The sequence below is a fragment of the Desulfovibrio desulfopostgatei genome, assembly GCF_053570645.1.
Genome location: NZ_JBRBQS010000002.1, coordinates 1,281,654 through 1,396,996, shown reverse-complemented (window position 1 = coordinate 1,396,996; position 115,343 = coordinate 1,281,654). Strand labels below are relative to the sequence as shown.

Sequence of the window (115,343 nt, the reverse complement as noted above, 5' to 3'; positions counted from 1 at the left end):
TTCCCTTCCGGCGGCATCCGCTCCACATTTGAAGCCCGCGGCTATACCGCGTGGGATCCCTCCGTGCCGGTGTTCATCATCCCCGCTCCTTACGGGGCCACCCTGCACATTCCGACATACTTTTACTCATACTCGGGCGAAGCTCTTGACCGCAAGATCCCGCTCATTCGCTCCATATCGGCCCTGTCGCGTCAGGCCATGCGTATTCTCAAGCTCTTCGGCAACACCACGGCCAGCTATGTGCGCGCCAACGTTGGCCCCGAGCAGGAATACTTCCTGGTGGACAAAAACCTGGCCGCCCTGCGTCCTGACCTTCTGATGGCTGGCCGCACCCTGATCGGCGCCACCTCGCCCAAGGGTCAGGAAATGGAAGACCACTACTTCGGCTCCATTCCTCCCCGCGTGATGAGCTTCATGCAGGATCTGGAAAACGAGCTGCGTTCGCTGGGCATTCCGGCCAAGACCCGCCACAACGAAGTGGCCCCCGGCCAGTTTGAAATCGCCCCTGTGTACGAAGAAGCCAACATCGCCTGCGACCACAACATGCTCTGCATGAACATGATGCGTCACATGGCTGGCAAGCACGGTTTTGTGTGCCTGGTGCACGAAAAGCCCTTTGCGGGCGTGAACGGCAGCGGCAAGCACAACAACTGGTCCATCAGCGATTCTGATGGCACGAACCTGCTCAACCCCGGCTCCACGCCTGTGGACAACGCCCAGTTCCTGGTGTTCCTGGCCGCCGTGCTGCGCGCCGTGCACATGCACAGCGCGGCCCTGCGCCTCGGCACCGTGGGCGCTGGCAACGACCACCGCCTTGGCGCCAACGAAGCCCCGCCGGCCATTCTGTCCGTCTACCTTGGCGAACAGCTTACCGACGTGCTTGACACCATCGTCAACGGCAAGGGTTCCAAGAACAAGAAGAGCGCGGTCATGGAAGTGGGCGTTTCCACCCTGCCTCCGCTGCCCGTGGATCTTTCCGACCGTAACCGCACAAGCCCCTTTGCCTTCACCGGCAACAAGTTTGAATTCCGCGCCGTGGGCTCCTCGCAGTCCGTGGCTCCGGTCAATATCGCCCTGAACGCGGCTGTTGCCAGCGCCCTGGACGACATTGCCACCGAACTTGAAGCTTCGGTTTCTGCTGGCACCGATCTGAACACGGCCCTGCAGTCTCTGCTGCCCCGCCTGTTCAAGGAACACATGCCCATCGTCTTTAACGGCAATGGTTACGCTGAATCCTGGGCTGAAGAAGCCGCCCGCCGCGGCCTGCCCAACTACAACAACACCGTTACCGCTCTTGAGCACTACAGCGATCCCGACGTCATGAACGTCTTCCTGCGGCACGGCATCCTGACCGAGCGTGAAATTCTCTCCCGTCAGGACATCCTGCTGGAAAACTACAGCAAGACCGTGTGCATCGAAGGCAACCTGCTGGCCGACATGATCCGCTCTTCCGTGCTGCCGCCCAGCATGGAAGCCCAGACCAGGGCCGCCGATGCGGTTATCAAGACCCGCGCCGTGCTTGGCGACAAGGGCGCTGCAAGCGAAGAGGAATACTTTAACGAACTGCGCGGCCACATTGTTGCACTCCAGAAGGGTGTGACGGTGCTGGAAAAGGCCGTGGAAAAAGCCCAGTGCACCGAAGGCGCGCTGGAACAGGCCAAGGCCGCTCGTGACGGCATCTTGCCCGCCATGGCCGAATGCCGCACCCATGCCGACGCTCTTGAGCGCCTGGTTGAGGACAGCCTGTGGGTTCTGCCCAAGTACGCGGAACTGCTCTGGGCTCACTAGGTCGTTAAGAAATAGTTGGGGGCAGGGGGTCTCATCCCGGGGGGGAAGATGGTCCCCTTGCCTCCGGCCCCTGCGGTTCTGCCGCAGGGAGCCACAGGCCTCGCCGTTCGCCGCAACGGACGGCGAAGGCCAGTGGTCATCAAGCGGAGAGTCTGGCGGCTCTCCGCTTTTTTTGCGCCTTAAACCGCCGCCGCACGTTGGATTCGCGGCAGGTGCGCCGCACTGTGTTTACTTTTGCCTTGAATCAGAATAAATACTTATTTGTGATACTGCCAAGATAATTATGGGCAGCCTGTTTCGGCCCCCCGTATGATAAGGAGTATATATGGCTGCAACACTGCGCTTTACTAAAATGCAGGGCATCGGCAACGATTATGTCTATGTGAATGGCTTTGAAGAACGTGTCGAGAACCCCAACGACCTTGCCCGACAGATCAGCGACCGCCATTTCGGTGTCGGGTCTGACGGTCTTGTACTGATTCTGCCTTCCGGCACTTCAGACGTGCGCATGCGCATGTTCAATTCTGATGGTTCCGAGGCAGAAATGTGCGGCAATGCCATCCGCTGCGTGGGCAAATATGTTCACGAACACGGCATTCTTTCCAAGGATGTTATCCGAGTTGAAACCCGCGCCGGAGAAAAAATCGTCCGCCTGCTGTTTGAAGGCGGCGAGGTTTGCGGCGCTACGGTTGATATGGGCGAACCCGTGCTGACCCCGGCCAACATTCCCGTGCTGGTCGAGGGCGACACAAGCGCCCAGCGCTTTGTGGCCCGCCCGGTCGAGGTTGACGGCGCTGGCTACGATATTACCGCTGTTTCCATGGGCAACCCGCATGCGGTTGTGTTCATGAAAGGCATAGACGACCTTGATCTGCCCAAGATCGGCCCCAGCTTTGAGCACCACAGGCTGTTTCCGCAGCGCACCAACACCGAATTTGTGGAAGTGATCTCCTCCACCAAGGTGAGAATGCGCGTGTGGGAACGCGGCGCGGGCGAAACCCTTGCCTGCGGCACCGGCGCATGCGCCGTTGCGGTCGCCTGCGTGCTCAACAACCTTACCGGGCGCGAGCTTGACGTGGAACTCAAAGGCGGCACCCTGCACATCCATTGGGACGAAATTTCCAACCATGTCTACATGACCGGCGGAGCCGTCACCGTCTTCACCGGCACTTACCACATCTGATTCAGAGGAATGTGATGACCAGCGTAAACAGCAATTTTCTCAAGCTGCAAAGCAACTATCTTTTTGCGGAAATAGCCCGCAAGGTCGCCTCCTTCAAGGAAGCCAACCCCGAAAAGCGCGTCATCAGCCTGGGCATTGGCGATGTGACCCGTCCCCTTGCCCCTGCCGTTGTTGCGGCGCTGCACAAGGCTGCTGACGATATGGGCGATGCCGCCACGTTTCACGGGTACGGCCCGGAACAGGGCTATGCCTTTTTGCGCGAAATCATCGCGGAACACGACTACAAGGCGCGCGGCGTTGACCTGAGCGCCGATGAAGTGTTCGTCAGCGACGGCGCCAAGTCGGACGTGGGCAATTTTCAGGAACTTTTTGCCGCTGACAGCATTGTGGCTGTGACAGACCCAGTCTACCCCGTCTATGTGGATTCCAACGCCATGGCGGGCCGTTCCGGCGAATTTGACGGCAAGCAGTGGGACAGGCTCGTGTACCTGCCCTGCCTCAAGGAAAACGACTTTGTGCCGGACTTTCCCAAAACCCGGCCCGATATCATCTATCTGTGCTACCCCAACAACCCCACAGGCACTGTGCTTTCGCGTCAGGCGCTTCAGGGTTGGGTGGACTACGCCCGCCGCGAAGGCTGCGTCATTCTGTATGACTCCGCCTACGAGGCATACATCACCGACAGCTCTGTTCCCCACAGCATCTACGAGCTTGAAGGCGCGCAGGAAGTGGCCGTGGAATTCCGCAGTTTCTCCAAAACCGCCGGCTTCACCGGCCTGCGTTGCGCCTACACTGTTGTGCCCAAGGCGCTCCAGGTCAGCGATGGCAAGGGCGGCAAGGTTGCGCTCAACGGCCTCTGGAACCGCCGCCAGTGCACCAAGTACAACGGCTGCCCCTACATTGTGCAGCGTGCCGCTGCCGCCACCTACAGCCCGGAAGGCCGGGCGCAGGTCATGGACGTTATCCACGGCTACCAGCGCAATGCAGAAAGCCTGCGCAAAGCAGTAACCGGCATGGGACTTTCCGTCTACGGCGGCGTCAATGCTCCCTACATCTGGGTGAGCGTGCCTGACGGCATGACCTCCTGGGGATTCTTTGACCACGTGCTGAACAACACGGCCCTTGTGTGCACGCCCGGCGCTGGCTTTGGCGCTTCTGGCGAAGGCTACGTGCGCCTCACGGCCTTTGGCTCCCCTGCCGATACGGAAGAAGCCATCAAGCGCCTTGCCTCACTGAGCTAGGCGCATGGCGCGTTCAGCGCGCCTCTAGAGCAACAAAATCAAGCATCCGCAGGTCTAACTCGGGTGCCGTAAAATAACAGAAAGCCCGTTTCTTGGGGGATGTGATGAGCATCCCTTCGGAAACGGGCTTTGTTATTATGGAGAGCATACCCCATAAAGCATTGCAACAACCTTACCTGAGTGATATCAGAAATTACTATCTAACAAGTACAAATTCTCACTACTAAAATATAATAAACAAAATTTATCAAATGTATTTATTAAATTTTAAACAATAAAATAAATTAAGTTTTGCATAAAATTACGTATAATTTTTTATTATTTAAATTCTTATTTTGTTATTTTTTATTATTTTAAACAATAAATATTCTATTATAAATTTATTACAATATTGTTTTTAATATTTAATAGCAAAAATTACCGCATCTTGCACAAATATAAATTCATATTTACAAAATTTCTTTGCTTGATAAGTTGTTTGTAATTTTCATCAGACTTTTTATCGCGTTTTATACACTATCTTTACGGGTATATTTGCTAAAAACCAAAGTTGCCAAAGCTGTTAAGCCGGGCAGGCTCACCAGAATGGCCTTTCAATGTAGTTTTTCGCCGCAACCACGATAATTTCTACCAGCAGCAATGCCAGCGCGGGCATAATGGGCGACAAACCGATTTTATGAGCATGTTGCTGGCGCCAACCTTCTCCTCTCGACGGCCGATCCATATGGACAGGGCCGACAGATGCCCAGAAAATCCCCCAAAAAGCTTAAAAGCCAAAGAGGCATCGCCATGAAAATGCAGAAGATAAACAAAAAAAGGGCTTACGGTGGTTACCGTAAACCCTTGATTTTGCTGGTCGGGATGGCGCGATTTGAACGCGCGGCCTCAGCGTCCCGAACGCTGCGCTCTAGCCAAGCTGAGCCACATCCCGTTGAGAGAGGGAACATAAGCGAGACTGAGTAGTTTGGCAAGTAATTTTTTATTTGTAAAAAAATAATGCCTGACGTAGCATACAAAAACTAGATAGAGAGAGAATTTTTTGGAGTGAGCTTATCCTATGATCAGTGTCCTCGTGGTTGATGATTCAACCTTTATGCGCAACACCATTACTTCACTTCTTGAGCAGGATTCTGAAATCAAGGTTGTGGGCACAGCCCGCAACGGTCAGGAGGCCCTGGAAAAAGCCGAAGAACTTGATCCTGACGTAATGACGCTTGATGTTGACCTTCCAAGGCTTGATGGCCTTGGAGTTTTGCAGCAGTTGATGAAAAAAACTCCGATTCCCGTGCTGATGGTCAGCTCTCTCACACAGAGCGGCGCAGAAAGCACATTAAAGGCACTAGAGTACGGCGCTCTTGATTTTATTCCTAAAACCATGAGCTGCGACCGGGAGTGTTTTGGAGCGGAACTGCAGCGCAAGGTGCGGGCCATTGCACGGCGTAAAACCATCATCAAACTCAAGTACAGGCGCATCAACCAGATTCAGGTTCCAGTTCCACGCCCTCAGCCTTCGCAACCTGCGGATTATGTGCAAACGCCCTGCACCGGACCGCGCGATCTGGTTGTAATCGGCGTATCTACTGGCGGGCCGCCAGTGGTGCAAAAGATTCTTTCGGCGCTGCCTGCCGATCTTCCGGCCTGCATACTTATTGCGCAGCATATGCCGGCGGCTTTTACAAATCCTTTTGCCAAGCGCCTCGACAGTGTTTGCCAGATCGGCGTTACCGAAGCCCAGGACGGCGACAAATTCAAAACAGGTCATGCGTATGTCTGCCCTGGCGGCAAGCATCTGGGCATTCGCATGCGCGGCCCGCTGCCAGAAATCTTTGTTGCAGAAGAACCGCGCGATGCCCTTTACAAACCTTCGGCAAACGTGCTTTTTGAAACTGCGGGCAAAGCAATGGGAAGACGCACACTTGGCGTGATTCTCACCGGAATGGGTTCAGACGGATGCGAAGGGTCCAAGGTTCTTAAAGAGAAGGGCGGCTGCCTTATAGCGCAAAATGAGGCCTCCTGTGTCGTTTACGGTATGCCCAAGGCGATTGTAGACAACAAGCTCGCCAACCTCATTCTCGATGTGGACGATATTGCCAACGCCATCATAACAACGGTCAGAGGCTGACCCCACCGTAGCAGGACATGACTATGAACATGGAAAATCCACAGCACAAAGCAATTCTTGAAGCCCTGAAGTCGGGCGATAATGACGCGATTCGCGACGCGGCATTCAGCGCTGGCGATCAGGGCCTCCAGGATGCCGTTCCCATGCTCTGCGAACACATCAAAAGCCCAAGTGTGGGCGTACAGGAAGCAGCGGAATACGCCCTGCGTAAAATTCGCGGGCCGCAGGTGGTCGTGGCTCTGCTGCCGCTCCTGAGCAGCGACGAAGCCCCCGTGCGCAACGTGGCCATGGACATTCTGCGCGAAATTGGCTCGGACAGCATTGAGAGCATTCAGCCCTACCTGCAGCACGACGATGCAGACTTGCGGATATTTATCACAGATATTCTGGGATACTGTCGTACGCATCAGTCCTGCCTGCTGCTCTGCCGCGCCCTGCTCAAAGACCCGGAAGTGAACGTGCGTTATCAGGCTGCTGTGAGCCTTGGCACACTGGCTTTTCCCGAAGCCGTCAACTCACTGTGCCAGGCCATGCACGATGAGGAATGGGTACAGTTTGCCGTGGTGGAAGCCCTTGCGAAAATCAAGGACTACTCCGCCGCCAGCGCTCTTGTGAAGCTGCTTTCCCAGGCCTCGTCCCTTGTGAGTTCGGCCATTGTGGACGCCCTTGGCGATATGGGCGATGTAAAGTCCATTCCCCTGCTCTTCAGTTCGCTTGAAAATGTTCGTGAAGCCCTGCGACACAAGATTGTCAAAGCTATCGTGCAGATTCTCAACGGGCGCGGCTTGTCGCTGCTGGCTGGCAAATCGCAGGAAAGGCTGCGTTCCTACCTGCTCGACGCCCTTACAGACAACGATGAAGACATCCTGCTGGCCGCGCTGCAAGGCCTGAGCGCCATCGGTTCGGATGCGTGCACCGAAGACATCATCAACATGGCCGCCACCCTCGACAGGGAACGCCAGGATGAACTGTATGAAGCCGCCATCAAGGCCATTGCCGCCATCGGCTACAATGACTCCGTGCGCGATGCTCTCAACAGCGTTGATGAATCGCGCATCCTGCTGGCAATGGAGGCCTGTCATCTTATGGCAGACCGCCGTTGCGTGCCTGATCTCAAAAATATTTTCTGGGATGCCAGCCCGGAACTGCAGCGCATGGCAGCAGCGGAACTGGCTCAGCTTGGCGATTGCGCCGACTCCCCGTTCTTTGTAACTATCATGAATGATTCAGAAGATGCAGAAGTTCTCAAGAGCGCGCTGGTCTTCTTTGGCAACCAGCCCACCTGCCCTGATGTGGAAGACCTTGTTTTCGCCCAGTTGGATCACCGCTATGTGGACGTTAAGGAAATGGCGCTGGAAGCCTGCATCAACCTGCACAGCCCCAAGCTGAACGAACGCTTCAAGGAGCGGGCCAAGAGCGAAGACCCCATGCAGCGCATGATGGCCGTGTACGCCCTTGGCCGTTACGGCATTCTGGAAAATCTGCCTGAACTAACGGCAGCGCTTGAAGATGAATCACCCCGCACACGGCAGGTGGCGGTGGAATCCTTCCTGGGTCTTGGCGAACAGGCCGAGGAATACCTGCCCCTGCTGTTGCCCCGCCTTTCAGATGAAGACAAGGATGTTCGCCTTGCAGTGATTGACCTGCTTGGGCAAATCGCTTCCCCAACTGTGCTGCCCTATATTCTCAATGGGCTTGATGACGAAAACGAATGGGTTCGCATACGCGCCGTTGACGCGCTGGGCATGCACAAGGTTGCCAATGCCGTTCCTCAACTGGCGCAAATGCTTGAGAGTTCAAGCCCCATGGTGGCCCTCAAGATTATTGAAGCTCTTGGCAAGATCGGCGGCAATGTGGCCTTTAGCGTACTGCTGGGTTTGATGAATCATGAAGACCCAGATATCCAGCATGCAGCGGAAGAAGCGGTGGCAACGATCCAGGCCGAACAGGAGTAGGTATGTCTCAGCCCCCTACGTTATTTCCAAAAAGCCCGCTCGGCTCTGCCCAGAACAGCGGCAACGGCTCATCTGCTGGCAGCGCGGCTACTCCCGCAGAGCAACGTCCACGGCTTGGCGTGACGCCAACGCCTGGGGCAGCGCCAGCCGCTCCGGTTGCCAAACCCGTTGCGCCAGCCCCTGCCTCGCCATTCCGAACAACGGCTCCGGCCCCTGCGAGCCCGACACAAGGCGCTGGCATGACAGGTTCTGCATTCCGCACACCTCCAGCAGGCGGTGCCACCAGCCCCGCTGCGCCTGCGGCAACACGCCCGCCCCTGGGACAATCCGGACTTGGACAATCCGGACTTGGCCAAGCTGCAAATGGTCTGTCTGGTGCGGCAACGCGGCCTCCTCTCGGGCAAACTGGCCTGGGGCAATCCGGGCTAGGCCAGTCTGGTCTTGGGCAAACAGCAAGGCCTCCGCTGGGGTCTGCCCTGCCTCCGCGCACAGCAAGCCCAGCGCCTGCTACGGGCGGCCTTGGTGCCGCACGGCCCGCGCAAAGCGCACCCGCGACCAGCGCCATGCGCCCGCCGCTCACGCCTGCCGCGGCTTTTCGCTCGCCCACGCAAACTGCAGACAACACCCGTGCAGCCTCGCCCTTCCGCAAGGATTTGCAGATATCTGACGAGGAATTTCTGCAACTGCGCGATTTCATCTATCAACAGTGCGGCATTTTCATTGCTGAAAACAGGAAGTACCTTGTTGAAAACCGGCTTTCAAACCGCATCAAGGAACTGAACCTCAAGAGTTACAGCGACTATTACAACTTTCTGCGCTTTGACGGCAGCCGCCGCACAGAGCTCACCAAGCTTTTTGAAGTGGTAACAACCAACGAAACAAGCTTTTTCCGCAATCCACCGCAGCTTGAAGTTTTTCAAAAAAGTGTGCTGCCCGACATTCTTGACCAGTGCCGCAAGGCAGGGCGCAAAAAGCTGCGTATCTGGTCGGCTGGCTGTTCCACGGGCGAAGAACCCTACACGCTTGCCATCATATTGTGTGAAGTGCTGAAAAGTGAACTTTCCAGCTGGGACATCAAGATCACAGCCAATGACCTTTCCGAGGCCGTGCTGGCCGCTGCCCGCCGGGGAGTTTACAACGATTATGCCCTGCGCACGACCCCAAAGGAAATTGTGGACGCTTACTTTATCAAGGAAGACACGCAGTACAGAGTCAAGCCGGAACTGAAGTCGCTCATTTCCTTTGGGCCCATTAACCTCAATGACAGGGAACAGCTCAAACGCGTTGAAAAATCTCAGATTGTTTTCTGCCGCAACGTTATCATCTACTTTGACGATGAAATGAAGCGCAAGGTCATCAACGCCTTTTACGACAACCTTGAAATCAACGGCGCTCTGCTTATCGGGCATTCCGAATCCCTGCATAACATCAGCCGTGCGTTCCAGCTTGAACACCACAAGGGAACCATTGTTTACAGAAAAATGAGCTGATGCTGATACCATGTGCGCAAAAGTTCTGGCTATTGCCAATCAAAAAGGGGGCGTCGGCAAAACCACGACATCCATTTCGCTGAGCAGCGCGCTTGCCCGCATGGGGAAAAAGGTTCTTGTTCTTGATCTTGACCCCCACGCCTGCGCCACGCTGCATGCGAGAATATACCCCGAAGGCATCACTTGCAGCCTGCACGATCTTTTTCTTGCGCAGGAAGATGCCTGGCCCGTGATCTGGCCCGATCTTATCCATGTGCAGGCGCTGCCGGGGATAGATGTGGCGCCGGGCAGCATACGGCTGTCAGAGCTTGAAGTTGATTTTCGCGAACGTCAGGCCAAGGGAAGTGTGCTCCTCCGCAGCCTCACGCATGTGCGCGATGGGTACGATTACATAATTCTGGATTGTCCACCCCATGTGGGCATTTTGCTGGTCAATGCGCTGGTTGCCGCAGACCTGCTGATAATTCCGATCCAGACAGATTTTCTTGCCTTGCACGGGCTCAAGCTGCTGTTCGACACGCTGCACACGTTGAACAAGGCCCTGGGCAGGCCCGTACGCTACCGGGCAGTGCCCACCATGTACGACAGGAGAGCAAAAGCCTGCACACGGGTACTTGAACTGATGCGCCGCAAAATGGGGCAATCCATGTTTTCGACGGTCATTGGGGTGGACACGCACTTTCGCGAGGCCAGCGCCCAGGGGTGCACCATTTATGATATCGACGCCCGCTCAAAGGGTGCGCTCGGGTATAATTCGCTTGCAGAAGAAGTGGTGAAGCTATGGTAAAAACGCCCGAAGAATACTTTGCAGACCAGTGCCTGGCCGTACCTCAAGCGGCAGACGCAACGCTGAGCGCTGCGGAACAGGCCTTTGTGCAAAAATATCTGGGCAGCGATGCATTGCAGACCATGCCGGTGCTTGAACCGGAGCAGGTGATGGCTGGCGCAGCAGGAGAAGCGAAAGACCATGCGCGCCCAGCCCATCATGCCGGGCATGCAGAGGCAGAGACTGCCCGGCCTTCCTTGCGCACAAGGCTTGCGGCAGAAGAACAGGTGCAGATGGTTTCGTTCTATGTGCGCGAACAGGTATTTTTGCTGCCAGTGCCGGTAATTGTCGAGGTGCTGCGCTACATGCCGCTGACCCGGCTGCCCATGGCGCCCCCCTTTATTGCTGGTGTTGTCAACTTGCGCGGCAAGGTTACGCCCCTGCTGCACCTGGATGCATTGCTGACCACAGACCAGACTAAGCGTTATACAGAAAAAAGCTTTATCATTGTTTGTGGCACAGAAGATATGCAGCTTGGTCTTATTATCGACAAAATACATACCATGTACATGGTTTCAAAAGATAGCATTAGTTGGAACATCGAGGCGCAACTTGGCGAAGGGGCAGATTTTCTGTGCGGCCTCGCCAATATCAAGGAACGCCTCCACGGTATTATCGACCCGGAACTGATTGTCGACAAACTTATTGAAGTCTGATCGTCTGCCTGGCTGAGACAGCATGCGGTTCGACTTGCCAATAGTCTGAATAATCTCTAGAGTTCGGTGAAATTTTGTACGGCAGCCAACAACAGACGGACAGGATCACCTATGAAAAAACATATTATGGTCGTAGACGACTCCAAGACTATCCGTAACCTGGTAGCCTTTGTTCTCAAGGGCGAAGGCTTCAAGGTCAGCACCGCCGAGGATGGCCTTGACGCTATTGAAAAGCTTTACAGCCTTGAGCCGGTCGACCTGATTGTTTCGGACGTGAACATGCCCCGCATGGACGGCTTCACGTTTATCAAGACCATCCGCGCTCAGGATGCCTATAAGGATATTCCTATTATTGTCCTTTCAACGGAAGGGCAGGAGAAGGACATTCAGACCGGCATGAGCCTCGGTGCCAACCTGTATATGGTTAAACCGGCACAGCCTGAAAAAATGGTCCGTAATATAAAGATGCTTCTGGGATAGCCGATAAGAAAGACAGTATGTGTCCAATTCGGGCAATAGTGTGCTTTCAGCCATATAAAGGTACAGGTTATGAGCCAGGAATTTTTTGATCCGGAACTTTTCGCCGATTTTATCGCGGAAGCCAAAGAACATCTCGAAACTATCGAGCCTAACCTTCTTGAGCTTGAGAAGGCGCCGGACAATCTTGCTCTGCTGAATGATATCTTTCGGCCCATGCACTCCCTCAAGGGCGCATCGGGTTTTCTGGGGCTGAACCGCATCAATCAGCTGGCGCACAAGTCTGAGAATATTCTGGACGAACTGCGCAAAGGCACAATGGTTGTGACCTCGGAGATCATGGATGTCATCCTGGCATCCACCGATGCCCTGCGCCAGATGATCGACAATCTTGAATCCACCAACGCCGAAGGCGAAGTGGAGATTGGGCACATCATGGCTCAGATCGATGCCATCATGGCCGGCGAAACAGCGCCGCAGCCAGTGGCGGCTGAACCTGAAGCAGCGCCGCAACCAGAAGTGCTTGTCGAAACTGCCTCTGTTGTTGAAGAACCTGCCATCAGTGATGAACAGCCCACGGTGGATGAAGCTGCTGAAGCGTATAGCGAAAGCAGCAACGCCAACGCGGCTGACACCCCAGCCGCTACCGCCGGAAACGAAGAAGAGTTTACGGCCATGTCTGGCAAGGACTGGGTGCAGACCCTGCCCGATCTGCCTACGTATACCCTCACTGCCTTTGGTGAAGGGCACCTGAAAGATTTTATCGATGAGTCCAACGACACCATCGAAAACCTCACAAGCTCCCTGCTGGATCTGGAAGAAAATCCCATTGGCCGTGATGAACTGGTCAACGATATTTTCCGCTTCTTCCACAACATGAAGGGCAACAGCGGCATTATCGGCTACAGCGAACTGAATTCGCTCACGCACGAAGCAGAAACCCTGCTCAACAATGTCCGTCAGGGCAAAATCACGCCCACACACGAGCTGATCGACCTTCTGCTTCTTGTGGTTGACGTGCTGGAAGCCCTGGTGCAGCGCATCAATATTGAAGCGGGTTCAGCCACTCCTTTCAACATTTCTCCTGTGGTCAAGCAGCTTCAGGAAGCCCAGACAGGCGGCCCCATTTCCCTGCCGCAGGAACTTCTTGACGCCCAGGCCAATCAGAACGGCAACGGCGACCATCACGATGCTGCCGAGAGCCAGGGAGATGCAGAGCAGGAGGCCAGCGAGCAGGAAACCCCTGCAGCCACAGATCCCCACGCTCCGGTTGAAGTGGTCACTCCGACATTTTTTGCTGTTGGCGCTGAAAACGATGATACTGAGGCCTTTCGCGTCACGGTGCGGCAGCAGTTTGAAATTATTCATGCCGCGCTGGAAACGCTCAAGAAAGACGGCAGCCACAAAGATTCCATTGATGCCCTCTACCGTTGCCTCATGGCGGTCAAGAACGCCTGCGGCTTTATGGAATTTGAAGACATCAAGGTCTACGCCGAGCGCACGGCTGGCATCGTGGATCAGGGGCGCATCAGCGGTATTGACTTTGAATTGATGGTTGACCTGCTGGATCAGGAAGTTTCCATCATCAAGGATATGGTTCAGCTTGCGCTGGACGGCCCGGCCAAGGCAGCGGCACCGAGTGCGCCTGCTGCGGCTCCCACCGCCCCGGCGGTCGAAAAGCCTGCTGAGCCTGAAGCCGAACCCAAGGCCGAAAAAGAACAGGCCGCCCCGGCTCCCGCAGCCCCGGCCAGCACAGCAGCACCGAGCGCGCCTGCGGCGGCTCCGGCTGCCCCCAAGCAGGATGCCCCGGCTCCCAAGCCTGCGGCTCCGGCTGCGGCAAAGCCCGCTACGCCCGCAAAACCTGCGGCACCTGCAGCCAAGCCCGCAGCGCCCGCCAAGCCTGCGGCACCTGCAAAACCGGCGGTTCCGGCTGCGGCAAAGCCTGCGGCACAGGCTGCGGCTCCGGCTGCCGAGAACCACAAGGGTTCTTCCACCATCCGCGTTGACCATGAGCGCCTTGACCACCTGATGAATCTCATTGGCGAACTCATCATCAACCGTAACCGGTACACCCTCATCGCCCGTTCGCTTGAAGACACCGGGCATGACGTGGATATTTCCCAGGTCGCCCAGAGCCTTTCTGAAACCACCTACGCCATGGCGCGCATTTCTGACGATCTGCAAGACACCATCATGAAGGTGCGCATGGTTCCGGTTTCTTCCGTCTTTTCCCGCTTTCCCCGCCTGGTGCGCGACCTTTCGCGCAAAAGCGGCAAGGAAGTGGATCTGGTCATGGAAGGTGAAGAAACGGAACTGGACAAGAGCGTTGTTGAAGTCATCGGCGATCCGCTTGTTCACCTTATCCGTAACTCTGTTGACCACGGTATTGAACCTGAAGACCAGCGCCTCGCTGCCGGCAAGCCCGCCAAGGGCAAGGTTGTGCTGCGCGCCTTCCACAAGGGCAACTCTGTCGCCATTGAAATTGAAGACGATGGCAAGGGCATTGACCCCGCAAAAATGCGCGAAGTTGCCATCCGCAAGGGCGTCATCACCCCTGAGGAAGCCGCACAGCTTGATGACCGCGAATCGCTGGAGCTCATCTTTGCCCCGGGTTTCTCCTCGGCTGAAAAAATCACAGATATTTCAGGCCGTGGCGTGGGCATGGACGTGGTGCGCACCAACATCAAGAACCTCAAGGGCAGCGTCAGCACGTATTCAGAGGTGGGCAAGGGAACGCGCTTCACCTTGAGCCTGCCCCTGACCCTGGCTATCATTGACGCGCTCATGGTCAATGTTTCCGGTCAGATGTATGCAATCCCCCTTGATGCAGTCTCAGAAACCACCAAGATTGAAGCTGAACGCCTCACGGATGTGAAGGGGCGCAAGGCCGTAACCCTGCGCGGTGAAGTGCTTGGCGTTGTGGAGCTTTCAGAAATGCTGGGCCTGCCCCGCACCGATCCTCTGCCGGATGTGCTTTCCGTGGTTGTCATCCACGACAACGACCGCCGTCTGGGCCTCGTGGTTGATCGGCTTCTGGAACGGCAGGAAATCGTTATCAAACCCCTTGGCGCATACCTTGGCGATCTCAAGGGTATTTCGGGCGCAACCATCATGGGCGACGGTTCGGTCATCCTGATCCTTGACCCGCACGAAATATACATAATGGCGACCTCCAAAGCCCCTTCCATAGGTGCTGGGGGCGAACAGGGCAAGCAGCCGGTTTCAGTAAGAATGTAACGCTACAGGGGGCCAGAAGGCCCCCTTTTCCATTGGATATCCGCGCCCGCCGCCCGTGCTTTTTTTCAGCCTGCGGCGCCATGCCGCACATGCCACAAAGGATAAAGCCATGCTGGAACTGTTGAGCAACCGCCGCAGCATACGCAAGTTCACCGATCAAGCCGTAAGCGATGAACACCTGGAAAAACTGCTTATGGCCGGGCTGTTGGCCCCTTCATCCAAGGATACCCGCCCGGTGGAACTGGTGGCCGTGCGCGACAAGGCTGTTATTGCCGCGCTGGCAGATTGCCGCGATTCCGGCACCATGCCCCTGCGCACAGCCCCCTTGGTGCTGGCGGTGGTGGCTGATACCGACAAATCGGACGTATGGGTTGAAAATGCCTCCATTGTTGCCATTCTGGTGCAACTGGAAGTGGAACGCCTGGGTCTTGGCTCCACATGGGTGCAGATGCGCCTGCGCACCAACGGTGCCGCTTCCGCCGAGGCCGAAGTGAGAAAAACACTTGGCATTCCCGGTCATTATGGCGTACTTTGCCTCGTGGCCATTGGTCACAAGGATGAAGTAAAAAAACCACGGGAGCTTGATGCGTCTGACTGGGCGCGTACGCACAGGGATTACTTCTGAGCAGCACAGTAATCAGCTCCTGTAGTTTTTCTTGAAAAATTCCGTTGTTCCATGGTGTTAAGGTCTGTCCGGCTTGATGACGGCTGGCTACCCCGCACTTGAAGCGCAACCGCCTTTTTTTGAGAAAATTTCTTGCCTTTCCATGCTGCATGAGCTATATGACCTTTTCGCGCGGTTATGCCCACATGCAACGCTGTCATTTTTCGGCGCGGGCTTTGTTCTTGCCGCATTTGAATTGAACTATTTTTTTGCATATATGGAGGAATGTATGAGCAAGGAATGCATCTTTTGCGGCAAAAAGCCCCAGGTCGGCAATCTTGTGAGCCACTCCAACATTAAGACCAAGCGTCGCTTCAATCCCAATTTGCAGCGCGTGCGTCACCAGTTCCCCGACGGCAGCGTGCGGACCCTTTCCGTCTGCACCCGTTGCCTGCGCTCTGGCGTTGTTGTTAAGCCCACGGTGCGTAAGCAGGCCTAACTGACCTTCTTTTGCAGCTTTCAGCCCCGACAGGTTTCTGCCGGGGCTTTTTTGCATATGCGCACAATTCCGCCAAGAATTTTTGCCTTTTCGCGCTACTGGCGCGTCCGCCGCAGGCCCAGCAGCCTGCCTCTCGACTGGCGTCCGGTTGCCAGTTTGCAAGGCACAGCGGGCTACGCCCGCTTTCGTGAATGGCTGCTTGTGCTCAATGCCTGCAACATTCCGCATCAGACCGTCCAGATGAACAGCAGGGAATACATTTATGTGCCCGCGTTGTTTGAGAACATTGCCCTCATGGAACTGGGGGACTTTGCGCGGGAAAGCACTGCACCAGCTTCCCAGCCACCGCCGCTTCGGGTTTTTCCCCACGCCTACATGGCAATACTGGCGCTGCTGCCGCTCATTCTCTGGCACGGCTGGCGCGTAGGCTGGTGGGCTGTCCCCGCCGCGCTGCCACCGCCAGACATGTGGAACAGCGCGGGCATTCTTGACGCAGTACGGGTTCGCGTTTTCAACGAATGGTACAGAACCGTCACCGCGCTTACTCTCCATGCCAGCCTCACCCACCTTTGCGGCAACATGGCCTTCGGCGCTATTTTTATGACCCTGCTGGCCCGCATGACAGGCGTTGGCAGGGCCTTGTGGCTTACCCTGCTTGGGGGCGCGATGGGCAATGCCCTGACAGTGCTGTTGCGGCCCCGCCCGGTTTTGAGCATGGGATTTTCCACGGCATTGTTTGCCAGCATTGGGGCTATCTCCGGCTACATGGCTTGCCAGCAGCAAGGCAAACGCAAGACCATGCTGCCAGTGGCAGCCGCGGCCGCCTTGCTGGCCATGCTCGGCACTGAGGGCGAGAATACCGACTATGCGGCACATCTGGCCGGGCTTGGCTGTGGGCTGGCGCTGGGGGCGCTTGAAGCATGGCAGGTACGGAACGGCCGTAAGCGCTTGAACCAGTGGACGGCGGGGGCGCTCACGGCCCTGATCTGCACCGCTGCATGGTGGTGGGCCTTTGCCGCCATGCGCAACTGACTGTGAAAAAAAAGATCCTGACGTGAACACGCACATCAGGATCATGATTTTAGGCTGTATTTTTTAATCGCCGCAGATTTGTAGATCAGCGCCTTCTCACGCCGGTATCTTTCCGCTAGACCCGCTCCCATCCTCTGTATGTCTGCCGTGAGCAGCACGGCAAAACACTATTCCTGCCAGGGCCAAGCGCCTGATTCAGTCCGCGCTGCCGCCCTGGCTCAGCTTGTGTAATGTACGGCCAAGCGGCGCTTCACGGTGGAAAAGAAGCAGGGGCAGTATGGCCCCGATAGCCAGGGCGCACATGATGAAAAATGCCGTAAGCCCGTTGTAGACAACGCTGACAAGCACAGTCTGGCCCTGAGGCGTCCCGGCTGTGTTGAGAAACTGCAAGGTCGCCAGAATGGCCTTATAGGCAAACATGCCGGGAATCATGGGCAACAGCGCGGGGAACACAAACATTTCCGCCGGGGTATGGCAGCGGCGCGCGATTGGCATGCTGCAAAAGGAAATGATCAACCCGGCGCAGAGCGATGCGCTGGCTATCCCCATATTGGCCTGCAACAGCAAAAAACGGCTCATATGCCCCGTGGCGGCAAGCAGGCCAGCCATGACGGCTATCCGCTTGGTGGGCCGCGATATGGCCGCAAAACCAACTGCGGCAACAGATGCAAGCACTCCGTCCACAAGGCAGTCTACCAGCATCATAGCGAATCCACCCCCATCAGCAGCATGGTTGTAGCCAGCCCCAGAGCAATGCAGATAATGAGCGTACTAGCCTGAATCAGCCGCGAAACGCCCATAAGCACATGCCCGTCAAGAATATCCAGCATGGCGTTGATCAGGGGGATGCCGGGGATGAGAAACAACACGCTTGCAGCCATGCCCGTTTGCGGCGTGTTGCCCAGATGCAGCAGCACGCCCAGCGACGCCACCAGAGAAGCAGCGAACGAGCAGAGAAAAAACGTGACCTTCAGGTCAAGGCCCCAGTGCAGCAGTTTTTGCCGCAGATAAAAGCCCAGAAAGGTTGCGCAGAAAACCAGCCCCATAGCCACGGCATCGCCGTTAAACAAGCCGCAAAAGGCGGCATTGGCGCAGGCCACAAGAAAACGCAGCAGCACAGGGTTAAGCGTGGGCACCGCGCAGATGGCGCTGAAATGCTCGCGCGCCTTGGCAAGGCTGAGGTTTTCATCGGCAATGCTCCAGCTCAGGGCATTGAGCGCCGCCACCCGCTGAAAATTGGGCGCACCAGACACAATGGAGCTGACCGCAGTACGGCGCTCCGCCGGAATGCCCCCTTCGGCTGGCTTGATGACTGAAAGCATGAGGTGCTTGGGGAATATGGCCAGTTCCACCTCAAAACCATATGCCCGTGCAATGCGGCAGGCGGTGCGGTCTACCCGTGAAGTCTGCCCGCCCGCCGCAAGCAATGTGGAAGCATAAACCTGTATAAATTCAATAAGCTCTTTGGCAGTCAGAACATTATGTCCTGTTACGCAAGCAGCATCGGCTTTCTCAACACTGGCCTTTGCCTCGCCCGCATCAGTCGAATCCGCCATTAATGCAGACAGCGTATTCAGACCGCCCTGCCCGTTTTGCAAACCCATAAACTAGATCCCGCTTTCATTATCAAGAAAAACCCAGTGCAGCATGCGCTTGTGAACCCGCAAACGGTATTCTGCCTGTTGCACCAACAGTGAGGCCTTGCTGGCCAGGATGGAATCGTCAACACGGATGGCCGCTATGGGCGAAGCACTCAGCATAAGATGCGCGTCATGCGCCGCCTTGGCGAGCAGTTCCGGCGTCACTTGCCAGCTTTCGCGCTCTTCGTCCGTCAGGCCGCTACGGCAGCCCGCAAAAACATAGTTGACGCCCCGTACGGCTTCTTCCACATTTTCCACAATGGTAATGCGCGACCCATAGCGCTCCGCAGCTTCTTTGAGCGGCGCGGGGTCCACGCGGGACGGCACGGCAATGCGCAGTGAAATGGGAAACCATGCCGTTGCCGCCATCAGTGAATGCAGCGTGCCGTTAACACAGCCCAGCCAGCCGCAGGTCACGCCGTCAAGATAGCGTGAATTGCGCAACATGCAGGCGATGTCGGCCAGAGCATGCGCCGGATGCGCATCAGGGCTGCCCGCATTGATAAGCGGGAAGCGCAGGCATGATGCCTCCATGTCCCACCCGCCCACGGGCATGCCGTACATGTACATGCAGTCAATGTAGTAGCTGAAAACGGGCAGGAGCTGTTCCTGGTAATCATTCATTTCATTGCGCCAGCTGCCACGGCTGCCTTCGTACACGACATTGCCGCCCATTTGCCGCACAGCGGCAGAAACGCAAAGCCTCTCAGGCAGAGAGTGCTGCGAAAACATCAGCAGGGCCACGCGCTGCGCCATAAAGTCTGTTTGCAGCTTCGGTTCCGGCATGCCCAATGCCTGCTGCACCAGCAGCCAGGACGCCTTTTCACCAAGACTTTTGATATTCAAAATATGTCTTGCCATAGATCCTCCGTGACGGTCGTCACATACAGCATCTTGAGCCCGCGATACTGTTCTATCAATGCGTGAAAATTCTGTCCAGCAAAGTACAAAAAGCAACAGGCATCACAAACCCTTATGCGCCTTTTGCGGAACAATTTTTTAACACATTGGAAAAAAAGAGAATAGTGGATTTTGTCGCATTAATACCCATAGAATACTTGTGATTTAATCCACTTTTCAGCTACAATACTGGTGCCCGCTTGCAGGGCCCACAGGAGCATACATGAGAGCATTCATTTTTGATCTGGATGGAACACTGGTTGACAGCCTGGAAGACATTGGCCAGGCCTGCAACGACGTTCTTGCCAGTCACGGCTATCCAGTCCATCCCTTGCCAGCGTACAGATTCTATGTGGGCCGAGGCTTTCACAAACTTGTGAATGACGCCCTCCCCGAGGGTGAAGCAGCAAAGCTTTCTTCAGACCAACTGACAGCGTTGATTGCAGAGGCCCGCGCCCGCTACGGCGAAAACATGTGCGTACGCACCAAGCCCTATGTCGGCATCACCCAGGCGCTGCACCAGCTCGCAGATGACGGCCACGCTCTGGCCGTCCTTTCCAACAAGCCGGACGATCTCACCGTTGAACTGGTGAGCCGCTACTTTCCTGATGTGCCGTTTGCCCTTGTGCGCGGCGGCAGGGAGGGCGTGCCCCTCAAGCCGGAGCCGGACGCCCCCCTCGACATGCTGCGGCACATGGACTTTTTGCCAGAGCGCAGCTTTTACGTGGGCGACAGCAACGTGGATATCTTCACCGCCCGCAACGCGGGTATGATCTCAATCGGCGTGGCCTGGGGATTTCGCGGCGCGGACGAACTGCGCGCAGCCCAGGCCGACCATGTCATCGACACGCCCGTGGCGCTGGCGCGCCTGGCAAAGGAGGCATAATATGAAACGTCCCATCATTGAGATTGACGAAGAAAAGTGCAACGGCTGCGGGCAATGCGTACTCGACTGCGCTGAGGGCGCGCTTGCCATCATTGACGGCAAAGCCAAACTTGTCAGCGACATCTACTGTGACGGCCTCGGCGCGTGTCTGAACTGCCCCGAGGGTGCGCTGCGCCTTGTGGAAAGGGAAGCGCCCGAATTTGATGAGGAGGCGGCCCTTGCCGCCAAGGCAAAAAGGGATGGAACCGCCCAGCCCCACCGCCCGCATGGCGGCGGCTGCCCCGGCAGCATGGCGCGCACGTTCACCCCGCTGACCGGCGGCCCTGCAACCATGGCCCCCGCCGGATCGCAAGACCTGCGGGCGCAGGTGCCCACATGGCCCATCCAGTTGCGGCTGGTTCCGCCCACTGCGCCCTATCTGCGCGGGGCCAACATCCTGCTGGCAGCCCATTGCGCAGGCTTTGCCCTGCCCAATCTGCATGCGGACTGGATGCGCGGGCGCGTGCCCATCATTGCCTGCCCCAAGCTTGAAGACAATGAAGTGCTGGTCGAAAGGCTCACAGCCATCATCAAACAGGGCGGCATTGCGGGCATTACCGTACTGCGCATGAGCGTGCCCTGCTGCGGCGGGCTGGACAGGCTGGCGCACCGCGCCATTGAGGCCGCAGGCAGCACCTTGACGCCGGAGACGCATATTGTACAATTGTAGACATCTTACAAGAAGTATACATGGGCAAGAAATGCCCATGTAGGAAATACCTAAAGTCCGCCTTGACAAAACATAGTGTAATGCTATGTTTTACGGGCGGGCTTTTATTAACTGAAATTGCCCAAAAACCGTAACCCGCAGACGGGCCGTAGGGGCAGTGAACGCACTGCCAAGTAAGACTGCTTTGCTGTAAAGGATCATCCACATGCCCATCAAGATTCCTGCTGATCTTCCCGCCTGTGCAGCGCTTGAAAGCGAAAACATCTTTGTGATGACGGAAGATCGCGCTGTCCAGCAGGACATTCGTCCGCTGGAAATCGCCATCGTCAACCTCATGCCCACCAAGATAGCTACAGAAACGCAGTTGCTGCGGCTTTTGAGTAATTCGCCCCTCCAGGTCAACATCACCCTGCTGCGCACTGAAGCTCACGAATCCAAAAATACTCCCGCACAGCACCTTGAGCGCTTTTACAAGACATTTTCAGAAATTCGCCACGGCAGCTTTGACGGCATGATCGTCACCGGCGCTCCGGTGGAACATCTCCCTTTTGAAGACGTGGACTACTGGCACGAGCTGCTGGACATCATGACCTTTGCGCAAAGCCGCGTGTACTCAACCCTGTACATCTGCTGGGCGGCGCAGGCGGCCTTGTACCATTTTTACGGTATCCCCAAGTACGCCTTGCCTGCCAAGGTTTCCGGCGTGTTCCAGCACGACATTTTGCAGCCCGGCTGTCGCCTGTTCAGCGGCTTTGACGATACCTTTGCCGCGCCCCATTCGCGCCATACGGAAGTTCGCGCCGAGGATGTGAGCAAACAGTCCGAGCTGCGCATTTTGGCCGAATCGCCAGAAGCCGGGCTTGCCCTGGTAGAAAGCCGCGATCACTCGCAGGTGTTCATGACCGGGCACCTTGAGTACGACAGGGGCACCCTGGATGCGGAATTCCGCCGCGATCATGAACGGGGCATGAACCCCATACCGCCCAGCAACTACTATCCCGGCAACGATCCCAGCCGTCTGCCCAACATGAACTGGCGGGCGCACGCGCACCTGTTCTACTGCAACTGGCTCAACTACTACGTATACCAGGAAACGCCCTTCAGCCTTACTGCCATTGCCCGTGACCGGCAGGGCAAGTAAGAGTTCATAATCCTGAACCCCTACAGGATACGAGGATGCCTATGCGATTTTCTACCAGAACCCGTTACGGATTGCGCTTTTTGCTGCGTCTGGCGGCCCAGCCCCAGGGCTCTCTTTTGCAACTGGGGCAGGTGGCCCGAGAAGAAAACATCTCATCGGGCTATCTGGAACAGATAGTGCGGGCACTGCGCCCCATGGGCATTTTGCGTGCGGTGCGCGGTTCTGGCGGCGGATACTCACTTGCCAAGTCGCCAACAGATATTAACATTGAAGAAGTCTTTCAGCATCTTGAGGGTGAAATTTCCCCTGTGCGCTGTCTGAGCAAGGGTCGCCATTGTCAACGCGAATCCCACTGCTCCACCCGGGGCTTCTGGACAGAACTGGACGGGCACATCCGCTCCTTCCTGCAAAAGCGCACCTTGCAGGAAATTATAGACTCAGAGAAATGCTCCGTAACGGGAGGCAATCATGTGGAATTACACTGAAGCAGTACACGACCACTTTCTGCGGCCGCACAATGTGGGTCCCCTTGAAGGCGCCAACGCCATTGGCGAAGTGGGCAGCCTGACATGCGGAGACGCACTCAAGCTATATCTCAAGATCAACGACCAGCACATCATCGAAGACGCCAGCTTTGAAACCTTTGGCTGCGCCAGCGCCATTGCTTCAAGCTCTGTGCTGACCGACATGGTCAAGGGCATGTCTGTTGAAGACGCGCTCAAGATCACCAACAAGGACATCACCAACGCTTTGGGCGGCCTGCCCAAGCAGAAGATGCACTGCTCCGTCATGGGCCAGGAGGCGCTTGAAGCCGCCATCCGTCAATGGAAGGGCGAACCGCCCGTACCCCATGCCCATGAAGAAGGCAAGCTGGTGTGTAAGTGCTTTGGCATCACGGATGCCCAGATTATCCGCGCCATCACTGAAAACGGCCTCAAGACAGTTGAAGAAATCACCAACTACACCAAGGCTGGCGGCGCATGCGGCGAATGCCTTGATGAAATCGCCGAGATTCTGGCCGCCCAGCTCAAGCAGAAGCCGCTGGTCGAGCTCAAGCCCAAGCCGCGCCTCACCAACGTGCAGCGCATGCAGAAGGTGCTCAAGACCATTGACGAAGAAATCCGCCCGCAGCTTGCTGCTGACGGAGGCGATATTGAACTGGTGGATGTGGACGGTCTGCGCGTTGTGGTCTCCCTGCGCGGGCGCTGCGCCCAGTGCCGTTCGAGCGAAGTGACCATCCGCGATCTGGTGCAGCGCCTGCTGCGCGAACATGTTGAAGCCGACATCGTGGTTGAGGAGGCCTAACCGCCATGAAAACCATCTATCTTGACAACAACGCCACCACGGCTGTTGCGCCTGAAGTACGCGATGCCATCCTGCCCTATCTGAACGAGCTGTACGGCAACCCTTCAAGCATGCACACCTTTGGCGGTCAGGTGGCCGATGCGGTCGAAACAGCCCGCGAGCAGATGGCCAGTCTGCTGGGCGCAAACCCGGACGAAATCATCTTTACCTCCTGCGGGTCGGAGAGCGACAACGCCGCCATCTGGTCGGCCATCCAGACCCAGCCTGAAAAGCGCCATCTCATCACCACCCGCGTGGAACATCCCGCCGTGCTCAGCGTCATGCAGCACTGGGAACGCCAGGGCTACCGGGTGACCTACCTTGGCGTGGACAACAAGGGACGCCTTGACCTTGACGAATACGCAGCCGCCCTCACGCCTGATACGGCGCTGGCATCCATCATGTTTGCCAACAACGAGGTGGGCAATATCTATCCTATCCAGCGCATGGCTGAAATGGCTAGCGAGCGCGGCGTGCTGTTCCATACGGATGCCGTGCAGGCCGTGGGCAAAACGCCCATTGACCTTGCCCATCTGCCTGCGGACATGCTTTCGCTCTCCGGCCACAAGCTGCACGCCCCCAAAGGTATTGGCGTGCTGTATGTGCGCAAGGGTGTGCGCTTCCGCCCGTTTTTGCGGGGCGGCCATCAGGAGCGGGGACGCCGCGCGGGCACGGAAAATGTGCCGTACATTGCAGGGCTTGGCGCAGCGGCTCAGCTTGCCATTGCGCACATGCAGGAAGAACGCGTCAGCGTGGCCATGCTGCGCGACAGGCTTGAACAGGGTCTGCTTGAACGTATCTCCGACTGCATGGTCAACGGCGATGTGGATAACCGCCTGCCCAACACCACCAATATTGCATTTAAAAACGTGGAGGGCGAAGCCATCCTGCTCATGCTCGACAGGCTCGGCATCTGCGCAAGCTCCGGGTCTGCCTGCACCTCTGGCAGCCTTGAACCTTCACACGTGCTGCGCGCCATGGGTGTACCCTTTACTTATGCCCACGGCTCCATCCGCCTTTCCCTCTCCCGCTACACCACGCAGGAAGAAGTGGACTTTGTCATCCAGAACTTCCCTGATGTCATCAAAACCTTGCGCATGATTTCTCCCTTCAAGGATTAATCCTGACTCAAGCAGTAGTTGGCGCAGATTCCAATGCCTGTAGATTATGTGCCGCACTCATCCGGGTGCGGCACATTTACGTCTGCGGCAAAAACTCTGTGCAATTGCAACATGGGGCTTACGTAACATCCATGATGCAAAAAAGTACTCTTTCTGTCAGCCTCTGTGCAAATGAGCCTATTGCCTCCGGGGGCCGGTTGTCCTATTATTTTACTTTGAATATCTGTTCCGATTGGTGAGAGTGAGGTTTCATGCGTTCAATTCGCCTTTTTGATCTGCTGATGGGTTTTTCGCGCGCGCTGGACATGGTTACGCCGCTTCTTGCCGGACACCATCTGCGGGTTGCCTTTTTGAGCCAGGTTATTGCTGAACGCATGCGGATATCACGCACCACGCGCAAGTACATGCTTATGGCCAGCATGCTGCACGATATTGGCGCAGTGCCGCTCAAAAGCGATACGCGCGACCTCATATTTGAACGCAACAAAGCCTTGCACTGCCGGGCTGGCTGGGCCTTTTGCAAAACTGCGGGGCTGCCCAAGCCAGTGTGCGACATGGTGCTGCATCACCATACGGAATGGTGCAGTTATGAGGCCTCCGACCAGCACGCACTGCCAGCCAACTGCATCCACCTGGCTGACCGGGTTGACGTTGCCCTGCGCGGCAAGCAGGCTTCTGACCTGTACAGCATCTGCCTCACCCTGCAGGCAAAAGACAGGGAATACGCCCAAGCCTGCCTTGAAGCGCTGGCAACCCTAGCTCATGATTCGGAAATTTCAGCGTTTCTGGACAGCCACGAGCGCATGGAAGAATACCTGGCTACGGCATTTGGCTCTGTAATTCTTGGCCCGGTGCAGCTTGTGGAACTGTGCGGGCTTTTTTCGCAAACCATTGACTCCAAAAGCCCCTTCACCGCCACCCACTCGCTGGGCGTGGCCTATACGGCGCGCATGCTGCTCAGGCTAACCCGCATGGCCGACGCCGACGATCTCACGACCATGTTTGTAGCCGGTCTGCTGCATGACATAGGCAAACTTGCGGTGCCACTCGAAATTCTGGAAAAACCAGCGGCGCTTACGCCTGACGAAGTGCAGGAAATTCAAAAACATGCTGAAATCAGTATGAATTTGCTGGGTTCCATACCCGGTTTTACCTGCGTGCGGGAATGGGGCGGCAGACACCACGAACGCATTGACGGCACGGGCTATCCCCACAAAATTGAAGGAAGCAGCCTGACGCTTCCTGTACGTATCATCGCCGTGGCGGATGTTTTTACAGCCCTCACAGAAGACCGCCCCTACCGTAGCGGCATGCCGCTGGCCGAAGCCATGAGAATCATCGCATCCATGGCGGAACTCGGCTATCTGGACAAAGGCGTGGTAGCGCTCCTGGCCGATAATGTGCTACGCGTCAATAAAGAGCGCATACGCGCCCAACGCAAGGCCGCAGCAAACTTTGTGGTTATGCGCAGGCTATGTGATGAGGCGGCAAGAGCTGCCAGGCAACCTTGACTGGGTAGGCATACCCATTGACGGGGGAAAACATGGGCGTTCCAATCATTTTTCTGATTATTGCTCCCTTGGCTGGCATTATCGCCATGCAGCTCACCCCGCCCTTTTCCCGGCTTGCAGTTGTCCTCTCCCTGCTTTTTTCCCTTTGCGGCCTTGTGCTGCTCTACCGATACCTCCTGCTGCCCCTGCGCACGTTCGTAGCTGCCATTGCGCAACCGGACTGCGCTGAAATCCCTTCCATACCCACGGCCTGCGATGTTGTGCGCGCTCTGGAAGACAGCCTCAATGCCAGAGAGGCCGCGCTTCGCCACGACCTTGCCGAAGCGCGCGAAACAGCAGACAAACTCCGGCAGGAAATTCAGGAACTGCGCGAAAGGCGCGTTGTGGACATGCAGACGCAGCAGACGGCCCTTGCGGCCCTGCGCAACGCCCAGTCAGAGTTGAACGACCTGGCCACTGCTGCTGATGCGGGCAATGGGCTGCCCGAGGACCGCCCGCGTAAGGAGCAGATTCTTGCTCTTTCTGCGGCGCTGCACCATAGCGAAAGCATATTGCTGCACGCCAGCCAGATTTTGGACGCAGCCGCCACTGATAAGGACGAAGCAGATACTGAGCTTGCAGAGGCTTTCCCCTGGGATAGCCGTTACAACACGAACATTCCGGTCATTGACGGCCAGCACAAGCTCTTGCTTTCGTACATCAACAAGCTGCACCGTGGAATGCAGAAAGGCTGCGATAAAAAGCTGCTGCTCGAAATTCTTGATGATCTGACGGGCTATGCCTTCAGCCATTTTGCCACAGAAGAACTTTTCTTCAGCCGCACGCCATATCCGCTCACGGCAAGGCACATTGAAGTGCACCAGGGTTTCAGAAAAGCAGTGACAGAACTTCGTGAGGCCGTGCTTGACGACAAGGCCTTTATTGATATTGCCCTGCTGGAATACCTGAAAACCTGGCTGGTGGACCATATACAGCAGATGGATGTGGGTTTTGCCTCCTATGTGACCGGCACAAAAGCCACACCGAAACAGTGAGCCGCCTGCGGCCAAACCCCAATAAAAAACCCCGCCAAAAGCGGGGAGCAAGCGTTACCGGCAGAACAAACTGGCAGGATTCGTAAAAATTCAACGGCTGCACAATGCTGCCGCTATTCGCTCACGGCTGGCGCGGTCAAGAAGGCGCTGGTTGGAACTGCCCCTGAACTGCAACTCAAGATCGCGGAGGCTTTCCACATAGGGGCCATCCACAAGAACATCCGTCAGTTCCAGCAGCCGGTTTGTCCAGTAGTCATTGCGGGCAAGCAGGGCTTCAAATGTGTAACCCGTGTAGGTCATCACATTTTTGCGCATGGCCTGCACGCCCTCGGCTACGGCGCAGAGCGCCTGGGCCTGCTCAAAGGGCTCCCCGCCAGACAGCGTCACTCCCGACAGAAGAGGGTTTTCCCCAATCTGGGCAAGGGCGGCCTCCGCCGTAAACGGAAAGCCGCCCTTAAAGTCGTGCGTCTGCGGATTGTGGCATCCTTTGCAGTGATGCGGGCAACCCTGCGTGAACAGGACATACCTCAGGCCCGGGCCGTCCACTATGGATTCCTCCACAATGCCTGACAGCCGCATGACCCCGGCATTACCGGATTCAGGCATGCTTGACACGATCGCGCTCTTCCGAGCGCTTGGCGTTGTTGAAACGGTCAAGCGTTCCCACAAGGTAACCGGTGATGCGGCGGGTACGTTCAAAGCCCACATCCTGACCCACAAGTTTCTGCGCGGGCTTGGTTTCCTCGAACAGACGCGATTTCATTAGCATTGTCGCTCTCCTTGTTCTATAAGCAAAAGTTGATGAAAATTGTATATGACCGCTAGTCCCACTTGGGGGTGTGCGGGTATTTTTTACGCAGTTCTTTAAGCAGCTCGGCGCTTACGCCTTCGCCTTCCTTGCGGCCGCAGCGGGGGCAGGCGCCGTTGATCACGCCCACATAGCCGCAGACAGGGTCGCGATCCAGAGGATGGTTGATGGAGCCGTAACCAACGCCATTATCGTGCATAAACCGGATGATGCTCTCAAAGGCTTCAAGGTTCTTGCAGGTATCCCCATCCAGCTCCACATAGGTGATGTGGCCCGCATTGGTCAACGCGTGGTACGGGGCCTCGATCTGTATCTTTTTAAAGGCCTTGATGGGGCAGTACACCGGCACGTGGAACGAGTTGGTGTAGTAATCCCTGTCGGTGATGCCGGGGATGCTGCCGTACTTGGCTTTATCGAGGTTGACAAAACGCCCGCTCAGGCTTTCCGCCGGGGTGGCGATGAGTGAAAAATTGAGTCCGGTCTTTTCGGCTTCGTCATCGCACCGCTTGCGCAGGTGCGTAACAATCTCGATGCCGAGCTTCTGGGCATCTTCGCTTTCGCCGTGGTGCTGGCCCACAAGAGCCTTGAGCGTTTCGGCAAGACCGATAAAGCCCACGGTCAGGGTGCCGTGCTTGAGCACTTCTTCAATACTGTCGTCCCAACCCAGTTTGTCGGAATCGAGCCAGATGCCCTCGCCCATGAGGAAGGGATAGTTGCGCACTTTTTTGGCGCTCTGGATCTTGAGCCGATGCAGCAACTGGCGGAACACCAGATCAATCTTGTCATCCAGCAGAGCGTAGAAACGGCTGATGTCGCCACGCGCATCCAGCCCGAGCCGGGGAAGATTGATGGAGGTGAAGCTCAGATTGCCGCGACCGCACGTAACCTGCCTGTCCTTGTCGTACACGTTGCCAAGCACGCGTGTGCGGCAGCCCATGTAGGCCACTTCCGTATTATAGTCGCCCGGGCGGTAGTACTGGAGGTTGAACGGCGCATCAAGAAAGCTGAAATTGGGGAAGAGCCGCATGGCGGAAACATCCATAGCCTGCTTGAAAAGGTCGTAGTTGGGATCTTCAGGATTATAGTTGACCCCGGACTTCACCTTGAATATCTGCACGGGGAAAATGGAGGTCTCCCCATTGCCAAGCCCGGCCTTGGTGGCGCGCAGCAGGTTTTTAACAACCATGCGCCCCTCGGCAGAAACATCCGTGCCGTAGTTGATGGAGCTGAAAGGCACCTGTGCGCCTGCACGGGAATTCATGGTGTTCAGATTATGGATCAGGGCTTCCATGGCCTGATAGGTGCGGCGCTCGGTGTATTTGAGGGCTTCGCCGGCTGCATAGGCATGCGCGCGCGTCACAAGTTCGCGCCGGGCCTCGGGGACAGCCGCCACAAGGGCCTCTCCAAAAGCATCGCAGGTGCCAAGGCGCGGGCCTTCGGGCAACAGGGCGATGGTTTCTCTGGCGGCGTCAATGGCTGCCTGCTCCTCCAGATTCTGGGCAATGCGCAAAAATGCGGCAAAAGCGCGTTCATATTCCTTGCGGTAGGTCTTGATAACGCCTTCGGCCATGGCAAAGTCAAAATGCGGCACACTCTGGCCGCCGTGCATTTCATTCTGGTTGGCCTGAATGGCAATGCAGGCAAGGGCCGAGTAGCTCTCAATGGAATTGGGCTCGCGCAAATGCCCGTGCCCCGTGGAAAAACCATTTTTAAACAAGGGGATAAGGTCAATCTGGCAGCACGTTTCCGTGAGCATGTAAAAATCTTTGTCGTGAATGTGGATATCGCCGTTAAGGTGCGCGGCGGAGGCGTCCTTGGGCAGAATGTAGTTGTCGATGAAGAATTTTGACCCCTCGGAACCATACTTGAGCATGGTGCCCATGGCCGTATCGCCATCGATATTGGCATTCTCGCGTTTGATGTCTTCCTGCAGGGCCGGGGAATACGTAAGTTTTTTATAGATATCCATGAGATACGATTCCGCATTACGGATTTTCGTATGCTCGGCCCGGTACAGGATGTAAGCCTTGGCACTTTTGGCGTAGTCGTACTGAATCAGGGTTTCTTCAACAACATCCTGAATTTCTTCCACATGCTTGAGGCTGCGCGACTCCAGCTTTTTGCACACCTTTTCGGTGACAAACAGCAGGTCAGTCGGGGACATGTCTTCACCGCCAACGGCCTGATTGGCCTTGGTGATGGCATTGAGAATCTTGACCGAATCAAAAGGCACTTCCGTGCCGTCGCGCTTTATAATGCTGGCGAGCATGAACTTCGCTCCAACGTGTGGGCTATGAACAAAAAGGCCGCCCGGACAAAACGGGCGGAGAGGCCATCAATGGCCCTTTTCTGACGGTTCATCTGCAAAAGCCCGTTGCAGATGCTCCACTTTCTTAGAACGGTTGAAAGCAGGTCTTCCGGCTTGCCTGCCGCTTTTCGGCCTTCCCGGTTTTATCCAGTGGCACACGAGGAAAAGCGGTGTTGAACAGGCACACGGCGGCGGGTCCGCTCCCGATTTTCACGGGGATTCCCTATTAAGCTCCATGGCGCTTTCAATGTCTAGAAAATCTCAAAAGAATTGCACCCTGTCAATAAACACACGCAAAAAAGCTCTCCTAGTGCCGTAGCAACACTGCGAATTCACTATTGAATTTTCTTGCCTGCCCAATTTTTCACTACATCAAGGCCGCAAAACAGCGAGGGCGGGAACAAAAATGTTCGCCCTGACTGATGCCAGATCAGGCAACCCGACCCGCAACATGTGTGGCTTTGATTGGCGCTGCTGAAACATTTCGCCATGAATTCAGGCATCATACCCGCATGGCGCTGCCGCCCAGGCCCCGGCACTGCGACCGCAGCCGATACCTGGCGAGCCTTCCTCAGAAAGCAGTTCCCGTAACGCAGACAAGAACTTACTCTACCCACGCCGGGTTTTCAAGACGGCCTCCCCCACGTAAGGGGACTTACCTCGGACTTGACATTTTTATTTGCCCGCCCCTTGCCGAAGATATCGTTTATAAAAACTTTTTTTGTACGCGCAAACAGTGATTGAGCATTCCGTAACAGCCAATAAACACAAGGGGCCGCATCGGCCCAACTCCGCTTCCGCCGTTGTTTTGCAGGGAAGTACAATCGGATACCCGATGCGGCCCGTCAACAAATCCGAAACGCCGCCTATGGCAGCAGGATCATGTTGTAGAGGTTTTTGTCGTCCAGATACTTCTGCGCCACAGCCTGAATATCCGCAGGGGTCAGCTTGGCTGCTTTGTCGATGAGCGACTTGCTGAAATCACGTGGCAGGCCCAGCACGGCGTCTGTGGCGGCCACGCCCGCGCGGGAACCAAGGCTTTGCTTGTCGCGGTAGTATTCGCCAAGCAGGCGGTTGGCCCCGGCTTCAAGCAATTCCGCAGGCAGGGGTTTTGCCTTGATATCGGCAATAATCTTGGCAAAGCCTTCACGCGCCTGCGCCACCTTGTCAGGTGTGGTGCCAATGTAAAAAGCCATCATGCCAGCCTGAGGCATGGCGCGGTAAAAGGCCGTGACCGTGTATCCGAGGCCCTGCTCGTCACGCATCTGGCTGAACAGCAGGCCGCTCTGCCCGGAAAGCACAGACTGCAAAAGCATGAGCGCCGGGGCATCCGGGCTGGTGTAAGGCACAGCCTTGAACATCTGGAGCACGTGGGCCTGATTGCGCCCCGGCAGATGCAGATCAAGGTTGCGGGCATCACCCCATGAGGGGGCGGGCAAGGAGAAATCCTTTTTGTCTGGCGTGGGCAGAGTACGGGCAAAGGCCAGCACGGCCTCGCGGTCAAAATCGCCTGCCACTGCCAGCACCCAGGGCTGCACGAGTTGCTTGTCCCAGAACGAGCGCACATCCTTGGGCGTAAACCTGGAGAGGTTCGCTTCCGTACCCAGACTGTCGTAGCCGTAGGGCTGCCCGCCGGGGAAGATGAAGGGATTCACCCGCGAGAACAGGAAGGAGGTGGGCCTGTCTGCCCGCTGGCGGATGGCGGCCTTCATGTTTTCCGCTTCACGCTTGATTTCCTTGGCTTCAAAACGGGGCTTGCCCAGCACCTCGCCCAGCATGGAGAAATAATCGGCATTAAACCGGGCCGGGCCAGTCAGGGACACTGTAAAGGTTTGCAGGCCCGCCTTGGCGGAGAGTGAAGCCGCGCGGTCAGCGAAGTAGCGTTCCATGGCCTGGGCGTCCAGTTTGCCGCTGCCATCGCCAAGTGTGCTGGCCGTCAGTTCTGCCAGCCCCTGCTGGTCGGGCTTCAGCAGGGCGTTGCCGCCGGGCAGCATGAGATCAACCGCCACATAGGGCACTGTGGCATCAGGGATAAGAATGACGGTACGTCCCTGCCCCAGATCGACCACTTCCTGCTGACCCGCAGTGGCCGAAGCTTGTTGCGCGGTTTTGGCAGCGGCGCTGCCGGGCCAGTTCTTTTGCAGCACGGCTTGCAGATCGGGCAGTTTGGCATTCTCAGGCGCAAGCACACGCACCCGCGCCCTGCCGGGGTCAAGCCAGAGGTCAATGGCCTGCTGTACCTGCGGCTGCGAAACATTGCGCTGGGTGAAGCGCAGGTTCTGTTCCGCCACATCGCCGCCCAGCTCAAACTGGACGCTGCCTAGCCAGGAGGCCAGGCCGTTGAGCGTTTCCGCCGAGCGGTCCATGCTGTCTTCAAGGTTGTAGCGGGCGCGCTTGAGGGCTTCGGGCTTGAAGTCTGCGGCCTTGAGTTTGGCAAGGTCTGTGGTCAGCCCCTGCCAGAAGGCCTCCAGCTTTTCCGGAGCCATATTGGCGGTAATATACAGCATGCCCGCACGCTCAAGGCTCATGTTGCCCACGCTGATGCTGTCCACAAGCTGTTTTTCATACTCGTATTTGCGGCTCAACAGCGAGGTGCCGTCACCGCCAAGCAGGTAGCTCAGTACGTCCAGATCCACAGAGCGCAGGTCGCGCAGGGCTGGCGCAGGAAAGGCCATGCCCAGATAGACCTTGTTCCAGGGGCCGCGCACCACTTCAACGCGCTGACCGCCGGGGGCCGTGAGCAAATCAACCTGCGGCGGCGTAACAAAATCGTTGGTGTTGGCCATGCCGCCAAAAAGTTCCTGCGCGTGTTGCAGCACTGCCTGCGGGTCAATATCGCCCGCCACCAGCAACATCATGTTCTGCGGCTGATACCAGCGCTGCACATAGGCACGCAGGTCGTCGGCGGTGATGGCGCGCACGGTTTCCTTAAAGCCGATGATGGGCCGCCCGTAGGGGGTGTTCTGGAGTGTGGACACCTGCAGGCTTTCAAACAGCCTGCTCATGGGCGAATCCTGATCGCGCTCAAGCTCGGAAATCACCACTTCTTTTTCCGACTCCAGCTCCTTGGGATCCAGAGCGGCCTGAAAGGCCATTTCCTTCACCACGTCCATGCCCATGCGCCAGTGAGCGGCGGGCATGTCCGTCATGTACCATGTTTTGTCAAAGCTGGTAGCTGCGTTGAGGTAGCCGCCAAGGGCTTCCACATCGCGTGCCACCTGGCCTTTGGGCCGGTGTTCTGTACCTTTGAAGACCATGTGCTCCAGCAGATGGCTGATGCCCGCCTGCTTGGCGTCCTCATTGGCCGACCCGGTGCGCACGTAAAGGCGCGTTGCCACCAGGGGGAAGCGGCTGTCCTTGATGATATACACGGAAAGCCCGTTGGGCAGTTTGGTCAGGGTTCGCTGTTCGCCCGGTGCGGCAGAGGCCGCGCCAGCCAGCAAGGCCAGCAGCAGGGGCAATAACAGAAGTATGCGTTGCATGTTTGCTCCTTATGGATTTGCAGTCGCAAGGTCGCAGAGGCAAAGGCAGTAAGTGCCTTGCTCCCCGGACTGTTTTTAACCAACATGAATACTAATACCCCCGGCACGGGGTGGCAAGCCGCAGCATTTTGTTCACCCCGGCGGCCCGGTTATATGAGATCGCGCATTGCTGAATTAGCCGAAGCCTGCAGCAACAAAAAACCGGCAGTCATAATGATTGCCGGTTTGAGCGCTAACCAGATCAGCGCGGTCTGTAATCAGGAGCAGGTCTAGCCGCCGAGGTAGGCGTCCTTGACCTTGGGATTTTCAAGCAGCTCGCGGCCTGGGCCTTCAAGCACCACCCTGCCAACTTCAAGAATGTAGGCATAGTGCGCCACAGAAAGCGCCGCAAAGGCGTTCTGTTCCACCAGCAGGACGGTTTTACCCTCTTCGTTGATGCGCTTGACGATGTCGAAAATCTCGCGCACCAGCAGCGGAGCAAGCCCCAGAGAAGGTTCGTCAAGCATGAGCAGATCGGGTCGGCTCATGAGCGCGCGGCCCACGGCCAGCATCTGCTGTTCGCCGCCGGAGAGCGTGCCGCCCTTCTGCCAGAGGCGTTCTTTAAGCCGGGGAAACAGGCTGTAAACCCACTCGATATCATGGGCTATCTCTGCCTTGTCGCTGCGCGAATACGCGCCCAGGTGCAGGTTTTCCTCCACCGTCAGATGGGGCAGGATACGCCGCCCTTCCGGCGAAAGAGAAATACCCTTGCGCACCATGTCTTCGGGCTTGAGGCCCATGAGCGAAGCCGGGGCGTCGCCCTCGTGGCGGGTCAGCAGGATGTCGCCGCTGATGGTTTTGTTCAGGCCGGCAATGGAGCGGATGATACTGCTCTTGCCCGCGCCGTTGGCCCCGATAAGCGTCACAATACTGCCGCGCGGGATATTCAGGCTTACGCCCTGAACGGCCTGAATGCCGCCGTAGCGCACATGGAGATTACGAATTTCAAGCATGATGCACCCTGTCCATATGTCGGTCTGCGCCGGAAGAGCTTTCCGGGCATGTCTATCTGCTGCGTATGGCCGTTTGCTCCTGCACAGGAGCGGCAAACAGCGCCTTTGCAAGCCGCAACGGGCAGACGGAGCAAGGCTCCGCCGCCCTTGCCACGGCTAAATGACTTTTTCCAGCGTGGCGTCCTCACCCAGATAGGCGCGGATAACAACGGGGTTGTTGCGTATAGATTCCGGCTCGCCCTCGGCGATCAAGGCGCCGTATTCCATGACCCAGATGTACTGGCACACGCCCATGACGACCTTCATGTCATGCTCGATCAGCAGAATGGTGAGGTCGAATTCGTCACGGATATGGCCGATAAAGTGCATGAGATCCAGGCTTTCCTGCGGATTCATGCCCGCTGCGGGTTCATCAAGCAGCAACAGTTTGGGCTCGGTGGCCAGAGCGCGGGCAATCTCAAGCCTGCGCTGCGCGCCGTAAGGCAGGCTGCCCGCCTGATCGTTGAGGTTGCCGCTCAGGTTTACCCGATCAGCAAGCTGCTTGCTTTTTTCCACAATGGCCGCTTCTTCCTTATAAAAAGCGGGGATGCCCAGAGGGGCCATCCACCAGGGGCAGCGGCGGCGCACATGACAGCCGACCATGATGTTTTCAAGCACGGTCATCTGCTGCGACAGGCGGATGTTCTGGAAAGTGCGGGCCATGCCCATGCGGCAGATTTCCGAGGGGCCAAGGCCCTTCACGCTCTTGCCGTCAAAAACCACGTCACCTTCCTGCGGGGTATAAAAACCGCTCAGAACATTAAAAGCGGTGGTTTTGCCCGCGCCGTTGGGGCCGATAATGCCCGCAATGGCGCCTTTGGGCAGGGAGATGGAAAGATCGCTCACGGCGGTCACGCCGCCAAAACGCATGGTTACGTCCTTGGCCAGCAACAGTGCGCCCTCGTAATTGGGAGCCTTGGGCAGATTAAAACCGCTCATGCCTTGCCCCTCCTGAAGAACGCGCCCATTGATTTCCAGGTCAGCTCACGGGTACCCATGATGCCCTCGCGCCGATAAAGAATAATGGCCAGCAGCACCAGCGAAAACACCACCATACGCATGCCGGGGATGCCGGGGATTTCAATAAAGCCCAGATCCATGGGTTCTTCAATGGCGCGCAGCCATTCAAGCAAGATGGTGATGACCGTAGCGCCGAGCAGGCTGCCCGTCAGCGAGCCAAGACCGCCAGCCACAACGAACATAAGCACGTTGAAGGTCAGCAAAAAGTTGAACATCTTGGGATCGATGGTGGAGAGGTGGGAGCCAAGCAGCGCCCCGCCCACACCGGCAAAAAACGCGCCCACGCAGAACGAAAGCACCTTGTAGCGGAACACGTTGATGCCCATGACCCTGGCGGCGATTTCGTTATCGCGTATACAGCGCATCACGTTTCCGAAATTGCTGAATATGAGCCGCGAAAGCACTATGAGCGTGAAGAGCATCCAGATATAGCACGAAAGCAGGCTGGCGTGCCCTGGAATGCCCTTGATGCCCAGCGAACCATTGGTGATGGACGTAGCGTTGACGATCATGACGCGGATGATTTCCGCAAAGCCGAGGGTGGCAATGCCAAGATAGTCATCGCCAAGCCGCAGCACTGGCACGGCGATGATAAAGGCAAAGATGGTGGCCACCAGCCCGCCAGCCAGCGCAGAAACCCAAAAAGGCGTAAACAGGTCGGAGAAAGGCCAGATGATGGGTTCAAGAATCCACATCATTTCTTTCTGCTCGGGGCTCAGGATGCACAAGGCCGAAACATACGCGCCAATGGCGATAAATCCGGCATGCCCCAAAGAGAAGAGCCCGGTAAACCCGTAGATCAGGTTGAGCGAAAGCGCCAGAATGGCGTTGATGAAAATGAGTTTGGCGATATAAATCTGATAATCGCCGAGAAAGCTTTCTGCCTGGGAGAGCACAAGGCCAAACAGCAGCATGACCATAATGCTCAGAATGGTGCTTCTGTTCAGGCGCATTAGATTTTCTCCTCCATTCGCTCACCCAGCAGCCCTGTGGGCTTGAACAGCAGCACGAACACCAGCAGCACAAAGGCGAAGGCGTCGCGGTACCCCGAAAGCTCAGGCATAAAGGCCACGGTCATGATTTCAACAAAGCCAAGGGCGACACCGCCGATAACAGCGCCCTGAATGGAGCCGATACCGCCGAACACTGCGGCAATAAAGGCCTTGAGGCCGGGCATGATGCCCATGTAGGGGTGCACCTGCGGGTAACGCAAGGCCCACATGATGCCCGAGGCCGCCGCCAGCGCTGAGCCTATACCAAACGTGAGGGCAATGATGTTGTCCACCCGCACACCCAGAAGGCGCGTGGTTTCAATATCTTTTGAAATGGCGCGCATGGCGAGGCCGGGCTTTGTGCGGTACACCACGTACAAAAGCACGGCCACAAGCACGATGGTCATGATCGGCACAAAGGCCGTAAGCGGCAGGATGCGTATGCCGCCAAGCTGCCATTCAGAAACCAGCCATTCGGGCTGCAACACGGGGCGGGGCTGGCCTGTAAAGACCACCACGGCGAGGCTTTCAATAAAAAATGATACGGCAATGGCGCTGATAAGCGCCGAAATACGCGGGGCGTCGCGCAAGGGTCTGTAGGCTATCCTTTCTACAAGGATGCCGAGCACGCTGGCGCCAAGAACGGCGACAACAGCGGCTACACCCCAGGGCCAGCCAAATGCGAACGTGCCGAAAAATACAAAGTACGCGCCGATCATCAAAATATCGCCGTGGGCAAAGTTGATCAGGCGCAGGATGCCGTAAACCATGGTGTAGCCGATGGCGATCAGCGCATACAGCGACCCAAGGGTCAGGGCGTTAAAGCAGTGCTGCAAAAACATATCAAGGCTCATGGGCCACCTCAGCGCCTCGCAACGGACAAAAGGCCACAATAGGCCCTTCCGCTCGAACAGCGGCAAAAAAATGAAAAAAGCACCCCGCGGCGAATATCGCCGCGGGGTTGATCTGTTGTTTACTTATTTGGGTGTAACTTCGCCCACGTAAACGCGCTTGCCATCTTTGTATTCAATGATGCCCACGGGCATTTCTGCGTCATGGGTCTTGTTGATGGTCAGCAGGCCCAGAGCGGTGGGCAGATCCTTGGTTTCTGCCAGAGCCTTGGTAATGGCCTTGGGATCAGAAGAGTTGGCGCGCTTGATGGCGTCAAGAATCAGGAAATAGGTGTTGTAGCCAAGAGCGCCGTTAACGTTGGTTTCCTTGTCAGGATAGGCGGTCTTCCACGCTTCGGTGAAGCGCTTGGCTTCGGGGCTCATGTTGGGCATGGCGGGGTCGTAGGGGAAGGTGGTGTGCAGGAAGCCTTCCGCAGCCTTGCCGCCCAGCTTGAGGGTGTCGGGGTTGTCCATGGCGTCCGCGCCCATGAGGCGGAACTTGGCGCCCAGTTCGCGGGCCTGCTTCATGATGATGGCGCCTTCGGCAAAGTAGGCGGGCATGAAGACGATGTCAGGCTTTTTGGCGATGAGTTCGGTCAGCTGGGCGGTGAAGTCCTGATCGCCGGAGCTGTACTTGAGGGTAGCCACGATTTCGCCGCCGAGCTTCTTGAAATCGCGGGTAAAGAAGCTGGAGAGGCCCACGGCGTAGTCGCTGGTCATGTCCATGAGCACGGCGGCCTTGCGGAAGCCGAGGGTTTCATAGGCATAGGTGGCGGCAGCAGCGCCCTGATAAGGATCGATGAAGCAGGCGCGGAAGTAGTACTTCTTGCCCTGGGTCACAAGGGGGTTGGTGCAGGAGGTGCCCACGCCGGGAACCGCGGCCTTTTCAGCCACTTCAGCGCCAGCCATGGCCAGCGAGGAACCGTAGGTGCCGATAAGGGCCACGACCTTGTCGCGTTCCACAAGGCGCTTCACGGCGTTGGCGGCTTCGACCTTGTCAGACTTGTTGTCAACCACCACCAGTTCAACGGGGCGGTCAAGAACCTTGGGCATTTCCTTATGGGCGAGACGCACGCCCTCAAGTTCGAGCTGGCCGCCAAAGGCATTCTGCCCGGTCAGGGGAAGGTACACGCCGATTTTGATGGGACCGGCATCAGCGGCAAGCGCCTGGCCGGCAACGCCGAAGGTCAGCGCCAGACCAGCCAGCGCGGCAAGAAATTTACCCAGTTTCATCCTAACCCTCCAAAGGTTGTGCGTTCAGAGCGGCCTGTTCACTTATGGGCCGGTCGCTCCCTACTATACCCGAGTTGCCGCCGGGCTGCAATTGTAATTAGCCGTACTTACGGCAACTCATAGACAACACGCGGCATAACGCGCAAAAAGGCGCGCGTCCGGCCTTGAGAACCTGTCCCACTCTGCCGTGAGGGCAAAACCGGGAACAATGGCCCTGACCACCGGGATATCAAAATCCTTGCGGGTCAGATCCACATAGAGAGGACTTCTGCCGTGCGCCGACAGTACCGACTCTAACAGACGGCGGTTGGCGCGGGGGGAGGGCAGGCTGTAATCCGGCAAATCCTCTAACACACGAACAGGCAGTCCCGCTAGTCCTGAAGCTGAAGGGCATGGGGGCTTGTTTTGCGCCGTTGAGTAGGGCCACGGGGTTTCGGTGAGAGCCGCCAGGGCAGCGCGCGCGCCGCAAAGATTGGCTCCTGTGGCCCGCGCGACAGTTCCGTCGCGCCCGGTGACAAAACACTGATACACTGGGAGCCCAAGCTCCGTGGTCAAATCCTGAAACTGCACGCGGATGCCGCAGGCGGCGTAGTCGTCAAGCAGCGACTGAATGAGCTGATCGCGGCTGCGCAGCATAAAACAGCGCGTGCGGCTGTAGGGAGTTGTGGCCTCGGCATCGCGCTCGGCGATTTCCGTAAGGGCGGCAACCACTGCTTCATCCATAATATTGCCCGATGCAAGGCCGGTGGAGCCGCCAGCAATAAACAGGGCCTGCTCGTCCAGATTGCAGAACAGAAAAACCGCCTGCGCAGGCACAAGAACAGTCGCGCCTGATGCGTCAGAGGCAGGGAGCCAGTGCAGGGGGGTATCAGTATAGGGAGCTTCCAGGGGCAGCAGATTGGGGTCGAGCGCCGCTCTACCCTGCTCCGCCAGCTCGGAAAAACGCGCAAGCGTCAGGGGCAGCTCTGTTTTGCGGCCAAGGATTGTTCCGGCATGGGCGGCAGTGCCGTCCCCCGGCCCAACGCTCACATAGGTGCTGGCGCGCTCCACAATTTCCATGGCGTAGGATGCGCGGGCCGCTGCCAGCGACAGGCCGCGCCCATAAGCTGTGGCCTTGCCCCGCAAGGTGTGGCGCACGGCACCGCTTGTCACGGCAATATCCACCTGCCAGCCGCGCAGCAGCGCAATGGGCGAAAGCGAAGCTTCATGGCGCATTTCCGGGCCATCCACAACGCCGTTTTCCATCAGCGCATCCACGGCGCGCAGGTATGTTTCCTGCGGCGGAGGCCGCTGCCAGGGTTCCCAGGCTTCGGCCTTGAGTTTTTCGTGCTGCCGGGCCAGTGCATCGGCATGCTCCGCCATGCGCCGGGCGGTGGCATCAAGCACTTCCCCGCTGAACAGGGAAGCTATGCCAGCCTCGTCCGGGCGCGGCAGGGAATGGTGCTCGCAGATATTGGCGCGGAACAGGGCGCTCCAGGCAGCGGCGATGGCGTGGTCAGGCAGGGTTGCAGCCCGCAGATACACGGCGGGACTGTAAGCGGCCAGCCGTTCGGCGGCATCAGGCGGAAAGGACGCGCAAAAGCCCTGGCCCTTCCCGGGCGATTCCGCGCCGAGCAAGGCGCACTCAGCCAGCAGGGCCGCCAGCACTGGACGGGTAAACTCGTTGCTGGCCGCGTCATAACAACTGGCGGCCAGAAGGTTCAGTTCGTCCTGTGCCTTGCCTGCGAGCAGTTTTAACAGATGCAGGTGCAGAAAGTCGTCCATCGGCGCGGCTTCAAGCCGTTCCAGCGCACGGTCAAAATCCAGATCTTCTGGCGGAACACAGGAAAAATAGCCGGTAGTGGCCTGCGTCTGCTCATGGGTGTAGGCATAGTCCAGCATCGGCAACACATCAGATGCGGAAGAAAAATTTGAAGTATTGTCGTTTTCCATAACACCACCACAGATGCGGCACTCCGCAGAGTAGCCGGGATTGGAGCGGGAGCGGCCCGGGCATTCCTACAAAACTGCTCGGGAACTCCGCCAAAAAAAAAGCGGGCCGACATGCGACCCGCTCAAAGGCAAAAAGGAAGCCCTCCCATAAAGAGGGCTTCCATAAAGGCATATTAACGCTTGGAGTACTGGTACCGGGCGCGGGCAGCGCGCAGGCCGTACTTTTTACGTTCTTTCTTGCGGGCATCGCGGGTAAGGAAGCCAGCTTTCTTGAGCATGGGGCGCAGGGCCGGATCGACCAGAAGCAGCGCACGGGAAATACCGTGGCGCACGGCTTCAGCCTGACCGGTAACGCCGCCACCGGCAACGTTCACGCGGATGTCAAACTTGTCGGACAGCTTGGCAAGAACCAGGGGCTGACGGATGATCATCTGCAGGGTCTTGCGAGGAAAATAATCCTCAAAGTTGCGGCCGTTTACCGTGATGCCGCCGGAACCGGCGTAGATGCGGGTACGGGCCGTAGCGGTCTTGCGGCGGCCAGTGCCGTATTCAAATTTCTCGCTCATGGCTCTTTACTCCTTAATGCGGCAGCGTCAGCGGCTGGGGATTCTGGGCCGTATGCGGATGTTCGGTCCCGGCGTAAATCTTCAGTTTCTTCAGCATGGCGCGGCCCAGACGATTCTTGGGCAGCATGCCTCGCACCGCAGCGGTCAGCACGCGGGCGGGCTTGTCGGCCAGCATGTCGCCGAGTTGGGTGGTCTTGAGGCCGCCCACCCAGCCAGAGTGCCGGTAGTACTTTTTGTCAGTCATCTTCTTACCGGTAACTTTAATCTTTTCGCAGTTAACAACCACGATAAAGTCACCGTTATCCATATGGGGAGCGAATTCGGGCTTATGTTTGCCGCGCAGGCGGTGGGCTATCTGGCTGGCCAGACGACCGAGCACCTGATCCTGAGCGTCAACCACGAACCATTCACGGTTGATGTCTTTGGGGGTGGGGCTGAACGTCTTCATCGGAGTGACTCCTCACATCTGCAAATATCAGCGGCCATAACGGCAGCAAAAAGATCCATTGCGCGATGTGCCGTCGAACGGGGATGACGACAATATCGCAGTAAAGGCAGCCTCAATACTATAAACGCCAATAGCTGTCAAGCATTCGCCTCCATCAGGGGCGAAAAACTGACCACTTTGGCGGTACACCGCAGCACCAGAACTCGCGGGTTGCAGGCGCAACCGCTCATCTCAATCGGGGCGCAACCTCACATGCCCTTGGCATATGCGGCTTTTTCCCGGTAACAGTGTTGAAGCTCTTGAGCTTTACCCCACTCCGCCCTATAGTGCAAACTGTTTTTTTGCGCAGCCATTTTTGGGGAGGCTTTTCATGCCTGTAATTCGCAAGAATCTTCTACAGCTTATTTTTTCCGGCGCGTACCTTTTACGCTGGAATGACAAGCTGCGGCCAGTGGAACTGCTTGAGATTGACAAGCAGGCGCACAAAATGCTCCTGGCCTGCGTGCTCTGGCACGAAAACTCCCGGCACATGACTGACCCGGAACGCACCGCGCTTGCAACAGAAATCATTGAGGGCGGGCTGTTTGACTATTTCTACCGGCTCATCATCACGGACATCAAGCCGCCCATCTTCTACAGGATCAAGGAAAACCCCGAACAGTTCCGCCAGTTGACCGAGCACGTGCTCGACAGGCTTGAGCCTTCGCTTGCGCCTCTTGGCCCCTTTTGGGAACGCATGCGCCAGTGGCACACCAGCCCGGATGACGACACGCTTGCGCGGCGCATTCTTACTGCTGCCCACCTCTTTGCCTCGCAGTGGGAGTTCAGGCTCATAGAGCCGCTTAACGCGCCGTTTGACGATGAAATGGGCGACATAGGCCAGTCGTTTCCCGATCGGCTGGATACGTTCACGGACTTGCGCGGCCTCGCCGCCATGCGCAGCCAGGGCACGGCCCTCTCGCGCCTTGCCAACCTGTGCGGGCAGTTGCGCTTTCAGGTGCGGTGGACGCAGGCCCCGCGCATTCCGGCCACGTCGGTTCTCGGCCATATGTTTATTGTGGCAAGCTACGCCTACTGTTTCAGTCTTGCCGTCGATGCCTGCCCGGCGCGCGCCAACAACAATTTTTTCTGCGGATTGTTCCACGACCTGCCGGAAGTGCTTACTCGCGACATCATCTCGCCGGTCAAGCAGTCCATTTCTGACCTGCCAAAAATCATCAAGGAATACGAAGATAAAGAACTGGAACGCCGCGTGTATGGCCCCTTGCGCGCTGAGGGCTTCACCTCGCTGGTGGAGCGTATTGAATACTACCTTGGCGCAGCTGTCGGTTCCGAATTTCAGGAATGCGTGCGCGAAAACGGCACAGTTCGCGCTGTTGAGGGCTTTCAGGCTCTTGCCGCATGCAACCGGGACGACCTGGATCCCAAGGACGGCCAGCTTGTTAAGGTTTGCGACAATCTGGCGGCTTTTCTGGAGGCGCACAGTTCCATCCGTAACGGCGTGTCCTCCCCCCACCTGCTGGAAGCCCGCGTGCGCCTGCTGAACCGCCTGCGCGAAAGTTCGCCCAATGTGCTGGGGCTGGATGCCCTGCTTGCCGACTTCGATTAACCCACACCACCTATATGAAAATTTCTACTCCCCCTGCCCGCTTCGCGGTTTTTCTGATTATAGCGGCAACCCTTGCCTGCCTGTTGCCCGCTGCATGGCCGCGCCCTTGCAATGCGCTTGCCATTTCCAAAGGATTGTCCTTTTATGCCAACGACCTGGAATATTATTACCAGCACCGTCGCACCGAGACGCTGCCAGGCATTTTGCGCACGTTTGACGGGCAAGGGGTGCTGAAAGACAGCCTCAAGCAGATCATGCTGGCAACCTTTCTGGCGCAGGTGCTGCGCGATGATCCGTCTGCCCGGCAACGCCTGTTGCCGCCCCAGCCCGGTCTGAGCCGCGATGGACGGCGTACTCTGGCCTGGATGGCCCATCTTGCGCAATTGCCTGATGAAGAAGAGCTGCTTGCCACCCTGCTGCAACCGGAGGAAAAGCTTCTCCTCCAGCAGATTCGGCACAGCCCCGCCTCGCTGGTCAACTGGGACATCTACTCGGAGAAATCCGTATTGCAGATGTATTGGGCGGCCTTTATGGCCTCTGGCAGCAATGAATTTCTTGATGTCATTATCCGTGCGGCCCTTCACTACGCCAAGCTGAATTCAGAAGGGCTGCGCAATAACGACTCATTTTCCGGCAGCGCCGCAGCAGCGGCCTCGCTGTACGACCTCGCGCCACGCCATCCAGCCGTACAAACCCGCCTTGAACAGTTTCTTAAAAATTGCAGCGGGCCAGAAGCTGAAACTTTGAAAACAATTCTGCGCAAATAGACCAAGGCGGGAGCAAGGTAACGTGAATATCTGACGGAAACCAGGGGGGCAACAATACACTGCAACCCCCTTTTGCCCTGACAGCCGAACAGTGCGGCGAGCACAGACCACAAAGAGTAAAGGCTCTGTTCCCGGAGGAACAGAGCCTTTATGCATCATGGCGGGTAAGCCGCTGGGGCTTAAGCCTTCTTCATATGTTCTATAAGATCCATGAGGTTGCGGGCCAGGGCGCGCAGGGATTCCAGTTCCTTCATGGCGACCTGCATGGATTGCGAAGTGCTGGCCGCAATGTGGTTAACATCAGCGACAGACCTGTTGATTTCTTCGCTGGTGGCAGACTGCTGCTCGCTTGCGGCGGCAATGGCCCGCACTTCATCGGCTGTCTGATCCACCATGCCAACGATTTCTTTCAGGGCTTCGCCAGACTTGTTGGAATACTCCGTGGCTTCAGAAATGTTGCCAACGGCCTTTTCCACCTGCTGAATGCTCTGGCCGGCGCTTTGTTGAATGGCCGCAATGGCGTTGCCCACATCGGTGGTGGAAGACATGGTCTTTTCCGCCAGTTTGCGCACTTCGTCAGCAACCACGGCAAATCCGCGCCCAGCCTCGCCCGCACGGGCGGCTTCAATAGCCGCATTCAGGGCCAACAGATTGGTTTGATCCGCGATATCTGAAATGACGCCCATGATCTGGCTGATGGCCTTGGCGTGGTCGTCCAGCTGGGCCATGCCGTCCCTGAGGGCCTGCGATTGCCGCTGCACTTCCTGAATACCCACCACGGCCCTGGACACAATCTCGGAACCGACCTCTGCTTTGCGCTTGGCGGCGTTGGAGATATCAGACGCCCCGCCGGCATTCTTGGCAACTTCAAGCACCGTGGAATTCATTTCTTCCATGGCGGTTGCGGTTTCCGCCAATCGGCTTGCGGCATGGTCAAGAGCACCGCTGGTGTTTTCCACCTGCTCGGAGATATCGCTGATGGAGACGTTAAGCTGCTCCACAACCTCTTCTATCTGGGCAGCAGCGCTGATCATACCCTCGCGCTTGGCCTGCTCCGCCTGTGCCTGGGCCACACGGGCCTCTTCCATGGCGAGCTTGGCTTCTTCACCCCTCTTGTGGGCTTCCTCTGCCTTTTCGCTGGCATCGTGCACCAACTTGCGCAGATTATCTTCCATCGTGCGCAAGGAATCTGCCAGTTGGCCCATGTCGTCGCGGCTGTATACGTCAAGCTGCGCTTCGTTGTTGCCATCGGCCACAGCCTGCGCATAGGCGGTTATTTTGCGTATGGGGGCACTGATCTTGAGGCCGAGAACAAACGAAAGAATCAGCTGGAAGACCAGCAGGCCCACGCCAATCCATATGGAATTGCTTATGGCCACGCGTTCCAGACGCTGCAATTCGTCAATGGGCATGCCTACAAACCACATGCCCACAATTTTGCCGTTGGCATCTTTGACTGGCCAGTAGGCAGAATTGTAGTCAACACCAAGGATATTATTATGCGAATACACCGTTTCGCCGCGCTCAAGCACGGCCTTGAGGATTTCAGGCGATTGCAGCTTGGTGCCGATTGCGCGTTTGCCATCCTGCATGATGGTTGTCATAACACGTGTATCACCCTTAAAAATGGTGACGTTGACGCCAGAAAGCTTTTTGAGCCAGTCAAGATAGGCAGGCGTAACAAGCGAAGTGCCAATAGATACACTGCCCACAAGCTTGCCATCGTGCATTACAGGAAAGCTGGCCCGGATGGTGAACGGCACCTCCGTGCCAGCCACTACGGCAACGGCGGGCTTGCCCGTGAGGGCAATAACCACGGTTTCCTGATTGGTAACGCTGTCGCCGTGCTTTTTGGAATGCCCACGGCCTATGACTATCCCCTTCTCATCGGTGATGGTCATAAAATCCGACCCGGCCTTTTTCATCAGGACTGAGCCGATCTTGACCGCCGCATCAGTGTTTTTTTCAGCGACAGCCTTGGCAAAGTCATCATCTTCAGCAATAAGATCAGCACTTTGTAAAAACTTTTGGGCTGTAGTTTCATTGGCAGAACTGATGACCTGCTGCATCCTTACGATGCCCTTGTTCAGTTCGTCTTCGATCGGAACTTTCATGAAGTAGATTGAGACAAAAAGCACAACGCCACAGCATGTAATCAGCGCGCCGAATAGCGATCCGACATATGTGTGCGCAATAGTCCAACGCATGCCATTCTCCTTGCCAGAAACGTCCACCACAAAAAATTTACCGTATCATAACGCCATGTGGCCGGTGCAGACCAGCCGCCAACGCTCACCCTCGGCGTGCAAAACTCTGCACGGGGCTTACGGCCAGCTTCATTAGAGATAAGTGATCTTCAATCTCCTTAACGGCATGGTTAAAAAAATTAATAGGCCGCAGGTCAAGTTAATTACGAAAAAACGATTTCTACTACATAAAACAGATAACACAAAACATACGGTTATATTACCAGATACACAAGCTTGGTCAATGGGCACAACTTGTTTGCTTGTTGCATAGAAAAAATTTCACACATAAATCTAATCTGTTAACGAACAAACTCCGCTCAAAAGATTGTGATTTTTTTTTCAATCAACCCGTTTTTTAGTGCCACCAGCGGGCGCTGTCCATTGTCGAAAAAAATAAAAAAAAGTTGCAGGTCAGCATTGCGCTCAATAAAAAAAGCCCGTTCCTGCGTCCTCACAGCATTATGCCATGCATGGGGAGCAAGAGCGGGCTTTTGAAAAGCCTGTATAAAAAAAAATCAGTCTGGCAACTTGTGACGTACCTGACGGCACAGGCCCATCAGGGCATCATACTCGTGCCGCAACAGTCCTGCCCTGCTAAAAAGACGCCGCCAGGGCATGAGGAAGTAATCAGGATTGTCGCCATGCAGATAATCAAGACGAAGCAGCATATCCTTCAGTGATTCCATAAGCCTTTCCTGTTCCGCAGCAGTGGCCGCCTTGCCGCCGCGCGGCTCGTCCGAGGGCTTTTCGCCATGCCGCAGGGCACGAACGGCGTTGGCGCATGCGTAGCTCAGCAGCAGCACTGCCTGGGCAAGGTTGAGGGAGCTGGCAGCCGGGTCTGTGGGAATAGTCACCAAACGGTGGCAGTGCATGATTTCGTCATTGTTGAGGCCGCGATCTTCCGGGCCAAAAACAAAGGAAACCCTCTCGCCCCTTGCAAGAACGGCAGCGGCCTCGCGCGCGGCCTGCTCCGGCGAAAGCAGAGCCTGACGCCAGCCGCCCACGCGCGCGGTGGTGCCAAACACCAGTGCGCTTTGGGCCACGGCCTGCGCTACGTCTTCATGCACTTCCACGGCATCCAGAATGTCCTGCCCCTTGGGCGTTGCCAGAGGGCGCGCCTTTTCCCTGTCCCACCGTTCCGGATCGACAAGGCGCAAGGTGGGGCAGCCCATGTTGACGCAGGCGCGGGCAGCCATGCCTATGTTTTCAGGAAAGCGCGTTTTGACCAATACAACTTCAAGACCTTGCAGCAGCATCATAACCTCAGCACAGGCCCCGCAGCAGCGTCAGCAAGACCTGCGTGGGAGCTTCGGGAGAAAAAGCCGGGGGCATCTGGGGCGGCAGTTTGGGCCAGATACGCCCGGCAGCCAGAGCCAGCATGGCCCCGCCTGCGCCGCACTTGCACACTGTGCCGAGAAATCGGCCCATCATGGCGCCAAAGGCCGCGTCCAGCGCTTCGCGCAGGGGGCGCCCCTTGAGGTGTTCCACAACAAAACAGCCTGTCCACGCCCCAGCCAGCGCACCGATAAGCGCCCCAAGCCCAAAAAAGAGCGGCGCAAGCAGAATGGCCCCCGCTATGGCCCCAATCATCCCCGCAAACGTGCCGGAAGAACTGGAGCCATAGCGTTTGGCCTTGAGTATCTGCATGCCCATTTCCAGGGCTTCGCCCACAAGGGCTATGCCCACCATCATAATCCAGAACCAGACATCCATGGAGGTCGCGCCGGGATGCACCACCTTCCACAACGCCACAAGCCCCAGCAGCACCCAGTTGGCGGGCAGCCCAAAAATGTTGAGCAGCAGCACAAAGCACAGCAGCGTTATGAACGCCCCGGCCAACAATGAAGCCAGGGGAAAAGGCAGAAAATCCATGCGGCTCTCCGGTCGCTGTTAGTTTTTGTTGCGCATATCCTGCAAGCGCACGGCCTTGCCCTCGGTACGCGGCAGGCTGTTGCTCTCCACAAGCTCGACCCTGGGCGTGATGAGGATTTCATCACGCAGGCGCGAGGCAATGGCTTTTTGCAGGTTTTGCAGCACGCGCATGTCTTCGACAAAATGCTCGTCGCGGATTTCGATCTGCACGCGCATGACATCGCCAAGGCCATCGTTCTCAAGCAGAATCAGGTAGCTCTGACCCACTTCGGCAAAGGTCATGATAACCTGCTCAATCTGCATGGGGTAGATATTGACGCCCTTGATGATAAACATATCGTCCGCGCGGCCAAGGATGCGGTCTATGCGGCGGTGCTTGCGGCCACAGGCGCATTCCCCCGGCAAAAAGCGCGTAAGGTCGCGAGTGCGGTAACGCAGGATGGGCATGCCCTGACGGCACAGGCAGGTCATGACAAGTTCGCCCACTTCGCCCTCGGGCATGGGCTCGCCAGTTTCGGGATCGACTATTTCAGGGATATAGGCGTCTTCCCACAGGTGCATGCCCGCCTGGTGCAGGCACTCAAAGCCCACGCCGGGGCCGTTCATTTCAGACAGGCCGTAGGAGTTGTAGGCCTTCATGTCAAAAAGGTCTTCAATACGGCGGCGGAATTCTTCGGTATACGGCTCCGCACCCACAAGGGCGATACGCAGGGGGAATTGACGCGGGTCTTCGCCCATGTTGCGCAGGTGCTCACCCAGAATGAGTGCGTATGAAGGCAGAATGTGGGCCACCGTGGTGCGGAAATCCTTGGCAAGCTTGATCTGGCGGCGCGAGTTGCCAGCCCCGGCGGGGATGGTCATGCAGCCCAGACGCTCCGCGCCAAAATGGATGCCAAGGCCGCCCGTGAACAGCCCGTAGCCGGACATATTCTGAAAAACGTCGTCCCGGCGCACGCCAACCATGTGGATGCTGCGCGCCATAAGGTCGGCCCAGGAATTGATGTCGTTCTGCGTGTGGCAGATGGCCACGGGCGAACCGGTGGTGCCGCTGGAGCAGTGCATGCGCACGATCTCGGACTGCGGCACGCACAAAAGCCCCGTGGGGTACTGGGAACGCAGATCCTGCTTTGTGGTAAAGGGGATGCGCCGCAGATCATCCAGACTGCGGATGGAATCCGGCCCAACGCCCGCTTCGTCCAGGCGCTGACGGTAAAAATCGCACTTGCGCGTCTGGGCCACTGTGCTTCTCAGCCGCGAAAGCTGGGTCTGCTCAATCTGATCCCTGCTCCAACACTCCGCCTCATCAAAGAATTCCATGCCGCCTCCTCAGCTTCATGCCGCAACGCCCCAAGGCGCGCCAGCTTGTAATGCGTATCCACCCGCCGTGGCGGGAAAAAAAGCTACTCCCCGGCCCGGGTGTGCGCCCATCCCCAGATAAGGCCGAAACATCCGGCGATCATCATATCGCCGTGCGGGGCCAGAAAACGCCCCTGCCCTTGCAGCAGCGCGCGCTTTGGCCCGGTGATGTAGGTTGGTTCATAGCCGCCGGCTTCTTCACAATACGGGCCAAAAGCCGTGCCGTGCCCGCCGGAGGCCTGCACCTCTTCTGTGGGCAGCCAGTGCTTGCGGAACTGTTCAAGATCACCCAGCAGTTGCTCCAGAGTGCGCATGCCGGTGTGATGCTCGTAAATTCCGCGCACCTGTCCCTTGTATACCAGCGCAGCCACTGTATGCCCGTTGCCCACATTAATGACCGTAATGCCCTGCCGATAACTGCGATCCATCACTTCCTTGTCGCACAATGCGCCGAGCAGCGCACTGGCCCCGGTGTCCGCAACCGGGCCGCCTGTTTTATCGTGCAGGGGCACAAGGCGCGTCAGCGAAGGCGGCGGTGTTTCATATATCCAGCGCCGGGGATCAGAAGATGCGGCCAGCAGTTCCGTCCATGCGCGCATGCGCGCCTGGCGGTTGCCGTGGGTATGAAAGCCGTGATCCTGCGCAGCGGTCAGCACCAGATGCGGCAGGGGCAGCCCGGCATGACGCAGCAGTCCGCCCCAGAATTCCGGCGAATAATCGGTGAGAAAGACCGGCACGCTGCCATCGGGGCAGCTGGAACGCACTTCCACGCCGATTTTGCGCACGACTTCTTCATTGTCATGAATACCGCGCGTGGCCGCTGCTGTTGCACTGACAGAAAGACCCGCCGCCAAATGTTCCTTGATTGCCTGGGTAAAGCCGCCACCCATGTTGGCGCCGTAAAGCCAGATATTGCGTTTGAGCAGGGTCAGCTCACGAATGCGCTGTGCAACAAGCCGTGCGGGCGCTGGCAAAACAAAGCGCGGCCAGTTCTCGCACTCAAGGCCGGGACGGGCCAAAAGGGCATCCTGAGTGCCGCTGCCTATATCTACGCACAGCACAGGCCCTGTGCCGCGCAAAAACTTTTGAACTATTTCGTCCATACTCACCTCTCATGAACGAAAAAATCTACCTGTATCAACCTTCAAGCGCAAGTCTTGATAACTTTTTGAAAAAAAAGCTTGCCAAGCATTTCAGTTTGCAGTAGTACATCTTCTCGCGCCGAGGTGGTGGAACTGGTAGACACGCTATCTTGAGGGGGTAGTGAGGATTCTCGTGCGGGTTCGAGTCCCGCCCTCGGCACCATTTGAACTCAGAGAGAGTTCAAAGAAGCCCGTTAAGCTGACAGCTTAGCGGGCTTTCTTCTTTTCAGGCTTCTGTCCAGTTCAAGCAATTCTGACTTGCCTCTCTCCGCTTGGGGACGCTTTGCCCCCGTCTTCATTTCAAAAAGTTACCGGGAAGATTGATTCCGCAAGGTTAAACAAAAAAACAAACCTTACGGGCGCAGCCAAGCAAACCGAAGAGCTTTCCGCGGTCTGATTCATTTTCAGCGTAAAATATTCCGCCTAGGTGCAGCGCGGCAACGCGCAGGACTGGGCGGATTGCCCCGTAGCGTTACCGCAAGGTTGTATTTTACAGGTGCGCGCGGCTTGGGCGTGTCATGCTTTCGGGCGAAAGCAGTTTCTCAAGTTGTTCCGCAGTCATCACGCCATGCGCAAGCGCCACTTCAGAAACGGATTTATTGGTATCCAAGGCTTCTTTGGCGATTGCCGCCGATTTTTCGTAACCGATAACCGGCACAAGATTGGTCACGATACCGATGGAATTTATTACGAGTTCCAGGCAGCGTTCCCTGTTGGCGGTAATGCCTTCCACACATTTTTCCCCGAGCGTTCTGCATCCGATGCCCAGACGTTCCACCGCCAAAAAAAGCGTGTGGGCAATTATCGGCTCCATGACATTCAGTTCAAGCTGCCCAGCCTCTGCGGCCATGGTTATAGTCATGTCCTTGCCAATGACGTCAAAGCAAATTTGGTTGATCACCTCGGGAATGACGGGATTGACCTTGCCGGGCATGATGGATGAACCCGGCTGCCGGCGCGGCAGGTTTATCTCGTTAATGCCCGTGCGCGGGCCGGAAGACAGCAGACGAAGATCATTGCAGATTTTTGAAAGTTTGACGGCAAAACGCTTGAGCACTCCCGAAATCTGCACATAGCTGCCTGTGTCCCATGTGGCTTCAATCAAGTTGTCTGACGTCACCACATTGAGCCCGATAAGGTTACTGAGATGATTGCAGACAATACGCGAATAATCTGAAGGCGCGTTGATGCCGGTGCCAATGGCAGTGGCCCCAAGGTTGATTTCAAGAAGCAGTTTACGATTTTTTTCAACGCGCAGAATGTCTTCGCCGATGGTTGTTGCGTAAGCCGAAAATTCCTGGCCCAGCGTCATGGGCACGGCGTCCTGCAACTGGGTGCGGCCCATCTTTACCACATCGGCAAATTCCACGCCTTTGCGCGCAAAGCAGCCCTGAATATACCGCATGTGCTCCATAAGGTTGGTCAGCTCGGCATACAGAGCCAGCCTGAAGGCTGTTGGATAGGCATCGTTGGTGGATTGGGAACAGTTGACGTGGTTGTTGGGGTGGCAATACTGGTAATCGCCCTTTTCATGACCCATGATTTCCAGGGCGCGATTGGCAATAACCTCATTGGCGTTCATATTGGTGGAGGTACCAGCCCCACCCTGAATGGTATCCACCGGAAACTGGTCATGCAGCTTGCCCGCCAGCAGTTCATCGCACGCGGCGCAGATGGCCTTGCTTATGTTTGCAGGCAATGCGCCCAGTTCCGCATTGGCAAGGGCCGCAGCCTTTTTTACGTAAGCCAAAGCCCTTATCAGCGATGGGCATTGGGAAATTGTGCGGCCAGAAATACTGAAGTTCTGCACGGCCCGCATGGTTTGCACACCATAATAGGCATTGGCAGGGATTTTCATTTCGCCAAGAAAATCGTGTTCTACACGCGTTTTCATTTTTTGCTCCAAGGTAGCGGCCATAAGCAGACTGCGCCGCAATACCAAAATGGGTTTTGCGCTTTCCCCGTAAAGGTCCTAGGGGTACTCTGCAAGTAAGACAGTCAGGCTGTGTATACCTGAACCCTACCTTGGCAACAAGCATTTGCGGCGCGAGACCGCAGAGATGCCCGTGGGTTATACTTCCGCTTTCAGGATTCCAGCGGAAATGGCGGCCACGCGCGATTACGATTGGCTGTTGATTGACGGAGACATGCGCCAAACACTGCGTAGACGCTTCTAGCGCTGCTGGAGCAGATGCTGGATTTTGGCGCGCAGACCGTTCTGGTCCCCATGGTGGACACTGCGGACGACGCCCGCCGCATGGTGAACGCCCATCGGTATCCCCTCATGGCGTGCGCGGCGGTGGAGCCAGCATTGCACGGGCTCCACGTGGAGCCGCGTACCCAGTGACATTGCGCAGGCGGAGAAAACCTGTGCCTGCTTGTTCAGATTGAACGCCGCAAGGCGCTTGAAAATCTGGATGAGATCATAAAGGTGATCCCTCGCACCCAGCAACACCGCTGAGTATGTTCCCACCAGCGGGGGCCACGCTATTAACAGCGCGGCCCCCGCTTTTTACTGCATAACATAATACGGTTGCGCACATCGAAAAAGGGATCACGCCAGGAACCGCAGTGCACGGACGGGCACAAGCCCTACAGGCAACGCGCGGCAGCAAGCTTGGATGCGTGCTGCTTTATGAGGTCTTTAGAAGGATTTTTGCGGTTTTCAGCAGAAACGGCCATGGTAAGGCGAAAGATATCTACGCCATACTCCTTTGAAGCTTCGCGCAATGCCGCAGTATTGGAAGAATGACATCCCGCAAGGCCAAACACCAGATCAAGGGGCACGACAGGCGCCCTGTAATTGTGTTTTTCCATGGCGGGCGCGAGCTTTTCATCAATGAACCGCAAAAGAACATTCAGATCAGCCGTGCGAACCCCGAGCCGGTCAAAAACGGCTACCGCAATCTCCGTTGCCAAATTACCCGCGCTGCGGGCCATGCCCATCAAACCACAGTCAATTATGGCGGCACCTTCCCTGAAAGCCGCAACTGCGTTGGGCACGGACATACCCAGATTGTTATGCCCGTGGAAACCTACGGAAATACTCACCCGCCGCACCATTTTCTTTACATAGTTGCAGACTTCATCCGGCATCATGGTTCCTGCGGAATCCATAATGGTCACCATATCTACGCCCATATCCTGCAATCGCGCGGCCTCGTCGGCCAGAGCATCAGGGCTGAGCACATAGGCCTTCATCAATGAATAGCAGGCCTCGAGCTTGTGCTTTTTTACCAGTTCAACGGCCTGACGTGCCTTGTCGGCATCTCCTGCATTGGCCCCCACACGTAAAAAACTCAGGCCAGCCTCTGCGGCCGCCGCCACACGTGCTTCCGTAGCGTTGCCAGCGAGAATGAACATACCCAAACGAGCCTTATCCACCAGCGGCTTGCCCAGGGTCATGTATTGGGCATCCGTCAACGGGGCGACCTTGCCCTGCTCTTCGCCCGCGCCAATGCCATTGGCATTGCCGTATTCGATATACCGTACGCCGCAATCAACAAGCCCTTTCAGCATAAGTTCCGTCAGATCAGCCGGAAACCCGTTGCCAAGCACATTGCCGCCGTCACGAAGGGTGCAATCAAAAAGTTCCATATATTTCTCCAGAGCACTGTCGTTTAAAGAAAGCCCATTAGCGGAACCGACGCCCTTCTGCGGGGTCGGCCTTCTTGAGAATCAGCAGGTTAACCAGGCCCAGCGCACCCACAAAAATGAGGATATAGGCTGGAATCATGATGTCGTTGAATTTGGAGATGAGCCAGGTGGCCAGAAACGGAGTGGTGGCCCCGCCCAAAACAGCCCCCATGCTATGCCCGAAGGAAACCCCTGTGCTGCGCACGCGGGGCGGCAACAGCTCCGGGTACATGGAATATGACCCAGCCTGGCACAGGGCATAAGGGATCATGGTGGTAACCAGTGCAAAGATGGCCATGCCAAAGCCCTTGCCCATTATGGCGTAGCAGGGATAGCTCAGCACGATATAGCAGACGTAGCAGGCCACCAGCGTTTTAACAGGGCCTACGCGGTCTGTGATGAGGCCGAACACGGGTATGAAGAGGGCCGCGCAGGTCACTGCTATCAGGACGATAAAGCCAACTTCGGTGGCAGGCATTTTAAGCACTGTGCGCATATAGATGGCGACATACACGGTACCGCAATACGTACCCACGTTCTGAACCAGGGAGTACATGAACAGCTTGCACAGTGAAGCAGGATACTGACCTATCAGCTCCTTGATGGGGGCCTCAGAAAGCTTGCCCTCGTTCTTCATGTTGGTGAAGTCGGGAGTATCCTCGATTTTTAGACGCATCCAGAGGCAGCCGAGCATAAGGGGCATGGCCACCAGAAAGGGTACGCGCCAGGCCCAGCTTGCGCTTTCGCCAACAAACAGATAGGCGGCCAGCCCGGTAAGGCCAGCGGCCCCGGCCTTGCCCAAATTGGCCACGCTGGGCACAAAGGAAAGATACAGGGAGCGGCGTTCTGCGGGCGCCCATTCACGAATGTACGAAGCCGCGCTGCCTATCTCGCCCCCGGCGGAAAATCCTTGCAATATGCGGCAAAGAATCAGCAGGATGGGCGCAGCAATGCCTATCTGATCGTAGGTGGGCAAGCAGCCGATGGCCGTACAGGCCACACCAATAAGCACCACCGTAGCCACAAGCGAAAGCTTTCGCCCGTAGCGGTCACCAATGTGCCCGAAAAACAGGCCGCCCAAAGGCCGGACGATAAAGGCCAGACCAAATACGGCCAAGGTGGACAGCAATGAAACCGTGGGGTTGTCGCTGGGGAAAAATTCCTTGGATATGCGGGCAGCGCAGTAGCCGTATACTGAAAAATCGTAATATTCCAAAAAAGTACCGAATGCGGCGGCCGCAGTGGCCTTTTTTGCTTCACGCAATTTCTGTTCTTCAACCGGCGAGGTTGTATCCGTCTGAGTCATAGCGGAATCCTTTTCGGTAACAGGCTAAAACAAAAGGCTATACCGCATAGGGATAGAGCGGTTTTTCACCGTGCAACACGGCAAGCACATCGTCCACAACCGTATTGCCAACGCGCACAAGCGATTCGTGCGTACTGCCGCCTATATGCAGGGTGCCAATAAAGTTGGGCAATTGCAGCAGAGGATTTTCCATGGTGGGGGGTTCCTGCACAAATACGTCGCTGGCAGCGCCGTAAATAGTCTTGCGCGCCAAGGCCTCGTAAAGGGCGGATTCGTCAATAACCCCGCCGCGCGCGGTGCTGACGATAACGGCCGTGGGCTTGCAGCAGGCAAACTGCGCGGAGCCTATGAGACCTCTGGTCGCTTCGGTAAGTGGTACGCTCACGCTGATGTAGTCTGCCTCGCGCAACATGCTTTCAAGAGTTTCATGCAAGTGCACGCCGCGCTCTTTCGCTGTGGCCGCTTTCATATAAGGGTCGTAGACATGAACCTCCATGCCGAACCCGTTCACGGCAATCTGCGCCACGCGTGAACCTATGTTGCCGAAGCCTACAAGGCCAAGCGACTTCCCGGAAATCTCAAGGCCTGTAAGAGTTGCGGGGGCTATGCGCTCTGCCCCTCGGCGTATGTGCTCCATATTGTCGCGCAGCTTGCGGGCAGTGGCGAGAATAAAGCCAAAAACCAGTTCGGCTACTGAATTTACGTTGCTCAGCGGGGTGTACACAACAGGTATGCCCCGCTCCTTGGCTGTGACCAGATCAATGGCGTTCACGCCAACGCCATGCTTGCCGATAACCTTCAGCCCCGGTGCAGCAAGAATCTGCTCGCGCGTGACGGACGCCGCGCGCACAATGACCGCATCCGCTCGGGAAAGGTCGTTTTTTTCCGGATCATCCCACGCCACTACTTCCGCCTCGGCACGCAGTTTGCGCATGGCGCTTTCGTCTATGGGTTCTATGACATGAACTCTCATGGTGTCCTCCCTATGAAACATGGCGAATGCATTCTTGCGCCAAAAAGCAAGAGACATGCCAGTAGAGTCCAGTGGTTGCAGGACAACACAAATAAATTTAAAAATTCATATTTTACAATATATTACAACAAATAAATATTGTTTTACCTTCAGCCAGCCCCAGAATACCGGCGGGTTCAGAATGATGATGTTGCATCTTTCTGTTTCATTTATGTTTCACTTGATATACCATGTATCAAAAGGAAACAATTTGCAGATGGAGACGTCCATGGTTCATATCCGCAGGGAAGACATTCTGTTCATCACCCCAAGCGAACCGATTACCAACACTATCAGCAACATTTTCAGCCGCATCGGCGAGAGCTTTCTTGTTTATGAAGCAGCGCTGGAAGATGCAGTGCGCCTTGCCCAAAGCCATATCGACCAGGGAGAGGCAATGGTTGTAGTCAGCAACGGCGGCACGGCTGCCCTGCTTAAAGCAGCCCTCAAAACGCATGTGCTGGAGCTTAGGTATACGAGCGTGGACATGCTGCGCGCAGTCAACCGCGCTTTTGGCCTTGCGGATAAAATCGCGGTGGTGGGATTTGAATCCTTCACCTACAACGCTCTTGCCCTAAAGGATTTTTTTGAAAAACCGGTGATTGTGGAAACCCTGACGGATCTTGCCGATATATCGGAAAGACTGCGGCAGCTCATTGCCAGAGGCGTAAAGGCCTTTGTGGGCGGCTCGCCCGTGGTAAACGCCGCTCGGGCTCTTGGCGCGCAGGGCGTACACATCGACATGGATCCGCGCGTCATTCAGGACGCCATTGAAGAGGGCAAGCGCATTGTTTCGCTCCAGAAGGAAAAAGACCTGCGCCTCGGCACAATCAATGCCCTGCTCAACTCCATCAACGATGGCATTATCGGCATTGATGCCTCGGGGCATATCTCTGAGATAAACCGCATCGGCCTTGAGCTGCTTGGCCTGCGGCGGCAGGATGTGGTGGGGCGCGACGTGCGCGAGGTTTTGGGCATGCCCTGGGAATCCTGCATCCAGACGCCTGAAAACGAGCAAGCCTCCGAAGTATGCCTGATAGGCGGCAATTCTCTTGCCGTTACCAGTGTGCCCATCCACGTGAACGGACACAGCCGGGGCGCGGTGCTTACCTTGCAGGAAGTACGGCGCATCCAGTCTCTGGAGCAGCGGGTGCGCAAACGGGTACGTGATTCCGGGCACGTGGCCAAAAGCACCTTTGCCGATGTGGTGGGAAAATCGGAATCACTGGAAAAAGCGAAAAAACGGGCCTTCACCTATGCGCAGTCCGAAAGCACTGTTCTCATTTACGGCAAAACAGGTACAGGCAAGGAACTCTTTGCGCAGTCTATCCACAATGCCAGTGCCAGGGCAGACAGCCCCTTTGTGGCCGTAAACTGCGCCGCTCTGCCAGAAAACCTGCTTGAAAGCGAGCTGTTCGGCTATGTGCGGGGGGCTTTCACTGGCGCCAGCGAAAGCGGCAAAATGGGTCTTTTTGAAATGGCCCACTGCGGCACCATTTTTCTGGATGAAATAAGCGAAATGCCTTTGCCCCTGCAATGTCGCCTGTTGCGAGTCCTACAGGAAAAAGAGGTCTCGCGCGTGGGCGACAACAAGGTAACGCCGGTGGACGTGCGCATTATCGCCGCCACCAACCGCAATCTGGCGAAAGAAGTTCAGGCGGGACGGTTCAGGGAAGACCTGTACTACAGACTGGCGGTGCTCATTCTGGAGCTTCCCCCGCTGGTGGAGCGCTTGGGGGATATTGGCCTACTGGCGCGGTTCATACTGCACAGAAAATCCAAAGAACAGCACAAGCCCATGCCACCGATAGATCCACGTGGGATGGCGCTTCTGGAAACTATCCCCTGGCCGGGCAATGTACGGCAACTTGCCAATGTTCTGGAGCGGGCCATGGTCATTGCCCTGCATGGTGTGCTTTCTGAAGACATCATGGCTGATTCCCTGCGCAGTTGCCACCCATACGAACAGACATGCCCAAACGACATTGCCCCAGTTGTCAGACAACAGGACTCCTCTGCCGCCAGCCTTTATGCTCTGGAAGCACGCGCCCTGCGCGACATGTTGCGGCAATGCGGCGGAAACAGGAAAGAAACTGCGCGCCGACTGGGCATTGGGCGCGCCACACTTTGGAGAAAAATGAAAAAATTCGGCCTGTTCGAGCAGGAAATTTTGCCCGAAACCGGGTAAGAACCTGAACAGGAAAACAAGTAATAACACCGGATACAACCATCTGCGCATAGGCCTGCTTTCCCACTACGCTGCCATCCCGTGAATCGGCTCCGCTTCATTCAGGTGCTCCTACGTCAAGGAGCACCATCTTTTAAACAGCATAATATCAGATGGATTGTCACTGACACGTTGTTGCCGGATAAACTGCCGAATTCAGGCAACCCCTCAGGCAAATTGCAATCTTTTTTCTGCCCCTCCCACCGCGATCACACCTTTCTTTTTTCCGCAAATATTGCAGCCAGCAGCGCTGACGGTCTTTGGCTCCCATCTGCTTCCCCCCGTCCCTTTTTCATTGTCATCCGTGCGCTTGCCCGAATTGTTGAACTTTTCCCTAGCTGGTATTGACATTCTTTTTCAATTTAATTAATTGAATTTAACAGAATTAGTTAAGACTAACTTTTATTTGCAATCGAGGAACGCAAATGCAGCCCCAACCTAACCAGAAAATTTACGAAATGCCCGACCTGGGCAAATTATCGGCGGCGTCAGGGCGCGCGCCCAAAGACCTTTCCGCTTTTTTTGCCAAAGAAGGCGTATGCGCCCTCTCGCACGCCTTTGACGCAAAAATCGCCATGCACCCCGGCACTGGCGGCAACATGATTGAGCCGGAGAGCATGCAGAGCCATATGGATCTGCTTTTGGCCTCGCCCCTCAAGGGCAAAACAGTGGCCTACATCCATGTGCCATTTTGCCAGACGCATTGCCTCTACTGCGGGTTTTACAACAAGGCCTATCACGAAAGCGACAGCCGCCTGTATGCCGACGCCCTGCTGGCGGAGCTGCAAATGTGGCGTGAGCGCAAGGCCGTGCAGAGCACGCCGGTTCATGCCGTGTATTTTGGCGGCGGCACCCCCACAGCCCTTGAAGCGGAAGACCTCAAGCGCATTCTTGAAGGAGTGCGCGAGGCGCTCCCGCTTGCCAACGACTGCGAAATCACTGTTGAAGGCAGGCTCACCAATTTCGGGCCTCGCAAAATGGAAGCCTGCCTTGAAGGCGGCGCAAACCGCTTTTCGCTGGGCGTGCAGAGCTTCCATACCTCCATCCGGCAGTCCATGGGGCGGCTTGGATCGCGTGAAGACATGGAGCGCGGCCTTGAGCAGCTTTTGAGCTACGATCAGGCCGCCGTCATTGTTGACCTTATTTACGGTTTCCCCAACCAGACGCTGGAACTCTGGCGCGAAGACATTGCCGTTGCCCAGTCCCTCAACCTTGACGGGGCAGATTGCTACCAACTCAATGTATACCGCCAGACCCCGCTTGGGCGCGGCATAGAACAGGGCAAGATTGCCCCCACGGCGGATATTCCCCTCCAGTCGGCCATGTACGCCGCAGCGGTGGAAGACATGGAAGGGGCCTTCTACCGTCGCCTTTCCCTCAGCCACTGGGCGCGCACCTCGCGCGAGCGCAACCTCTACAATCTGTACGTCAAGGCTTCGGCCAACTGCCTTGCTTTCGGCCCCGGCGCAGGGGGCAATCTGGGCGGGCACTTTTACATGAACAACAGCAACTACGCAGAATGGCAGCAGGATGTACGTGACGGACGCAAACCTCTGGCCTTTGTGCAAAGCCCCCAGCGCCACTACTTCCTCTACAGGTCGGTCGCCGAGTGTATGGAGCAGGGCTGGATGGATGTAAAAGGCCTTGAGCGTCGTTTTGCCCTGCCTCTTGGTCAAATATGGGAGCCAGTGCTTGCCCAGTGGCAACGCGCCCAACTGCTTGAATGGCATGATGGCCGGGTGGTGCTCACCCTGGCCGGGCAATTCTGGCAGGTAAACCTCACACAACTTTTACTCAATTTTCTCAAGGCGATGCTGGAGGAAAAGAATGTCGCTGCTGCGTAGATTAAACGCCCAGGCCCTGCCCTTGGGCCTTGCCGGACTGCTGCTTTGGGGAGCGCCGGCCACAGCACAGACCCTTGAGACGGAAACGGTCAAGGTTTCTGCCTCAAGGGTGGAAAAGGAACTGCTCGACGTGCCCATGTCGGTCAGCGTGGTCACCAAGGAACAGATCAAGGAATCGACAGCGACAACTGTCGGCGGCCTTCTGGAAGACGTGCCCGGCGTGCAGGTTGTCAATTCGGGCGCTCAGGGGCTGAAGCGCATATCCCTGCGCGGCGAAAACCCCACCCGCGTGCTTATTCTCATTGACGGGCAAAAAATTGCCGAAAACAAATCCATGGACGGCACGCCCCTGCTCGTTGACCCGGCCATCATTGAACGCATCGAGGTCATCAAGGGCCCTGCCTCTGTGCTTTATGGCTCCGAAGCGCTGGGCGGCGTTGTAAACATCATCACCAAGAAGGGCGGCACCAAGCCCATCCAGGGGCAGATAACCAGCAGCTACAATGGATCGACCAAGGGCTTTGACGAAAGCCTGTCCATCTACGGCGCGTACAAGGGATTCAAGTACCGCGCCACGGGGTTCAACACCTATCAGCACAACCTGTCTACGCCTGAAGGCGAGGCCCCGCATTCAAAGTTCAAGGAGCAGTCAGGCTCAGCCTTCCTCAGCTACGACTTCAGCGACAAGTTCACTCTGGGCGGCTCCTACGAGCAGTTTTACAGCGATGTCATGGCCGGAACCACGGAAGACAATTCGTTCTACGTTGACATATCCCCCTGGGAGCGCAAAAAAGCCGCCGTTTTCATGGAGGCCAGAAACCTCACGTCCTTCCTGCCCAAGCTCCGGCTGGATGCCTTCTGGCAAGACACCCACAAAAAGATGCTCAACCATGTGGAGGCGAACTCTGGCACAACATCAGTGCTCATGAACAACTACGCGGACAACACCAACGAGCAATGGGGCGCGAGCATGCAGAGCGACTGGGCTCTGGGCGAAAGCAACTACCTCATTGCCGGTTATGAATTCAACCGCGACGGGCTGGATGCCGACACCAATACCTATTCCAACATGTCCATTCCCATAACGCCGTTCATGACCAGAAAAATCAATTCCCTCACGCACTACAAGTACGAGGGCTACATGGACACGAATGCCGTGTACGGCCTCATGGAAACCAAACTGCCGTGGGACTTCACCCTCAACTACGGCGTGCGCCAAACCTGGGTGCGCTCAACCATGAACACGGCGCGCGGGGACAAAACCACCACATCCCAGATGATGGGCCCGCCCACCACTACGTATTCCAATCCCAGCGCTGGGGGCGAGGGCAGCTCATGGGAATCGCAGCCGGTATTCAACCTGTCGCTCATGTGGCAGGGCATTGACGACATGACCTTGCGGGCCGGTTTTTCGCAGGGGTTCAGGGTGCCCAACCTTCAGGAGAAATATATCATCTCCAGCATGGGCGGCGGCACAATTGAACCCAACGCATCACTCAAACCCGAGCACTCCAACAACTGGGAAGTGGGCGCGCGCTACGCGGCTCACGGGTTGGCTCTTGATGCGTCACTTTTCTACACCGTGGCTACGGACTACATTGCCACCGAACAGACCGGCAACAATATCTACCGCTACCGCAACGTCAGTTCGGCCAAAACCCACGGCATGGAGCTGAGTGGCAGCTATGACCTGCCCTTCGGCTTCACCCCCTACGTTTCCGCCACCTGGATGAAACGCCAGTATGACAACGGCGACTACACCACGTGGAAAACCGGCGTGCCGGAATGGACAGGCCGGGCAGGAGTGCGTTCGCTCCACTCCGTCACCGACGACGTGGACATCATCGGCGATGTTTATGCCCGCTTTGCCAGCCAGACCCAGACCGAAAGCGGCTCTAGCCGCATCGAATACAAAAACGATGCGTGGACAACGGCCAACGCCATGCTGGGTGTAAAGTTCGGCAAGGAAAAACAGTACATGGTTGTGGGTGAAGTGCTTAACATTTTTAACCAAAAGTACAGCCTTGAACCCAATGCCGCCATTTACGAACCGGGGGTTCACGCCAACATCAAGGTGAGTGTGGAATTTTAAATCAGGTATCCGCCCTTGTGTTGATATTGAATTTCGTATTCATTTTCTATACAAGGGCGGATATTGGAGTTACACCATGAGTGAACTGGTTCATCGATACTGGAGCGCCCACGAGCTCGTTGTCATTGGGGTTTTTGCCGCTGCGGCCAAGGTTTCCACATTGTTGGTGGCCCTGGCCGGGGGCGGCATGAATCCGGTTTCGCTGCTGCTGAAAAACCTGATCTACACGACCCTGCTGGTGGTAATGCTCTACAGGGTGCGCAAGGCAGGAACCTTGCTGCTGTTCTCTCTGGTCAGCATGCTTGTGAGCGCCCTGCTGCTGGGGGCCAGCATCACCCTGCTGCCCGCCATCTTGCTGGGCGCTCTGATGGCCGAGGCATCTGTCGCCCTTTGCGGCGGCTATGGTCGGGCATGGGGCCCGGTGCTGGCCGTGGGCGTGTATGACATTGTCAGCAGGGCCAGTTCGCTGGGGATTTCCTGGTTGTTCATGCGCGAAAACCCTTCCCTGCTCATGGCGGCGGTTCCGGTGGTCATATTGGGGTATCTGGGGGCGGCGGCGGGCCTGTTCACCGGGTACAACGCTGTAAAGGAGCTGCGCCATGCGGGCATTGTTCGACAATAACGCGGCAGACGCCGCAGGCTGGCTGCCAAAGGTGGACGCGCGCGCAAAACTGGCCCTGAGCGTGGTAGCGGCAATCGGCTCACTGGTTGTTTCAAACATTCAGGGGCAGTTGCTGCTTTGCGGATTTTCCATGTGCTACGCGCTTTCTCTGCGCAAACCCAAGGCGCTGCTCTGGGCATATGCTTTCTTTACCCTCATGTGCGGCATGGCAATGGGCTGCATGTGGATCATGGGGCAGTTCATGCCATCGCTCAACAAAGCCGGATTTACAGGGCTTGTTGTTCCCTTTTTACGTATGCTTACCATGTTGCACGTGGTTTTGCCCATGGCGCTTTCCACACGTGTGCAGGATCTGCTCAATGCACTGCGCGGCATGCGGCTGCCGTTCTGCATCTATCTGCCCGCAGCGGTTGTGGTGCGCTTTATCCCTACCTTTCTGGCCGATGTGCAGCAGGTCACGGAATCGTTGCGGCTTCGGGGCTACAGACTTTCACCATGGGGTATCACCCGCCATCCGGTGCAGAGCATGCGACTGCTGTTCACTCCCCTGCTGTTCCGCTCGCTGCGTACATCAGAAGACCTTGGCATCGCGGCAGAACTCAAGGGGTTGGGCTACGGCAAAACCATGACCCCCTATAAAACCTGCCATTGGGCCCTGCGCGACACCCTGCTGCTGATTGCGGCCTGTGCGGCGCTGGGGGCGGCTCTGGCTCTGCAAATGCATCTGGGCGGAACCAGCCTTGGAGGAATGCGCTGATGCTACGTTGTGAAAACGTCACCTACACTTACCCGCACCAGCAAACCCCTGCCGTGCGCGACCTCAGCCTTACGGTAGAGCCGGGCGAACTCGTGCTCTGCACCGGTGCAAGCGGATGCGGCAAATCCACGCTCATCCGGCTGCTCAACGGCCTGTGCCCCCATTACTTCAGCGGTACGCTGCAAGGCCGGGTGCTGGTCAACGGCGCGCCCACCACGGAGCAGACTCCGCCCCAGATTGCCCGTCAGGCCGGAACCCTGTTTCAGGATCCCGAGCAGCAATTTTTTGCTCTTAATGTTGAAGATGAACTTTCATTTGCTCTGGAATGGCAAGGCCTTGGCATTGAAACCATGCGCCATGCCGTTGCCGGGGCCGTCAGACAGTTTGGCCTGGAGAAAATTTGCCGGTCATCCATACATCAGCTTTCTGAAGGCCAAAAGCAGAAGGTCGGTCTTGCCTCCCTGTGGACCCAACGCCCGCAGGCCCTTGTGCTGGACGAACCCACAGCCAACCTTGATCCGGAATCCACGGCCGAGCTGGCCCTCAAGCTGGCCCATCTCAAGGAGCGCGGCATGGCGATTCTGGTGGTTGACCACAGGCTCTACTGGCTGGCTGACGTGGTGGACAGGGTTGTTGTGATGCGCGAGGGGCGCATTGAGGCGGAGGGCGACTTTGCCATGCTGCACGATGCGGAACTGCGGCGGCGCTTCGGCCTGCGCGAGGCCCGCGTTCCCGATGCGCGCCGCACCCTGCCCGGCTGCACCAGCGCGCACGGGCTGATACAGGCCCGCAACCTCACCCATGCGCACAAGGGCCGCAAGCCCCTCTACGAAGGCGTCAATTTTGACCTGCCCGGCGGCGTCACTGCCATCATCGGGCACAATGGAGCGGGCAAAACCACTTTGGCCCGGATTCTTGCGGGCCTCGACCAGCAGCAGAACGGTGAAATCCTCATTCGCGACCAACCGTGCGATGCAAAACAGCGTATGCGCCACAGCGGCCTGGTGTTGCAGAATGCCGACCACCAACTGCACATGCGCACCGTGGAGCAGGAGGTGCAGACCTGTCTGGAACTGGCCGGGCAAAAGGATCCCGACCATGCGCGCATGCTGCTTGAAGAATTCGGCCTGCTGCAACTCGCGGGGCGGCATCCCCAGTCGCTTTCCGGCGGGGAAAAACAGCGTCTGGTCGTTGCCTGCGCTCTGGCCAAGCGCCCTTCCCTGCTCATTCTGGACGAACCGACCAGCGGCCTTGACGGGGCCAACATGCACAGGCTTGCAGCCGCCATTGAGCGGCAGGCGCATCAGGAACGCAGCGTGCTGCTTATCACGCATGATCTGGAGCTGCTGGCTGGCATGGGGCGGCAGGCGCTGCGCTTGCCGCTGGTTGGCCCCCGACAAATCGAAACCCCGCTGACGGAAACTCCCGCCCGCAGGCAGAGCGGCAATGCCCCGGGTATCACCGCCCAACACAACAACCCCACCGCTCAGGTGGTGTAAAGGAAGTTGCCATGGCAACGGCAAACGGCAATGCACTGGCAGACAAGGTAGCGTCCCTGCTGGCAGAGAAAAAAATGGTCATGCTGGACACGCTGGCGCAGGCCTGCGGCGTCAGCGAACTTCAGGCGGCAGAGGCTCTGCCCCAACCCATGCGGGCCTTTGCCGCAGCGGCGGACTTTGACGCCATATGGGCCGACCTTACAGCGTGGGAATCCGCCACATTTATCATGCGCCACGGCGGCAGCGTTGTGGAGATCAAGGGGCAAATCCCTGCGGGCAAGCACGGGGGCGGCTATTTCAACCTTGATCACGGCTGCCCCCTGGGCGGGCACATTTGCAGCAACAATATTGCCCACATGGCTTTTTTGTCCCTGCCCTTCATGGGGTTGGAAAGTCACAGCATCCAGTTTTTTGATGCAGCGGGCGCGGTTGTGTTTTCCATCTACGTAGGGCGCGAAAACCGCGCGCTCATCCCCTCGGTAAAAGAACGCTTTCTGGCGCTGCGCGCGGCGCTGGGCATGGAGAATGTGCAATGAAAACTCTGGTGGTCTACTCCTCCCGCACTGGTAATACGGAAAAGGTGGCCCGTGCCGTGGCTGAAGGTCTGCACGCCTGCGACATCTACCCTGTAAAGGATGCCCCAAACCCCAGCGGCTATGATTTTGTGGCAGTAGGCTACTGGGTGGACAAAGGCATGCCCGATGCCGATGCCAAACGGTATCTTGAGAGCATCGAAAACTGCACCGTGGCCCTGTTCGGCACCCTTGGGGCATGGCCGGACTCGGAACACGCCGCAGATTGCAAAAAAAAGGGAGAAGCCCTGCTCAACGAGCCGCAACGCGGCAACAGGGTTCTGGGGTCATTCCTGTGTCAGGGCCGCGTTGACCCGGCGGTGGTGGCCATGATGCAGAAAATGGCCGACAACGCCCACCCCATGACGGACGAGCGCCGCGCCCGCCTTGAAGAAGCCGCCAAGCATCCTGATGAGGAAGACTGCCGACAGGCGCGGGAATACATCACGGCCCTTGCAGCCACGGTATAACAGAACAGGCCCGCCTGCGGCGGTGCCGCAAAAACCTGCCGCAGGCGACATTCACGCATGGAGGTCAACATCATGAAAAAACTGTCAGTCTTGCCCGGCCTGTGTTCAGGATCAACCATGGCTTCGCTGACGTTGCACGGTGGCCTTATCGCCCTTGCCCTGCTGTTGGGTGGGCAGGCCTCCTTGCCGCAGGAAAAGGTCTATCGGGTGTCGCTTGCGCAGATGGCTGCCAGCGTTCGCCCCTCTGCTGCCCCGGGCTTGCCGGATGGGGGCACGGCAGCTCCGGCGAGGGCGGTCACGGCGCAAGAGGTGATAAAGCCGCAGAAAGCGCAGCAGCCCCAGCCGCAACCTGTGAACAACATGGCGCAGGCCTCTGAAAAAATGGTTTCGCCAGTCAAAAAAAAGACCCGCGCGAGCAAGCCCCCGCAACAAGCAGTACAGCGGGCCGTGCAACGAGCCGAATCGGTCAAACCTGTGCAAACCGCCGCTGCCGTGCAGATGCAGCAGCAAAACGCCGCAGGGACAGCCCCCGGCGCAGGGGCTGAGGCGCAGTCCAGGGGCGTTACAGACGGCAAGGGAACCGCAGGGCATGGAAAAAACGGCACGGGATCAGGCGGCGCAGCCAGCCCAAGCGTGCTGCACAAACTGCTGGGGGCCATAGAACAGTATAAAAACTACCCCAAGCACGCACGGCGCACCGGAGCCGAAGGCACAGCCATTCTGCTGGTGCAGGTGGGCAATGATGGCAAGGTCACTGGCTCCTCGCTGCACAGGGGCAGCGGCCACGGCGTGCTGGATTCGGCCACGGAGCAGTTGGGTACAAGGCTTGCCGGTCTGGATACCGGAGTTCGCGGCAGCAGCTTTAGCGTGCGGGTGCCTGTGGAATACTCGCTCCACTAGAGCGGGTTGACCGAGAGCGCCCCCGCAAGTGCTGATGGTGCAAAAATCCGCCCTGTTGACGCATGCAAAAGCCTGCCCGGCGCACTGATTTTGGCCTGTCGGTCAGTCTTTTACAAACTCTTTGCGATGCACGATTGCTGGCGGCGCCTTGGGACTTGCCGCATGTTGCTTTGTGGCGTGCTCTTCGCGCAGGGCTTCTGTTTTTTGCTGCCAATGCTCCCACTCGCTCTGCGTGTGGTGCATGTACAGCACAAACTGCCGCCAGCGCAGCATCACATCCTCAGGAATGACGTGTTCCAGCTCACAGGCCACACTTGCGGCTCTGTCTTCTGAAAGTTGCAGTACATTCTGAAAAAAGTCTTTCAACACCATGTTGCGGTGCGCCAGTTCCTGCCCGGCACGAAGCCCTTTTTCGGTCAGATTTACAAGGCTGTATGGGGCGTAGGTCACGTAGCCGCGCTTTGCCAGCTCGCGCAGGGCGTTGGTTACAGAGGGGCGGGCAACTCCGGCAGCATCGGCAATGTCGCTGGGCCTACAGGCCCCGGCGGCAAATTCCTGCCTGAAAATAATGGCGAGATAATTTTCCAGCGCTGGCGAAAGCAGCTTTTCGTCTTCGGCCATTGGGGGCGGCTCCTTGATATACCTCTGTCTAACATTCTTTGAATGCTGTTAACTTGTAGGGTATATCAAAGAGATCACAGGCTACCAAGCCATTTTTTTTGCCTGTACAGGTACAGCAGGCACAGGGTTCCGGTTGCTTCGGCGCAGGCCATGGACACAAAGATGCCAGTGGCTCCAAGATGCAGAAGATAGGTCAGGGCATAGGCCAGGGGTACGCAGATGCCCCAGCGGGTCAGGGCTGTAATGCGGCTGGTAAGGCGCGTGGCCCCTGCGCCATCCAGCACTGCCTGCAACAGCATGCCCACTACTTCCAGCGGCAGTTTTGCGCAGGCGACCAGCAGAAATATCCCTGCCACCGTTACGGCGGCCTGGTCGTGGGTGAACCAGCGCGCAACCGTGTGCCGGCTCAAAAGCAGTGCCGCTGCCGCCACAATGGCAATCAGAGCCACCCGCCGGGCATAGTGCAGGCCCATGCCGTAGCATTCAGCCTTACGCCGTGCGCCCAGCAAATGCCCCGTCATGATGGCGAGGGTCATGCCCATCGCCGCCACAGGAAAATACAGCATACTGACAATCCGCATGCCGAGCGTCATCCCCGCCAGTGTTTCCGCAGCATTGCCGGGCATGTTTGCAACACAGGCCAGCAGGGCCATGCTGCCGCTCTGCCCTGCCAGACTGCCCAAGGCTGCGGGGATGCCAATGCGCCACAACCTCGGCAAGGCGGCCCTGTTCCACCGCCAGCTTGCAAAGGATGTCCGGCTGATGATTCCACGCCGCATCGCCAGAGCAATATTGCAGGCAAAGCCAAGCACAGACGAGGCAACGGTTGACCACGCCACCCCTGCATAGCCCAACTGGGGCAGGCCCCACCGGCCCAGCCCGCAGCCCACGCTGCCCGCATAATTGATCAGCGCCACGAGACACAAGGTGGCAAAGGGCAGCCATACCATTTTGTGCGCGCGAAATGTGGAATTGAGAATTATCATGCTGTAATAAAAGGGCAATTGAAGGGCATAGGCTTGGGCAAACAGGGAGACGGCAGGGGCAAGCTCCGGAGAAGACAAACCATGAAGAGGCACGAGCCGCAACACCAGAAGGGCCAGAGCAGCAACGCAGCTTCCGGCAAGCAGCGATATGCAGAGAACCAGCCCGGCATATCGCCGTGCCCGCAAGAGCAGCCCAGCCCCCACAGCGCGGCTGACAGTAGCCATGCATCCGCTGGCAACCATGGATGTGACAAGCATGAGAAAGGCGAAAACCTGAGAGATACCGCCAAGCACAGCGAGGATTTGGCCATCAATCTGACCGCATACCCACAGGTCGGTCATGGAAACCGCCAGATGGCACAGCATGAGGCCCATCTGCGGAATAGTGAGCTTCAGGACTTCCCACGTTGTGACGGGCAATGATTGCGACATGCCCTGACAGTGGCGCAAAAAGTTATTCAAGTCAAATAAAGTTAGTTAAGATTAATCAATGAGTGCCACTCTGCTTGTTGAGTTGTGTGGGATGCGAACAAGTTTCCCATCAAGGGGGCACAAGGAAGTTTGTAGAATTGGTGCTGACAGCGATGTGATTTCCAGGTTCATCAAGGCTTTTGCCAGCCGCCAACACGGCATTGCCCCGGCGGCGTGCTAGCCGCCCATGCCGCCTTATCTCTGCCCCTGCCTAACCCTGCCAGCCATGCAAACAACGAGGTTGAGGGAAAGCACGCTGACTCAAATTGCACTCCTGTTATTCGTCCATATAGGCAAGTTATAATAATTATTTGATCAATTCGTTATTGAAATCTCATGTATTTACAATTTGTAATTATGCCATCTTTATTAACTATGAAATTCATTACGGTATAGTAATCTACATTGATATGCATTGGTGAAAGATTAAACGCAGGGGCATCAACGCCAATAGACTCATCTTGATTGTAATAGTAGTAATAGGCATATACACGGCCACCGTCTGGAAGTTCTTTATAAACCTCTTTTGATTCAAACTTTCCGCCATTATAATCCCCGTTTACGCAGTAGTTGATATATTTCTGCACAACAAATGCGTACATGCCCTGGCGAGCATTCATATGTTTTGGTATCCAGAGAGTGAAGCCGTCCGTATCAACAAAATTTTCCGGATAACGGCCAAAAAGGCCGCTCTGGCTTCTGCCTGGCAATGGGCCGCAGGCACAGAGCAGAGCAAACAGGCAGAGGAGTGCAATATTTTTGTGTATGGAAGTTCTCATTTATCAGCTATCAGCTTAAAAGGGGCAGATCGTTCAGAGTACTGCTTTGGGGCCTTGATCACCAACATGCCCGCCTGCGCCCTCACATTTTGCACAAATGCAAAAAGGTCAGCCCGCGCACACAAAAGTTTGCTCCGCAGCCGTTGGCATCTGGAATTTTGGCGAATCATCGGTGCTGCCTGCCAATGTGCATTACGTCACCCCATACACGCGCATGCTGAGCACATGCAGCCCAGAAGAAAATGATTGAGGGAAAGCATGCGAGCTTAAATTGCACTGCTGTTATTCGTTCATATTGGCAATTTCTTACAATTGTTTGGTCAATTATTTATTGGAATCTCTTGTATTTACACTGCGTTATTATGCCATCGGTATTTACTATAAAGTTCATTACTGTATAGTATTTAACCTTTATTTGTGTTGGTTTTAGATTGAATGCTGGCGCATTGACTCCAACATCATGATCTTCTGTGTAGTAGTAGTAGTAAGCATACACGCGGCCACCGTCAGGAAGTTCTTTATACACTTCATCTGACTTAAATTTTCCTCCATTATAGTCGCCATTTACACAATAATTTATATACTTCTGCACAACGAATGTGTACATGCCCTGGCGGGCGTGCATATTCTTTGGCATCCAAAGAGTGAAGCCATTTCCATTGTCATAGTTTTCTGGATACTCCCCAAAAAGGCCGCTCTGGTTTCTATCTGTGGATGGGCCACAGGCGCAGAGCAGTGTGAACAGGCAGAATAATACAATATTTTTGTTCATAAGTTTCTCTTTTTGCAGTATTGAGAAAACAGGCAGCCTAACAGGTAATCATGGCGCATTACTTTTTGTTTTTGGGAGGGGAGGAAAACATATCACTCCAAGCGTGTTGGATAAAGCCCCAAGGGTCCCTGCCAAGGTCTCGCCATGCTTGTTCCGCTGCTTTTGAGTTATTGTTTTCTGGCGCGTTGCTGCCAGCCCCACCGTTGCCCTTGGCCTCGTCTTTCTTTTTATCGCCGCCTGACAAACCCGAGAATATCCGCTGAAAAAATCCGCTCGGGTTAGTAGATATTTCATGCAACGAATTGAGTATGTTGGCGGACAGGTCCGGATTGAGAACTTTGTCCACATAGCTGAAAGCTGGCTCCAGATTCAGGTTTGTTTTTGAAGTTGTTTCTGTGCGCATGGCATTGTTGGGGTCACGGTTCAGACCGTCCAGTGACTGGCCGGGATTATTGCGTACAGTAATTTCCCCATTGCCAATGGTGGCATAGGCGGTTTGGGTCGTTTCTCTATGACTATAGGAAAATTTGTCTGGTGAAACATTGTGAAGGGTCTTCTCCTTAAAGTCACTCCATGCATCCCCCAACTTGCTTTGTGTTTCCACCAATGTCGTCATCCACGGCTTGGCTTCGGGATAGAGTTCTGTGCCTTTTTCATTCTTGGTGGGTTGACTGGCCTGCTCTGGCTGAGTTGGCTGGCCGGGTTGAGCTAGCTGCGTAGGTTTGTCTACCTGTCCCGTTTGAGTACTTTTACCCTTATCCACAGTGTCATCGTTTCCCCCTCCATTTCCCGGCGTAAATTTCCGCGCCCAGTTGATGCCCGCGCTGACCCCGGTTTCTGTCGTTTTACCCACGATATTTTCGTAGCTCAGCGAGCCCGTGTTGAGTTTGAGGTTGTCGTTGAGGGCAGTGATGATGGCCCCGGCCACATGGGTATTGTTTTCCGTATAGATATTTACGCTATTGATGCCCAAGATGGAGGTTTGCTCGCCAACGGTGCGGCTACGGCCAGTGTTGTATTCAAAGCCGAGGTTTGCACCCTGTTTCACTTGGACATTTGCCCCATAGCCCACGGTTGCCTCAGCGCCCACGTTGAAACTGCTGTGGTTGTACGAGCTGGAATCCTGCACGCTGGAAACGTTCAGGTTGCGCCCCACATGCATGTCAACATCCTTGCCTGTCAGGTTGCCACCAGCCACGCTGGTGTCCTGGCCGGAAACAGTGGTCAGCTTTTCCCCGGCGACCACTTTGGCATTGCTGTTGGTATGGGAGGTTCCGTCAGTTACCTCACCGCCAAGAGCCAATGAACCCTTTATGCCCAGAGAGTAGCCGCCCTTGCTTGCCGTTGCCGCAATGCCCGCGCTGGCGTCAATTTTGCCCGAATCGCTGGAGTAGCTTTGCGAGGATTGCGCGGCGGTAATTTTGATGTCCCGCCCTGCGGCTATGGTCAGATCTCTATCGGCTTGCGCCTGCGTACCCTGCATGCTCACATCGCGATTGGCGGCCAGCGACATGTCGCGCCCGGCGCGCAGCTCTGACCGCACTGCCGTGGTGGAGTAGCTCTCGCTGCTCTTCCACGATGAGCTAACGCCCACGGTCAAACTGGCCTCGCCCTTGGGGTCGGTGATGGCCTGCGCGGTGTTGTAGGCCTCGTATGCCTGCTGGCCCGCGCCGATTACGTTTGCTTCCTCCGCATTGCTCACGGCCTGTTTGCCCGCCGCATAGGCGTTTTTGGCAGTGGTGGTGACAGTTTGCGACAGGGTCAGGCTAAGCCCGGCGCGCAGCCTTTTTTCGTAATTACTTACGCTTTCGGTTTCCGTAGCCTGCAATATATTGATATCCTTGCCAGCGGCCATGTTCAAATCCTGGTTTGCGACCAGTTTTGAGCCGGACATGTTGACGTTTTGGCCCGCTTTTACGGTGAGGGTGTTTTTGGCCGCAATCTGGCTGGCCGTGTTTGTTGTCTTGTCGCGGTCTTCGCCCTTGCCCGTCTGCTGGTAGCCAAGGAAGAAGCTGGTTTGATCCAGACCAAGAATGCCCTCCACGCCGAATCCCGATGAAAACTTCTCCTTGCTGGACGAGCTGGTGTTGGTGCCGCCCAGAATATTGGCGTCGCGGCCTGCGTTGATGGTAACGTTGTTGCCTGCCGAGAGGCTGGAGCCAACAACGGATGTATCGCGTGAGGAGGCAACTGTTATGTCCTGCCCAGCCGTGAGATTTGAGCCCACGCTGGTACCCCGCGCGTTTTGTTCCCGCTTGCCCTCTGTGCCGTAAAAACTGCTGAAGGAGTCGCCCCCGCCCAGGCCGAAGCCCGTCTGCTTTTTGTACGACCATGAAGCCGACTGATTGGCGGCGTCGAGCACGCTTACATCGCCATTGCGCGCGGTGAGGCTGAGGTTTTGCTGAGCGATGAAGTTGGAGGCCGCAATGCCCACGCTTTTGCCAGCATCAAGGGTAATATTTTGCCCCATAAGGTTTGACGCCACCTGGGTAACAGAAGAGCTGCCGCTGGCCTTGGAAGAAGAGCTGAGGCCCAATGCGCCCGTGGTGGACTTGGTGGAAGCAAAATAAGAGCTGTTTTGCCCGGAGACCACGTTGATATTGCCAGAGGCCAGCACCGAGAGGTCTTGCGCGCTGACAAGGTTGGAGCCCACAACCGTGGCATGCCCAAGCCCGGTTACGCCCGCCGCAAGCGTAAGATTGCCGCCCGCGCCGACTGTGGAAGCCTTGTTGGTGCGGTAATCCTGCGTGACCGTTTTTTTGGAGCTGGAGGAGAACAAGCCGCCGTTGCCGGATTTGGTTTTGACAAACGAACTGAAGGTATCCTGCACCGAGACGACAGAAAGGCTCTTGCCAGCCGCCAGCACGGCATTGCCCCCGGCAACGACCTGCGAGCCTGCCACGGTCATGTCATTGGCGGCGGTCATGGTGAGGTTGCCGCCTGCGGCCACGGCTGAGCCAGTGTGCGTTACCCGGTCTTCACGGCTGTGGACGCCGTCGCCTAAATGGAATTCTTCCGTAACCGTGCCAACTGTCAGATTTCGCCCGGCCTGCAAGGCAATGTCGCCGCCAGCATTCAGGGTGCTGCCCGTGATGGAAACATCGTTGCCAGCCACGGCGGTTACGCTGTTTTTGGCCTCAATGCCCGCCTGCGCCAGCACATGGATGTTGGCTGCATTGCCGGGATCTCTGGTGGTAAGGGTTTGCGAGGTTATGTTGTTGCCGGCCTGCAGGGCAATGTTGGTGCCCTGCATAAAGCCGCTGTTGTTGCTGATGTTGTTCAGCGCCGTCAGATTCAGGTCGCCGCCGCGCAGCAGGCCGCCAGTATTGCTGATATCGACAGAGGCGATGTTGACGGTGCCGCCGCTTATGAGCCCTTCGTTCAGCACGCCCCTGCCCGCGTTGATGTACACATTTTTGGCCTGAACGCCGCCTCCGGCGGTGATGTCCTCCCTGGTGGCCGATGCCAGATACACATGGGGCACAAGCACCTTTTGCCCCCTGTATTCCTCCTCCACCAGCCAGACCATATCTTGCGTCAGGGCTGCTGCCTGCGCCGCTGTGAGGGCCACGCCCGCCGTCAGGTTCAGATCCTTCTGCTGGGCAACCGCCGCGTCCATGAGCCCGCGCATCTGATCCGCATCGGTGCTGTAACCGCCAAGAAAGCGCCTGCCCGTGCTTTCAAGAATCTGCTGCTGCACAAGGCGTGTTTCATAGAATGCATCACCCAGCAAAACCACCTGCTGGCGCTTCTGGTCCAGCCCAACGCGGCTGAGAAAGTAATCCGAACCATAAAAATTGCCCAGATTGGTGAACCGGGGGTCGGTTACTATCAGATAATGGTGGCCAGGCGAGGCTACGGCGTGGAACATGGGGCTGCCGGAAAATGGATACCCCTTGCTGGCAGAGGCGCTGTTGGGCTGGGAAATGCCCTGCCGCTGGCTCAGATTGCTGAACGTGCCAGAAACGTTCATGTACAGGCCTGAATTGGCGGAAAACACCGCAGGCGAGCGCCCTATTTCGGTGAACTCTTCCTTGTACGAGCGGAAATACTCGCCGGTAAAGTCATCGTCTGAATCCCAGCCCTTCATGGTTTCACGGGTAGTCTTGGTGTGTTGCAGCACGCCGTCCTTGTTTACGGCATTGCCCGCAGTAGCGGAAAGATTCTTACCCGCCGCAATGGTGCTGTATTCGTTGTTAAGAAAATCAGCGCCAATTATGATGTCTCCACCCGCCAGCATCTGGCTTGAAGGGGAATCCTTAAGAATGTAGTCGTTATATTCGTTGACGTAATACCACAGTTGCCTTCTGTCGCAGCCGTGCCCAAGCAGTGCAGCGTTGCATTCATGCCAGGAATATGAGGAAACGTGATTTCCCCGCGAGGCAATTTCAAATTCTCGTTTCTTGTTTTCAACTGTAGCGGCATTTATGCTTAACGTATCCCCGGCTGATATTGTGCCTGAAATATTGCGCACGATATTTGAACGTGTATTGCCCATGTATGTGATGGCAATATTGCGCCCGGCGTATATTTCGCCGCCATCGTTGAGCAGCAGACCTGCCGTTGCCAGTTGCTGATCCCTTGCGGCATAGATCACGCCGCCAATGTTGCTCAGGGTTGTTGACGAAATTGCAACATCCTGCCCGGCGGAAACAAATCCGCCCCGCAAGATCATGTCGTCAGAAGTAACGACAAGGCCATTCCCTGCGGCAATGCTGCCTGTGGCGTCCACCGAGGCGCTGCCTGTCTGGAATTGGGCGTCCTCAGCCGCGCGCAACACGCTGTCCTGCACTTCCATCAACGCGGCTTTCACTGCCAGATTGGTGTACGCTTCTACGGTGGATTTTCCGGCAACGGTCAACTGGCGCACATCCAGGCCAATGTTCTGCCCCTGCACCAGACTGTCTGACAAAAGGTAGGTTCCGCCAGTCAAAAGCAGGGCATCCTGAACGGATATGGTTGAAGATCGCACATTGGCTGTATTGGTAACCGCAATACCCACACTGCCGCCAGAAAGCACCTTCGCCTGATTGGCTTCCAGCGTGTCGGCAACAATGGTTGTTTTGCCATGCTGCGTAAGCCCGCCGGAAGAATCCACGCCTGAAACGACCCTCGCCCCTGGCTCCAGTGCCAGAGCGTTTGCCTGTATGGATAGATTTTCGCCAGCAGCCAGCACGCCGGGGGTGGAAACCCTTGGCGCGGAAACCCCAAGGCTTTTTGCCGCCGCCGCGCTTTCGTCCACACGGATTTCCGTATTGCTTGCAAGCATGGTATCGCCGCCTGACGAGGCTTCGCGCAGGCGCAGCTTGCCATCGGCGGTAATAACCATCTGGTCTGCGCTCTGCACAGTGCCCTCAAGGTTGACGCCAACGCCTTTTTCTGTGGCGACAAGGGTTATGCGGTTGGCGTACATGCCGCCAAGGGCAGAGGAGTCAATGGCAACCTGCGGCTTGGGATTGGCAGGATCATCCGCCAGCGGCGTAACCGTGCCATCGGTGGCAATGTTGTTTCTGCCAGCCACTACCGTGACGTTTTTGCCGCGAACCTGGGCTTCTACGGAGGCGGTGCGGGCCAGCAGGGTAAAGGCATCGGTATTGTCCGCATTGATGCCAGCGCCTTCAATGCTGATATCGCCGCGCTGCACCTCGTGCCCGGTCAACGCCCCGGCGGGGTTTACCTGCGGCACGCCGGTGCTCAGCGTAGCGCGCGGCACATTGATGAAGCCGCCGCCGTTAACCGTGATGCCGTTGGGGTTTGCCAGAATAACATCCGCAGGGCGGCCGCCTACCTCAATGTAGCCCTCAATGCGCGAACGGTTGGCGCTTGTCACCTCGTTGAGAATGGTGCTGGCCTCGCGCGAAGAATCGCCGTGAAAATTGGGATTGCCCGTAATAATGCCGCCAATCTGCGTAGTAACAGTCCGATAGCTGTTGTTGAGAATCAAGCCCTGCTGGTGCACATTGAAGTCTGAATACTGGTTGTGCGAAAGGCCCGAGCTGTTGGGCGCGGTAATATTGACGAGCGGAACACCGTTGGCCGAAACATCCATGGATGGGCGCTTGCTGCCTGGCGCGTTGGGGTCGGGAGTTACCCCGCCCGCAGCAAATGCGGATGCGGCAAAAATGGGGGAAAGAATCAGCTGCGCCGAAAGGATGGCGCACAAGGCCACGGAGTGTATTGATGTACGGTGTTCCATGATGATTCCCTGAGTGTAAATATCAGGCAAATTGAGCCTGAGCTGTTCCAAATGGTTGCTCTGGTTCGTACCGCAATCATCAGGTGGCTGCGGCATCTGCCAGTGCTGGCGTTAAAAGGTGTAACGCACGCTTACTGACCAAACATCGCCCTTATCCTGCACGTAATCAGGAGCTGTCAGCGGTTTTGACCACGATGCCTGCACCGAAAGCTTGCCGCTGGTGCGCACGCCGATGCTCATGCCTGTCAGCTCGCCCCATTCGTAGGGGTCTTTGGCATCACGGCTTATGCCGCCGTAGTCGTAGGCCGCGTAGATCTGCACTGGCCCAAGCGGCGAGGCTTTCACCGGTTCCAGAATCTTTGCCGGTACAGTCCAGGCCAGTTCGTTGCGCATATATCCCCCACAATCGCCGCCCACGGGTGTTTCGCGAAATCCGCGCACAGTGTAGGGGCTGCCCACATACAGGCGCTCTGCGCCGTACATGGTTTGCTGGCTGGTTTGACCAAAGGCCGTAAGATTCCACGACCATTGCTGCTGGCCGATCTCGAATGGCCGCTGCCAGCCAACCGTGCCTGTGGTTTTGCTGAACCGGGTGTGGGGAGTTGTGGAGGTTTCCGGGCCGGGAACACTCCATGACATATTGGGAATGCCCCAGATCTGCTCCGCCTGGAGGGTCAGTACGCCGCCAAGCATGCGGCGCACATAACTGGCCGCAAGCCCTGTGGTGGTAAGCCGATAGCTGCTGGCCAAAAGGCGCACGTCTTCAAAGCGGTTTTCCACGTCCCGGTATTGAATAAACGTGCCCAGAGAGAGCTTGCCGTTGCCGTCCCGCCAGATAACCCTGTCCAGGGCGAGGCGCATGGCAGAGGTGGTGCCGCTGCTGGTGTAGGCCTGATTCAATCCGTAAATTTGCGTGGTGTAATTGAACCTGCTGGCGCTGCCGCTGAGAATCCAATAGCCGAACGGGATTGAAAACAGCCCGGTGACGCTCTCGCTCGCGCCTTCCCAGTCATTTTTGAACTGGCCGAAAACCTGGGGCATGGAGCCAGTGTAGTAGAACGAAAACTGGTCGTTGCAGCCGATGAAGTTGTCTTTTTCCAAGCCCAGGGTGTATTCCGCGCGGCCTGTCGTGTCCTGCCCCAGATTGTCAAAGCCGACACTGGGCCGCCACGTGCGTTCCTGCACGTTATCAATAACCACCTTGCTTTCGCCTACCTGCGAACCCGGCGCTATGGACATGGTGGCCCGGTTGGAAGGCAGACGGTTGAGCTGATCCAGCCCCTGCTCAATATCCCTCAACTGAAGAACAGAGCCTTTCACAAAAGGGAAGATTGTTTTGAGCTGGCGGGCGTTCATGGTGGAACCGGGCGACATTTCAATAGATTCCACCCTTCCCTCAATAACGCGGATGTGCAGCACCCCAAGTGAAAGATCCTGCGGCTCCAGCACCGCCCGGGAACCAACATAGCCTTTCTGGATATAGGCGTTGGTGAGTTCTTGCAGCACCATATTGATGCCACCCAGCGTAAGGCATTGCCCCTCGTGAGCCTGCGTGATTGCCCGCACCTGATGCGAGGAAAGCAGCGTGGCTCCCTCAACACTGATTGTCTTGATGGGTACGCATGGGCCTGTTTCCTTTAGCGCTGGCGGCTGGATTGGCTCTGGCTGCTCTGCTGGCGGGGTAAGAAGCATCTTGCGGCGCTGGTTATCTTCCAGCTCTCGCAGACGCTGATCGTGTAACTCTGTAGCTCGATCAGGAGAAAAAGACGGCATGGGCGCGGCGGCATACGCATTCTGCATAAGCAACAGAATCACCGTGAGGCATACAGCTATTTTTTGCATCGCGGGTGTATACTAGTAGCCGATAATAGATGCAACGATATATAAATATTAGTTGATTAGTTGGTTTATTATAGCTAGCTGAAACTAATTAAGAACTAGTACAAATAAAAAAATTTTAATAAAAATTGAATATTCAAAACCACATAGGATGTACTTTCGCACAAATACAACTATAAAAGTAAAATATAATAGTATGTTATAGAAATTTATACTTTTTCATCCGACTTCTGCTCTGGAATCCAGCCTTGCAACGGAAGCTGGCAATCTTTGTCAACAAATCGCAATGTTGCGGGGAGGAATGCGGACTTAGGCTTTAGAATTATACATTGATATAGAAACAATTATTATATATCAAAAGCAAAAAATCAGGATGGACAATATGCTTTTAATAAGAGCTGCAACAATACTTTTTGGTGCTATTTTGGGATATTGCGGCATACAGCTTATCCGCAAGTACAGATTGAACCTGAAAACAATCTCTGAACTAAGACGAATAAACCTATATCTTAACCTGGAAATTGAAGACTTGAGAGCAGAGCTAAAGAAATATAAAAAAGACGAATCTGAAATCAGCTTTGAAGAAACAAGTGATGCGCACGGCAGCATTGAAAGACCTGGGGATTAGATTTTTATCGATCACTTGTAATTATTTTTTTCTTAATTGATGCGCAATTAGCTAGGATTACAATGATAAAATTTATAATGAAGTCGCTTTGCCTTCATGATGTTCACTCACTGCTTCAGGCCAAAATTTTATTAAGCCAGATAAACTGTGCAGAATATCTACTTCCTCACGTTGTTCTTCAAGCGGCACTTGATCTCCACACGCGTGGAACAAACTGGTTTTGGTGCGCGCCGAGGCTCTTTATAGATGATATCACTGGGCAAACCCTGGGCACTGCATCGTTTCTGCCCACTAACGATTCTAGTGTTCTTGAAATCGGTTATGGCACCGCAACAGAATTTCAGGGAATGGGGATTGCCTCACGCGGTGTTGCATTGATGCTGGCAGAAGCGCAGGCCCATGATTCCGCCATGCGCTATATGGCCAAAACAGCCACTAACAACCGGGCCTCGCAGCGCGTTCTTGAAAAGAACGGCTTTACCCCCTGCGGCAAAACCATAGATCCGGAAGACGGCGAACTTGTTCTTTGGAGCAGATAGCTGCGCTGTCACCTCCAATCAGACTCGCAGCGCGGCACTTTCGGCGTGTCCGGCGGCACTGCCTTATCGAGACAAAACACAGGCAGACATCCGGCAGCTTGTTTAGCCAGAAAAACAATATTGTTCTTTTTTGCACAAAGGTCTATCCTCAAGCATCAGGAGCCGAATCCGCAGTAACGGTTTCGCCCCCACCACGGTTGAAATTCTGTGCCCTTAACATCAACTAAGGAGTAGCACCGTGCGCCGTATCCTGCCTCTTTTTCTTGTCCTTTTGCTTGTTGCCTTCAATGCTTACGCTTCAGCACCCGCAAAGCAGCTTCCTGGCGATCTTACCCTGGCCGAAGCGCAGACAGTGCTCAACACTGCTCTGGCCTTCTCTGTAAAACAGGGCATCCCCATGAACATTGCCGTCGTGGATGCCGGGGGCAACCTCAAAGCCTTTGCCCGTGAGGACGGGGCCTTTATTGGCAGCATCGATATTTCGCAAAAAAAGGCCATAACGGCCCGCTATTTCAACATGTCCACCGCCCAGCTTGGCGCTGCCTCCCAGCCGGGCAAGGAACTTTATGGTATTGAAGTCACCAACCGCGGCCTTGTCATCTTTGGCGGCGGCGAACTGCTGATCCGCAACGGCGTCATTGTTGGGGCCATCGGCGTGAGCGGCGGCAGCGTGGCTGAAGACACCGCCGTTTCCAAGGCTGGCGCAGCGGCGCTCAAGTAAACCAGCACAGAGGCAATACGCCCCATAACCTGAATGTTCAGGGGCTTGTCGCACAGAAACCCTGCACGGCCCCCCAAAAAACAACCCCCATCAGGCAAAAACAGGTACTCCTTCCGGTATACTCTGCCCGCCTGATGGGGGTTCTTTTATTGAATTTTATGACTTGCCGCTGTTTGCCAGCGCGTTTGTGCGAGCTGAAAATACTTGCCAGCCCGACAAGAGAATAGTGGAGAATCAAGCCCCTAAACTTCGTGCACCGCCGCGCAGTCCTTCTTGCCCAGCCCCGCTGCCGCACCTCGGCCAAACCGGGCAAAAACCATATCCAGCAGGGACACATCCACATTCATGCCGTGGGCCATGCCGCAGCCGAGGCGCAGATCCTTAAGCGCGAGATCCAGCGCGAACCTTGGGGGATCATACTCCCCTTGGGTCATGGATTTTCCCCGGGCATCAAGCTGAAAGCTGTGCGCGCCAGTTTCGCCAAGCAGTTGCAGCAGCAGATTTTTTTCCACCCCTGCGGCCTCGCCTATGCGCAGCCCCTCGCTCAAAACAGCAAGATTTGCCATACCCACAAGATTGCTGACCAGCTTGATCGCGCAGGCAGCTTCCACCGTGCCCACATTGTTGAACACGCCAAGAATGGGCCAGACTTCGGTCAGATCGGCAATGGCCTGCTGGTCGCCGCCCACAAAGAGGGGGGCTTCGGCGCGTTCCGCATGGGCAGGCGTTTTGCCAAGGGTGCATTGAATGTAGGCAATGCCCTGCCTTTCCGCAGCTTCGGCAAGGGCAAAGGCTGTCTGGGAATCAATGGTAGAGAGCTCCACATGCACGGAACCGGGCTGCATGTGCGCATACAGGCCATCCGGGCCGAGCGCTTTTTCCGTCAGATGTTCCGGCAGGGCCAGGCAGGTGAATACCACCTTGCAGGGAGCCATGTCCGCCATACTCATGGCGGCCACGCCGCTTTTTCCGGCGGCAAGGGTTTTGTCCCTTCCCTCGGCGCTGCGGTTGTAAACGTGCACAGTTTTGCCCGCGCGGATAAGATTGCGCGCCAGCGGCCCGCCCATTGCGCCTACGCCGATAAAACCAAATTCCATATCTAGCGCCCCTGCTATTTGCCCTGTGCTGCGGCTTCGCAGGCGTCAATGCCGCCCTTGCCCAACAGGCGCATCAAAAAATCGTGCCGTTCCACCACAAGATTGCGGCCTTGCTGGCGCGCGCGGCGCACCTGCGCGGCGTAGAGTTCCAGCGTTCTGTCCGAAAGCGTTTCAAGTTCGCAGCGCAGGTAACGCCGAAACATTCCCTGCCCGTTGCTTTTTATGACGTGCGGATAGCGCGCCTGAGCCTCATGCAGAAAGGCCTCTTCGGCATCAGCGATTTCATCCAGCAGCGGGCTTGTGCTCAGGGGCGGCAGGCGATCGTCCATGCGGGCGTATTTTTCAACCATAAGATTGCGGCTGTTCACTTCCGCCTGCCGCAAATCGGCAAGGTACGAATCCAGCACGGCATCTTCGTGCGCGGAATGGGCCATTTTGCGCATGGCGCGGAAGGTGTCTGGCCGGGTCTGGCATTCTGAAACGCCGCCCTCGTTATTGGTGGCCAGAAACATGGCAAGCTCGCGTTCAATGATCTCGGCAAGCGCTGCTTCCCGATCAAAATTTTCCTGCATAGCCTATACTCCTTCTGCTCAGGCCGTGGGGGCCGCAGCCGCTCTGGCCTGATGGCAGATTTCAAGATTCTTTTTGTAGCCCTGCGCTTCTGCGCCCATGCCAAGACCAAGGCGGTCGTACATGCTCACAGAATCCTGCAAGGTCGCGGCGGCCTCGTCCCACTGCCCGGCAGAGGCCAGCGCCACGCCAAGGTTACCCAGAGAAAAGGCTGTTTCCTCGTGCTCGCCCAGCAGTTCCCGCCGCAAAGCCACGGCCTGACGGTGCAGGGCGATGCCTTCGGCAAGCTGCCCGCGTTCTTCACAGATGCGCCCAAGGTTATTGAGGCAAACGCCCAGTTGCGGCACGCAGAAACCCTGCTTTTCCCATATTTCCTTGGCGCTGAGCATGAGGGATTCCGCCCGGTCAAAATCGCGCTTGCGGTAATAGGCGGAGGAAAGACGCAACTGCGCTTCCGCAACCTGTGGGGAATCCGACCCGCAGGCCTCGATGGTAAGGCGCAGGGCTTCCCGCCCAAGATCAAGGCTTTCTTCAACCTTTTCAAGCCCAAGCAGTGCATGGGCAAGGTTCTGCATGGCTCCGAGGGTCATGGGCGCTGTGGGGCCCATGACGGCGCGCAGCAGGGCAAGGCTCTCCTGCAGGGCCTGAACGGCGGCATCCGGACGCTGCAGGGCAAAATTGGCGCGTCCCATGCCGTCCAGAGCCAGGGCGCGGCAGAGGTCATCGCCGGGATACCGCACAACAAGCGCTTCAAGCGCTTCAATGCACTTTTGCGGTTGGCCCTGTTTCATCAGATCAAGGGCAGGGCGCAGTTCATCAAGCCATTGGCGTTGTGCGGCCATCGGCAACTCCTCATGGAATAGGTGCTCGACAGAGTAAAAAGGCTTTCAATGCAGCCAGAGGCAAGGGCTGCGGGACAAGATCAGCCTTGCAGCATATCCATATGCAGCAGGGCTGGCTCTTCCACATGCCGCAGAATCTGCGGCCCATGTTCCCAGAGCCAGTTGCCGGATGCACGGCTCAGGTCCACAGCGCGCAGATGCGCCGCCGCCATGCCGCAAAATTCTTCCACCGCCGCAACAATCTGCGCCCCATGTTCCTGATTGGCCGGGGTCTGCGCCACAAGGCTCAATGCCCGCGCCAGTTGCGGGCCGAGCACGGGCAAGGTTGCAGCCAGTTTTCCCGCCCACTTGTAAAAGGGCATGTATCGACGGTTGCACAAAAAGACGAAGGAAAGCGCCGCCTCCGCAAAGCGCGCCGTTGCCAGCATGACCGCCACAGAATCATTGCGCTTGAGGCTGCGGGGCAGATTGTATTGCCCGGCCTGAGCCATGATCATGCAGCGGGCAGCCATTTTTTTGAGCAGCACATCGCGCGGATAGCACGCCAACAGGGCCTCGCGCCGCCGCGTAAATTCGCCGCCTCGATCTTCAAAAACCTGACCGTTGGTGCAAGCCGCAAGCTGGTGTTCGGGAATGGCAAGCCACTGCTGCCAGGTGGAGGGCACATCATCCAGCCCGGTAAAAAAGGCGTAAAAATCTTCGATGGGCAGCGGCCCTACCCTGCCCTGTCTGCGCTCAGGCGCAAGCCTGCTTGCAAAGCCCTGAAACTCTCGGGGCAAACGGGCAAAGGCAGCCTCTATGCGCGGCAGCTCTGCCCGTAGAATCTGGCGCGGCAGCCAGAGGCAAAAAGCCGGACCAAAGTCGTGATCCTGGGATTCCGCATCGTCACAGCCAAAGCATTCCGAGCCTTCGCCCACCAGGCCTGCAGCGGCCACGTCCATAATGTCGGGAATCTCCGCTCGCAAAGCGGGAAGGCAGGCCGCATAAAATTCACGCGCAAGGTTCAGACCCTTCATGCATACTCCAGAATATTCAGTCGCGCTGCAATGGCGCAGATTGCAACAGCCGCCGCTGCAAAAGCCCACGGCAAGCCGAGCCGCCTGTGTACGTTGATCTGGCAGGCGGAGCCGCTAACCATGCTTGATGGCTTCAATTTCCTTAACTTTGCGAAAGATCGTGCTGCGGTCCATCTGGAACTGGCGCGAAAGTTCGCTGATGGAGCCATAGCGCTGCATGCCTTTTTCGATGACCGCAGTTTCCACTTCCTTCATGATGCTTTTGAGCGAACGGCCTTCAATGGAGGGCAAAGCGTAGCGCCCTTCGCCGGATTCGCACGGCGGCAAGGGGCGGATGCCCGCCAGATCGCGCACGCCCACAAGCCCATGCTTGCAGGTCACCACCAGACCCTGCACGAGGTTTTCCAGCTCGCGCACATTGCCCGGCCATGTGTGGTTTTGCAGCACCTGCTTGGCCTCGTCAGAAAGATTGACGGACTTGCGATACTTTTTGCCGTAAAAAGTAAAAAAGCTCTGCGCCAGCGGCAGAATATCCACGCGGCGCGAGCGCAGGGGCGGGATGTTCAGCACCGCCACCTTGAGGCGGTAATAAAGGTCGGAGCGGAACGTACCCTTGGCGACCTCGCGCTCCAGTTCCTTGTTGGTGGCGGCCACAACGCGCACATCCACCTTTTTGGGCACTGTGGCGCCCACGCGCAGTACTTCCCAATCCTGTAGCACCCGCAGCAGGCGCGACTGCATGGTCATGGGCAGTTCGCCAATTTCATCAAGAAACAGCGTACCGGTGGAGGCCGCCTCCACAAGCCCGGCCTTGCCGTGCTTGCTTGCACCGGAAAAACTGCCGGGAACATAGCCGAACAGTTCCGTTTCAATCAGGTTTTCAGGGATGCTGCCGCAGTCCACCTTGATAAAGGGGGCATCGGCCCGCAGGCTGTTGCGGTGGATATGCCGGGCCACAACGTCCTTGCCCACGCCGGTTTCGCCCAGCAGCAACACGGTTGCGTCCGTTTCTGCAATGGCGGAGGCTTCAGCATACAGACGCTGCATGACAGGGCTTTGCACCACGCGCGGGTACTGGTTGCCCGTGACCCCTTCACTGCTAAGATTCTGAAAAGTTTCAAGCAGTTCGCGCTGCGCGGTAATTTCCTCGCGCAGTTCGGTCAGCGCCGTGATATCGCGGATAACCGTCACCACATAGGCAACCTTGCCCGAGGCGTCCTTTACAGGATGCCCGTCAAGCAGCAAGGTGCGCCCGTTGTAGAGGTTCTGTACACTTGAGACCTTTTGCCCGGTTTCCACAATGCGCGGATTAAGCACAACGTCAAAAATGCCGTTCTGCACCATGTCCTGAATGCGGCTCCCCATCATCTTTTCACGGGAGATACCGGTCAGTTCCGCATGGCGCTTGTTCACGAGCGTAACGATACCATCCCGGTCAGTAACGCATATGGCGTCCCGGAAGGTATCGCAAAGTTGTTCTACATAGTCTGCTAGCATGTGGGGATTGTACATGCATTATCTCCCGGGGCGCAAGTATGCTCCCACGCCCGGTTTACGGGCATGGGAGCAAATGAAAGGCGCTGCCGTCCGGCAAAAGCCGACAGCGTCTTCCATTGTTAGAACCCTTCGGCGCTGGTGGCTTCTACCATTGCGGTCTTAGGGGTTTGGGTAACAGTCTTGCTGGCCTGGGCATTGCGGCGGGCGCGGGCCATACGGCTGAGCCACAGGGTGGAAAGCGCGCTGAGCAGACCGATGCCGGCCAGATAGCCGCAGAGGTACCAGGGGGCGCCATCGGCCATGCCGGTGAGCATGGTGGCGACCATGGGGGTCATACCCGAGGCGAAGATGGCGGTGAACTGATAAACAAAGGAGATGCCCGAGTAACGCACCGAGGCGTCGAAGCTTTCGGAAAACACGCTGGACATGGTGCCGAACACGGCGGCGTGCAGGATGCCGAAGGGCAGCGCCAGGGCAAGCACCACGCACAGGTAGTTGCCGGAGAAGTTATGCAGCACCCAGAAGGCCGGGAAGCTGGAGATACCGAGCAGCACAGCGCACACGCCGTAAATTTTGGCTTTGCCATGCTTGTCGGCCATATGCCCCCAGAAGGGGATGAAGCAGGACATGACGAGGGAAGAAATCATCACGGCGGTCAGGGCTGCGGAGCGGCCAATGCCGTGCTGCTGCGTAAGATAGGTCAGCGAATACACGCCAAAGACGTTGAAGGACACGCCGTCGATAAAACGTGCGCCCATGCAGGCCAGCATCATCTTGGGATAACGCTTGAAGGCATCCAGCAGGGGATACTTGGCTTCAGGCATCTTCTCCTTGGCTTCAGAAAAGTCCTTGGTTTCCTGTACGGTGCTGCGCATGTAGCCGCCAACGGCAAGCAGCACGGCAGAAAGCAGGAAGGCAACGCGCCAGCCCCAGTTAAGGAAGGCTTCGTCAGAAAGCGTCACGGAGAAGAAGCCCACAATGCCCGAGGCAAGCAGCAGGCCAAGCGACATACCGATCTGCGGCAGGCTGGCGTAAAAGGCGCGTTTGTCGGCCGGTGCGGATTCGTAAGACATGAGCACCGCGCCGCCCCACTCGCCGCCAAGGCCAATGCCCTGGGCAAGACGGCAGACGATCAGCAGGATAGGCGCCCAGATGCCGATGGTGTGGTAGGTGGGGATAAGGCCGATGCAAACAGTGGCTATACCCATGATTTCCAGGGTCAGGATGAGCATTTTTTTACGGCCCAGCTTGTCGCCGAAGTGGCCAAAAATCACGCCGCCCAAAGGCCGCGCCACAAAGCCGACCGCAAATGTGGCAAAAGCAAGCATAGTGCCGATACGCGCGTCAAAATCGGGGAAATACAGCTTGTTGAAGAAAAGCCCGGCCACAACGCCGTACAGGAAGAAGTCGTACCATTCGATGACGGCGCCGATGATGGACGAAGCCACAACGCGGCGCAGATTCTTCTTCTGGTCGTGAGTCATTTGTTCGCTATGCATGGTTTTCCTTTGATCCTTTTACCTGGGTGTTCATACTGGCCTTTGCGCCAAAGCGCTAGCGCCCGGGGGGAACATTCCCTGATGCCTCTTCGTTTATTCACTACCAGGACACGAAACCGATTCCGCTCCCGGTCAAAACTCGCTGGGCAGATGCGCAGCCGCACGACCTGCGCCTGCAATCATTAAAGATTGAGCAGACGCGCCGCGTTGTTGTACATGACGTTTTCAAGCGTTTCCGGCGTAAAGGGGAGCCGCTTGTACAGCTCGATCTGCTCCTGAAAATCCATAAATGGCGCGGCGCTGGCAAAGAGCACCTTGTCGCCGATGAGGGTATTGGCGGCCTTGATGTAGCCCTCGGAGAAGGGCTGTTCCTCGTATTCCGCAAGGTCGATGTACACGTTGCGGTTACGGTGCACGGTCATGATGACCTCGCTCACCCAGGGGTAGCAGCCGTGGCTGATAACAATCTTGAGCTTGGGAAAGTCGGCGGCGATGCGATCGATGTGCCGGGGGTGGGCATCGTCCATAACCGCACCGTCCACCAGAGTGGCGGGGCCGGTGGTGATGACGATGGGCACGTCAAGTTCGCAGCATTTGGCGTAGATGGGATAATACTTGGCATGACTGGCAGGAATGCGCGCAAGATACGGGTCAATGGCCGCGCCGCGCATGCCCTTGTTCACCATGTTTGTAAGCTCGGCTGTGGCGTCCATGCCCTTGTGGGGATCAAGACCGGCAAAGCCGATGAACTTGTCCGGGTACTGGCGCATGAGCTCAAGAATACCGGGATTGGCGGATCCAAGACCATAGGTGGTTTCAGCGTCACGCCCTGTCACAACCCCTTTGACCACACCCTGCTTTTCCATGTCGGCAACGATCTTTTCAATGGGCTCTGGCTTGGCCCGGTCCGCGTATTTGAAAAGTTCAAACATGCCGCCGAACACTTTGTTGGAAAGCATTCCCTTAACGGCGTCAGGGGTGCTGGGGCGAAAACGGAAATCAATGATGTTCATGAAGCATTCCTTTAGGAATAAAAATTGTGCCTCGCGGCTATGCATCCCTAAAGGCAAGAAGCGTGCCTATTGTGAAATTGAGTGCAAAAACAGGCGCGTTAATGGTGTTAACAATCGATATTATTAAAAAATATATTTAATTTCGATATGTTATAAAAAACATGGCAAAAAAATATATTTCTTCAAAACTACACTGGATACCCGCACTCACAAATGGATCTGCGCACTGCCCTCAGTCTGATTACAAATGGCAAAAACCAGTGAAAAATATTTCATAACTATATAAAATAATTATGTATTTTAATCAGGAATAGGAATTATTCATGAAGAACTTCCACGCATACCATCTTGTTGCAAAATTGCAACAAACCAGAAATTCATATTTTATTGTTATAAATAGGTATGTTGTATGAACAGAGGGCAGCTAACATGTGCAAAAAAACACACACCAAATAACTTGCTGTGCAATTTTACACAACCGCCAGCGTTCATCCCAAAAAACAAAGCGCCAGGGCCGCAAGCCCCTGGCGCTCAAATTTAAAAAAATAATAATTTCAGTACTAAGAAGCAATTTTTTTCAAGCGCTCCATCTTTGCTTCATCAAGCTTTGCGCCTTCCAGTTCATACTGACGACCAAGATAGCTATACTTGGGTTGCCCCATGCGGTGGTATCCCAACAGTTCATACTGGATATTGGGCCGCCGGGGGATCGACTCGCGGATAGCCAGAATATCATCCTCGGTGTCATTGAATCCGGGTATCACCGGGGTGCGCGCAAGTATGGGCAATTGGGGAAAGTCCTCGCAGACTCGTGCAAAATTGCGCAAAATCAGCATATTATCCACGCCCGTATGTTTTTTGTGCTGCACAGGGTCAAGGCTCTTTATGTCAAAAATCAGCTTGTTCAGGTGCTTGCAGGCCTCATGCAGATGCTCGTAAGGATAGCAACCGCAGGTTTCTATGGTGGTATTGATGTGGTGCTTGCGGGCCTCGCGCAGCAGGGCATTGGCAAACTCGTGCTGCATGAGGGCCTCGCCGCCGGAGAGGGTCATGCCGCCGCCGGAACGGTGATAAAACACGCCATCCTCTTCAACTTTATCGAGCACCTGCCGCACAGACATGGTTTCGCCGTATACGCTCTGCGCGCCCGAGGGGCACGCACGCACACAGGCAAAGCATTCGCTGCACTTGCTGCGGTCATGCGCAATCAGGCCATCCACGAGGCTGAGCGCACCCGATGTACAGGCGTTGAGGCAACGCCCGCAGACCTGGGCAGTAAGGCAGCGCGAGGGATTGAAGGCATGCTCGGGATGGAGATTCTGCGACTCCGGGTTGCTGCACCAACGGCAACGCAGAGGGCAGCCCTTGAGGAAAACCAGGGTGCGGATACCTTCGCCATCGTGCACGCTGAACTTCTGTATATTAAAAACAACACCTTGTACTTGTGCGTCAGTCATGGGGTCATCCTTGGTGTGCGGCCAGCCCTGGCGCGCCGTTGGAGGAAATTCAAAGGGGGAAGGGATTGCTCCCCTCCCCCCGGAGCGTTGGCAAGGTCAACGAGGTCAGAAATCAGGAGCAGATGGCGGGCTTGCGCTCTGTTAACCGGCTGATTTCCGCGTTGAAATTTGCGGGAGAGGGCTTGCCCCCTCCCCTGACAGTCTGTTTGTTTGAGGGTTTTGGAGAGTATCGCTGCGAGGGGCCCTTGGTATCCGGCAAGAAACTTGACGCAGTCCGGCAAAAGCCCCTCGCGGCGATATGTTAGAACTGGGCGTGTTCGGTACGGTCGATGATGTCGTTCTGCAAGTCGCGGGAAAGATCGCAGAAGTACGCGCTGTACCCTGCAATACGCACCAGCAGGCTGCGGTAGTTGTCGGGTTCCTTCTGGGCGTTGAGCAGGGTCTGCCTGTTCACGATGTTGAACTGCAGGTGCCACAGCTTGAGGTCGCACCAGGTACGGATAAGGTTCACGATCTTCTCGGTGCCTTCATCGCCGGAAACGCACTTGGGCGACAACTTGATGTTCAGCAGGCGGGAAGCGCGGTTGGTCATGCCGTAGTTTTTGGAATGGTAGTTGGAAAGCAGGACCGCGGTGGGGCCGTTCTTGTCCGCGCCATGCGAAGCGGAAGAACCGTCGGAAAGCGCAGTCCAGGCATGGCGGCCGTTGGGCGTGGCGGAAACCACCTTGCCAAAGGGCACATGCGAGGTGATGGGCACGTAGCGCACGTCCACATGCACGCCGCGATCGCGGGAGCTTTTTTCGGCTTCCACCTGGGTGAAGCGGTCAACGTCCTTGGCTATGCTGTCCACATAGGGATCGTTGTTGCCGTAGCAGGGAGCGTTGCGCAGCATTTCGCGCACGGGTTCGGCGCCCTTGAAGTCGGCCTTGCAGGCTTCCACCACTTCTTTCATGCTCAGGCGCTTTTCTTCAAACACCAGTTTTTTGATGGCGGCAAGGGAGTCCACCACGGTGCCGTAGCCCAGGAATTCAAAGTAGGAGTAATCCACGCCGCCGGGGATCTTTTCGCAGTGCAGATCCATGAGGTTTTCCATGCACAGGTTGTGCAGCACGGAAGAAAGCGGCGCGGCAAAGTGCTGCGGGCGCAGCTTGTCCACCACATGCTGCTGCTGGAAGGCCTTGCGCAGCAGGTTGAGGTGCTGGGCCTTGTAAGCTTCGTAAAAGTCTTCCCAGCTCTTGAAGGAAGTCGCTTCGCCCGTTTCAAGGCCCACAACCTCATCGCCGTAGTGCTGCATGCGGCCATTGTACATGGTCATTTCAAGGGCGGTGGCAAAGTTCACGTACACGCAACCGGAGGTGTAGGTATCGCGGTTGGGCATGCGCGTTTCTGTGCAGCCGGAAACTGCGTAGTCCAGAGCTTCGTTGACAGGGCAACCCTTGATGGTGTTGAGGAACACCACTTCTTCATCGTTGATAAGCTTGGGGAAGCCGGAGCCGTCCTTGATGGTCAGGGCCACTTCGCGCAGGAAGCGTTCGGGCGAACGGGAATGGATACGCGCGGCAAGAGGTGCTCCCCAAAAATCGGACAGGTGTGATAGCTACTCAACCAGACGAGGAGAACACACATGTCCAAGCGAAAGAATCATGCCCCGGCTTTCAAGGCCCGAGTGGCCCTGACTGCTCTTTCCGGCGATAAGACCATCGCTGAACTCAGTTCAGAATTCGGCGTTCATCAGACACTCATCCACAAATGGGTGAAGCAGCTCAAGGAGTCGGCCGCGGGCATCTTTGCCGGTGAAATCAAGACCGAAGAGGCCAGAAAGGAAAAACAACTCCAGGTACTTCATGCCAAAATCGGTCAGCTTACTGTGGAACGAGATTTTTTAGCCGAGGCCTGGGGGAAGCGGTGAGCGTCTCCCGCAGGCAAAGCATGGTCAATCCGGGCCATGCGCAGCTCAGCGTCGTCCGGCAGTGTCGCCTGCTCAAAGTCGTTCGTTCCAGCTTGTATTACGAAAAAGCCGGAGAATCGGCCATAAACCGCACATTGATGCAGGAAATCGACCGGGCTTTCACCGAATGGCCGTTTTTTGGAGTGCGGCAAATGTGCCGCTATCTTGTGTCACTGGGGTACTGCGTCGGCAGAAAGCGCGTCCGCCGCCTGATGCGGCTGATGGGGTTCATGGCAATATACCAGAAACCGAAAACCAGCGTGCCGAACCCGGAGCATAAACGGTACCCCTACCTGTTGCGCGACCTGACCATAGCCCGGAGCAACCAGGTCTGGTGCTCGGATATAACGTACATTCCAATGCGTAAGGGGTTTCTATACCTGGTCGCCATCATGGACTGGCACAGCCGCAAAGTATTGTCCTGGCGGCTCTCAAACACTATGGAAGCGGATTTTTGCATTGTGGCCCTGGAAGAAGCCTTGGAAAAATACGGCACACCAGATATCTTCAACACGGATCAGGGTAGTCAGTTTACCAGCGTTGCCTTTACAAACGTCCTGCGGAACAATGGAATCCGCATCTCCATGGACGGCCGAGGCCGTTGGCTGGACAACGTGTTTATTGAACGTCTCTGGCGCTCGCTCAAATACGAAAATGTGTATCTGAACGCTTACGAAACTGGCTCGGAAGCCCGCGAGGGTATCGGCAGATGGATCAGCTTTTACAATCAGACTCGTCCGCACAGCAGCCTGGACGGGACAACTCCAGAGCGCTGCTACCATCAGGGACTAGTAAAGGCAGCCTAATGAGGAAAAAGACAAGCTAAGGAACCGCTGTTTCCTGTCCGAACAAGGGGGCCACCTCTGCAAGGTCGGGGTAGTTGAGCGGGAACTCACGCTTGGATTCAAGGAACAGATAGGTGAGATCATTGGTGGCGTCTTCGCCATCGGGGGTCTGGCCGCCGATGGTCACGGCTTCCCAGTGGGCGTAGCCTTCCTGAAATTCAACGCCCGTGGGGTTGATGTACAGGTCGATGAACTGGGCCATGTCCACCCACATGCATTCGAGCAGTTCCTTGGCTTCTTCGCGGGTGATGTTGCCTTCTTCAATATCTTTTTTGTACAGGGGGTACAGGTACTGATCCATGCGGCCATTGGAAATGATGGCGCTGGCCTTCTGTTCAATGCGCGAGAACATCTGCACAAACCACTGGCACTGCATGGCTTCGCGGAAGCTGCGGGCAGGATGGGCGGGCACGTGATCGCAGGTTTCGGCGATCTGGAGCAGCTCGGCCTTGCGCTTGGAGTCGCCTTCCTTGGCGGCGAGTTCGCGGGCCAGATCAGCGTGGCGCTTGGCCCAGATCATGATGGAGTCGCACACGATGATCATGGCTTCGAGGAAGGGCTTTTTGTCCCACAGATCAACGGAGTTGGTCAGATCAAGAGTGGCAAGCTTTTCGCGGGCTTCTTTCTGAATATCGAGGAAGCCGCGCTTGATGACCTTTTCGTAGTCCGGCACCCACTGAAGGGCCGAACGGTAGGACGAGGTTTCGCTCACCACGAATTTGGACTTGAGGCCGCGTTCGTCCACATAGGTGACGTTGCGGATTTCGGCGGGCAGGGTCTTGTTGAGGTGTTCATGGTAGGTCTTGCCTTCCCAGTAGGGAGCAATCTCTTCCATAACAACCTTGATGTCTTCCTGCGAGATCTGGAAGGGGCTCTTGTCGCGATGCTCCAGGTCGGCCAGCACTTCGCGGTAAAAGTCGCCGTCGATTTCAGGATACAGAATGCCGTAACGGCCAAACTTGCCCACGCGGCCAGCAATAAGCTGGTTGGGGGTAATGTAGACGGTGATTTTTTCGGCCACGTTTTTCAGGGCCTTGGCCCAGCGCAGGGTCAGCAGTTCGCCTTCGGTTTCGCGCATGGATTCGGTGAAATACTTGGCGCGCTCAACGTCCACGTGGGGAAGGCTGAACTGGTTCTGTTCCAGAATGCCGTAAACGCGCTCGCGCCCTTTACGGTCAACGCTTTTATTGACAACGCGTTCTTCCTGGGGGGACATGCAGCAACCGCACTGACTCATGATGAAACTCCTGAATGTGATTATGTTCAAGCGAGATGCTTGTGATATTCATCTCAATGACCACCTATGAGCATCATCCGTGCCACTTTAATTAACTATATGTAATATTTATATTTTTTAAATATATCTCCCAAATCTCAGAACCAGCCGCCCTTTCTCATTGTTGTAAATTTGCAACATATTTTTTATAACATACTAAATTTAAAATATAATTTGAAAAAGTGTTTTTTTGCAACAGTGCAAAAAAACACTTTTTCACAATCTCATCCTTTTGCCATCGCTCGCGCTGCCCATACCGCAGTTCACCTGCGACATGCACATCCTACCCAAGCAAGAACCGTAACTGCGTGGTTACTTATGCGAGCTGCCAATGGCTTCAACCACACTTTCGATATTAATATTTGCAGATTAAATTAACTTATATTTACGCAACCAATTTGACTCATAAAATTTTTTACTTCAATATCCTGTTTATTATAAGATAATTATTTCAAAAAGTTGAGAAGCTTGATATCAAATAACGTTTATTGTAGCGTATAAATTGAGAAGTCATCATCGCATTTATTTCAAGGGAATCTGATATGCTCAAGAAGTACTATACAGAATCAACGGACAGGAACAAATTTGATAAAACATTCTCACGCGCAGAGTTAAAATTACTCTCTCTCGTTGTTATTTCCATAATAATAACTGCGGCATTGATAACTTCAATTTTCTATTATTACAGAAATCTTGATTTAAAACTCATAACAACCATGAGGTCAGACGCCATTTTTTCTCTCTTGCTTGACCGCATACCGCCAGAAAACTTCACTGCAATTTATGATGACAAAGATGTGGACTCGCACCTTTACAATAAGGTGCAGCAAGAGCTTGACGATGTTCGTAAAATAACCGCCGTCAGGTATCTCTACACGGCAAAGCGCGATTCTGAAGGCAACGCCATATATGTTGTTGATGGCCTGCCACGGGATTCAGAAGATTTTCGTGCCTGCGGTTCGCTCATAGAAGCCGAAATTCTCCCCGCTGTGAACAAATGTCTGGATGGAGATGTTTTTCATGGAACAGAAATCCTTAAGACATCATGGGGCATGATTATTCCGTCTTGCGAACCGATCAAGAGCAACGGAGTCACGGTTGGCGCTCTTGTTATCGAATTTGACGGAGAATATTTTGCTGAAAATACCGCAAGCTCCCAGCGGTATTACATCATTGCCTCCATTTGCGTTGCCATTGGCGTTGGCTTTGTGGCCATTGTGCTGATTCGCAGTTTTTCCATTCCGCTCTATCAATGGCTCGCATATACAGACTTGCTCACAGGCGCAATGAACCGCAACGCCTTTGAGCTGGACACCCACAAGCTACGCGGCACAGAGCAGCAAAAAAACATAACTGTGGTGTCGTGCGACCTGAACAAACTTAAAGCCATCAACGACCAGTTTGGTCACTCGGCGGGCGATGAGCACATCAGGGCCCTTGCCCAGCTCCTTATGAAAAATTTCAGGACTCAGGGCTCAACATACCGCATTGGCGGTGATGAATTTGTTACATTGCTGTTCAACGCCAGCCTGGACGCAACAGAAAAAAAGGTTGCTGAAATTTGCGTGGAGGACGACAAGTTACCATTGGAAACTTCTGCCTGTGCTTTTCGTACGGTATTGCGCAATTTGACCCGGAGCAGGATGGCAGCATTGACGATACCATTTCGCGGGCAGACGTTAAGATGTACCATTACAAATGCGCAAAAAGAGAAGCTGAGACTGCCAAGACCATAATCTGAGACCCCAAGCGCATGCGCATCCGCAAAAAAAAAATCAGGCGGCCTGCCCTGCCCCGTAATTACATTCGGGAGCAGCGCGGGCCGCCTGATGCTGGCGAGAGTAGCCGCTACTTTTACAGCATTTCGATAAACGCCTCTATGCGAACCTTGAGCTGTTCCGTATCCGTTTCAGAGTAGTCTGTTTCGATTTGCAGGAAGGGCAACTGCAAGGATTCCTGAACAAATTTTTTGAGGGAGGACGATTCCACCGCATAGGTCTGGCAACCCTGCCAGGTCAGGTCAACCACAGCATCCACCGCAAAATCTGCCGCCAGTTCCTTGATGGCTTCATACCGGCGGGGATTGGGCGACATAACGGCACAGGGCACGTCCAGATAACGGCGGGCCATCTCGGTCAGCGGGTCGCCCTGCTCGTCCATCATCACGCGGGTTTTCTTGTAGCCGGAGCAGTTATCAAGGCAAACCACGCTGCCGCCGCATTCTTCGATCAGGCGCACAACCTTGTGCGACCCCATGCCCACAGGAACGCCCGTCAGCAGTATGCGTGGCGCGCTTGCGGCAACGCCGGCCTGGCCCGCATCGGCCATTTTGCCCAACTCCTCCGCCAGTTCCAGCATCATGGAGATGCCTTTTTCCTTGTCGGGGAAGAAGGACGTTTTGAACCCGATTTCCAGCAGTTCCATGCCCGTAATGGGCGAGGGCTTGCGCTTTGCCAGATCCATAACGGCCTTGAGGGCCAGGCGTTCGCGGTTCATGAGCTTGATGGCGTCGCGCAGCTTCTGCTCTGTGATGGATACGTCAAATTCTTTTTCCAGATAGGCGATGAGCAGCTCAAACTGGTGCCGCAAGTAAGCGAGGGCGTCATCATTCTGCACCTGTGGCAGTTGCAGCAGAAAAACGGGTTTGTAGGCTGCAAGCAGCTCGTACATTTTCTTTTTGCCGTCACAGGTGGTGTCGGCCACCACCACATCAGCGGCGCTCAGGTAGGGGCAACTGTCTTTAAGGGCAAAGCCGAAGCTGCTCTTGATGAGCGGGCAAAGAGCGCGGGGCAGCATTTCTTCTGCCGCGGGGATGGAATCGTTGCGGGTGCCGCACAAAGAAACGGGGATGGCCCCGGCGGCCACCGCTATTTCAGAAGGGCTGTACAGGCAGTACTGCCCCACAACTTTTTTGCCTTCCCTCTTGGCCTCCTGCACTGCCAGAGCGTTTTTTTCAAAAGCAGTAATAATGCGGTCAAAGCTGGCACACTTCATGATGCTTTCCTTCCTTGCGAGGTTATTGAGGTTATTGCTGTGTATTGAGAGCGCGGTCTTTTTTCGCGCACAAATCTGCGCCAATCAGGGCCGCCCCCAGCGCGCCCACAGTCTGCGGGTCGTGGGGCACCTGAACGGGCAGGCCGAGTTCGTCTGAAAGGATGGCGGCAAAGGCTGGGCTGGTTGCCAGGCCGCCGGTAAACACGCATTCCCCCTGCATGGGGATGCGCCGTGCAAGGGCGCACATTCTGCGGGCAATGGCGCGGAATACCCCTGCTGCTATATCTTGCGGCGGCGTACTGCGGGCCAGCAGGCCCACAATTTCTGTTTCTGCAAACACGGCGCACATGCTTGAAATGGCCACCGGCTTGCCCGTGGCGGCTGCCTTGCCCAGTTCGTCCAGCGGCATGTTCAAAATGCCCGAGAGCACCTGCAAAAAACGCCCGGTGCCTGCCGCGCACTTGTCGTTCATCAAAAAATCGCGCACTGCGCCCGGTTTGCCCGCAGTTTTGAGCGGGCCCAGGCTGCCCGTACCGCTTGCCGCATCCAGACTGCCTGCCTCCGCTTCTCGCGGGATATCCAGGCTTATTACCTTGCTGTCCTGCCCGCCGATATCGAGCACAAGCCCCGCGCGGGGGAAAAGATGCGCAGCGCCCCGCGCATGGCAACTGATCTCCGTAACCGTTTTGTCGGCAAAAGGCAGGGCAATACGCCCGTAGCCCGTGGCAGTGACATGCCTCAGACCGCTGCGTGCCATTGCGGCAGCCTCGCAGGCATTGTTGAGTGCAAATTCACCCGCCTCGGCGGTATTCCAGCCTGTAGGCAGCACTGCCCGACCGGCAACCTGCGAGCCGCTGTTGGGCAGCAGCTCGAGCACAACGGCCTTTGCAGCCACAGAACCAACATCAATTCCAGCTACATACATAGCGCATACTCCTGATCGTACCCTTTGCTGCGGTACAAAAACGCAAAACAAAACCCGCCGCACAACGCAAAGTTGTGGAGCGGGTAATATGACAAAAGCGCCAACAGCGCTGTGCTGCAAGGCGGCCAACAGCGCGGTCAATCGAATGGAGAACCGGGGCAACTAAACTGCTACAAGAAGAAACGCGGGGAGATATGAAAAAAAGAAAGGGGTACGGCAAGCAATAAAAAAGCCCCCTCTTCCCGCCTAGGCGATGGGAAGGGGAAACAGACTGGCGCTGACACGCCGCCTCGAATGAGGGCCTCCAACCTGAAGGCGCTGATGCTGTCATGACCCGCCGCCCTTAAAGACAGGCAAGACACGACAAATCCTATAAAAAATCACGGAATACCTTGCTGTTGCAGATGCCGCCGACATGATTCAGCCTAAAACTGTATATCAAGTTAGCGTAAGGGCATCAGCTTGTCGATAGGGAGACACCCGCTATTGAGCAATTGCCCTACTGTCTGCTTCGGATTGCTACAATCAAGGTATTCAGGGGTGTTTGCACAGCCGTAACTCAAGTACCAGCCTGATAAAAAGTTCGATCCAGACGCAAACAGAGTTATCTGAAGTTTTTTACACCACACATATGGGCAAAACGCATCAGCAGCAGACAGGAGATCTTTAATTCATCAAAAACAAAACTACAAATAGACTGAACTGCCCATGTTCCAAGCCCCTTCCTCTATATGCATTTTGAAGAATAGCAATGCGAAAATGAGCACTACAAAAAACAGGGCAATATCGCTCACAACGCATTCGCTACTGACGCTATGAGTAAAAATAGATACGTGTCAGCAGCATCAATAGATTTACTAAAAAAGAAGTGACTTCTTATCTTGTAAAACTATCTTTGCACCCTGTCATTTTCACAGGCTCTCTGTCCAATGGATTGTAATTCTGTCCATAGTAAGGTTCTGAATCTCCAAGACTGGCAGATCGTAATAAAAATCCGTTTCGTTCCCATACAATGTTGATGGTCATTCCCGTACTCTCAGCCCGCCAATGCTGTACCAAGGTGTCGGGCGGCTTTTGGCCCAATCAGAGAGCCAACTGCTCTGAGGACTTGACGAATCGGCGCTCCTTGGGCTACAAAGCCACTCACGCCATGCATATGCGGCATTGCCCATGTGTCTTGGTCAGTCTGCCGGGATGGTGGAATTGGTAGACGCAGCGGACTCAAAATCCGCCGAGGGCAACCTCTTGCGAGTTCAAGTCTCGCTCCCGGTACCAGCAAAAAATAAGGGCTTGCAGAAATGCAGGTCCTTTTTTTGTTTGCTGTGTGACCTCATAGAGAAAAGTAAGCTTGCGCTGGTATCCGGCTTGCCCCGGCTTTGGTGCAGAGCCATTTTAACAGACTGCGCTTCGCTAAATCAGTATCACGGCCTTTTTATGCCCGCTCCTGTCAGGCACACCAATCAGGTTATATAATTTTACTAAGTGGATTCACGAGTAAGCACCCGTGGCTGGATTGCCATGCCTCACTGGGCAAAAAGCTTTTTTGGGGTATTCACAAAGCAAAATCTCCCCGGCCAGAGCTGAAATTTAACGGTTCTGCCGCGTCGATATTTACAGGTAATGGGCTGACGCGCAAAATAATTTTACAAAAAAAAATCGTATCCGCTTGACACTTGCCCCCCATTTGCGTAAACACCTCTTCACGCAATGCGGGTCATTAGCTCAATTGGTAGAGCAGCTGACTCTTAATCAGTTGGTTCGGGGTTCGAGTCCCTGATGGCCCACCAGAAAATCCAGGTTCGCGGTTATACCGCGAACCTTTTTTCTTTTGTTCTATCTGTTAGTTACAAAAGTGGCTCTACACGAAAGGCAAGGCAAACCCCTTCAACAAACAGCCTTTCCGACAGGTTTCTGATCAATTCACCAGCCATTTCAGCAGCACAAAACGCGCATACGCAGGCGGTAGTTTTCGAAGTTACGAAAGTCCCATACGCACGCCGCTGGACCAGCTTCATCTTACGGTGAAAACCTTCTGTGATGCAGTTATTCCGGGGAAAATGGAATATTCTGGCCACTTCTTCCCGCGAATTATGCAATGCCTTGCCCAGAGCGCGCAACGCGCGAAGGGCTTTTTTCGAAGTTGATCAATTTTATTTAATAATTCATCAGGATACCTTCGACAGGAATCGATGTTTTGCGCCCGCACACGAAACAAACCAACTGTTCCATACAAAAATTCGTACAGTGATTTAATGCCCAGACTGGCGGCAAAGTATATACGCAAGTGCTCTTTCTGCACGCATGTTAATCGATATCGCAGAGTCATTAAAAGACGCATCATGCCACAACGCTCATAAACAAGGAGCTTTTCATCAATGACTCTGCATAGCTCAGAATAGTGATGATTCATTAACAATCTCACATGGAACCCGTCCGCAACAGTGTGAGAATTGGGGAACATCCCCGTACCAGTCTCCGATACGCATGATTCATATCAATACAGACCATTTAATTTTGTGGCGGCCTTGAGCGAGTACAAAAAAACGCGCTTACCAGCGCAGCTGCGCCATTTAACCACATCAAATAGCCGAAAAATCACAAAACTTCGTTGAATGCCCTCCCTACACGTAAATTTATTCTCATCAACGCCCAAAATGCGCGGACATGTACGTTTTGCCCGTGACGGCTTGCACGGCATCATCGGTGGTAGTAGCGCTTACGCTGGCTACGCCTATGCAGTGCTTGTCGGCGATTTCTTTATAGGAAATACCTTTGTTGTACGCCTGGAAAATATTGTGCTTGAGCAGCTTTGTTGTTTTGTTACACACTTTATGCCTGCAAGACGCAGGATCAAATATCTGCCACAATCTTCATAAGGTATTTGTGGCAGCGAACCAGCCGTCGAGATGCGATTCCTTATCAACGGCATCCACACCCGAAGAGACAAAGCCTGTCTCCTTCAAAGCTACCCAACACGGCGACAGAGGCAGAGCCTCAATGAATCTACTATTTCTAGCTTAACACAAAAAACTTGCCCCAATGGCTGTCAGAAAAAAGATTTTACTACAAAGGTCTCCGTAATTTTTCCTAACACCTCTACTTATTAAATGTTTTTGCGGGGAGGTTTCATTCCTTGCTGAATTTTTAAAAAGTGCTAGGATAACTACAGTACATGAAAGAGATTTTGCGTTGCTATTGAAGATAGAATTGATCCGGTACACCTTCAGGGAAGGATTAACTTGCAGGATATTCTTCTTATTTCAACTGCAGATTGGGACAATCCTTTCTGGACGAACAAGCAGCATATGGCGGCCCTGTTTAATAAGCGAGGGTATCGCGTATTGTATCTGGATTCGTTAGGACTACGCCGACCAACCTTTCATAAGCGTGATTTAAAAAGAATAGCAAAACGCTTGGTCAAAGCCTTGCCGACAGTTCATGAAGTGCGGCCCAATCTGTGGCGCATTTCACCTCTCGTTCTTCCGTTCCATTCAATTTCTATTGTGCGTTCATTTGATGCAGCTCTGTTGCGCGCTCAAGTGAAGTATTATTTAGCACGCATTGGCATGCCTCGCCCATTGATCTGGACATATAATCCCGTCATTGTAGAACTTTGCTCAAAAATTCCCAATTCCGGCATTGTTTACCACTGCGTTGACGATTTGGGAGCCAGCCCACGTATTGATCACAACACAATTCAGAACGCAGAAGAAAATTTAGGAACTATTGCTCAACTATGTTTTGCAACGTCTCCGGTTCTCTACGAACGCATGGCCACTCTTTTTCCCCGCGTCATCTATGAACCCAACGTCTGTGACCAGGCTTTTTTTGAAACTGCAAGGCTTAAACCTGCTGAACCAGCAGAACTATCGGCGATTCCTCACCCTCGGCTTCTCTTTGTGGGTGCCTTAAGTGAGTACAAGATCAATTATGACCTGATGGAATCCATCGCCCGCGACATGCCTGAGCAGCACTGGATTCTTATCGGTCCGGAGGGCGAAGGGCAACCAGACAGCCGCCGACCTCCAGTAGGATCCAATATACACATGTTGGGCCCACGCACCTACGGGCACCTGCCTTATTATATGGCACATTGCGAAATGGCTGTCTTGCCTATTGCACGCAACAACTACACGGACGCCATGTTCCCCATGAAGTTCTTTGAATTCCTGGCAGCGGGGCTACCTGTGATCTGCACGAGAATTCCAGCCCTTAAGGAATTTGAATCATTGTATTTCCCTTGTGACACACCTGAAGATTTTCAAACCGCCATCACAGCTGTACTCAATGGCGCTCGCCGAGACCAGGAAGAGATTGATGCCGCCTGCCATCATCATTCATGGGAAGCCCGGTTCACGCGCATGGAAAAAATACTTGAAGAAGTTTTTCCCCAGACCATACGCAACGAGACTTCCTATGCATAGATACCTCCAAAACATTCAGGGACTACTCAAAGTACTGCTACTCTACCCGGTGGCAGAGCGAATGCAAAAACGCCTTATCACTCCAAAGTTGCGCATTCTTCGGGCAGAGGCTGCGGCCCCCTTTGCACAACGCAAGGCAATTGCGAAGGAACGCCTTATTGGCGTACTTTCCCATGCAAAAGCAACCGTACCTTACTATCAAGATCTTTTCACCTCGCTAAATTTTGATCCCGAATGTCTTCGCAAAGACATGCGCTATTTTGAAGACATCCCTTTCCTGACAAAAGATATAGTGCGCGAGCAAGGGTGCCGCCTTATCAGCAGCACGCATGCGGATGCCATTGTGCGCGAACAAAAAACAGGCAGCTCCACAGGTCTTGCTGCCACGATTTACTATGATCAGGAAGGGCTGGACTGGACAGCTGCGCAGAACATCATGGTGCTTGGATGGGGAGGTAAAAGCCGCTACCATAGAGAAGCCCACCTCTCTACCCTATTTGCAGCAATGTCACCTGAAGCGGCGAGTGTTGAAGCAAAAAAGTGTTTTGTCCTACACCGCAAAAATATTTACACTGAGGGTTTTGGAAACCAAGCCCAACTTCGCCTGCTGGAGGATTTGCAAAACGCCAAAGCAGTGTTCGTTCAAGGGCACCCCTCCTCCATGTTTGCTTTAGCCCGTTACCTTGAAAAACAGAACAAAACAGCCCCAGGACTTTTTGAAGTTTTTGTCTCAACCGGTGAACTCCTCACCGCAGAGCAAAGAGTGCTTATAGAAAAAATCTTTTCGGCGCGAGTGTCCAATCGATACGGAGCCTGCGAATTTGGGGTTATGGCCCAAGAACTGGCAACAGGGCCTGTCGATGAATTACTCATTTCCGATTCCTTGGTATGGCCAGAAACCATTGACAGTAAAGCTAGTGAACCAACTGAGCTCGTGTTCACCAATCTTCGCAATCCGGTAATGCCGTTGATTCGCTACCGCATGGGGGACGTTGGCAAGCTTGCAGAACGTAACAACGGTTGGTGGATTACCCATCTTGCAGGTAGAACCCACGATGCTGTCAACATCAATGGCTCAAGCTACCCGACACACTATGTACAGGACATCCTTGACCGATGCGGCCCCATTGATGACTTTCAAATTCTTGTTGCCAATCAGATAGCCAAGGAGCTGCGCCTGGTGGTCAACCCAGAACAATGGGAACAGACGCAACAAGCTGTAAAAAAGCAATTTCCGACATTGCCTTTGCGACGTATTGACCCTGAGGATCTTGTATTTGTTGGTATCCGTGGCAAATTTTCCTATATCATTCGGGAGAATGCATGATCCCGAACGAAAAGTGGCAGTGGTACAGAGACATGCTGTCAGTTCTTTTGCATAAGGAGCTTACAGTACGGTATAAGGGGAGTTTGCTGGGTTTTGTTTGGTCTTTACTGAACCCCTTGGCACAAGCACTGGTATTTTATGTTGTATTCAACATTTACATGCGATTCCAGATAGAACACTACTTGGTAACACTGCTTGCAGCGATGTTTCCTTGGCAATGGTTTGTCAACTGCGTCAATGAGGGGCCGCACTGCTTTAGCGGCAACCCCACGCTGATAAAAAAAGTGGCCTTCCCTCGGCAGGCTATCCCTCTTGTGATGAACCTGCAAAACATGGTGCATTTTTGCATAGCATTACCAATTTATGTTGTTTTTATGCTCGCAGACGGACTTCGCCCCGGTCTGATCTGGCTAGCAGGAATTCCGCTTTTGCTGCTTCTGACGCTGGTCACAATCTATGGCATTTCACTTTTTCTTGGCTCTCTAAATCTTTTCTTCCGTGATCTCGGCAATTTGACCGTCATACTTACGCAAATTGCCTTTTTTGGCACGCCAATAATGTACACGCTGGCCCAGGTTCCTGAGCAATATTACTGGTGCTTTAAAGCAAACCCATCAGCTCCTATTATAATTTGCTGGAGATCCCTTTTACTCGAAAATTCAATCAATTTAGAATTTTTGCCTTTTGCAGTATTATTTGCAGTATTTTTTCTCATTCTAGGACTTTTATGTTTTAAAAAACTCCAGCATCGTTTTGCAGAGGCCCTCTAATGTCTGACACTGTAATCCGCTTTGACGATGTCTATAAAAGCTACCCATCATACAATCAAATTACTGGTGGAATAAAAAGTTTTTTATTCCACCTTCCGCAGGCAATAAAAGAACTCAATAGCCGTAGAGCAGCACTGGAAGGCATCAGTTTTTCCATACACAAAGGGGAAAAATTTGGTTTTATTGGTAAAAATGGCGCGGGCAAGTCGACCACGCTAGGTCTCATTGCTGGAGTTCTCACGCCAGACAAGGGGAGTGTGCACATCAACGGCCGGGTTTCCCCCCTGCTGGAACTGGGCGCGGGCTTCCACCCTGAACTTTCTGGTCGAGCCAACATCCTCCTGAACGGTGTATTGATGGGGTTAACAAAGCAAGAAGTTCTTGCCCACGAGCAAAAAATAATTGAATTCGCGGAAATTGGAGAATTCATAGACCAGCCAGTCCGGACTTACTCATCCGGCATGTATGCAAAACTGGGATTTGCCATAGTAGCCAATTTGAAGCCAGAAATTCTTCTACTTGATGAAATTCTGGCAGTCGGTGATATCCGCTTTCAACAAAAATGCGGCAAGGTCTTTGAGAATTTTAAAAATAACCCTGAAATTACCATGATTTTGGTTTCCCATGCCCTGGAGAGTGTAAAACAGTATTGCACACGAGCTGCCTGGATTGAAGACAAAAAAATCATGATGATCGGATCTGCAAAAGAAGTTGTTGACGCATATGAAAGGGCAAACATGCTGTCGTACAGCGCGGAACGAACTCGCACAGAAAAATTGCGCACACCACATCGTCGCCACAAAATAAAAAAAAGATGGGGGAAAGTTTTTTGTGCCAAAAAGGTAGCGTCTAAAATGCATCTAATGAGAAAAGATAACATAGGCAGGAAGATTTAGCATGTTGGACATCGGTGTTGTCATCCCACAACTATCCAAATACGGCGGCGCAGAGCGTCTTGTCGTAGAGTGCATCACGCGCTGGCAACATAAGCATAAAATAACAATTTATGCAGAACGTTTTAACTCCGAGATGCTAGAGGAGCACGGCATTGGCCGCGATGTAGCACTTCGCACACTTTCTCCTCAAATTGAAGGGAACACATATTCTTTTTTGCTAAACGCCACATTCACGCCCAAACTATGGAGCGGAGAAATTGGGCAGCACGATGTATACAATACCCACCTGTGGCCGCTACATTTATTAGATTTAGAGCCTGCGGTGTGGTACCCCCACGAGCCGCTTAGAATGCTTTATGACTTAAAAAACGATAAAGATCTCATTTCGATAACCAGTGAAGAAGAAAGAAGAGTTCATATTTATCCAAAATATAATTACGACAATGTCTGTAAATCTTTTTTTCAACCAATGTTACGCTCAGCATCATCTTTTGATAAGACAGGAAACCCTTTTCGCATTGTTGCTAATAGTGAATATTGTGCTTCATACATTGAATCAGTTTATGGAAGACAAGCAAGCCGTGTAGTTTATCCTGGCGTAACTGTTGAAGATTTTTTGCCACCTATAGCCAGCGAGTATATTCTTACAGTAGCACAACTTTGGCCCCACAAACGTATCCACCTAATTCTGCAAAGCATGCGTTTGATGGACAATATGCAACTATACATCGTAGGGAATGGCCCAGAAAAGCAAGAACTTATACGCCAAGCTAAAGACCTTGGTGTGTATGACAGAACATTTTTTCTCTCAGACCTCACAAATCACGAGATCCAGATAGTCTTTTCACGCGCATTGGCAGTAGTCTTCATGCCGGTGAGAGAACCTTTTGGTATCGTTGCACTAGAGGCCATGGCTGCAGCAAAACCATTGGTTGCAGTCAACGAGGGCGGTTATATTGAAGTAGTAGATGACCGCTGCTCGTTCCTCATTCCTCCCCACGCAGATGCACTAGCCGAAAAGCTATTGTGGCTTAAACAGCACCCGCTGGAGGCCACTGCAATGGGAGTCCACGGTCGTGAACTGGCACAGCAATACAGCTGGGATCGCACAGCAAAGGAACTGCTAGAAGAATTGGAAGACGCCCATGACGCGTGGAAAAACAAAAATTCTTTGCAGCTAACCAGCTTAAATGATGGTCCTATTTTTGGTGCCCATTACTATGGCTGGTACGGGAATGGGCTGGGAAGCGAGCACTGGAATGACTCTGCTGAGACTGGCACAGTAACGGAAATGCCGCAACTGGGTTATTATAGTTCTACAAGTGGTGATATACTTGAACAACACTTGCATATGGCAGAGAATGTGGGGTTAGATTTTTTCTTCTTTAACTTGCACATTAATAGCAATGGCCCAATTCAGCGAGAAATGGAGGCTTTTAGCCTTATGCTGGAGCGAGCGGCCTACTTGAAATCATCTGTCAAAATTTGTCTACAGCTATGTCTCTACGATTGCACTGAAGCGATACTTGAAAAAATTTGGATGACACTATTCAGCAAGGTGTTTCGTCATCCAAACTACCAACAATTCAACGGCAAACCACTCCTTTCAATTTTCTGGACAGGTCAGTACGATGGAGATGTAGCATTTTTGAAAAATCTGCGAAAACACTCTGCATCCGTTACCTTGTTAGCCTCCAGCCTTCGCTTGTACCCACCGCATGAGGAGCCCGCACTGACCTTTGGTGCGTTTGATGGGTGGTCGCTATTTTCCCCGCTGGAATTGGCGTCTCCGGAGCATCGAGAAAAACTCTGGAGAGAAGCATACAGCCATGCCAGCGCAGGGCAGCAAAACATACGGTGCTTTACGGTTTCCCCTGGCTATGATGACACAGCGCTTGTTGCATCCGCGCGTCAGTGGAATTCCCACCGCAATGTTCCGCGTGAGGATGGCAAGGTCTATCTCCGAATGTGGGACACCGCCTACACCTTACCTCAACCACCTGATATAATGATAATTTCTACCTTCAATGAATTTCACGAGAACACGCAAATAGAACCCACGGTCAGCTCTGGTTCACAATACCTTGAACTAACACAGAGCGCCATCAAAAGAGGGAAAGACACATGGAAAAAATGAGTCATCCCACCCCCGCATATCTTGTGATTGACGAAAACGAATTCGCATTTTCTGACAAAGGCGAAATTACTTTTCGAGTTTTTCCAAAGGGAGAAGCCCTAACATCAGGCAATGTCTTCATTGTGGATATTTATGCTGCGGATGACCATTCCCACCCCAACGGACACTCTGGCTGGTGGGAATACCCCCTGACTGGCAATACTTCAGTGGATGTTCGCGTAACGTACTCGGAAAAAGGGTTAACAGTATTTTTCAATGGAGAGTCCACACAAACCTTTTGGCAAAACGACAAATTTCACATTGCAGGGCGCACGCTCATTATGCACCTTGTTGTCAGAGAATGGCGCTCGACAACTATTCTTTTTAATGACCCTATCAGTGTGTACCCCGATCAAAAAACACTTGAAGCAAGCAAACCAGACATTAACCCTGGCGATCTGCCAGATGACATACCGTTACGATGGTTCATCTGGCCCGCACAACAGATGGTGAAGATTGTCTTTGGGTCTTTAAACTCGAAGGGCTCGCAAACACTGTGCCGCCAACTATCTGTATTGCTAAACAAAAATAATATTACATTCAGAATTTATGCGCACGAGTACAGCAACATACAGCGCAGATCAGTACAGCCAGTTGAATATCTTTGCCATGATGCAAAAAAAGAAGACCTTATTTTTTTTGTACTCGCAGAAGGGGGCCCAGCGCTATCGATCGTTGCAAACTTGTCGTGTAAAAAAATTCTCTACCACATGCACCTTCCTGACTATAGAAGGTATCAGGCATTTGACGCTGAGTTTGCACGAAAACTCGAAGAATTGGCAGATCAACAACACCTGATAATGAAATTTGACGGCATATGCTATGAATCAGAATACACTAAAAATCTTGTAACCCAATCCTTATACAAGCAAGCATCCCTGAGCCTGTTAGAAGAGTGGGGAGCATGCCAAACACCCGATGGAATAGTGGCCATAAGCCCCATTGGCATTTATGACAAAAATTCAAACTCGCCGAAATGCTCAACAGAAACACTTTTCTGCACTCTGCCTAAAGGAAGTCCAGAATTTCTGCCTCAACGCCTGGCGCTCACTATGACAAAACCAGGCATTCCACAATCGCTAGGGAGTTTTCCTCCTTCACTCTGGCGCAAGAATTGGGATAAAGTAGATGAAGAGGAATGTCACCACCCTGAAATATTTATCCTTTCCGTTGGTTCTTTCAGGCCGGACAGGCATCATGAAACAACCCTTCAAATTTTTTCCGAAGTTGCAAAGCGACACCCGTCTCTAGGTCTTGTTATTGCGGGATGGCCTTTTATCAACGGTTACTGGGATTACTTACGCTTTTTGCGCGAAAACATATATTCCCAGTACGCCTCGAGGATTGTTTTTTTGCAAAGTTGTAACGAAAGACAACTAAAGTACCTTTATAAAAGAGCAAAGCTCTTTTTTAGTGCGTGTAGCCACGAAGGGTACAGTGGATCAATCATTGACGCGCTCTCATTCAACTTGCCAATAGTATCTCGGCAAACCAAGTCTACAGCGAGCCTATTAGGACAGTCCGGCTTACAGTTTAACACGAGCATACAACATTCTGACATTGCGCATGACATATTAAATATCTGCTTAGACAGCAATTTTCACAAATCTATCGTTACCAATCAGGAAAAAAATATACGTCAAAGAAAATTCCTTTTCGCAAACATTTTTTTTGAATCACTCCAAAAAACAACTTTGCAAAAAAGCTAGTGAGAAAAAGACACGAAGTAAAACTCTAACCATTCACGAGGAATGATCTTTTTCCTTCAAGCGATAAAGGATTAACGATGTTCAAGCTATTACCGCCTTTAAATGTCCCTTATGAATTCGATGGAAGAGTAAATTTTGTTTGGCTCCCTCAAAAAGTACAAGTACAAATACCGCCAACAACAAAAAATTGTTTTTTAGAATTACGCTTAGGTTACCCTCTTGATGATCCATTGAAGAAAGCACTCATATCTAACCAATCAGAAAACTTTGACGACTTTAAGTTAGCAATACACAAAGGATGGCAAAGTTATTTTATTCCACTGTCGGAAAATAGCAAAGAACAAATACTTACCATATCTTTTTCGCATAGCTTGGAATGTAAAGGAGATTTAAGATTTTTAGGAGCAATGCTCTCATATTGGGCAATAACAGACAATATCGAGAGAGTTGAAGAAATAGCTTCAATCAATAAAATTATTTCACATGCAGTAAACCTTCGCGATGAAGAGGATACAACTGAAACGTGGGTTTCCACCCTGCATGGATTAGTAACACATGAACAAGATCAATTTTACCAAAAAAAGGCACTCCCTCCAATCAATATTGATCTAAATAATGTTTTACAGTCTTTAAGTGTCGATTGTAAGCGAGAAATATTATTATCAAACAACATTAAAAGAGGATCATCTGTTCTGGAAATCGGCTGCGGTAAAGGGACCCTGGGATTCCTATCTCAAAGAGATATAAAACTTACAGCCATCGACCTGTCTATAGAAAACTGCAGAGTAGCCCTCAAGCGCGGTTATACCTCTTGCCTGACCGCATCTGCGGAGCAAATTCCCTTTCCTGATGACAGCTTCGACTATGTAGTTTCTGCTGATGTATTTGGACACATCCCTGTTGAAAAAAAACGAAATTGCCTTGAAGAGATTTCAAGAGTATTGAAAAGTAATGGAACAACGATTCATTTTATTGAAACAGACGAGTTTGACCCCACAGTACTCTCTCCTTCTGACTACGCGAGAATGGTACTTGTTGATGGGCATATAGGCATTGAGCCGTTAGATCACACAATTAAACTCTTTTCGTCATATTTTTCTGTAATTATGTCTCAACTTATAGGTAATAGTTTTATGTCTGCTAAACATTGGCTGCGAGCCCATGATTTATATGGAGACAACCTTCCAGGAGAGCTCGTCTCCTTCCTGCAAAATGCTAGCGCCGAAGAATTTGCTGCATTTAACCTCGGAAGTGGGATATCATTCTGGCGCTCGCTGCAAGCAGGCATGAAAACAATGAGCTCAGGGGGAATGTTGTTTATTATGTGCAAGAAAACTGATGGGGAAGTAAAAATGCCAAACGCTTGAGGAGTGACGATAGCACTTGATGGGGACAACAACATTCACACACTACTAGGTAGGAATATAATGGAATACACAAAATACCAATATATTGATATTATATATTCGACCGACCATCCCGGAGTATTAGAGGTAGCGTCACCAGATGGAGATATAGTTTTTTCGGCAAATGTATTGCCCGGCAACAGTAATTTTTTAACCCTTAGAATTCCTCAAAATGTTCGCTTCGAGACTTGCACAATAAATAACGCTGACAACTTAAAAATACTTGATATGAAGGTTAGGAAAGATTTTTTTGATTTTTTTAACTTCAAACAGAAATATAACACCGAAACAATATGTAGCGATCTGCAATATCAAGAATGCACAAATAAAATACGAAGTGGTATTACTTTCTTCGTAACCTATAAGTGCACCTACAAATGCCCTTTTTGTTGGCAGCGCGCAGAAACTACCAGCTATGCAGCCCAGAAAAATATAAACTTTGATCCAGCTAAGCTTGCACAAACATTTAACAGACTGCTGCCCGCATTTATCTATTTTACCGGTGGTGAACCAACTTTATATAACAATCTTTTTCCCATGGTTAGCAAGCTTGACCCGCAAATTAAATGCAGAATAACAAGTAATCTTGGGCCATCTTTTGACGTGGATAAGTTTACGTCACTTATTGATCCAGACCGGTTTGAAATGCTGATGTTTAGTTATCATCCGTCAGAAACAACAAGACCTCAGTTTCTTGAAAAAATAGACAAACTAATTTCAAATGGGTTTACCAAAATACTCGTTGAATCGGTACTTTATTCGGGTGATATTCCAAGCCTGCTTGAAATCAAAGATGACCTGGAAACCCGCAACATAATCAGGCGCTACGACACATGCTGTTTGCCAAATGGCAAACAGCATGTCCTGTCGGACAAAGCGAAAGAGATGACTCAAGAACTGCAAGACATAGGTATGCAGGAACAAGCTGATAACAGCATGGCTCTGCAGCAATCTGGAAATATGTTTGCAAACAAACAGTCATTAATACTGTGCCCCGCGGGTCATAAAAATTTCCATATAGATCCTGCAGGTGATGTCTACCCGTGCATGAGCGCCCTTGACCGCTCTAAACTTTTTGGAAAATGGGCATTACCTCATTACCAGCCAATCGGCAATATTCAAGATCCCAATTTTGACTACCTTTCAGAACCAATTATTTGCTGGGAGGCTTTTCGTTGTTCCGCTTGTGACTACGAAACACTTCAATCTGGATGGAGATATATTGAGGAAAACCATCCACCGTTGCCAGAATAAACACAATATACGTGAAATATTTTTTCTATCACATTATACAATAACTAAATATCTAAAGGAACATTATGCCTATCAAACAAATGTCTTTGACTGAAATACGGGGATGCCTACAATCTTGGAAAGTTAACGAAGCGCTCCACACAGGAGATTGCTTTCTGAGAAAGGATAACCCATCTTACTATTGCAGGGTAGCTGATGATTATTACTGGGGCGGCATCAAGTCCCGGTTTATGAAGAACAGCGATGTTGTTTTGTGTACAAACCGTTTTGACTTCAGCCTCCTGAGTTGCTTATCAGCCTCACACTCTAACAAGCTACACATTGCGAAGTCAGTTCCTCAGCATCTGAACGCCAAAATAAAAGAAGCAATTTCAACGAACTTCATTTCTACCACAGAGATTAGTGAAGACGTTAACATTATATTGTATGCTGACAGTTCAATTTGCTTAAAAGAGATACTTGACTGGAATTTTTCTCATGTGAGGCGAATAAAATTTTTCATTTTAACCCATAATATTTTCTTAGTTGAAAAATTGAAAGCGTCAGCTCTGGAAGTTTTATGCACTTTTTCCACCTCAACACCTGTTTATGAAATATACATAGATAAATGCGACCTAACACATCTTTTTATCATGGTTCAAGAGTGCTTAGAATTAGGATGTTCAACAAATAACGCCGCACTTGCATTAACTACATTTCAACAACTTGCTCACTACCATGAATTAGATACGAGAAGTCTTGAGGATTTCTTTGTATCTGAGCCATCTATTGGCGACTTTGCAGACGAAATTTTGTCTTCATCCAGTTTTTCTTTGATTCATAAGATTACTACTTCTTTTCTCAAATCTACCGATAAAAATCAGCCCGCAGAAAAACTATTATGGCAGATAAACAGATACCTCAGAGGGTGTTATTAGAGGTGCTCCCCAAAAATCGGACAGGTGTGATAGCTACTCAACCAGACGAGGAGAACACACATGTCCAAGCGAAAGAATCATGCCCCGGCTTTCAAGGCCCGAGTGGCCCTGACTGCTCTTTCCGGCGATAAGACCATCGCTGAACTCAGTTCAGAATTCGGCGTTCATCAGACACTCATCCACAAATGGGTGAAGCAGCTCAAGGAGTCGGCCGCGGGCATCTTTGCCGGTGAAATCAAGACCGAAGAGGCCAGAAAGGAAAAACAACTCCAGGTACTTCATGCCAAAATCGGTCAGCTTACTGTGGAACGAGATTTTTTAGCCGAGGCCTGGGGGAAGCGGTGAGCGTCTCCCGCAGGCAAAGCATGGTCAATCCGGGCCATGCGCAGCTCAGCGTCGTCCGGCAGTGTCGCCTGCTCAAAGTCGTTCGTTCCAGCTTGTATTACGAAAAAGCCGGAGAATCGGCCATAAACCGCACATTGATGCAGGAAATCGACCGGGCTTTCACCGAATGGCCGTTTTTTGGAGTGCGGCAAATGTGCCGCTATCTTGTGTCACTGGGGTACTGCGTCGGCAGAAAGCGCGTCCGCCGCCTGATGCGGCTGATGGGGTTCATGGCAATATACCAGAAACCGAAAACCAGCGTGCCGAACCCGGAGCATAAACGGTACCCCTACCTGTTGCGCGACCTGACCATAGCCCGGAGCAACCAGGTCTGGTGCTCGGATATAACGTACATTCCAATGCGTAAGGGGTTTCTATACCTGGTCGCCATCATGGACTGGCACAGCCGCAAAGTATTGTCCTGGCGGCTCTCAAACACTATGGAAGCGGATTTTTGCATTGTGGCCCTGGAAGAAGCCTTGGAAAAATACGGCACACCAGATATCTTCAACACGGATCAGGGTAGTCAGTTTACCAGCGTTGCCTTTACAAACGTCCTGCGGAACAATGGAATCCGCATCTCCATGGACGGCCGAGGCCGTTGGCTGGACAACGTGTTTATTGAACGTCTCTGGCGCTCGCTCAAATACGAAAATGTGTATCTGAACGCTTACGAAACTGGCTCGGAAGCCCGCGAGGGTATCGGCAGATGGATCAGCTTTTACAATCAGACTCGTCCGCACAGCAGCCTGGACGGGACAACTCCAGAGCGCTGCTACCATCAGGGACTAGTAAAGGCAGCCTAATGAGGAAAAAGACAAGCTAAGGAACCGCTGTTTCCTGTCCGAACAAGGGGGCCACCTCTATTCACACAAGAATACTGAAACCTATCATAGTATTTTACAAGGGAAAATTTCTTTCTCGGATATTACACCATTTTCATTTTCTTCCCAGGAAGAAGTCAACACTTATTACGCCTTCCGTGGACAAGAGATATATTATCTTGGACTCCCTTCTCAAAAACCAAACAATTACCCTCTAACTTTTAGCAATTCTGACCTTGCAGCTGGCGTACGCCTCGCATCCGCGACGGCAATGATAGAATTTCTTTTAGTTGCGTTAAAAAATGCTAATTGCCCCAAGCCCTATCGATGGTTAGACCTCGCGTGTGGTGGTGGCGAAATCTTGAATTTCATCAATCTGGATAAAATTGGCCTTACTGCAGAAGATATTGAATTTATTGGAATTGATGCCTCACCGAGTGAAATTGATTGGGCGAATTGTGTAGCCCAACCAGGCCGATCCTTTTATTGTGAAAGTGTATTTTCTATTCCTGAAAAAATCCAAGACCAACGCTACGATATTGTTAGCGCTTTTGAATTTCTTGAACATATCATTGATCCTATTGCGTTTCTGCGCACCCTATCCTCGTTCAAGCATAGATTGTTTATTTGTGGTTCACCTCTTGACGAGCAAGTTCCTCTAATGTTTGTTCCGCATCATGCGTGGTC

At 54.6% G+C, this 115,343-nt stretch carries 91 protein-coding genes, 4 tRNA genes, 3 pseudogenes and 1 riboswitch (2 of these 99 cut by a window edge); of the genes and pseudogenes, 52 read left to right on the top strand and 46 right to left on the bottom strand.

All coding sequences use genetic code 11. From position 1 onward, the window contains the following. From ACUZ9Q_RS06220 to ACUZ9Q_RS06210, 3 genes are all read left to right on the top strand, one after another. Positions 1-1,788 carry the 3' portion of a glutamine synthetase III family protein gene (locus ACUZ9Q_RS06220; RefSeq protein ID WP_192111587.1) on the top strand. It extends 405 nt beyond the left edge of the window, so the window shows 1,788 of its 2,193 coding nt (coding positions 406-2,193); its start codon lies beyond the left edge, outside the window; it ends in the stop codon at positions 1,786-1,788. A gap of 325 nt (positions 1,789-2,113) precedes the next feature. Continuing rightward, on the top strand, positions 2,114-2,971 hold the full coding sequence (gene dapF / locus ACUZ9Q_RS06215) for a diaminopimelate epimerase (RefSeq protein WP_215648118.1): 858 nt from the start codon (positions 2,114-2,116) through the stop codon (positions 2,969-2,971). A 14-nt stretch (positions 2,972-2,985) separates the two neighbouring features. After that, a complete protein-coding gene (locus tag ACUZ9Q_RS06210) occupies positions 2,986-4,212 on the top strand; it encodes an LL-diaminopimelate aminotransferase (protein ID WP_227118498.1) in 1,227 nt (408 codons plus the stop codon). An 853-nt stretch (positions 4,213-5,065) separates the two neighbouring features. Here ACUZ9Q_RS06210 and ACUZ9Q_RS06205 read toward each other — a convergent pair. Then, a tRNA-Pro gene (locus ACUZ9Q_RS06205) sits at positions 5,066-5,143 on the bottom strand. Positions 5,144-5,269: 126 nt separating this feature from the next. Here ACUZ9Q_RS06205 and ACUZ9Q_RS06200 point away from each other — a divergent pair. From ACUZ9Q_RS06200 to ACUZ9Q_RS06155, 10 genes are all read left to right on the top strand, one after another. Further along, entirely contained in the window at positions 5,270-6,334 is a 1,065-nt protein-coding gene (locus ACUZ9Q_RS06200; protein WP_192111585.1) for a protein-glutamate methylesterase/protein-glutamine glutaminase, read from the top strand. 23 nt (positions 6,335-6,357) lie between these two features. Then, positions 6,358-8,289 carry a HEAT repeat domain-containing protein gene (locus ACUZ9Q_RS06195; RefSeq protein WP_215647746.1) on the top strand — a complete coding sequence of 644 codons (1,932 nt, stop codon included), beginning with the start codon at positions 6,358-6,360 and terminating at the stop codon, positions 8,287-8,289. Between the two features lie 563 nt (positions 8,290-8,852). Then, entirely contained in the window at positions 8,853-9,779 is a 927-nt protein-coding gene (locus ACUZ9Q_RS06190) for a CheR family methyltransferase (protein ID WP_252209483.1), read from the top strand. Between the two features lie 10 nt (positions 9,780-9,789). Next, positions 9,790-10,566, top strand: coding sequence for a ParA family protein (locus ACUZ9Q_RS06185; RefSeq protein ID WP_192111582.1), 777 nt, complete (start codon positions 9,790-9,792; stop codon positions 10,564-10,566). Then, the gene (locus ACUZ9Q_RS06180; RefSeq protein WP_192111581.1) at positions 10,560-11,261 is read left to right on the top strand and encodes a chemotaxis protein CheW; all 702 of its coding nucleotides are present in this window, start codon (positions 10,560-10,562) and stop codon (positions 11,259-11,261) included. The genes ACUZ9Q_RS06185 and ACUZ9Q_RS06180 overlap by 7 nt, the downstream gene beginning before the upstream one ends. 111 nt (positions 11,262-11,372) lie before the next feature. Beyond that, entirely contained in the window at positions 11,373-11,741 is a 369-nt protein-coding gene (locus ACUZ9Q_RS06175) for a response regulator (RefSeq protein ID WP_022658680.1), read from the top strand. Positions 11,742-11,810: 69 nt separating this feature from the next. Beyond that, a complete protein-coding gene (locus ACUZ9Q_RS06170; RefSeq protein WP_215647744.1) occupies positions 11,811-14,975 on the top strand; it encodes a chemotaxis protein CheA in 3,165 nt (1,054 codons plus the stop codon). A 109-nt stretch (positions 14,976-15,084) separates the two neighbouring features. Then, positions 15,085-15,600, top strand: coding sequence for a nitroreductase family protein (locus ACUZ9Q_RS06165; protein ID WP_192111579.1), 516 nt, complete (start codon positions 15,085-15,087; stop codon positions 15,598-15,600). 268 nt (positions 15,601-15,868) lie between these two features. Continuing rightward, on the top strand, positions 15,869-16,078 hold the full coding sequence (gene rpmB, locus ACUZ9Q_RS06160; RefSeq protein ID WP_027180796.1) for a 50S ribosomal protein L28: 210 nt from the start codon (positions 15,869-15,871) through the stop codon (positions 16,076-16,078). A gap of 57 nt (positions 16,079-16,135) precedes the next feature. Further along, complete coding sequence (locus ACUZ9Q_RS06155; RefSeq protein ID WP_449247524.1) at positions 16,136-17,110, top strand: rhomboid family intramembrane serine protease; 975 nt, start codon at positions 16,136-16,138, stop codon at positions 17,108-17,110. Positions 17,111-17,305: 195 nt separating this feature from the next. Here the strand turns inward: ACUZ9Q_RS06155 and ACUZ9Q_RS06150 are convergent, their stop codons facing one another. The 3 genes from ACUZ9Q_RS06150 to ACUZ9Q_RS06140 are packed head-to-tail and all read right to left on the bottom strand — an operon-like array spanning position 17,306 to position 19,611. Continuing rightward, positions 17,306-17,815 (bottom strand): threonine/serine exporter family protein, encoded by a 510-nt coding sequence (locus tag ACUZ9Q_RS06150; RefSeq protein ID WP_215647741.1) that lies wholly within the window; start codon positions 17,813-17,815, stop codon positions 17,306-17,308. Further along, complete coding sequence (locus ACUZ9Q_RS06145) at positions 17,812-18,666, bottom strand: threonine/serine exporter family protein (protein ID WP_215647750.1); 855 nt, start codon at positions 18,664-18,666, stop codon at positions 17,812-17,814. Before ACUZ9Q_RS06145 ends, ACUZ9Q_RS06150 begins: the two co-directional genes overlap by 4 nt. Before the next feature lie 51 nt (positions 18,667-18,717). Then, positions 18,718-19,611 carry an ornithine carbamoyltransferase gene (locus ACUZ9Q_RS06140; protein WP_192111576.1) on the bottom strand — a complete coding sequence of 298 codons (894 nt, stop codon included), beginning with the start codon at positions 19,609-19,611 and terminating at the stop codon, positions 18,718-18,720. Positions 19,612-19,873: 262 nt separating this feature from the next. On the opposite strand from ACUZ9Q_RS06140, the gene ACUZ9Q_RS06135 reads away from it, so the two are divergent. The 8 genes from ACUZ9Q_RS06135 to ACUZ9Q_RS06100 all read left to right on the top strand — a co-directional run bounded on the left by ACUZ9Q_RS06135 (position 19,874) and on the right by ACUZ9Q_RS06100 (position 27,396). Further along, positions 19,874-20,536, top strand: coding sequence for an HAD family hydrolase (locus ACUZ9Q_RS06135; RefSeq protein WP_449247523.1), 663 nt, complete (start codon positions 19,874-19,876; stop codon positions 20,534-20,536). A 1-nt stretch (position 20,537) separates the two neighbouring features. Further along, positions 20,538-21,245 (top strand): ATP-binding protein, encoded by a 708-nt coding sequence (locus tag ACUZ9Q_RS06130; RefSeq protein WP_227118492.1) that lies wholly within the window; start codon positions 20,538-20,540, stop codon positions 21,243-21,245. A 205-nt stretch (positions 21,246-21,450) separates the two neighbouring features. Continuing rightward, positions 21,451-22,386, top strand: coding sequence for a homoserine O-acetyltransferase MetA (metA, locus tag ACUZ9Q_RS06125; RefSeq protein ID WP_192111573.1), 936 nt, complete (start codon positions 21,451-21,453; stop codon positions 22,384-22,386). A gap of 35 nt (positions 22,387-22,421) precedes the next feature. Beyond that, positions 22,422-22,871, top strand: a complete 450-nt coding sequence (locus ACUZ9Q_RS06120; RefSeq protein WP_022658669.1) for an RrF2 family transcriptional regulator — start codon at positions 22,422-22,424, stop codon at positions 22,869-22,871. After that, on the top strand, positions 22,855-23,691 hold the full coding sequence (nifU, locus tag ACUZ9Q_RS06115; RefSeq protein ID WP_192111572.1) for a Fe-S cluster assembly protein NifU: 837 nt from the start codon (positions 22,855-22,857) through the stop codon (positions 23,689-23,691). The genes ACUZ9Q_RS06120 and nifU overlap by 17 nt, the downstream gene beginning before the upstream one ends. Positions 23,692-23,696: 5 nt before the next feature. Beyond that, a complete protein-coding gene (nifS, locus tag ACUZ9Q_RS06110) occupies positions 23,697-24,851 on the top strand; it encodes a cysteine desulfurase NifS (protein WP_192111571.1) in 1,155 nt (384 codons plus the stop codon). Positions 24,852-25,102: 251 nt separating this feature from the next. Then, positions 25,103-26,362, top strand: coding sequence for an HD-GYP domain-containing protein (locus ACUZ9Q_RS06105; protein ID WP_449247522.1), 1,260 nt, complete (start codon positions 25,103-25,105; stop codon positions 26,360-26,362). A 32-nt stretch (positions 26,363-26,394) separates the two neighbouring features. Next, positions 26,395-27,396, top strand: a complete 1,002-nt coding sequence (locus ACUZ9Q_RS06100) for a bacteriohemerythrin (RefSeq protein ID WP_449247521.1) — start codon at positions 26,395-26,397, stop codon at positions 27,394-27,396. 90 nt (positions 27,397-27,486) lie between these two features. Here the strand turns inward: ACUZ9Q_RS06100 and nrdG are convergent, their stop codons facing one another. The 12 genes from nrdG to rplM all read right to left on the bottom strand — a co-directional run bounded on the left by nrdG (position 27,487) and on the right by rplM (position 42,106). After that, positions 27,487-28,002: an anaerobic ribonucleoside-triphosphate reductase activating protein gene (gene nrdG, locus ACUZ9Q_RS06095; protein ID WP_225529849.1), complete on the bottom strand. Its 516-nt coding sequence runs from the start codon at positions 28,000-28,002 to the stop codon at positions 27,487-27,489. After that, complete coding sequence (gene nrdD, locus ACUZ9Q_RS06090) at positions 27,995-28,165, bottom strand: anaerobic ribonucleoside-triphosphate reductase (RefSeq protein WP_034605181.1); 171 nt, start codon at positions 28,163-28,165, stop codon at positions 27,995-27,997. Before nrdD ends, nrdG begins: the two co-directional genes overlap by 8 nt. Positions 28,166-28,217: 52 nt before the next feature. Continuing rightward, entirely contained in the window at positions 28,218-30,473 is a 2,256-nt protein-coding gene (locus tag ACUZ9Q_RS06085; RefSeq protein WP_192111568.1) for an anaerobic ribonucleoside triphosphate reductase, read from the bottom strand. Positions 30,474-30,594: 121 nt separating this feature from the next. Further along, positions 30,595-30,773: riboswitch (cobalamin riboswitch) on the bottom strand. A gap of 605 nt (positions 30,774-31,378) precedes the next feature. Further along, on the bottom strand, positions 31,379-33,994 hold the full coding sequence (locus ACUZ9Q_RS06080; RefSeq protein WP_449247520.1) for a M16 family metallopeptidase: 2,616 nt from the start codon (positions 33,992-33,994) through the stop codon (positions 31,379-31,381). A gap of 269 nt (positions 33,995-34,263) precedes the next feature. After that, complete coding sequence (locus ACUZ9Q_RS06075) at positions 34,264-34,986, bottom strand: ABC transporter ATP-binding protein (protein ID WP_192111566.1); 723 nt, start codon at positions 34,984-34,986, stop codon at positions 34,264-34,266. A gap of 156 nt (positions 34,987-35,142) precedes the next feature. Beyond that, positions 35,143-35,964 (bottom strand): ABC transporter ATP-binding protein, encoded by an 822-nt coding sequence (locus ACUZ9Q_RS06070; RefSeq protein WP_192111565.1) that lies wholly within the window; start codon positions 35,962-35,964, stop codon positions 35,143-35,145. Beyond that, on the bottom strand, positions 35,961-36,998 hold the full coding sequence (locus ACUZ9Q_RS06065) for a branched-chain amino acid ABC transporter permease (protein WP_022658658.1): 1,038 nt from the start codon (positions 36,996-36,998) through the stop codon (positions 35,961-35,963). Before ACUZ9Q_RS06065 ends, ACUZ9Q_RS06070 begins: the two co-directional genes overlap by 4 nt. Then, positions 36,998-37,891 carry a branched-chain amino acid ABC transporter permease gene (locus tag ACUZ9Q_RS06060; RefSeq protein ID WP_022658657.1) on the bottom strand — a complete coding sequence of 298 codons (894 nt, stop codon included), beginning with the start codon at positions 37,889-37,891 and terminating at the stop codon, positions 36,998-37,000. Before ACUZ9Q_RS06060 ends, ACUZ9Q_RS06065 begins: the two co-directional genes overlap by 1 nt. A gap of 123 nt (positions 37,892-38,014) precedes the next feature. Continuing rightward, a complete protein-coding gene (locus ACUZ9Q_RS06055; protein ID WP_192111564.1) occupies positions 38,015-39,160 on the bottom strand; it encodes an ABC transporter substrate-binding protein in 1,146 nt (381 codons plus the stop codon). Positions 39,161-39,277: 117 nt separating this feature from the next. Then, the gene (locus ACUZ9Q_RS06050) at positions 39,278-41,092 is read right to left on the bottom strand and encodes a YcaO-like family protein (RefSeq protein ID WP_449247519.1); all 1,815 of its coding nucleotides are present in this window, start codon (positions 41,090-41,092) and stop codon (positions 39,278-39,280) included. Positions 41,093-41,265: 173 nt separating this feature from the next. Then, positions 41,266-41,658: a 30S ribosomal protein S9 gene (rpsI, locus tag ACUZ9Q_RS06045; protein WP_192111562.1), complete on the bottom strand. Its 393-nt coding sequence runs from the start codon at positions 41,656-41,658 to the stop codon at positions 41,266-41,268. 13 nt (positions 41,659-41,671) lie between these two features. Further along, the gene (gene rplM / locus ACUZ9Q_RS06040) at positions 41,672-42,106 is read right to left on the bottom strand and encodes a 50S ribosomal protein L13 (RefSeq protein ID WP_192111561.1); all 435 of its coding nucleotides are present in this window, start codon (positions 42,104-42,106) and stop codon (positions 41,672-41,674) included. A 370-nt stretch (positions 42,107-42,476) separates the two neighbouring features. On the opposite strand from rplM, the gene ACUZ9Q_RS06035 reads away from it, so the two are divergent. Then, positions 42,477-43,715 carry an HD domain-containing protein gene (locus tag ACUZ9Q_RS06035; RefSeq protein ID WP_300551405.1) on the top strand — a complete coding sequence of 413 codons (1,239 nt, stop codon included), beginning with the start codon at positions 42,477-42,479 and terminating at the stop codon, positions 43,713-43,715. A 14-nt stretch (positions 43,716-43,729) separates the two neighbouring features. Further along, a complete protein-coding gene (locus ACUZ9Q_RS06030; protein WP_215647736.1) occupies positions 43,730-44,482 on the top strand; it encodes a translation initiation factor 2 in 753 nt (250 codons plus the stop codon). A 179-nt stretch (positions 44,483-44,661) separates the two neighbouring features. Here ACUZ9Q_RS06030 and ACUZ9Q_RS06025 read toward each other — a convergent pair whose 3' ends face one another. The 5 genes from ACUZ9Q_RS06025 to ACUZ9Q_RS06005 all read right to left on the bottom strand — a co-directional run bounded on the left by ACUZ9Q_RS06025 (position 44,662) and on the right by ACUZ9Q_RS06005 (position 51,062). Next, entirely contained in the window at positions 44,662-46,689 is a 2,028-nt protein-coding gene (locus ACUZ9Q_RS06025; protein WP_449247518.1) for a methyl-accepting chemotaxis protein, read from the bottom strand. Positions 46,690-47,246: 557 nt separating this feature from the next. After that, positions 47,247-47,987, bottom strand: a complete 741-nt coding sequence (locus tag ACUZ9Q_RS06020) for an RNA methyltransferase (protein WP_192111557.1) — start codon at positions 47,985-47,987, stop codon at positions 47,247-47,249. 7 nt (positions 47,988-47,994) lie between these two features. Continuing rightward, positions 47,995-48,603 carry a DUF456 domain-containing protein gene (locus ACUZ9Q_RS06015; RefSeq protein WP_215647735.1) on the bottom strand — a complete coding sequence of 203 codons (609 nt, stop codon included), beginning with the start codon at positions 48,601-48,603 and terminating at the stop codon, positions 47,995-47,997. A gap of 18 nt (positions 48,604-48,621) precedes the next feature. Continuing rightward, the gene (locus ACUZ9Q_RS06010) at positions 48,622-49,920 is read right to left on the bottom strand and encodes a phenylacetate--CoA ligase family protein (protein ID WP_022658646.1); all 1,299 of its coding nucleotides are present in this window, start codon (positions 49,918-49,920) and stop codon (positions 48,622-48,624) included. A gap of 83 nt (positions 49,921-50,003) precedes the next feature. After that, positions 50,004-51,062: a DUF1786 domain-containing protein gene (locus tag ACUZ9Q_RS06005; RefSeq protein ID WP_192111555.1), complete on the bottom strand. Its 1,059-nt coding sequence runs from the start codon at positions 51,060-51,062 to the stop codon at positions 50,004-50,006. Between the two features lie 117 nt (positions 51,063-51,179). On the opposite strand from ACUZ9Q_RS06005, the gene ACUZ9Q_RS06000 reads away from it, so the two are divergent. Next, positions 51,180-51,264 (top strand) — tRNA-Leu (locus ACUZ9Q_RS06000). 327 nt (positions 51,265-51,591) lie between these two features. Here the strand turns inward: ACUZ9Q_RS06000 and aspA are convergent. Continuing rightward, positions 51,592-52,995, bottom strand: a complete 1,404-nt coding sequence (gene aspA, locus ACUZ9Q_RS05995) for an aspartate ammonia-lyase (RefSeq protein WP_449247517.1) — start codon at positions 52,993-52,995, stop codon at positions 51,592-51,594. Between the two features lie 297 nt (positions 52,996-53,292). On the opposite strand from aspA, the gene ACUZ9Q_RS05990 reads away from it, so the two are divergent. Continuing rightward, positions 53,293-53,448, top strand: a complete 156-nt coding sequence (locus ACUZ9Q_RS05990) for an aldolase/citrate lyase family protein (protein WP_449247516.1) — start codon at positions 53,293-53,295, stop codon at positions 53,446-53,448. 245 nt (positions 53,449-53,693) lie between these two features. On the opposite strand, the gene ACUZ9Q_RS05985 is transcribed toward ACUZ9Q_RS05990, so the two are convergent. The 3 genes from ACUZ9Q_RS05985 to ACUZ9Q_RS05975 are packed head-to-tail and all read right to left on the bottom strand — an operon-like array spanning position 53,694 to position 57,016. Next, positions 53,694-54,698: a 4-hydroxy-2-oxovalerate aldolase gene (locus ACUZ9Q_RS05985; RefSeq protein ID WP_449247515.1), complete on the bottom strand. Its 1,005-nt coding sequence runs from the start codon at positions 54,696-54,698 to the stop codon at positions 53,694-53,696. A 37-nt stretch (positions 54,699-54,735) separates the two neighbouring features. After that, the gene (locus ACUZ9Q_RS05980; protein WP_300552940.1) at positions 54,736-56,043 is read right to left on the bottom strand and encodes an MFS transporter; all 1,308 of its coding nucleotides are present in this window, start codon (positions 56,041-56,043) and stop codon (positions 54,736-54,738) included. A 37-nt stretch (positions 56,044-56,080) separates the two neighbouring features. Beyond that, positions 56,081-57,016, bottom strand: coding sequence for a hydroxyacid dehydrogenase (locus ACUZ9Q_RS05975; protein WP_308585905.1), 936 nt, complete (start codon positions 57,014-57,016; stop codon positions 56,081-56,083). A 268-nt stretch (positions 57,017-57,284) separates the two neighbouring features. Here ACUZ9Q_RS05975 and ACUZ9Q_RS05970 point away from each other — a divergent pair, with 268 nt between their 5' ends. The 9 genes from ACUZ9Q_RS05970 (at position 57,285) to ACUZ9Q_RS05930 (ending at position 68,038) form a co-directional block, all read left to right on the top strand. Continuing rightward, complete coding sequence (locus ACUZ9Q_RS05970) at positions 57,285-59,243, top strand: sigma 54-interacting transcriptional regulator (protein ID WP_449247514.1); 1,959 nt, start codon at positions 57,285-57,287, stop codon at positions 59,241-59,243. Positions 59,244-59,707: 464 nt separating this feature from the next. Further along, positions 59,708-61,126 carry a heme anaerobic degradation radical SAM methyltransferase ChuW/HutW gene (hutW, locus tag ACUZ9Q_RS05965; RefSeq protein ID WP_300551671.1) on the top strand — a complete coding sequence of 473 codons (1,419 nt, stop codon included), beginning with the start codon at positions 59,708-59,710 and terminating at the stop codon, positions 61,124-61,126. Next, the gene (locus ACUZ9Q_RS05960) at positions 61,110-63,218 is read left to right on the top strand and encodes a TonB-dependent receptor plug domain-containing protein (RefSeq protein WP_449247513.1); all 2,109 of its coding nucleotides are present in this window, start codon (positions 61,110-61,112) and stop codon (positions 63,216-63,218) included. The genes hutW and ACUZ9Q_RS05960 overlap by 17 nt, the downstream gene beginning before the upstream one ends. Before the next feature lie 76 nt (positions 63,219-63,294). Further along, on the top strand, positions 63,295-63,840 hold the full coding sequence (locus ACUZ9Q_RS05955) for an MptD family putative ECF transporter S component (protein WP_449247512.1): 546 nt from the start codon (positions 63,295-63,297) through the stop codon (positions 63,838-63,840). Then, positions 63,818-64,597: an energy-coupling factor transporter transmembrane component T family protein gene (locus ACUZ9Q_RS05950; RefSeq protein ID WP_449247511.1), complete on the top strand. Its 780-nt coding sequence runs from the start codon at positions 63,818-63,820 to the stop codon at positions 64,595-64,597. The genes ACUZ9Q_RS05955 and ACUZ9Q_RS05950 overlap by 23 nt, the downstream gene beginning before the upstream one ends. After that, a complete protein-coding gene (locus ACUZ9Q_RS05945; protein ID WP_323390074.1) occupies positions 64,597-66,096 on the top strand; it encodes an ABC transporter ATP-binding protein in 1,500 nt (499 codons plus the stop codon). Before ACUZ9Q_RS05950 ends, ACUZ9Q_RS05945 begins: the two co-directional genes overlap by 1 nt. 11 nt (positions 66,097-66,107) lie before the next feature. Next, entirely contained in the window at positions 66,108-66,632 is a 525-nt protein-coding gene (gene hutX / locus ACUZ9Q_RS05940; protein WP_215647726.1) for a heme utilization cystosolic carrier protein HutX, read from the top strand. Next, the gene (locus ACUZ9Q_RS05935; protein WP_215647725.1) at positions 66,629-67,138 is read left to right on the top strand and encodes a flavodoxin family protein; all 510 of its coding nucleotides are present in this window, start codon (positions 66,629-66,631) and stop codon (positions 67,136-67,138) included. The genes hutX and ACUZ9Q_RS05935 overlap by 4 nt, the downstream gene beginning before the upstream one ends. A gap of 72 nt (positions 67,139-67,210) precedes the next feature. Next, positions 67,211-68,038 carry a TonB family protein gene (locus ACUZ9Q_RS05930; RefSeq protein ID WP_449247510.1) on the top strand — a complete coding sequence of 276 codons (828 nt, stop codon included), beginning with the start codon at positions 67,211-67,213 and terminating at the stop codon, positions 68,036-68,038. Positions 68,039-68,140: 102 nt separating this feature from the next. On the opposite strand, the gene ACUZ9Q_RS05925 is transcribed toward ACUZ9Q_RS05930, so the two are convergent. The 6 genes from ACUZ9Q_RS05925 to ACUZ9Q_RS05900 form a co-directional block, all read right to left on the bottom strand. After that, positions 68,141-68,659 carry a metal-dependent transcriptional regulator gene (locus tag ACUZ9Q_RS05925; protein WP_215647723.1) on the bottom strand — a complete coding sequence of 173 codons (519 nt, stop codon included), beginning with the start codon at positions 68,657-68,659 and terminating at the stop codon, positions 68,141-68,143. A 74-nt stretch (positions 68,660-68,733) separates the two neighbouring features. Continuing rightward, complete coding sequence (locus ACUZ9Q_RS05920) at positions 68,734-70,077, bottom strand: MATE family efflux transporter (protein WP_215647722.1); 1,344 nt, start codon at positions 70,075-70,077, stop codon at positions 68,734-68,736. Between the two features lie 362 nt (positions 70,078-70,439). Then, positions 70,440-70,895 carry a hypothetical protein gene (locus ACUZ9Q_RS05915; RefSeq protein ID WP_449247509.1) on the bottom strand — a complete coding sequence of 152 codons (456 nt, stop codon included), beginning with the start codon at positions 70,893-70,895 and terminating at the stop codon, positions 70,440-70,442. Positions 70,896-71,223: 328 nt separating this feature from the next. Continuing rightward, positions 71,224-71,667, bottom strand: coding sequence for a hypothetical protein (locus ACUZ9Q_RS05910; RefSeq protein ID WP_449247508.1), 444 nt, complete (start codon positions 71,665-71,667; stop codon positions 71,224-71,226). A 58-nt stretch (positions 71,668-71,725) separates the two neighbouring features. After that, positions 71,726-77,863 carry a hemagglutinin repeat-containing protein gene (locus tag ACUZ9Q_RS05905; protein ID WP_449247507.1) on the bottom strand — a complete coding sequence of 2,046 codons (6,138 nt, stop codon included), beginning with the start codon at positions 77,861-77,863 and terminating at the stop codon, positions 71,726-71,728. 111 nt (positions 77,864-77,974) lie between these two features. Then, the gene (locus ACUZ9Q_RS05900; protein WP_449247506.1) at positions 77,975-79,663 is read right to left on the bottom strand and encodes a ShlB/FhaC/HecB family hemolysin secretion/activation protein; all 1,689 of its coding nucleotides are present in this window, start codon (positions 79,661-79,663) and stop codon (positions 77,975-77,977) included. 412 nt (positions 79,664-80,075) lie between these two features. Between ACUZ9Q_RS05900 and ACUZ9Q_RS05895 the strand changes: the two genes are divergently transcribed. From ACUZ9Q_RS05895 to ACUZ9Q_RS05885, 3 genes are all read left to right on the top strand, one after another. Continuing rightward, positions 80,076-80,330: a hypothetical protein gene (locus ACUZ9Q_RS05895; RefSeq protein ID WP_449247505.1), complete on the top strand. Its 255-nt coding sequence runs from the start codon at positions 80,076-80,078 to the stop codon at positions 80,328-80,330. Positions 80,331-80,392: 62 nt separating this feature from the next. Continuing rightward, positions 80,393-80,869 carry a GNAT family N-acetyltransferase gene (locus ACUZ9Q_RS05890; protein ID WP_449247504.1) on the top strand — a complete coding sequence of 159 codons (477 nt, stop codon included), beginning with the start codon at positions 80,393-80,395 and terminating at the stop codon, positions 80,867-80,869. A gap of 238 nt (positions 80,870-81,107) precedes the next feature. Continuing rightward, positions 81,108-81,590 (top strand): GlcG/HbpS family heme-binding protein, encoded by a 483-nt coding sequence (locus ACUZ9Q_RS05885; RefSeq protein ID WP_215647711.1) that lies wholly within the window; start codon positions 81,108-81,110, stop codon positions 81,588-81,590. A gap of 242 nt (positions 81,591-81,832) precedes the next feature. Here the strand turns inward: ACUZ9Q_RS05885 and ACUZ9Q_RS05880 are convergent, their stop codons facing one another. The 9 genes and pseudogenes from ACUZ9Q_RS05880 to ACUZ9Q_RS05840 form a co-directional block, all read right to left on the bottom strand. Further along, the gene (locus ACUZ9Q_RS05880) at positions 81,833-82,687 is read right to left on the bottom strand and encodes an NAD(P)-dependent oxidoreductase (RefSeq protein WP_227119466.1); all 855 of its coding nucleotides are present in this window, start codon (positions 82,685-82,687) and stop codon (positions 81,833-81,835) included. A 14-nt stretch (positions 82,688-82,701) separates the two neighbouring features. Further along, positions 82,702-83,259: a DUF4125 family protein gene (locus tag ACUZ9Q_RS05875; RefSeq protein WP_233482767.1), complete on the bottom strand. Its 558-nt coding sequence runs from the start codon at positions 83,257-83,259 to the stop codon at positions 82,702-82,704. Positions 83,260-83,277: 18 nt separating this feature from the next. Beyond that, positions 83,278-84,099: a tetratricopeptide repeat protein gene (locus ACUZ9Q_RS05870; protein WP_449247503.1), complete on the bottom strand. Its 822-nt coding sequence runs from the start codon at positions 84,097-84,099 to the stop codon at positions 83,278-83,280. 80 nt (positions 84,100-84,179) lie between these two features. Further along, positions 84,180-85,115 (bottom strand): DUF4037 domain-containing protein, encoded by a 936-nt coding sequence (locus ACUZ9Q_RS05865; RefSeq protein WP_227119469.1) that lies wholly within the window; start codon positions 85,113-85,115, stop codon positions 84,180-84,182. Positions 85,116-85,229: 114 nt separating this feature from the next. Further along, positions 85,230-86,627, bottom strand: coding sequence for a sigma-54 interaction domain-containing protein (locus ACUZ9Q_RS05860; protein ID WP_225529786.1), 1,398 nt, complete (start codon positions 86,625-86,627; stop codon positions 85,230-85,232). A 104-nt stretch (positions 86,628-86,731) separates the two neighbouring features. Further along, positions 86,732-88,111 (bottom strand): MFS transporter, encoded by a 1,380-nt coding sequence (locus ACUZ9Q_RS05855; protein ID WP_449247502.1) that lies wholly within the window; start codon positions 88,109-88,111, stop codon positions 86,732-86,734. 182 nt (positions 88,112-88,293) lie between these two features. Continuing rightward, positions 88,294-89,124 (bottom strand): amidohydrolase family protein, encoded by an 831-nt coding sequence (locus tag ACUZ9Q_RS05850; RefSeq protein WP_449247501.1) that lies wholly within the window; start codon positions 89,122-89,124, stop codon positions 88,294-88,296. A gap of 560 nt (positions 89,125-89,684) precedes the next feature. Then, entirely contained in the window at positions 89,685-90,581 is an 897-nt protein-coding gene (gene hpsH, locus ACUZ9Q_RS05845; RefSeq protein ID WP_449247500.1) for a (2S)-3-sulfopropanediol dehydratase activating enzyme, read from the bottom strand. Between the two features lie 301 nt (positions 90,582-90,882). Further along, a pseudogene (locus ACUZ9Q_RS05840) lies at positions 90,883-92,145 on the bottom strand (pyruvate formate lyase family protein); the annotation flags it as partial. Between the two features lie 60 nt (positions 92,146-92,205). Between ACUZ9Q_RS05840 and ACUZ9Q_RS05835 the strand changes: the two are divergent. Beyond that, positions 92,206-93,335 (top strand): IS3 family transposase gene (locus ACUZ9Q_RS05835; protein ID WP_209818423.1). Its coding sequence is split into 2 segments (ribosomal slippage): positions 92,206-92,466 and positions 92,469-93,335, totalling 1,128 coding nucleotides; the frame shifts between segments, so codons are not numbered across the junction. Between the two features lie 58 nt (positions 93,336-93,393). On the opposite strand, the pseudogene ACUZ9Q_RS05830 reads toward ACUZ9Q_RS05835, so the two are convergent. After that, a pseudogene (locus ACUZ9Q_RS05830) lies at positions 93,394-94,611 on the bottom strand (pyruvate formate lyase family protein); the annotation flags it as partial. A 581-nt stretch (positions 94,612-95,192) separates the two neighbouring features. Here ACUZ9Q_RS05830 and ACUZ9Q_RS05825 point away from each other — a divergent pair. Beyond that, a complete protein-coding gene (locus tag ACUZ9Q_RS05825) occupies positions 95,193-96,386 on the top strand; it encodes a GGDEF domain-containing protein (protein ID WP_449247499.1) in 1,194 nt (397 codons plus the stop codon). Between the two features lie 118 nt (positions 96,387-96,504). Here ACUZ9Q_RS05825 and ACUZ9Q_RS05820 read toward each other — a convergent pair whose 3' ends face one another. Together ACUZ9Q_RS05820 and ACUZ9Q_RS05815 are read right to left on the bottom strand one after the other, a co-directional pair. Next, positions 96,505-97,644, bottom strand: a complete 1,140-nt coding sequence (locus ACUZ9Q_RS05820) for a double-cubane-cluster-containing anaerobic reductase (protein ID WP_449247498.1) — start codon at positions 97,642-97,644, stop codon at positions 96,505-96,507. Positions 97,645-97,675: 31 nt separating this feature from the next. Beyond that, positions 97,676-98,569: an acyl-CoA dehydratase activase gene (locus tag ACUZ9Q_RS05815; RefSeq protein WP_449247497.1), complete on the bottom strand. Its 894-nt coding sequence runs from the start codon at positions 98,567-98,569 to the stop codon at positions 97,676-97,678. A gap of 1,188 nt (positions 98,570-99,757) precedes the next feature. On the opposite strand from ACUZ9Q_RS05815, the gene ACUZ9Q_RS05810 reads away from it, so the two are divergent. Further along, positions 99,758-99,844 (top strand) — tRNA-Leu (locus tag ACUZ9Q_RS05810). 436 nt (positions 99,845-100,280) lie between these two features. Continuing rightward, positions 100,281-100,356, top strand: a tRNA-Lys gene (locus tag ACUZ9Q_RS05805). A 57-nt stretch (positions 100,357-100,413) separates the two neighbouring features. Here ACUZ9Q_RS05805 and ACUZ9Q_RS05800 read toward each other — a convergent pair. The 3 genes and pseudogenes from ACUZ9Q_RS05800 to ACUZ9Q_RS05790 all read right to left on the bottom strand — a co-directional run. Continuing rightward, positions 100,414-100,692: pseudogene (locus ACUZ9Q_RS05800) on the bottom strand (transposase); the annotation flags it as partial. Beyond that, positions 100,581-101,030, bottom strand: coding sequence for a transposase (locus ACUZ9Q_RS05795; protein WP_449247496.1), 450 nt, complete (start codon positions 101,028-101,030; stop codon positions 100,581-100,583). The gene ACUZ9Q_RS05795 and the pseudogene ACUZ9Q_RS05800, both read right to left, overlap by 112 nt. A 181-nt stretch (positions 101,031-101,211) precedes the next feature. Further along, entirely contained in the window at positions 101,212-101,397 is a 186-nt protein-coding gene (locus ACUZ9Q_RS05790; RefSeq protein WP_449247495.1) for a hypothetical protein, read from the bottom strand. Positions 101,398-101,808: 411 nt separating this feature from the next. Here ACUZ9Q_RS05790 and ACUZ9Q_RS05785 point away from each other — a divergent pair, with 411 nt between their 5' ends. The 11 genes from ACUZ9Q_RS05785 to ACUZ9Q_RS05735 all read left to right on the top strand — a co-directional run. Continuing rightward, positions 101,809-102,993, top strand: a complete 1,185-nt coding sequence (locus ACUZ9Q_RS05785) for a glycosyltransferase (protein ID WP_449247494.1) — start codon at positions 101,809-101,811, stop codon at positions 102,991-102,993. Between the two features lie 61 nt (positions 102,994-103,054). Further along, the gene (locus ACUZ9Q_RS05780) at positions 103,055-104,320 is read left to right on the top strand and encodes a hypothetical protein (RefSeq protein WP_449247493.1); all 1,266 of its coding nucleotides are present in this window, start codon (positions 103,055-103,057) and stop codon (positions 104,318-104,320) included. Continuing rightward, positions 104,317-105,090: an ABC transporter permease gene (locus tag ACUZ9Q_RS05775; protein ID WP_215647666.1), complete on the top strand. Its 774-nt coding sequence runs from the start codon at positions 104,317-104,319 to the stop codon at positions 105,088-105,090. The genes ACUZ9Q_RS05780 and ACUZ9Q_RS05775 overlap by 4 nt, the downstream gene beginning before the upstream one ends. Beyond that, on the top strand, positions 105,090-105,986 hold the full coding sequence (locus ACUZ9Q_RS05770) for an ABC transporter ATP-binding protein (RefSeq protein ID WP_449247492.1): 897 nt from the start codon (positions 105,090-105,092) through the stop codon (positions 105,984-105,986). The genes ACUZ9Q_RS05775 and ACUZ9Q_RS05770 overlap by 1 nt, the downstream gene beginning before the upstream one ends. A gap of 1 nt (position 105,987) precedes the next feature. Beyond that, positions 105,988-108,123, top strand: coding sequence for a glycosyltransferase (locus ACUZ9Q_RS05765; RefSeq protein ID WP_449247491.1), 2,136 nt, complete (start codon positions 105,988-105,990; stop codon positions 108,121-108,123). Beyond that, positions 108,111-109,871, top strand: a complete 1,761-nt coding sequence (locus ACUZ9Q_RS05760) for a glycosyltransferase (RefSeq protein ID WP_449247490.1) — start codon at positions 108,111-108,113, stop codon at positions 109,869-109,871. Before ACUZ9Q_RS05765 ends, ACUZ9Q_RS05760 begins: the two co-directional genes overlap by 13 nt. Before the next feature lie 77 nt (positions 109,872-109,948). Beyond that, positions 109,949-111,238: a class I SAM-dependent methyltransferase gene (locus ACUZ9Q_RS05755; protein ID WP_449247489.1), complete on the top strand. Its 1,290-nt coding sequence runs from the start codon at positions 109,949-109,951 to the stop codon at positions 111,236-111,238. A 60-nt stretch (positions 111,239-111,298) separates the two neighbouring features. Beyond that, the gene (locus ACUZ9Q_RS05750) at positions 111,299-112,531 is read left to right on the top strand and encodes a hypothetical protein (protein ID WP_449247488.1); all 1,233 of its coding nucleotides are present in this window, start codon (positions 111,299-111,301) and stop codon (positions 112,529-112,531) included. Between the two features lie 65 nt (positions 112,532-112,596). Continuing rightward, positions 112,597-113,448 carry a hypothetical protein gene (locus ACUZ9Q_RS05745; protein ID WP_449247487.1) on the top strand — a complete coding sequence of 284 codons (852 nt, stop codon included), beginning with the start codon at positions 112,597-112,599 and terminating at the stop codon, positions 113,446-113,448. Positions 113,449-113,508: 60 nt separating this feature from the next. Then, positions 113,509-114,638 (top strand): IS3 family transposase gene (locus ACUZ9Q_RS05740; RefSeq protein ID WP_209818423.1). Its coding sequence is split into 2 segments (ribosomal slippage): positions 113,509-113,769 and positions 113,772-114,638, totalling 1,128 coding nucleotides; the frame shifts between segments, so codons are not numbered across the junction. A gap of 289 nt (positions 114,639-114,927) precedes the next feature. After that, a protein-coding gene (locus ACUZ9Q_RS05735; RefSeq protein WP_449247486.1) for a class I SAM-dependent methyltransferase crosses the window boundary here: on the top strand, positions 114,928-115,343 show its 5' portion. It continues 169 nt past the right edge of the window; 416 of the gene's 585 nt are visible here — the first part of the coding sequence; its start codon is at positions 114,928-114,930; the stop codon falls past the right edge of the window.

Bases quoted from the DNA above. Each gene is read 5' to 3' on its own strand.
- dapF (WP_215648118.1), top strand. From the start codon at position 2,114: ATGGCTGCAACACTGCGCTTTACTAAAATGCAGGGCATCGGCAACGAT.
- ACUZ9Q_RS06210 (WP_227118498.1), top strand. From the start codon at position 2,986: ATGACCAGCGTAAACAGCAATTTTCTCAAGCTGCAAAGCAACTATCTT.
- ACUZ9Q_RS06200 (WP_192111585.1), top strand. From the start codon at position 5,270: ATGATCAGTGTCCTCGTGGTTGATGATTCAACCTTTATGCGCAACACC.
- ACUZ9Q_RS06195 (WP_215647746.1), top strand. From the start codon at position 6,358: ATGAACATGGAAAATCCACAGCACAAAGCAATTCTTGAAGCCCTGAAG.
- ACUZ9Q_RS06190 (WP_252209483.1), top strand. From the start codon at position 8,853: ATGCGCCCGCCGCTCACGCCTGCCGCGGCTTTTCGCTCGCCCACGCAA.
- ACUZ9Q_RS06185 (WP_192111582.1), top strand. From the start codon at position 9,790: ATGTGCGCAAAAGTTCTGGCTATTGCCAATCAAAAAGGGGGCGTCGGC.
- ACUZ9Q_RS06180 (WP_192111581.1), top strand. From the start codon at position 10,560: ATGGTAAAAACGCCCGAAGAATACTTTGCAGACCAGTGCCTGGCCGTA.
- ACUZ9Q_RS06175 (WP_022658680.1), top strand. From the start codon at position 11,373: ATGAAAAAACATATTATGGTCGTAGACGACTCCAAGACTATCCGTAAC.
- ACUZ9Q_RS06170 (WP_215647744.1), top strand. From the start codon at position 11,811: ATGAGCCAGGAATTTTTTGATCCGGAACTTTTCGCCGATTTTATCGCG.
- ACUZ9Q_RS06165 (WP_192111579.1), top strand. From the start codon at position 15,085: ATGCTGGAACTGTTGAGCAACCGCCGCAGCATACGCAAGTTCACCGAT.
- rpmB (WP_027180796.1), top strand. From the start codon at position 15,869: ATGAGCAAGGAATGCATCTTTTGCGGCAAAAAGCCCCAGGTCGGCAAT.
- ACUZ9Q_RS06155 (WP_449247524.1), top strand. From the start codon at position 16,136: ATGCGCACAATTCCGCCAAGAATTTTTGCCTTTTCGCGCTACTGGCGC.
- ACUZ9Q_RS06150 (WP_215647741.1), bottom strand. From the start codon at position 17,815: ATGATGCTGGTAGACTGCCTTGTGGACGGAGTGCTTGCATCTGTTGCC.
- ACUZ9Q_RS06145 (WP_215647750.1), bottom strand. From the start codon at position 18,666: ATGGCGGATTCGACTGATGCGGGCGAGGCAAAGGCCAGTGTTGAGAAA.
- ACUZ9Q_RS06140 (WP_192111576.1), bottom strand. From the start codon at position 19,611: ATGGCAAGACATATTTTGAATATCAAAAGTCTTGGTGAAAAGGCGTCC.
- ACUZ9Q_RS06135 (WP_449247523.1), top strand. From the start codon at position 19,874: ATGAGAGCATTCATTTTTGATCTGGATGGAACACTGGTTGACAGCCTG.
- ACUZ9Q_RS06130 (WP_227118492.1), top strand. From the start codon at position 20,538: ATGAAACGTCCCATCATTGAGATTGACGAAGAAAAGTGCAACGGCTGC.
- metA (WP_192111573.1), top strand. From the start codon at position 21,451: ATGCCCATCAAGATTCCTGCTGATCTTCCCGCCTGTGCAGCGCTTGAA.
- ACUZ9Q_RS06120 (WP_022658669.1), top strand. From the start codon at position 22,422: ATGCCTATGCGATTTTCTACCAGAACCCGTTACGGATTGCGCTTTTTG.
- nifU (WP_192111572.1), top strand. From the start codon at position 22,855: ATGTGGAATTACACTGAAGCAGTACACGACCACTTTCTGCGGCCGCAC.
- nifS (WP_192111571.1), top strand. From the start codon at position 23,697: ATGAAAACCATCTATCTTGACAACAACGCCACCACGGCTGTTGCGCCT.
- ACUZ9Q_RS06105 (WP_449247522.1), top strand. From the start codon at position 25,103: ATGCGTTCAATTCGCCTTTTTGATCTGCTGATGGGTTTTTCGCGCGCG.
- ACUZ9Q_RS06100 (WP_449247521.1), top strand. From the start codon at position 26,395: ATGGGCGTTCCAATCATTTTTCTGATTATTGCTCCCTTGGCTGGCATT.
- nrdG (WP_225529849.1), bottom strand. From the start codon at position 28,002: ATGCCTGAATCCGGTAATGCCGGGGTCATGCGGCTGTCAGGCATTGTG.
- nrdD (WP_034605181.1), bottom strand. From the start codon at position 28,165: ATGCTAATGAAATCGCGTCTGTTCGAGGAAACCAAGCCCGCGCAGAAA.
- ACUZ9Q_RS06085 (WP_192111568.1), bottom strand. From the start codon at position 30,473: ATGCTCGCCAGCATTATAAAGCGCGACGGCACGGAAGTGCCTTTTGAT.
- ACUZ9Q_RS06080 (WP_449247520.1), bottom strand. From the start codon at position 33,994: ATGCAACGCATACTTCTGTTATTGCCCCTGCTGCTGGCCTTGCTGGCT.
- ACUZ9Q_RS06075 (WP_192111566.1), bottom strand. From the start codon at position 34,986: ATGCTTGAAATTCGTAATCTCCATGTGCGCTACGGCGGCATTCAGGCC.
- ACUZ9Q_RS06070 (WP_192111565.1), bottom strand. From the start codon at position 35,964: ATGAGCGGTTTTAATCTGCCCAAGGCTCCCAATTACGAGGGCGCACTG.
- ACUZ9Q_RS06065 (WP_022658658.1), bottom strand. From the start codon at position 36,998: ATGCGCCTGAACAGAAGCACCATTCTGAGCATTATGGTCATGCTGCTG.
- ACUZ9Q_RS06060 (WP_022658657.1), bottom strand. From the start codon at position 37,891: ATGAGCCTTGATATGTTTTTGCAGCACTGCTTTAACGCCCTGACCCTT.
- ACUZ9Q_RS06055 (WP_192111564.1), bottom strand. From the start codon at position 39,160: ATGAAACTGGGTAAATTTCTTGCCGCGCTGGCTGGTCTGGCGCTGACC.
- ACUZ9Q_RS06050 (WP_449247519.1), bottom strand. From the start codon at position 41,092: ATGGAAAACGACAATACTTCAAATTTTTCTTCCGCATCTGATGTGTTG.
- rpsI (WP_192111562.1), bottom strand. From the start codon at position 41,658: ATGAGCGAGAAATTTGAATACGGCACTGGCCGCCGCAAGACCGCTACG.
- rplM (WP_192111561.1), bottom strand. From the start codon at position 42,106: ATGAAGACGTTCAGCCCCACCCCCAAAGACATCAACCGTGAATGGTTC.
- ACUZ9Q_RS06035 (WP_300551405.1), top strand. From the start codon at position 42,477: ATGCCTGTAATTCGCAAGAATCTTCTACAGCTTATTTTTTCCGGCGCG.
- ACUZ9Q_RS06030 (WP_215647736.1), top strand. From the start codon at position 43,730: ATGAAAATTTCTACTCCCCCTGCCCGCTTCGCGGTTTTTCTGATTATA.
- ACUZ9Q_RS06025 (WP_449247518.1), bottom strand. From the start codon at position 46,689: ATGCGTTGGACTATTGCGCACACATATGTCGGATCGCTATTCGGCGCG.
- ACUZ9Q_RS06020 (WP_192111557.1), bottom strand. From the start codon at position 47,987: ATGCTGCTGCAAGGTCTTGAAGTTGTATTGGTCAAAACGCGCTTTCCT.
- ACUZ9Q_RS06015 (WP_215647735.1), bottom strand. From the start codon at position 48,603: ATGGATTTTCTGCCTTTTCCCCTGGCTTCATTGTTGGCCGGGGCGTTC.
- ACUZ9Q_RS06010 (WP_022658646.1), bottom strand. From the start codon at position 49,920: ATGGAATTCTTTGATGAGGCGGAGTGTTGGAGCAGGGATCAGATTGAG.
- ACUZ9Q_RS06005 (WP_192111555.1), bottom strand. From the start codon at position 51,062: ATGGACGAAATAGTTCAAAAGTTTTTGCGCGGCACAGGGCCTGTGCTG.
- aspA (WP_449247517.1), bottom strand. From the start codon at position 52,995: ATGAAAACGCGTGTAGAACACGATTTTCTTGGCGAAATGAAAATCCCT.
- ACUZ9Q_RS05990 (WP_449247516.1), top strand. From the start codon at position 53,293: ATGCTGGATTTTGGCGCGCAGACCGTTCTGGTCCCCATGGTGGACACT.
- ACUZ9Q_RS05985 (WP_449247515.1), bottom strand. From the start codon at position 54,698: ATGGAACTTTTTGATTGCACCCTTCGTGACGGCGGCAATGTGCTTGGC.
- ACUZ9Q_RS05980 (WP_300552940.1), bottom strand. From the start codon at position 56,043: ATGACTCAGACGGATACAACCTCGCCGGTTGAAGAACAGAAATTGCGT.
- ACUZ9Q_RS05975 (WP_308585905.1), bottom strand. From the start codon at position 57,016: ATGAGAGTTCATGTCATAGAACCCATAGACGAAAGCGCCATGCGCAAA.
- ACUZ9Q_RS05970 (WP_449247514.1), top strand. From the start codon at position 57,285: ATGGTTCATATCCGCAGGGAAGACATTCTGTTCATCACCCCAAGCGAA.
- hutW (WP_300551671.1), top strand. From the start codon at position 59,708: ATGCAGCCCCAACCTAACCAGAAAATTTACGAAATGCCCGACCTGGGC.
- ACUZ9Q_RS05960 (WP_449247513.1), top strand. From the start codon at position 61,110: ATGTCGCTGCTGCGTAGATTAAACGCCCAGGCCCTGCCCTTGGGCCTT.
- ACUZ9Q_RS05955 (WP_449247512.1), top strand. From the start codon at position 63,295: ATGAGTGAACTGGTTCATCGATACTGGAGCGCCCACGAGCTCGTTGTC.
- ACUZ9Q_RS05950 (WP_449247511.1), top strand. From the start codon at position 63,818: ATGCGGGCATTGTTCGACAATAACGCGGCAGACGCCGCAGGCTGGCTG.
- ACUZ9Q_RS05945 (WP_323390074.1), top strand. From the start codon at position 64,597: ATGCTACGTTGTGAAAACGTCACCTACACTTACCCGCACCAGCAAACC.
- hutX (WP_215647726.1), top strand. From the start codon at position 66,108: ATGGCAACGGCAAACGGCAATGCACTGGCAGACAAGGTAGCGTCCCTG.
- ACUZ9Q_RS05935 (WP_215647725.1), top strand. From the start codon at position 66,629: ATGAAAACTCTGGTGGTCTACTCCTCCCGCACTGGTAATACGGAAAAG.
- ACUZ9Q_RS05930 (WP_449247510.1), top strand. From the start codon at position 67,211: ATGAAAAAACTGTCAGTCTTGCCCGGCCTGTGTTCAGGATCAACCATG.
- ACUZ9Q_RS05925 (WP_215647723.1), bottom strand. From the start codon at position 68,659: ATGGCCGAAGACGAAAAGCTGCTTTCGCCAGCGCTGGAAAATTATCTC.
- ACUZ9Q_RS05920 (WP_215647722.1), bottom strand. From the start codon at position 70,077: ATGTCGCAATCATTGCCCGTCACAACGTGGGAAGTCCTGAAGCTCACT.
- ACUZ9Q_RS05915 (WP_449247509.1), bottom strand. From the start codon at position 70,895: ATGAGAACTTCCATACACAAAAATATTGCACTCCTCTGCCTGTTTGCT.
- ACUZ9Q_RS05910 (WP_449247508.1), bottom strand. From the start codon at position 71,667: ATGAACAAAAATATTGTATTATTCTGCCTGTTCACACTGCTCTGCGCC.
- ACUZ9Q_RS05905 (WP_449247507.1), bottom strand. From the start codon at position 77,863: ATGGAACACCGTACATCAATACACTCCGTGGCCTTGTGCGCCATCCTT.
- ACUZ9Q_RS05900 (WP_449247506.1), bottom strand. From the start codon at position 79,663: ATGCAGAATGCGTATGCCGCCGCGCCCATGCCGTCTTTTTCTCCTGAT.
- ACUZ9Q_RS05895 (WP_449247505.1), top strand. From the start codon at position 80,076: ATGGACAATATGCTTTTAATAAGAGCTGCAACAATACTTTTTGGTGCT.
- ACUZ9Q_RS05890 (WP_449247504.1), top strand. From the start codon at position 80,393: ATGATAAAATTTATAATGAAGTCGCTTTGCCTTCATGATGTTCACTCA.
- ACUZ9Q_RS05880 (WP_227119466.1), bottom strand. From the start codon at position 82,687: ATGGAATTTGGTTTTATCGGCGTAGGCGCAATGGGCGGGCCGCTGGCG.
- ACUZ9Q_RS05875 (WP_233482767.1), bottom strand. From the start codon at position 83,259: ATGCAGGAAAATTTTGATCGGGAAGCAGCGCTTGCCGAGATCATTGAA.
- ACUZ9Q_RS05870 (WP_449247503.1), bottom strand. From the start codon at position 84,099: ATGGCCGCACAACGCCAATGGCTTGATGAACTGCGCCCTGCCCTTGAT.
- ACUZ9Q_RS05865 (WP_227119469.1), bottom strand. From the start codon at position 85,115: ATGAAGGGTCTGAACCTTGCGCGTGAATTTTATGCGGCCTGCCTTCCC.
- ACUZ9Q_RS05860 (WP_225529786.1), bottom strand. From the start codon at position 86,627: ATGTACAATCCCCACATGCTAGCAGACTATGTAGAACAACTTTGCGAT.
- ACUZ9Q_RS05855 (WP_449247502.1), bottom strand. From the start codon at position 88,111: ATGCATAGCGAACAAATGACTCACGACCAGAAGAAGAATCTGCGCCGC.
- ACUZ9Q_RS05850 (WP_449247501.1), bottom strand. From the start codon at position 89,124: ATGAACATCATTGATTTCCGTTTTCGCCCCAGCACCCCTGACGCCGTT.
- hpsH (WP_449247500.1), bottom strand. From the start codon at position 90,581: ATGACTGACGCACAAGTACAAGGTGTTGTTTTTAATATACAGAAGTTC.
- ACUZ9Q_RS05825 (WP_449247499.1), top strand. From the start codon at position 95,193: ATGCTCAAGAAGTACTATACAGAATCAACGGACAGGAACAAATTTGAT.
- ACUZ9Q_RS05820 (WP_449247498.1), bottom strand. From the start codon at position 97,644: ATGAAGTGTGCCAGCTTTGACCGCATTATTACTGCTTTTGAAAAAAAC.
- ACUZ9Q_RS05815 (WP_449247497.1), bottom strand. From the start codon at position 98,569: ATGTATGTAGCTGGAATTGATGTTGGTTCTGTGGCTGCAAAGGCCGTT.
- ACUZ9Q_RS05795 (WP_449247496.1), bottom strand. From the start codon at position 101,030: ATGTTCCCCAATTCTCACACTGTTGCGGACGGGTTCCATGTGAGATTG.
- ACUZ9Q_RS05780 (WP_449247493.1), top strand. From the start codon at position 103,055: ATGCAAAAACGCCTTATCACTCCAAAGTTGCGCATTCTTCGGGCAGAG.
- ACUZ9Q_RS05775 (WP_215647666.1), top strand. From the start codon at position 104,317: ATGATCCCGAACGAAAAGTGGCAGTGGTACAGAGACATGCTGTCAGTT.
- ACUZ9Q_RS05770 (WP_449247492.1), top strand. From the start codon at position 105,090: ATGTCTGACACTGTAATCCGCTTTGACGATGTCTATAAAAGCTACCCA.
- ACUZ9Q_RS05765 (WP_449247491.1), top strand. From the start codon at position 105,988: ATGTTGGACATCGGTGTTGTCATCCCACAACTATCCAAATACGGCGGC.
- ACUZ9Q_RS05760 (WP_449247490.1), top strand. From the start codon at position 108,111: ATGGAAAAAATGAGTCATCCCACCCCCGCATATCTTGTGATTGACGAA.
- ACUZ9Q_RS05755 (WP_449247489.1), top strand. From the start codon at position 109,949: ATGTTCAAGCTATTACCGCCTTTAAATGTCCCTTATGAATTCGATGGA.
- ACUZ9Q_RS05750 (WP_449247488.1), top strand. From the start codon at position 111,299: ATGGAATACACAAAATACCAATATATTGATATTATATATTCGACCGAC.
- ACUZ9Q_RS05745 (WP_449247487.1), top strand. From the start codon at position 112,597: ATGCCTATCAAACAAATGTCTTTGACTGAAATACGGGGATGCCTACAA.